Origin of the sequence: Altererythrobacter epoxidivorans (assembly GCF_001281485.1) — a bacterium.
Classification (GTDB): domain Bacteria; phylum Pseudomonadota; class Alphaproteobacteria; order Sphingomonadales; family Sphingomonadaceae; genus Erythrobacter; species Erythrobacter epoxidivorans.
This window is the reverse complement of sequence record NZ_CP012669.1, coordinates 2191662-2304431: the sequence shown is the minus strand read 5'-3', so window position 1 is coordinate 2304431 and position 112770 is coordinate 2191662. Positions and strand designations below refer to the sequence as shown.

Below are 112770 nucleotides of genomic sequence, written 5' to 3'. Positions count from 1 at the left end.
CGGGGCGAGTCCGATTGAATGGAACGAGCCGCCGAGCGGCTGGAGGAAATCAAAATGGGCCAGATGGATCGCGGACAAGACGACTGCCCAGATGCCAATGAAAGGCAGCATCCGGCGAAGCCGCGGATCGAGCATGTCTTCCTCGATGAACGAACGCGTGAACATCGCGGCAGAGAATATGCAGAACCCCAGGCCCATGATCAGGGCTGCGCGCCATGTCGCGATCGAGATTTCGACGAATTCCACGATCAGTCCCGAGCGCAAGATCACGAGTACGCCGAATGTCAGCGACAGGATCGCATGCCACAGCAGGAATGGCGATCGCAGCGCGCCGAAGAATGCCAGGTCGAAGACCATCGGTGCCAGGACCAGCCCGACGAGGAGCGCGATCATAACCATTGCGCGGAAGTGTTCGGAATTGGCGGTCGGGTCCGCGTCGAACAGGACGGCGCGCATCGGGGTCGCATCATGACCGGCCCCTTCGATCTGCATGAAGACGCTGCGGGTCTGTTCAGTGACTTCGGGAAGGTCGATCAGGAACATCGGTTCGCTGGCGACCGGCTGCACCGTGTCGATCGAATAGATTCGGGTTCGCACCGTGCCATCGTGATCGACTGCGAATAGCTGGATCTCGTCGAACAGGCCGATCCTGCTCCGCAGGACCCTTGGCCGCGATTCTTCTTCAATGTCGAAACGTACCAGCGCAGTCTGGCTGACATCTTTCGCACCGGAGCCTTGGCAGCGCCATTGCTGGCCGGGTGCTGCAATCGTTCCTTCAGTGAATTGCGGCAGTCCGCCGATGACGCAGGCCGAAGGATGGGCTTCCTGGGATGTGACCGGGATATAGGCGAGCCACAGCGCTGCGATAAACGCCAGGGCCGCGTAAAGTCCGGCCGTGATCGTGTAGAGCCTCCCCGTCACACAGTCGGCACTAGGCTGGAACACTTATCTTTTTATAAACATCGGCGCGAAATTACATGAATTACGCACCTGAAATTAACTATGTTAGTCGGAACACCTATAGTAATAAATACTGTCAAACGAGAAGCGGTCCTGCCGTTGGCTTCGGAATGACTAGAGCGGGTTTCCGTCCTGGTCACGGAAGATCTCGCGGCGGCCGACATGGTTGGCAGGCCCGACGAGCCCTTCGCTTTCCATCCGTTCGATCCATTTCGCAGCCGTGTTGTAGCCCACGCCCATCTGGCGCTGGAGCCACGAGCCCGACGCCTTCTGGTTCTCGATCACGATCTGGCAGGCCTGGCGGTACTTGCGTTCTTCGGGATTGTCCGAGGCGGTGAATTCGTCCTCGAAGTTGAAGCCGCCGTCTTCCGGTTCTTCGGTGACGGCATCGACGTAGTCGGGCTTGCCCTGTCCGCGCCAGAAATCCGCCACGCTTTCGACCTCTTCGTCACTGACGAAGGGGCCGTGGACGCGGACCATGGCACCGGTATTCGGCTTGTAGAGCATGTCGCCCTTGCCCAGCAGTTGCTCCGCACCCTGTTCGCCCAGGATGGTGCGGCTGTCGATACGGCTGGTGACCTTGAAGCTGATGCGGGTCGGAAGGTTGGCCTTGATCACGCCGGTAATGACGTCGACCGAGGGGCGCTGGGTCGCCATGATCAGGTGGATACCTGCGGCGCGCGATTTCTGACTAAGGCGCTGGATCAATACTTCGATCTCCTTGCCGACGGTGACCATCAGGTCGGCAAGTTCGTCGACGATCAGGACGATCTGCGGCAGCGGTTCGTAATCGAGCTGTTCTTCCTCGAACAGTTCTTCGCCGGTCTCTGGATCGAAGCCGGTCTGCACCCGTCGCCCGAGCGGCTTGCCCTTTGCGGCGGCTGCGGTGACCTTCTCGTTAAAGCTGTTGATGTTGCGCGAATTGACCGACGACATCATGCGATAGCGTCGCTCCATCTCCTCCACCGCCCACTTGAGCGCGCGAACCGACTTGTGCGGTTCCGTCACCACCGGGCTGAGGAGATGCGGGATATCGTCGTAGGTCTTGAGTTCCAGAACCTTGGGATCGATCAGGATCAGGCGGCATTCGGCGGGCGTGAAACGGTAAAGCAGCGACAGCAGGATCGCGTTCAGGCCGACCGACTTACCCGAGCCGGTGGTGCCGGCAACGAGCAAGTGCGGCATGGCGGCAAGGTCGGCAACGATGGGCTCACCGGCAATGTCCTTGCCCAGGATAATCGGCAAATTGCCCTTGTTTTCGGCAAAGGCTTCGCACGCGGCGAGTTCCTTGAAGCTGACCATGACGCGGTCGGCATTGGGTAATTCGATGCCCATGACCGTGCGGCCCGGAATGGGCGAGACACGGGCGCTTATTGCGCTCATGTTGCGCGCGATGTCTTCGGCCAGGCCGACCACGCGGCTAGCCTTGATGCCGGGGGCAGGTTCCAGCTCGTACATGGTGACGACAGGCCCGGTGCGGACCGCCGTGATCTCGCCCTTCACATTGAAATCGTCGAGTACGTTTTCGAGCAGGCGCGCATTGCGTTCCAGCGCCAGCTTGTCGAGCTTGGGCGCCGTATTTTCCGGCACGTCGGCCAGCAGGTCGAGACTGGGCAGGTCGAAGCTTGCGAACATGTCGCGCTGCTTCGCCTTGGCAATGGTTGCAGGCTTGGGCGGAGCGGAGGGATCGGAAATTTCCGGTGCCCGGCGCTGGACAGGCTCCGGGCGTTTTTCCGCGTCAGGCTTGGCCTTGCGTGCCGGTTTCTCGCGTCCGGGGAGCGGGACGTCGTCCTCGATTTCTGCAGGCGTGCGGTGCAGGAAGTCGGGAAGGGTAAGCAGGCCGCGCCAGTCGATTGCGAAGACGCGCGTCAGCAGCCCTACGCCGCCGGCAAGGCTTGCGAGCGCGGCGCCCAGGATGATCCAGCCATCGGCGCTTTCACCGAACCGCGAAGCCACGGCTTCGATTGCGGCGGCACCCAACAGGCCCGATATGCCGCCCATTTGTGCGGGCAGGGTGCCACGTGGCCCCTCGAAAGCGAGCGACAAAACGGTCGACAGCAGGACCATGGCGATGAGGAGCAGGCCGAGCGGCAGCCACCAGCGCGTCGTGTCCTCCTCGTCCTCATGCTCGACATCGCGCCACAGCTTGCGCGCGGAAATATAGATTAGCGGCAGCAGGAGGACGGAGGTCAGGCCGAACGTGCCGAGCACCTTGTCTGCGACCCATGCCCCGGTTCCGCCCATCCAGTTCTGGATGTCTTCGCCCGATGCAGCGGTCGAACCGCTAGGGTCGGTCTGGGTGTAGCTGGCGATCGACAGGGTCAGGAATACGAGCAACACGACCAGCGCCCCGGCGCCGGCCATCTGCAGGGCGCGGCGCATCGAACGGCGAAATGCCGCGCGCCAATCGGTGTTGCCGCGAGTCTTGCGGGTGCTCATAGCTTGTGTCGCCATACGGCGTCCTCCTGTCGGAACACACCATGAATCCTCGGGGACTCGCGGTCAAGCGAACAGCGGCGAGGCGAGTCTCAGCTCAACCCGTCAATCGCGGCCCAGCGGGGCCAGTCCAGCCGCTTTGCCGTGTCCTTTGTCATGCCGCCTAGAGCGATGACGGGGATCGCCGTCTTTCGCGCCAACAGGCGGAACCGCACCGGTCCCAGACTGCGTCCGCCCGGATGGGAGGCAGTCGGGAAGACGGGCGATAGCATGATCGCGTCGGCCTCGGCGCGCTCGGCTGCAACGATTTCGGGCCAATTGTGAGCAGTGACGATCTTCAGCAGGGCATTGTCGCGCGGCATAGCGCTGGCGGGGCCATACACGCCATCGGCCAGCCACTTGCGCGCCAGGACGGGGCTACCTGCGAGAATTACCGTGTGATCGTGCCGCCGGGCGAGGTCTCGCAAGGCTGCGAAGCGTGCCTGCCGCTTCGCCATATCCAGATGATAATGCCTGTAAACGAAGGCCGAGCGCCTTGGCAGGCGTGCGATCGCCTGTTCTAGAACGGCATCGTTCCGCTCGTCGGACAGAAGCCATAGCTTCGGCAGGGGCTGGCAGGTCGTCACGCACCCGCTATAGCGCGGCGCCATGGAAAAGGCAGATACCCCGCTTCAAGAAGTCCGCACCAATATCGCGAAGGCGTGCAAGGCCTCGCGCCGCGAGCCGGGCGACATCACCCTGATCGCGGTGAGCAAGACCCATTCCACGCAGGCGATTATGCCATTGCTGGAAGAGGGGCAGCGGGTCTTTGGCGAAAACCGCGTCCAGGAAGCGCAGGACAAATGGCCTTCGCTGCGCGAGCGTTATCCCGATGTCGAACTGCACCTGATCGGCCAGCTGCAATCGAACAAGGCGGACGATGCCGTAGCGCTGTTCGATTGCATCCACTCGCTCGACCGGCCCAGCCTGCTGAAGGCGCTTGCCAAGGCGATGGACAAGGCGGACCGCCGCGTGCCCTGTTTCATCCAGGTCAACATCGGTAGCGAGGTACAGAAGGGCGGCTGCCCAATCGACCAGCTTCCCGCATTGCTAGCGTCGGCCCGCGATGCGAACCTTCCGATTGCCGGACTGATGTGTATTCCGCCTGCCGATATCGAGCCTGCCCCGTTCTTCGCATTGCTGGCAAACCTAGCGAAAGACAACGGTCTCGAAGGGCTGAGCATGGGGATGAGCGGGGACTATGAAACCGCCGTCATGCTGGGCGCAACGCACATCCGCGTCGGCACGGCCCTGTTCGGCGGACGTTCCTAGGCCTCTGTTTCCAGCGCAGCCAGTTCCAGTTGCGAAAAGGCGCGTGAGCGGACGAGAAATCGCCGCTCCGTCCCGTTGTCCAGGCTGAACATGCCGCCCCGCCCCGATACTGCATCGAGGATCAGCTGGGTGTGCTTCCACGCTTCGAACTGGAGGCCGCCGATATAGACCGGCGTCCCATCGATCCGGCCGAGCAGCACGTCGCGCTCACCGATCCGGAATTCTTCCCGCGGATAGCACATCGGGCTCGACCCGTCGCAGCAGCCACCCGACTGGTGGATCAGCACGTCTCCGTGCCGGTCCACGATCTGCGCCAGCAATTCGCGTGCTGCGTCAGTCGCGGTAACTCGGGGCGGGGCGGTCATGTTCAGAAGCCTATCGAAAAGCTGCCCACGAGGCGAGCGTCGGCGAGCGTGCCGAAGGCGCCGGTATCGGTGTCGTGGTAGCGGATATCGACATTGGCTCCGGGCAATACCGCATAGGACAGGCCGGCGTTCCAGGTCAGATAGTCGCCGCCGGCGGAAATCCACTGATGCCCGACCGCGCCCGACATGCTCAGCTTGTCGCCCAGGGGTTGGCGCATGTTCGCTTCGGCATAGAAGCCGTCGTCATCGGTGCCGAAATAGTCGGGGGTCCAGTAGCCTGCCACGCCGACGCCGGTCTTGCCGATGCTGGATGACAAGGCAGCCTTTATCTCGACCGTGTCGATATCGACCGGGCTATCGATATAGCCGTAGCGGACGACGCCGACGTCGAGAGCGGTCTTGCCGCCCAGCGGCAGGACATAACCCGCCCACAGGTCGTATTCCTGGTCGATACCGGGAAAATCGACATTCTCGGTCCCCGCACCGGCATAAAACCCGCCGGCCTTGATCGAAACGGCGGCAAAGACGGCGGGATCCTCGGCGCTCTGGCTGATGCCGCGGAAAACGTAGTCGGTTGCGGCTGCCAGGCTGAAGGATACGTCCATACCCGAAGCGTCTTCGACCGGGTCGGCTGCGGGCGGGCCGCTCGATTCGTTCATGCTGTCCTGCGCAGATGCAGGCGCAGCGGCGATCATCGCCAGTCCGGCCAGCGAAGCGGTGAGCAAGCGTTTCATAAGAGAGCCTCCCATCATTCGGGCATTGTTGATGGCGCGCGACATCGCACCCGATCGTCGTCGCGCGAAAAAATTCCTGGTTGTGCGATTGGGTGGGGTGTTCGACCCGGCGGCTATGGAGAGAGGAGGTGCCGCCGGGCCGAGATGCGACCCTTAGAAGAAGCCGAGCTTCTTCGGGTTGTAGCTGACGAGCATGTTCTTGGTTTGCTGATAATGCTCGAGCATCTTGAGGTGGTTTTCACGGCCGATGCCCGACTGCTTGTAGCCGCCGAAGGCAGCGTGTGCCGGATAGGCGTGGTAGCAATTGGTCCAGACTCGGCCTGCCTCGATGGCGCGGCCGAAGCGGTAGCAGGTGTTGGCATCGCGGCTCCACACGCCCGCGCCGAGGCCATACAGCGTGTCGTTGGCGATCTGCAGCGCTTCTTCGTGATCCTTGAAGGTGGTGACGGAAACGACCGGGCCGAAAATCTCTTCCTGGAAGATCCGCATCCGGTTGTTGCCCCTGAAGACGGTCGGCTGGACGTAATAGCCGTCGGCCAGTTCGCCTTCGAACTTTGCGGCGCCGCCGCCAGTCAGCAGCTCGGCACCTTCCTGCTTGCCAATGTCGATGTAGGACAGGATCTTTTCCTGCTGTTCGCTGCTGGCCTGCGCACCGATCATGGTTTCAAGGTCGAGCGGGTTGCCCGCCTTGATCGCCTCGACCCGCGCAATGGCGCGTTCCATGAAACGGTCGTAGATGCTTTCGTGGATCAGCGCGCGGCTCGGGCAGGTGCAGACTTCCCCCTGGTTGAGCGCGAACATCACGAAGCCTTCGATCGCCTTGTCGAAGTAGTCGTCGTCCTCGCGGGTGACATCCTCGAAGAAGATGTTGGGGCTCTTGCCGCCGAGTTCCAGCGTCACCGGGATCAGGTTCTCGCTGGCATATTGCATGATCAGCCGGCCGGTCGTCGTCTCGCCGGTAAAGGCGATCTTGGCGATGCGGTTGCTGCTGGCGAGCGGCTTGCCCGCTTCGAGGCCGAAGCCGTTGACGACGTTGAGCACGCCATTGGGCAGCAGGTCGCCGATGATCTCGAGCCAGACCATGATCGACGCAGGGGTCTGCTCTGCCGGTTTCAGCACGACGCAGTTACCCGCCGCCAGTGCCGGGGCGAGCTTCCATGCGGCCATCAGGATGGGGAAATTCCACGGAATGATCTGTCCGACCACGCCCAGTGGCTCGTGAAAGTGATAGGCAACCGTATCGTGGTCGATTTCCGAAATGCCGCCTTCCTGTGCGCGGATCGTGCCGGCGAAATAACGGAAGTGATCGATCGCCAGCGGAATGTCCGCAGCCATGGTTTCACGCAAAGGTTTGCCATTGTCCCAGGTCTCGGCGATCGCGAGCTTCTCGAGATTTTCTTCCATGCGGTCGGCGATGCGATTGAGGATCAGCGCGCGTTCTGCCGGGCTCGAGCGGCCCCAGCCCTGCTTCGCCGCATGGGCAGCGTCGAGCGCGGCCTCGATATCGACCGCCTGGCTGCGGGCGATCTTGCCGACCGGCTTGCCTGTGACAGGGGAGATATTGTCGAAGTAGCGGCCGTCCTTGGGTGCGGTCCACTTGCCGCCGATGAAGTTGTCGTACTTCTCGGCAAAGGGTGCCGTCATGCTGGCGGCAGGGCTTGTCTGAATGTCCATTCCATCAACCTCTCGTTTGTCGCCGGGGTATCCCGGTCGTGAGAGTAAGGATGAAGCGCGCGCCGATTTTCACAATCCGGGCGCAGCAGAGGAGTCTCGCAACTGTCTCGGGATTGAGACACTTGCCGCCGAAATAAGCGATACTGCTTGGAACAGAGCCCTATTGGCGGGCGATTCCGGCCTTTTCGAGCCTGCGATAGAGGGTTGCGCGACCTATGCCGAGAGCCCGGGCAGCCTTGGTCGCATTGCCCCCGGCCTGAGCGAGGGCGCGGCGCAGGACGGCGCGTTCCGAATCGAGGAAGGATGCCGCGTCGCCTTCTCCCAGCAGCTCTGCCGCAGTCCGGTTGCCGGTCAGGCAGTCGTCGGTGAGACGGAAACGTTTGCGTGCGGCAAGGGTCGCGCCGACCAGCAAATCGTCGCGATCGACGGCGATCAGTGCGGCATCGCCGCCGGGCTCGTTCGTGTCGATGATCCGGTTGCCCGCAAAGTGTCGGTAGAAAACGCCGCGCTCGATCCGGCGGGCCGAGTCCTGAACGATCTTCTGCACCAGCGCAGCCATCGCCTGGCTGTGATCGTCGCGGCAGCTCGAAATATCGAGGGCACCCACCAACCGACCGCGAGCATCGTGGATTGGCGCATCCATGCAGCTAATGCCGATGTTGCGACTGGCAAAATGTTCGTCCCGATGGATGGTCACGGCACGGTCTTCGACAAGGCAGGTTCCGATACCGTTGGTCCCTTCGATGCCCTCGCTCCAGACGCCGCCCGGCGTCAGGCCGACGGCATCGAACATCGCCCGGTCACCGGTCTGGGTGCGTGTTTCCAGGACCACGCCATCGGCATCGGTGAGCATCACGGCACAGCCGGTTGCGGAAACCGTCTGGTAAAGCTGGTCGAGCAAGGGGCGGGCGACCGACAGCATCATGTCGTGGCGCTGGCGCCGAATGGTCAATTCGCTGCCTGTCAGGATCGTAGGGCCGCGCGAATCGTCTGGCGCCAAGCCATGCCTGAGGCCGGACCGGCACCAGCTGGCAGCGACCGGAGAAAGCGCTGCGCTTGATGCCGATTCGAGCACCTGCGCCACAGCCTGTTCGTGTTCTTTCCTCATCCCGCGGCAAATCTACCGCAAAGCGACGGCAAAAGCGAGTTAGCCCAAGGTCGGACTATTCGGCCGGTTCCAGCGCGGCCTGCCGTTCGTCGCTGGCAGCATCGAGCAGGCGCTGCTCGATCTCCTTCAGGCGGGAAGGTGTGGTCACCTTGCTGCCGGTCAGATCGGTGACGTAGAATGTGTCGGCGGCCCGCTCGCCGTAATTGGTGATGTGGGCCGATTGGACCATCAAATTGCTTTCGAACAGCGCCCGCGACAGCCTGTTGAGAAGCGCCGAGCGATCGCGCGCATTGACCTCTATCACGGTGAAGCGGTTCGACGCCTGGTTGTCGAAATTGACGCGCGGTGCGACCTCGAACGCGCCGGCACGGCTGCGCGGTAGCGGGCGCTGTGCCAGCTTGGGCACGAGTTCGATCCTGTTGCCGAGGGCATCGGCGATGGCTTTCTTGAGCCGGTCGATCTGGCCTGCTTCGCGGAACGGCTTGCCCACCGGGTCCTGCACCAGGAAATTGTCGACCGCCCAACCGCTGCGCGCGGTATGGATGCGGGCGTCGATGATGTTCGCCCCGGCCAGCGCAATGCCGCCGGCGATGCGATAGAACAGGCCTGGATGGTCGGCGGCGATGACCGTCACCAGCGTTGCGCCGCGTGCCTCGTAATACTCGCAATGGATCGAGAGCTGGTCCTCGATCTTTCGCGCCACTTCGTACTGGACGAGGTTGAGGGCGATGACGTCCTCGGGCTCGGCGATCCAGTAGGCGTCGTCGAACAGCTTGCCGATGTCCGCTACCAGTCCGGCCCGATCGCCCAACTGCTCCGCGACCGATTCCTTCTTCGCTTCGACACGCTGTTCGCGTCCATGACGCATGTGCCCAAGTCGCAGGCGCTCCTGCGCGGAATCGTAAAGCTCCCCGATCAGCTGGCGTTTCCAGCTGTTCCATGTGCCCGGTCCCACGGCGCGGATGTCGACCACGGTCAGCAGCATCAGGTTGCGCAAGCGTTCGGTGCTCTGCACTTCGCTGACGAAATCCTCGATCGTCTTGGGATCCGTCAGGTCGCGTTTCTGCGCCGTCGCGCTCATCAACAAATGCTGGAGCACAAGCCAGGCGACGAGGTCGGTCTCGGCATCGTCGAGGCCGAAACGCGGGCACAGTTCGCGGGCAACATCAGCCCCCAGGACCGAATGGTCGCCGCCGCGCCCCTTGGCAATGTCGTGCAGCAGGACCGCGACATAGAGCGCCCGCCGCGAAGTGATCTTGTGAATGAGTCCGGTGGAGCGCGGGTGGTCGCCCTTCAGCTCGCCCTTCTCGATCTTCGAAAGCAGGCCGATGGCGCGGATGGTATGCTCGTCGACCGTGTAATGATGGTACATGTCGAACTGCATCTGCGCGTTGACACGGCCAAAGTCGGGCACGAAGCGGCCGAACACGTTCGCCTCGTTCATCCAGCGCAGGACCATCTCGGGATCGTTGCGACCTGACAGCAGGTCGAGGAACAGCGCATTGGCGCGCGGGTTTTCGCGCACGTCATCCTTGATCAGCACGCTGTCGCGGTTGGCGAGGCGCATTGTCTCGGGATGGACTTCGAGACTGTTCTCTTCTGCCAGCTGGAACACTTCGATCAGGCGGATCGGGTCCTTGCGGAACCAGTCGTCCGACGGTGCGGCAATCCGTCCGCCGAACACTCGGTATCCCTTGAGCAGGCGCGATTTCTGCTTCCAGCCGGCGAAGAACCCGCTGCGGGCGCGCTTGTGTTCGAATTCGTCGTCGATGTGGGCGAGGAACACACCTGTCAGGCTGCCGACCCGCTTTGCCTGCAGGAAATAGAACTGCATGAACCGTTCGACCGCGCTCTTGCCCGGGCGATCCTGGAAGTTCATCCGCTCAGCGACGCGCCGCTGCAGGTCGAAGGTCAGCCTGTCCTCCGCGCGCCCCGTAATGAAATGCATGTGGCAGCGCACCGCCAGCAGGAAGCCTTCGGCGCGGCGGAAACCCTTGTATTCCGCTTTTGTCAGCAGGCCCACGTCGACGAGGTCGGCGGCGCTCCTGACGCGGTGGATGTACTTCCCGATCCAGTACAATGTCTGGAGGTCGCGAAGGCCGCCCTTACCATCCTTCACATTGGGTTCGACGACATAGCGACTGTCGCCCATCCGCTTGTGCCGGGCGTTTCGTTCTTCGAGCTTTTCGGCCAGGAACTGGCGTTCGCTGCCCTTGGCGACTTCGGCCCAGAAGCGCACGGAAGTTTCGTCATACAGGGCCCGGTCGCCCCAGACGAAGCGCCCTTCGAGTAGGGCGGTGCGGATCGTCAGGTCCTCACGCGCCATGCGCAACGTGTCGTCGACGGTCCGGCTGGAGTGGCCGACCTTGAGGCCGAGATCCCACAGGAAATAGAGCATCGCCTCGATCACCTGCTCGCACCATGGCGCACGCCGTGTCGGGGTAATGAAGGCGATGTCGACGTCCGAATGCGGCGCCATCTCCGCACGGCCATATCCGCCGACAGCAAGGATGGTCAGCCGTTCGGCCGCGCTACGGTTGGCGACCGGATAGACATGCTCGATCACGAGATCGTGAATGATGCGGACCAGCTGGTCGATCAGGAAGCTCTGGCTGCCGGTGCATAAGTGACCGCGCGAGGGATGCGTTTCCAGTCGCTGCCGGATTTCGGCGCGACCCTGTTCCAGCGCATCTTTCAAAAGTGCAACAATCTCCCCGCGCGCCTGCTGCGCCCCCTTTTCCTTTGCCAGCGCATCGATCTTGCCTGCCAGTTCACGCCGATCGACGATCGCGCGCTGGTTGGGGATGGGGAGATTGTTCACTTCGTCTTACGTGTCCGTAATCTGGTCTTTGTCGGCTGTCTCAGGCCGAGACGGGATTGCCGACATAGGTCCTGCGGACGGTACGCTTGTCGATCTTCTGCGTTCCGAGACGTGGCAGCGGCTTGTCCGACTGCCAGATGTGTTCTTCCAGCGGAACCTTGAACGGCGCGATGCTGGCCAGCAGGAATTCGCGCAGGTCCTCAGGCGAGATGCCGTGGCCGGGCTTCAGGTAGAAAACCGCAGCGGGCACTTCGCCCATCCTGTCGTCCGGAATGCCGAAGACGGAGCATTCGGCGATTGCGTCGTGCGCATAGATCGCTTCCTCCACCTCGATACAGGTGATGTTCTCGCCCCCGCGGATGATGATGTCCTTCTTGCGGTCGACGATATAGACGTAATCGTCTTCGTCGAGGCGGCCGAGGTCGCCGGTGCGGAAATACATATCGTCGGTATAGGCGGCGCGGGTCGCGTCATCATTGTCCCAATAGCCGATGAAATTGCAGACCGAGCGAATGCAGATTTCGCCCACCTGGCCCTGGGGCACAGGCTTCCCGCTATCGTCGAGAATGGCGAGATCGACCAAGGGACGGCTGGCCCTGCCGGTGGAGGAAGGCTTCGCGAGATAGTTCTCGTTGAAGTTCGCGCAGCCCACGCCGTTGGTTTCGGTGAGGCCATAGCCGAGCAGCGGGAAGCCGTCGGGAAAGGCATCGCGGATCTTGTTGACGTGTTCGACCGGGCGGGGGGCGCCACCGGCAGCGAAGCCCGAGCACGAACTGATGTCGTAGTTCTTGCGATCGGGGTGCGTCGCGATCTCGTAGCTCATCAGGGGAACGCCCGCGAAATAGCTGACCTTTTCCTTGTCCATCAGCTTGAGCGCTTCGAGCGCATCCCACTTCGGCATCAGCACCAGTTTCCTGCCGAGCGCTAGGCTCTGAAGGAAAACCGGCACCTCGCCAGTGACGTGGAACAGGGGCACGGCAACCAGCGCGCACGCCTGAGTCGTCGGTGCGCCGCCTTCGCTGCTGTCGAGATAGGTGAAAGCCATGAGCGACTGCATGGCGTAGTTGAGCGCCCCGTGGACCACGCCGCGGTGATCCGACCATGCACCCTTCGACTTGCCGGTCGAACCTGAGGTGTAGAGGATGGTTGCGGGATCTTCCGGTCCGACTTCGGGAAGAGTGACCGTTTCAGGGGCGCCCCAGAACGCGGCCAATCCGTCGGCAGGCGACACGTTGTGCTCGAACAGAACGATTTTCGCGTCGTGGTTCTGACCGTCGAGCCGCTTTGCACGCTGCGCATCGGCGAGCAGGAGCTTGCACCCGACCAGTTCGATCTGGTCGGCCAGTTCCTCACCGCTCGAAAAACCGTTTAGCAGGGTGGCGCAGCCGCCTGCGATCAGCACGCCCATATAGGCGACGATCCAGTTGGCGGAATTGCGTGCCGCAATACCGACGCGGTCGCCGCGGTTCACGCCATGCTCTGCGACCAGGCCGGCGGCAACGTGGCGCGCGGCAACCCAGGTTTCGCCAAAGGTCAGGCGGACGTCGCCATCGACCAGGAAGCAGGCGTCGGAATGTTCGGCGCAGTAATGCGCGAAGTAATGGACCAGGCTCGGCGGAGCATTCTTCAACATCGGCATTTCGACCCCGCCGCGGGTCGTGGGCACCGTTTCGGCCGGGGCATCCGGCGCAGTGAGTGTGTCCATGATCGCGTCAAGCGTCTTGTCGAGCTCGGTAGGCATATTCGGGCGGTCTCCTCTTCCATTTTCGAGCGGCATCGCCACCGTTCATGCGAACGATTTACGTGCCGCCGTTTGCGCAGGCTTCCCCCAAAACCCCTGCTGTGCCAAAAGCCGCGCGACCGGCGTGTCGCAGGCGGCGCGCATAACCATTAGGGGGTTCGCTTCGTGCTGTCACTACTCGCCGCGTCCGGCGTTGCAGAGCCGATTTACTGGGAAAATCTGGGCCTGCGGCCCTATCTTTTCGAGATCGGCACTTTCCAGCTGCGCTACTATTCGCTGGCCTATCTCCTAGGGGTTCTATTCGCCTACTGGCATCTATCCAAGATGATCAAGGCACCGGGCGCGCCCATGGCGCAGCGTCATGCCGACGACCTGTTCTTCTACTGCACCCTCGGCGTCATTTTCGGCGGCCGGCTGGGATATGCGGCGTTCTATACCGGCGGCGATACCGGCAAACCCAGCCTGTTCACCCACTTCACCCCGACCGAGACGGTAAGCTGGGACCTGCTCCGCCTGTGGGATGGGGGCATGAGTTTCCACGGCGGCGTCCTCGGCGTCCTGCTGGCCATCGCATGGGTTGCATGGCGCGGACGTCTCGATTTCCTGCGGGTGTGCGATTACGTCGCGGTCAATGTGCCGTTCGGATACATGCTCGGCCGCATGGCGAACTTCGTCAACGGCGAGCTTTGGGGCCGCCAGACCGATGTGGCGTGGGGCATGATCTTCCCCGGTGGCGGCGATATCGCCCGGCACCCCAGCCAATTGTACCAGGCCGGCCTCGAAGGCGCGCTGCTCTGCATCGTCATGTTGCTGCTGTTCTGGAAAACCCGCGCTCGCTATCGCAAGGGCCTGTTGGTAGGGATATTCACGATCGGCATGGGTATCGGTCGCTTCGTTAACGAATTTTTCCGCGAGCCCGATGCACAACTTGCCGAATTCGCTCGTGAAACCGGACTGTCGATGGGGCAATGGCTGTCAATTCCGCTGATTCTGATTGGGTTGATTGTAACGCTTTACGCCGTGATGCGGCCGCCGCTGGGAAGCGGGGGAGCAAAGCCGGCGGAGGCCTGAGTTCGGGCTGGCGCAAGGGCGCCGGCCTCACGCTGATCGATCCCGAACCGGAACTGAAAGGGGCAGAGGCGAAGGCTGAAGCCCCGCCGAAGCCTGCGCCCGCGAAATCGCCTTCTCCTGCTCCAGCTCCGACACCTGCGCCGAAAGCCGAAGTGACTCCGGCAGAGGACAAGCCGGAGCCCAAAGCCCAATCGAAGTCCGAACCGAAAACCGAGCCAAAGATCGAGGCCAAGGCAGAACCCGCACCGAAGCAGAAGGCTTCTCCGGCACCGACGCCAAAACCGGCTGAAAAGGCAGAGCCCAAAGAAGCCGAGCAGGCGGAACGGGCACCTACCGCGCCAAAGGCTGAGCCGAAGGTCGCAAAGAAAGACACCAAGCCGAAAGCCGATCCCGAGCCGGTCCGCGAGGACAAGAAGCCCGAAGCAAAGGCTGAAGAAGTGCCGGCCGAGAAGCCCGCCAAGAAATCGAAAGAGCCTGCTGCTGAACCAGAGCCGGTAGCCGAAAAGACAGAAGCCGAGACGGCCAAGCCATCGAAGAAGGCAAAGCCTGTCAAGGCCAAGGCGAAGAAACCCGAGGCGAAACCCGCACCGTCGCCCGAACCGCCCAAGCAGGCCGCACGCAAACGCGATGCGTTGAAGCTGAAGGCCGAAGCCGAAGAGGCCCGCAAGGCTCCGGCAAAGCCCAAGGACGAACCCAAGCCTGTCGAGGCGACGGCGGAAAAGCCGAAGCCGCGCAAGCGCCCTCCGCCCAAGCCGGTCGAGGATCCTGCGATCCGTTTCCGCCGCCTGATCCGTGAAACCGGACCGATCAGCCTGGCGCAGTACATGGGCGAATCGAATGCGCTCTATTATTCGAGCCGAGATCCCTTCGGCGAGGAAGGCGACTTCATCACCGCGCCAGAAATCAGCCAGATGTTCGGAGAGCTTATCGGGCTGTGGCTGGCCGACCTATGGGTCCGCGCAGGCCGCCCGCAAAAGGTTCACTACGTCGAACTCGGCCCGGGTCGCGGAACGCTTGCGACCGATGCGCTACGCACGGCTGGCCGCTACGACCTGAAGCCGCAGGTTCATTTCGTCGAAGGGTCGGAGACCCTACGCGAAATCCAGAGCGAGGCGGTTCCCGGCGTGATCCATCATCACGATCTTTCGACCGTCCCCGAAGACGGCCCGATCCTGCTCGTCGCCAACGAATTTTTCGACGCGCTCCCGATCCACCAGCTGCTACGCGCCGCACAGGGCTGGACCGAACGGATGGTCGGCCTCGATGGCGAACGCTTCGTCTTCGTCGGCGGGGACAAGCCGATGGATTCGATCGTCCCGTCCGGCTGGAAAAGCGCGCCGCAGGGCACGCTGATCGAAACAAGCCCGGCGGCAGCGGCAATCATGTCGGAGCTTGCCGATCGGCTGGTCGCGCAGGGCGGCGCAGCACTGGTGATCGATTACGGCGGGCTGGAACACCGTGCCGGATCGAGCCTGCAGGCATTGAAGGCGCACAAGAAAGTCGATCCGCTCGCCATGCCGGGTCAGGCCGACATCACCGCCCATGTCGATTTCGAAATGCTGGGCCAGGTCGCAAAGCGCCAGGGTGCGAAGCTGATGGGCACGGTCATGCAGGGCGACTGGCTCACCTCGCTCGGTATCGAGACCCGCGCCGAAGCCTTGCAGCGAAAGGAGCCTGCACAGGCTGCGGTCGTCGCCCGGCAGAAGGACAGGCTGATCTCAGAAAGCGAGATGGGCCTGCTGTTCAAGGTCATGGGGGTCGCCGCGCCCGACTGGCCCGATGGCGTCGGCTTCTAGCTAAAGCCCGATTTTTCCGGCCAGCCAGCGTGCCGCTTGTGCCGGGGTGCGCTTGTCCTCGTCGCGATCGACCATCAGGTTCGCCTCGCGCATCAGGGCAACATCGACGCGCCCGATGACGGGGCGCAATGTTTCCAGCAGGACGTCATCTGTGCGGGCCTCGGGCCCGACCAGCACAATGGCATCATAGTTCGGGAATGCGCGGCGCGGATCATCAAGGACTGCAAGCTGGTCGGCCACGATCCTGCCGTCCGAGGTGTATGCGCTGATAACGTCCGCCTCGCCCGACTTCAGCGCATTGTACATGAATGTCGGCGCGAAATTGCGCTGTGTTCCGAACCGCAGGCCATAGGCATCGCGGACCGCGATCCATTCGGGCCTTTCGAAAAATTCCGGATCGCCGCCAATCGTAAGACTTGGGGCAATCCGGACGAGATCGTCGATCGAGGTCAGTTCGCGCCGGTCCGCCAGATCCTGCGTCACGGCGAGGCCATAGGCGTTTTCGAAGCCCATGCGACCCAGCATGAGCGTGCCCGACATCTGTTCTTCCCACTCCGCAATCTCGGCAATCATGGCGTCACGCTCCGGATTGTCGGTGCGCTTCATCATATTGGCCCAGATCGTTCCGGTGTAATCGACCAGGATATCGATCTCGTTCGTGGTTACCGCACTGTGCGCGACTGCAGAACCCAGGCCGTCCCGGTATTCGACTGCGTAGCCTCGATCCTCCAGCCGCTGACCGATCAGCCGGGCAAGGATGTATTGCTCCGAAAATCCCTTCGCGCCGATGACGACCCTGTCTTCGGGCCGGTCGGGTCCGAATTGCGCCCACAAAGCACCGCCGATGCCAAGCGCGATCGCAAGGAGGCCCGCAGCAACCAGGCCCTTCTTCCGCTGCTTGAGACCGGATTCGACCAGGCCGAGGAGGTTGTCCGCAAGCAAGGCGAGGCCAGCCGATGCGAGACAGCCCGCCAGCACGAGCGCCCAGTTCTGCGTCTGAAGCCCGGCAAAAATCGGATCGCCAAGGCTCTTTTGCCCGATGGTCGTGGCGAGCGTCGCGGCTCCGATGGTCCAGACCGCAGCGGTCCTGATCCCGGCCATGATAAAGGGCGCCGACAGGGGCGCTTCGACAAGGACGAGCTTCTGCCACTGGCTCATCCCCACACCGTCTGCCGCCTCGAGCACGCCGGGGTCGAGATTGGCCTGGGCGGTCACGGCATTTCGCAGGATCGGCAGCAGCGCGTAAAGCGCCAGGGCGAGGAGCGCTGGCAGGAAGCCGAGCGTTGGCAATCCTTCCCCGAATACGGCGCGCAGGGACAGCAGGATCGGGAAGAACAGCGCGAGCAGTGCCAGCGCCGGAATGGTCTGCACGAGGCTCGCAAGACCCAGAGAAATCCGGGCAACGGCGGGCGAGCGGGCGGCCCAGATCGCCAATGGCAGTGCAACCATGACGCCGAGCGCTATGGCCGAGGCAGACAGGAGGACATGGGCCGAAAGCTCGTCACCCAATCCGGCAAGCGTTTCGATAAAGCCGCTCATAGGCCAGCGCCCCGATCGCGAAGCGCCGCGAGCTTTTCGGCCTGCGCACGTGGTACGGCGACAAGACCTTGCGCAACATCTCCGCCGTTTCCGGCTAGCAGCGATTGCGGAGTTTCGTCGGCGACGATTGCGCCTCCCTCCATGACGATCACCCGGTCGGCGAGCAGCAGCGCCTCTGCCATGTCGTGCGTGACCATGATGGTGGTGAGGCCGAGTTCCTCGTGCAACTTGCGCACCCTTACGCCCAGGGCATCGCGTGTTATGGGGTCGAGCGCGCCGAAGGGTTCATCCATCAGCAGGAGATCAGGAGAGTTGGCGAGCGCGCGGGCGACCCCGACCCTTTGCCGCTGACCGCCGGAAAGCTCGTCGGGCATGCGCCTTGCCATGTCCGGCTCCAGCTCGACCAGTTCGAGCAGTTCGGCAATCCGCGTTTCGGCCAGCTTGTCTCCTGAAATACGCGGCCCGATGCCGATGTTTTCCGCCACGGTCATGTGAGGGAACAGGCCGATCCCCTGGAACACATATCCGATCCTGCGGCGCAATCGCGACGGCGAGAGCTCGCCCACATCAGTCCCGTCGAACAGGACGCGCCCCGCTGACGGGGTCGCCAGCAGGTTGATCATCTTGAGTAGGGTGGATTTCCCTGCGCCCGATGCCCCTACCAGCGCAACGAAGCTTCCCGGCTCGATCGCGGTGTCGACACCGGCCACAGCCAAGGTATCGCCAAATCGCTTTGCCACTCCCTCGAAAGAGACAAGCGGCTGGGCAGGCGGGGCTGGGATTTCGGAAATCGGTCGTTCTGCCCTGTGATCCGGCTACTCGTTCGGGCCGACATAGGTGACACGGCGAAGCTCGACAGTCTTGTCGCTATCGCTGGTCGTGCGCATCGTGCCGTCTTTCGCGAGTGCTTCATTGTCCCAACACTCGCCGCGCTTGTCGTCCTCGGCGGGCTCGAAGCAGATGCGCCCTGCCGAAACCTCTTCCCAGGTGCCGCTCTGGAGCGGCTCGCCGTTCTTGAAATCGCGATAGGTTCCGTCGTCGTCGAGGTAGGTCGTGTAAACCGCGCCGTCTTCTCCGTCGACGCGCCACGCGGTTCGTTCGAGATCGGCCGGGGGCGTTTCATCGCTACCGCCAGTGTCGCCGGCATTGTCTTCGGTAGCTGCCGCCACATCGGTTGTGTCCTCTGTGACTACCGAACCGTCAGCGCCCTCCTCTGGCGCCGAGCAGGCCGTGATGCACAATGCAGCGCAAGCGAGAAGGATGGTACGACGCATTTTGGACTCCCTGAACCGGTTCGAAGCCTAGCTTGACCGCATCAGAAGGCCAAGGGGATAGGGATCTGCGATCAGCCCTGCTTCTCTTTCAGGCGGGCGAGCGGCAGCGTCATCGTCACCTTCAGGCCATCTTCGTCCCAGTCGCGCTCGATCGATCCGCCAAGCTGCGCGCTGACCGCGGTGTCGATCAGGCGTGCACCGAAGCTTGTCGTTTCAGGCGCGCCAACTTTCGGACCGCCGTTTTCGCGCCATTCGATCGCCAGTTTCTCGCCATCGTCGCTGGAACTGATCGCGACCGTTCCACCATCGACGGAGAGCGCGCCATATTTCGACGCATTTGTCGCCAGCTCGTGAAACACCAGCGCAACCGGCGTTGCGATGCGCGATGCGATCGGAATGCTGTCGCCGGTGATCGCGATCCGCTGACCTGCCTTGTCCTGGTATGGTGCCATCAGCACATCGACCAGTTCGAGGAAATCGTCGCCGCTCTGGTTGTCGAACGGGCGGACGAAGTCGTGTGCCCTTGCCAGCGTGCGGATGGTTTCGTTGATCTCTTTCGCGAAATTGGAAAGTTCTTCCGATCCCCGCGCGCGCAGGGAAATCAGGCCCGAGACGACCGCGAAGATGTTCTTGATCCGGTGCGACAGCTCGTTGGCGACCAGCTCACGCGCTTCGCCCAGGCGGTGATTGTTATCGATGTCTGTGACGGTGCCGAACCAGCCGCTGACCTCTCCATCCTCTCCCTTCAAGGGAACGGCGCGGGAGAGCATCCAGACATATTCCCCGTCACCCCTGCGCAGCCTGTATTCTGCTTCGTGCGGATGGCCGTTCGCGCGCGAGTTGTCCCATTCGCCCATGATCCGGTCCTGTTCGTCGGGATGCAGGCTCTCGATGAACATGTCTTGGTAGATCACGCCCGGCTCGCGCCCGGTGAACTCGTAATAGCGCTGGTTGAAATAGAGCGGGAAACCGCTGCTGTCGGCAGACCAGGCAATGTCCGGAATACTGTCGGCCAGCTTCTGGAACTGGGCCTCGCTACGACGCAGCTGCATGCCGGCAGTTCGCAATCCGCGATGGGTATAAAGCCGCTGCATGACCGAATCCGCTAGCAGCTCCAACCCTTCGCGTTGGAAATCGCTCAACCCTTCGGGCCGCGGCTTGTAGTCGATGACGCAGAGCGAGCCGAGCGGCGCACCCTCGGGCGAAACCAGCGGCGCCCCGGCGTAGAACCGGATGTGCGGTTCACCGACGACAAGGGGGAAATCCTTGAACACGGGATGCTCTGTCGCATCGGTGACAACCATGGTTTCGGCACCCAGCATGGCATGGGCGCAGAAGCTGGTCGAACGCGGTGTCTCGGTTGCTTCGAGCCCTTCGCGGACGAGGAAACGCTGCCGCTCCAGTTCGACGAGGCTGACGAGGCAGGTCGGCGTTTCGCACAGGCGCGCTGCAAACTTGGCAATCCTGGCCAGTTCGGCATCGCCTTCCAACTGGTCGAAACCATAGCTCGCCATGACGGCCAGGCGATTGTCTTCTCCGCACAGGGAATCGACCGGCGCTTTCCCACGCGGCCAAAGCTTTAAATCGTGATTTAGGAGTGCGTTACCCATCGGAGGGGCGCCATACACGATCAGGGAAGTTGCTCAAACCCCGCTTCTGCCGGGAGATTTCATCTGCAACCAGTTTGCGCATCGTCGCGGCCTTGCTATGCGCGGCAGCAAGGAGAGTTTACATAATGCGTGCCACCCCCGATTTCGATTTCCAGCTTGGCGAAAGCGCCGAAATGATCCGCGAGAGCGTCTCGCGTTTTGCCGACGAACAGATCGCACCACTGGCAGAACGGGTCGACCGCGAGGACTGGTTTCCCAAGGCAGAGCTGTGGCCGGCGATGGGCGAACTCGGCCTGCATGGCATCACCGTTCCCGAAGCGGACGGCGGGCTGGGCCTCGGCTATCTCGAACACGTCGTCGCGGTGGAGGAAGTCAGCCGCGCGTCGGCCAGCATCGGCCTCAGCTACGGCGCCCATTCCAACCTCTGCGTCAACCAGATCGCGCGCTGGGGGAATGAAGAGCAGAAGGCGAAATACCTGCCCAAGCTGATCAGCGGCGAACACGTCGGCAGCCTTGCCATGAGCGAGGCGGGCGCCGGGTCGGACGTCGTTTCAATGAAGGCGAGGGCGGAGAGGGTCGACGGCGGATACGTCCTCAACGGCACCAAGTTCTGGATCACCAACGCGCCCTATGCCGATACCCTGGTGGTCTATGCCAAGACTTCTCCCGATGCGGCCAGCCGCGGCATCACCACTTTCCTGATCGAGAAGGATTTCGAAGGTTTTTCGATTGGCCAGAAGATCGAAAAAGTAGGCATGCGTGGCTCGCCCACGGCAGAGCTGGTGTTCGACGACTGCTTCGTGCCTGAAGAGAACGTGATGGGCCCCGAAAACGGCGGCGTTGGCGTATTGATGAGCGGGCTGGATTACGAGCGCGTGGTGCTCGCCGGATTGCAGCTCGGCGTGATGCAGGCCTGCCTCGACACGGTCATTCCCTACCTTCGCGAGCGCACCCAGTTCGGCAAGCCGATCGGCAGCTTCCAGCTTATGCAGGCCAAGGTTGCCGACATGTATGTCGCGCTCCAATCGGCGCGCGCCTATACCTATGCCGTCGCCAAGAACTGCGATGCGGGAAATACCACCCGCTTCGATGCGGCAGGCGCGATCCTGCTGGCATCGGAAAACGCCTTCCGCGTGGCTGCTGAGAGCGTGCAGGCACTGGGCGGCGCAGGCTATACACTAGACTGGCCGGTCGAACGCTACATGCGCGATGCCAAGCTGCTCGATATCGGCGCGGGCACCAACGAAATCCGCCGCATGCTGATCGGCCGCGAACTGATCGGGGCTGCGGGATAAAATCATTGGGAGGACAGGCGATGAGTTCGAAACTGATTGGGGCGCTATTCGCTTTGCTCCTGACGCTGCCGGGGGTCGCCCACGCTCGCGTCGAAACGATCAAAGTTCATTCGCCGTCGATCGAGGGCAACCTCGAAGGCAATGACGCGACCCGCAAGGTCCATGTGATCTTGCCCCCGGGTTATGACTACGAGTTTGAGCGGCGTTACCCCGTCGTCTATTTCCTCCATGGCTTCACCTCCACCGCTGACCGCACTCTGGAGGGAATCGATCCCGACGCCGCCCTGGCCGCGTTCGAAGGGCAGGAGATGATCCTCGTCCTGCCGGACAGCTATACCAAGCGCGGCGGCAGCTTCTATGCCTCCGGATCGACGGTAGGCGACTTCGAAAGCTTCATCGCCAAGGATCTGGTAGCGGCTATCGATCTGCAGTTCCGGACGATCGCCGACCGCGAAAGTCGCGGCTTGGCGGGGCATTCGATGGGCGGTTACGGGACCTTGCGGATCGGAATGAAATATCCGGAAGTGTTCTCTTCCATCTACCCGATGGCACCGTGCTGCACGCAGCCGCGACCATCGCGTCCGGGCGATGCCAAGTACGAGACGATGGACCCCGATACGCTCACTGCCGAACAGTTCTGGGATTATGGCTATTTCGCCTGGTCGGCGGCGTTTTCGCCCAATCCGCAAAATCCGCCATACTTCCTCGATCTCGGAACGAAGGACGGCAAACCCGACGCGATGACCGTCGCGCGTTGGGCACTCAATTCGCCTGCTGCGATGATCTCGCAGTACCAGGGGAACCTCAAGAAGCTGGAAGCCATCGCGCTGGACGTCGGCGAGCAGGACTTCCTGCTCGAAGAGGTCAAGGCGATGCACGCGCAGCTCGACAACTTCGGCGTAGAGCATGAATTCATGCTGTTCGAAGGCGACCATACCAACAGGGTGAGTGAGCGCTTTCGCAGCCAGCTTCTGCCCTTCTTTGCCAAGCATCTGGACCCAGAGGCCGAATGACCGCACCTACCCTTACATCCACGCTCGACCGCGAGGCGCCTGACGCCAAGGCTCGTTTCGAGCATAATAGGTCGCTCGCTGCCGACCTGCGCTCCACCGTCGCTGCCGCCGCGCTGGGCGGCTCGGAAGGCAGCCGAGAGCGGCATGTGTCGCGCGGCAAGCTCTTGCCGCGCGAGCGGGTGGAGCGTCTGCTCGATCCGGGCAGTCCTTTCCTCGAGATTGGCCAGCTCGCCGCGAATGGCATGTATGAGGATGCGATCAACGGAGCGGGGCTGATCGCGGGCATCGGCCGCGTTTCAGGCCGGCAGGTGATGATCGTGTGCAACGATGCCACCGTGAAGGGCGGCACCTATTACCCGATGACGGTCAAGAAGCACCTTCGTGCGCAGGAGATCGCGCAGGAGAACCGCCTGCCGTGCATCTACCTCGTCGACAGCGGCGGCGCGAACCTGCCGCACCAGGCCGAGGTCTTCCCCGACCGCGACCACTTCGGGCGCATCTTCTTCAACCAGGCGAATATGTCGGCGATGGGCATCCCGCAGATCGCATGCGTCATGGGCAGCTGCACCGCGGGCGGGGCCTATGTCCCGGCCATGTCCGACGAGACAGTGATCGTGCGCAACCAGGGTACGATTTTCCTTGCCGGACCGCCGCTGGTGAAGGCCGCAACGGGCGAGGAAATCAGCGCCGAGGATTTGGGCGGTGGTGACCTCCACGCGAAGAAATCGGGCGTGGTCGATCACCTTGCCGAAAACGACGAGCACGCGCTCACCATCGTGCGCGATATTGTCAGCCACCTCGGTGACAATTACGCGGCGGCCAAGGCGGTCGAGCTGAAGGAGCCACGCGCGCCGAAGTTCGACGCGGAAGACCTCTACGCGATCGTGCCCGACGATGTCCGCGCGCCATATGACGTGCACGAAATCATCGCACGGCTGGTCGATGGCAGCGAGTTTCACGAGTTCAAGCAGCACTACGGCAGCACGCTCGTCTGCGGTTTCGCCCACATCTGGGGCATGCCGGTGGCGATCCTTGCCAACAATGGCGTCCTATTCTCGGAAAGTGCGCAAAAGGGCGCGCATTTTATCGAGCTCGCCTGCCAGCGGCGCATCCCGCTCCTGTTCCTCCAGAACATCTCGGGCTTCATGGTCGGCGGCAAATACGAGGCCGAGGGCATCGCCAAGCATGGCGCGAAGCTGGTTACGGCCGTCGCCACGGCGACCGTGCCCAAGGTCACCGTCGTCATCGGTGGCAGCTTCGGGGCGGGAAATTACGGCATGTGCGGCCGCGCCTATAGTCCGCGCTTCCTGTTCACCTGGCCCAATGCGCGCATCTCGGTGATGGGCGGCGAACAGGCTGCATCGGTCCTCGCCACCGTCCACCGCGACGCTGACAGCTGGACGCCGGAACAGGCTGAGGCGTTCAAGGCCCCGATCCGCCAGAAATACGAGGACGAGGGCAATCCCTATTACGCCACCGCGCGCCTGTGGGATGACGGCGTGATCGACCCCGTCCAGACCCGCGACGTCCTGGGCCTCGCCTTTGCCGCGACGCTCGAGGCACCGATCCCGGAGAAGCCGCAGTTCGGCGTCTTCAGGATGTAATTGGATGGAAGAGCCGGACGAAAACCCGCAGGTCGGAATGCCGCGCTGGCTGATCTACGGCTTCATCGGCAAGCTGGTGGTCGTGGCGCTCATTACCGCCGGGATCGTGTGGTACGCGACCTCGCGGTAAAACCCTCTCGCTTTCCCTACCGTAACTGCTAGGTCTGGGGCAGGAGAGAGCATGTCGTCACAAGGACCCCGAAAGAGGTCGATCCTGTCGCGCATCGTGCGGCGGATCATCATCTGGATCTATCATTTCAAGGGGTGGACGCTCGACGGTCACCTGCCGCGCGATATCCGCAAGTTCGTGATCGCGGGCGCGCCGCATACGTCCAATTGGGACTTCGTGTTCTTCACTGGTGCGACCCACGAAGAAGGCGTGCAGCCGAACTTCATGGGCAAGCACACGCTGTTCACCGGAATGATGCGTAATTTCATGTTCGACATGGGCGGCATACCCATCGACCGGACGAAGCGCGCCAATGCGACCCAGCAGGTGGCAGAGGAATTCGCCCGGCGGGACGAGCTTGCGCTGGTGATCGCGGCGGAAGGCACGCGCAGCACGGATGGCAGCTGGAAATCTGGCTTCTACCATATCGCGCAGGCGGCAGGCGTGCCGATCGTGCCCGCCTATGCCGACAATTCCCGCCATATCGTCGGGTTCGGGCCGCCGATCTGGCCGAGCGGCAATTACGGCGAAGACCTGCTCAAGCTCGCCGACTGGTTTCGTTCGAAAATGCCCGATTATCCGCGTTTCGATGTCCTTGAAGCGCAGGCGAGGCGGTTGATTTCAGAGGGTCGCGAAGCTGGAGAAAAAACATGACCGATGGGCTGTTGATGAATGCCGCGATCCTGCTGGTGCTGATACTGATCCAGTGGGTCATATCCGTCAGGATCAACGACGTTTCCTTCGTCGATGCTTTCTGGGGGGCGGGCATGGGCCTGCTCGCCATCGCAAGCTGGCTGCATGTGCCCGGCGGCAATCCCGGGGACCTCGCAACCCTCATCATGGTCATGGCAGCGGCTTGGGGCTTCCGCCTCGGCATCTACCTGCTGCGCCGCTGGAGCCACGAGGGCGAGGACAAGCGATATAACCGCATCCTGCGCAAGGACCGGGAGAAGGGCAATTTTGCCATCGCTGCGCTGGTGAAGGTGTGGTTGATGCAGGCGGTATTACTGTTCATGGTCAGCAGCCCGGCACAGGTCGGTATTCTCGCATCGCCCGAGCCTGCGCCGATCACCCCGCTCGCGGTCGTCGGCCTTGCGCTCTATCTCGTCGGCATATTCTTCGAATGGGTCGGCGACTGGCAGCTGTCGCGGTTCAAGGCGAACTCGGCGAACGAGGGCAAGGTGCTCGACACCGGATTGTGGCGCTATACCCGCCACCCCAACTATTTCGGCGACTTCTGTGCCTGGTGGGGAATCTGGCTCTGCTGCGCCGCAGCCGGTTGGGAATATGCGCTCTACACCGTGATCGGCCCGGTCTTCCTCAGCTTCACCCTCACCAAATGGTCGGGCGTGGCGCTGCTGGAAAAGGGCATGGATAAATCGAAGGGCGACAAATACGCCGATTACAAGCGGCGCACCTCTGCCTTTATTCCCATGCCGCCGCGCAAATAACCGGTCAGGCGCATAAAAGGGGTTTAACCTGCGCTCGCCGCGCCTAAATGGGCAGGGACGGAAGGATCGATCCCGGGAGCGTCAGCCCAGTGAGCGAAGACGAGATTACAGAAGAACGCCAGAGGCTTGCGCGCACTGCGATGGACCTCATGGAGCGTCGCGGAGAGGAAATCTCGCGCGCGCAGCTCGCCACCGAACTGGGCATCGCCAGGACTCGGGTCGAACAGATTTTCCCCGACATGGACGATCTGCGCGATGCCGTAACGGCCGAATGGTTCGCGCCCAAGCTTATCCTGATGGACGAAGTGATGGCGAGCGATCTGCCGCCGCGCCGCAAGATGTACGAATTTTTCGCCCGTCGCTTCGTGCTGATGCAGGACGAATTCCGGGCGGATCCGGCGACTTTCCGCCTCTACGTCGAAATGGGCGAGGATTATCTCGAACACTCGCAAAGCTATGTCGATCTCGCCGACCATTACCTGTGCGAACTGATCGCAGAGGCCCAGGCTGACGGATATTTCCCGGATCTCGAGATCAACGATGCGCTGTCGCTGATCAACCAGGCGGTCGCCTGCTACCTGATCCCCTATCTCATCGCGACGCTCGGCGATCGCCTGACAGAGGACAAGCTGGGCAGCATCGTCGATACCCTGTTTGCCGGATTGAGCGGCAAGGATGGCGGCGCGCGGGGAATCGACCGGCTGAAACTGGCCGGCAATTAAGCCTAGTTTTTCGTCAGGTTCACCACGCGCCCTTCAGCCGGCAGCGCGATTACATCCGCCTGTTCCAGCCATGCTTCGAACGCATCGAGGTCGACCGGTCCGACGGTCGCATCCGCTCCGTCCTTGAACACGGTGAAGCTGTCGCCGCCAGCCGCGAGGAAGCTGTTCATGGTCACGCGATAGGTCTTGGCGGGATCGATCGGTTTCCCATCCAGAGTGACCGAGACGACACGGCTTCCGACCGGGCGGTCGAGGTCATACGTCAGGCGGAAACCTTGTGACGGGCTGAAAGTCTGGATGAAGCCGTCGTCGTCGAACTGCTGCTCGAACAATGCCAGCAACTGCTCGCCCGTATAGGTCATCGTGACCAGCGTATTGCCGAAGGGCTGGACGGTATAGATGTCAGAGAAAGTCACGGTCCCGTCGCCCCGCGGAGTGAGCGCAGCGCGAATGCCCGAATTGTTCATCAGGGCAAGTTGGGCACCGGCTTCACGAGTGGCGAAGAGCTGCGCATCGGCAATTGCGTTGCCGAGCGGCGTTTCTTCGGATGCAGTCTTGCGGTAGCGGCCGTCGCCGGTGACCTTCCCGACGACGCGGCCGGCGGCAGTGTTCGAGGCATCGACGTATTTCGCGACATAGGCCGCTGCATCGCGGTCGAGCGAATTGACGGTCGAACCATCGGCGCGGACGACGACGTTGCGCGCGCTCTTCGCGGTCACATCGTTGGCGACGGGATCGATCGTAAGTGCGACATCGGTGACGAAGGCACCGCCGTATCCGGCGCTCGTCACGACGAAGGGCCGCGTGGCATCGATCTCGCCGTATTCGCAGACGTAGAACTGGTGGGTGTGGCCTGACAGGACGACGTCGATACGCGGGTCGAGCCGCGCAAGGATATCGAGCAGGCTGCCATTGATGCCGTCGCAGCCGGGCGCGTCATAGGGCAGGTTGCTGTAAAGGCCCTGGTGGATGGCGACGACAAAGGCATCGACGCCTTTCCCGGCCAGCTTGGTCACCTCTGCATTGATCGCATCGGCCTCGTCCATGAAACGAAGGCCTTCGACCCCACTGGGGGTGACGAGGTTGGGCGTGTCTTCAAGCGTCAGCCCGATGATGCCGACGGACACGGCATTTTCGCCTTCGCCGAAGGTTTCGATCGCCGAACCGGGGAACAGCGGCGCTCCATCCTTCTCGAATACCGTGCTGGCGGAAAGGATCTGGTAGCTCGCACCGGCAAAAGGTTCGACCTGGCACGGTTCGCGATTGGCAAGCTTCTCGCACCCGCCATCCTGCATGCGCTTCAGCTCGCGCCAGCCGCGGTCGAATTCATGATTGCCGACCGCGCTGTAGTCGAGACCCATGGCGCTGAGCCCGGTGACCGTCGGTTCGTCGAGGAACAGCGACGACACCAGCGGGCTGGCGCTGATCATGTCACCCGCCGCGATGACGATGCTGTTTTCGCTCTGCTGGCGCAGCGATTTGACGACCGCGGAATAGGCGGCAAGTCCGCCGACCTGGACTTCTTCCACGCTGCCATCGCCATGCGCGAGTTTAAGCGCGCGGCGCTGCGGCTCGAGGTTGCCATGGAAATCGTTGAGACCGATCAGCCTTACTTCGACCGGTTCGGGGGCGGGCGCCGGAACCGTCGTGCAAGCGGTCAGGAACAGGGCCGACAGGATGGCCGGGGCGAGTTTTTTGATCGGGCGACTCATGGCAGCGACATGGCGTGCGAATGCGTCAAACTCAAGATGGCGAGATTAAACGCGCCCTAAAGGCACGCCCAGGCTAGCCAGGCTGCCGCGCCGATCGTCGGCAGGCTGAGGAGGCGAAAGGCGATTGCCGGAATGCGTTCGGCCCACCACACGGCATAGGCATTGTGCCATTTTCGCGGTGCCAGCAAGATCAGGATTGAGCTGGCGAGGATGAACCAGCCGCCGATCTCGAACAGCAGCGGCGCTTTCGATTGGGCGGCCCTGAGGATGAGAGCGATCCCGACGATGGCTCGCGGGATATGCTCGCCGAACTGTATGGCGGGCGTGCTTCCCATTGCAGCGAGAGAGCGCCGCGCCGTTTCCGGCGAAGCCGTCATGACGAGCGCGGCAAAGACCAGCCACCCGGCCGCGATCAGGATCGCGCCCTGGGCAGCCAGCTGGATCACACGTCGAGATTCGCGACGTTCAACGCGTTGTCCTGAATGAATTCGCGGCGCGGTTCGACCACGTCGCCCATCAGGCGGGTGAAGATCTCGTCGGTCACGTCGGCGTCTTCGACCTTCACCTGCAGCAATGCGCGATTTTCTGGGTCGAGCGTGGTCTCCCACAGCTGTTCCGCATTCATTTCGCCCAGGCCCTTGTAGCGCTGGATCGAAAGGCCCTTGCGGCCGGCTGTCATGATCGCATCGAGCAGTTCGGTAGGCCGCGAGATCGCCTCGCCCGTGGCTGCGATCGGTGCGTCGTCCTCTTCCGTATCGTCGGACGGGACGGCGTCGGCATCGGCTGCGCTCGATTTCACCAGCTGGGCAGGCTTCGCATAGGCTTCGGCCTGCTGACCGGCGAGACCGTGCAGCTTGTGCGCTTCGGTGCTCGAAAGGAAACGTCCTTCGATGTCGTGGACGTCGGTCACGCCGCGCCACAACCGTTCAAAGCGGACGGTACCATCCTCGCGGATCGAAGCTGTCCATTTCGCTTCGTCATCAGCCTGCTCCATGCGCTGTGCGGCAAGCTGCAGCGCCTGTTCGCGGGTCGCACTGTCGAGCGAGGGATCGAGCGCACCCGACAGCGCCATCTGTTCGATGATCGCACTGTCGTAGCGGCGCGGCACGAAGCCGAGCAGGCTGCGCAGCCGCAGGGCATGTTCGACGAGCACGCGCAGGTCTTCGCCCGAGCGGGCGCCGCCATCGGTTTCGAGGATGCGGCCCTGCAAGCCGGCATCGACGAGGTAACGGTCGAGCGCCGCCTGGTCCTTCAGATAGACCTCGCTGCGGCCCTTAGCGACCTTGTAGAGCGGCGGCTGCGCGATGAAGAGGTGCCCAGCCTTCACGATGTCAGGCATCTGGCGATGGAAGAATGTGAGCAGCAGCGTGCGGATATGCGCACCGTCGACGTCGGCGTCGGTCATGATCACGATCTTGTGATAGCGCAGCTTGTCGAGGTTGAATTCGTCGCGAATGCCGGTGCCCATCGCCTGGATCAGCGTGCCGACTTCCTTCGACGAAATGATCCGGTCGAAGCGGGCGCGCTCGACATTGAGGATCTTGCCCTTCAGCGGCAGGATCGCCTGAGTCTTGCGGTCGCGGCCCTGCTTGGCCGAACCGCCTGCGGAATCACCCTCGACCAGAAACAGTTCAGACTTGGACGCATCGCGCTCCTGGCAGTCGGCAAGCTTGCCCGGCAGGCTGGCGACGCTCATCGCGCCCTTGCGGCTCATTTCACGAGCCCGGCGGGCAGCTTCGCGTGCAGCGGCAGCGTCGATGATCTTCTGGACGATCGCCTTGGCGTCGTTGGGATTCTCTTCCAGCCACTCGGTCATCTTTTCGCCCATCAGGCTTTCCAGCGGCTGGCGGACTTCGGAGGAGACCAGCTTGTCCTTGGTCTGGCTGGAGAACTTCGGATCGGGCAACTTGACCGACACGATGGCGGTCAGGCCTTCGCGCATGTCTTCGCCCGAAAGCGAAACCTTTTCCTTCTTCAGCAGGCCAGAACTCGCCGCGTAATTGTTGAGCGTGCGGGTCAGCGCCGCGCGGAAGGCCGCAAGGTGCGTGCCGCCATCGCGCTGCGGGATGTTGTTGGTGAAGGTGAGGACGTTTTCGTAATAGCTGTCGTTCCACTGCAGGGCGACGTCGATCCCGATGCCTTCCTTCTCCGCCGACACCGCGATCGGTTCGCCGATCAGCGGCTGCTTGTTGCGGTCGAGATATTTGACGAACGCCCCAATGCCGCCTTCGTAGAACAGGTCGTGTTCCAGCGGTTCTTCGTGGCGCAGGTCGCGCAGCAGAATCCGGACCCCCGAATTGAGGAAGGCCAGCTCGCGATAGCGATGCTCCAGCTTGTCGAAATCGAATTCGGTGACATTCTTGAACGTGTCGTGCGACGCCTTGAAGGTGACGCGCGTCCCCTTCTTCAATCCGTTTTCGTCGCCATTGCTGGCAACCGCCGGTGCATCGCCGCGCACCTCGAGGCTGTTCACGGCATCGCCGTGTTCGAAGCGCATCCAGTGTTCCTTGCCATCGCGCCAGATCACCAGTTCGAGCCATTCCGACAGCGCATTCACGACCGAAACGCCCACACCGTGGAGGCCGCCTGAAACCTTGTAGGCATTGTCGTCGCTGGTGTTTTCGAACTTACCGCCCGCGTGCAGCTGGGTCATGATGACCTCTGCCGCCGACACGCCTTCTTCCTTGTGCATGTCGACCGGGATGCCGCGACCGTTATCCTCCACGGAAACCGATCCGTCCGGATTGAGCTCGATCAGGACGAGGTCGCAGTGCCCCGCCAATGCCTCGTCGATGGCATTGTCCGAAACTTCGAACACCATGTGGTGCAGGCCCGACCCGTCGTCGGTATCGCCGATATACATGCCGGGGCGCTTGCGCACGGCGTCCAGGCCCTTGAGAACCTTGATGGAATCGGCGCCATATTCGCCGCCCTGACGGCGCGGCTCGGGTGAATTTTCAGCTGTAGTAGGGGTGTTTTCTGACATGCCCATCATATAGGCGCGAGAGGGGCGAATCCCAAGCTTTTCGGCCCATCAGGCCATGCTTTTCCACGGCCAAAATCGTCTCGCCTGCAACCACTTGGCGGCCCTGCGCGTTTGGGCGGCATGACTATGACCCTGATCGTCGTTGCGGTGGTGTCGGGCGCCCTGTTGGTGGGCGCCGCCTGGGGCATCTACGGCACGCTGTCGAAACGCACCGAGGGCTTCCTGATCGCGCTTGCCGGCGGGGCCTTGCTGCTATCGGTGGTCAGCGAACTTATCGAACCCTCGATCGAAAAGAGCAGCGTGTTCCACGCCATGCTGGGCGTTGCCGCCGGTGCAATTGTCTTTGCCGTGGTCGATTACCTGATCGACGAGAAATGGGGCGGGGAATCGGGTGGCGGGCTGCTCGCTGCCATCACGCTCGACGGTATTCCGGAAAACCTTGCGCTGGGCGTGGCGCTGATCGGGGCGGGGCCATTGGAAGTGGCGGCACTCGCAGGCTCGATCCTGCTGTCGAACCTGCCCGAGGCAGCTGGCGGCGCAAGGGCAATGTCCGGCGACGGGCATTCGAAGGGCAAGGTCATGCTGATGTGGGCGGCAACTGCCGCACTGCTCTCGGCAGCAGCGATCATCGGCAATATCGCGCTTGCCGGTGTCGGCGAGGAATGGCTGGCGATCATCCGCTGCTTCGCTGCCGGCGCAGTGGTGGCGAGCCTTGCCACCGAAGTCTTCCCGCAAGCCTATAAGGAAGATCGGCACTGGGCCGGGATCGCCACCGCGCTTGGCGTGATCCTCGCTTTCGTCCTTGGCGATCTCGGCGCGGTCTAGTCCTCTGCTGTTTCAGGTGGAACGACAGGTTCGGGATAGCCGTGCTTCAGGTGGATCTCACCCTGCCAGATCGACTGGTCGAACAGGGGGATGAGGCCTTTGCGCGTTTCCTCGTCGAATTGCGTTCGATGGCAGTCGAGGGCCTTGGCGGCTGCCGACAGGTCTTCTGCTGTATAATCGACATGGGTCGACACAAGGTCGGGCGCAGTCGTCTCCCAGCGCTGCAGTTCGGGAACGGGCGGTAACGTGCCGTTGCGGATCGCGGGATAGAACAGCGATGGCCGGCCTTCCTGCATCATCTGGACATGCTGCGTCACCAATGCGCTGACCATGCGGTGATCGGGATGGCCATAGCCGCCATCAGGCCCCCACGTCAGGATCACATCGGGGGTGTGGTCTGCGACGAGGGCGCGAATTTTCACGAGCAGTTTGCTGGCGGCACTATCGGGGAAATGGGCGTCGCTTGCCAAGGTCCCGTCACCCAGGCGCAGGAAGACAGGTTCGCCCGCACCGAGCGCAGTGGCGGTGCAGCGCGCTTCGCCTTCCCTCACCTTTGCCAGTGCATCGCCCTTTTCCATTCCGCTGACGCCGGGGCCCTGGTCGCCACTGGTGGCATAGACGATCGTAACCTGCCCTCCGCCACGGGTGATGCGGGCGAGCAGGGGACCGATGGTCACCTCGTCATCGGGGTGGGCGAAGATAACCAGCGCATTGGGTTCAGCCGGAGCCGGGGCCGGATCGGGCCCTTCCTGCAATGCGGCTGCAGGGGCCGAGAGACAGAAAATTGCCGTGCCTACCGCTAAAAGTGCCCGTTTCATTCGCATTCCCCTTGGCTTTGGCTCGCGACCCTGCATAGTCGCCGCGCAAACGTAAAGAGCGGGAGAGTTCATTGTCGATGCTGGATAAACTTCAGGAAGGGTATGGCTCCTTCCCGGCGATCATTTCCGAATGGGGCGCCTTGCAACCGGACAAGATCGCACTGCGCGATGAAAACGGCGAATTGACCTGGGGCGAGATGACCGACCGGATAGAGCGGCTGGCCGCGCGCCTGGTCGAGACGGGCCTCCAGCATGGCCAGTCGGTCGCGATCCTCGGCACCAGCTCGATCAATTATGCATTGGTCTTCCTCGCCGCAGTGAGGGCAGGGGGTGTCGCAGCACCGCTGACGACCAGCGCGAGCCGCGAACAGCTCGAAGGCATGGCGGGTGACAGCGGGGCGAAGCATCTCTTCATCGATGCAGGCAAGCGCGCCGAGCTGGGCGATGACTTCATGCCCGGCCTCGACCATGTCGCGCTGGAAGATATCGACAGCTGGATGGCTGCAGAAGGGACGAAAGCCCCGCCGTTCGAACCGGCCAAGAGCGATCACTTCAACATCATCTATTCGTCGGGCACCACGGGTGTCCCGAAAGGCATCGTCCATTCGCACCAGATGCGCTGGCGCCAGTTCGCGACGACCGCAGCAAGCTACGTAGGGGCGGAACTGGAGGTGCGCTCGCTTGCTTCCACGCCGCTCTATTCGAACACGACGATGGTTGCTTTCCTGCCGCCGTTGCTGGCTGGTGGAACAGTGCGTGTGATGGGCAAGTTCGATTGCGGTCGCTGGCTCGAATTCGCGCAGTCGGACCGTACGGTCACGACCATGCTGGTGCCGGTGCAATACCAGCGCCTGATGGATTATCCCGATTTCGACAAATACGACCTGTCGTCGATCGCGCTCAAATATTGCACCAGCGCGCCGTTTCCTGCCGAACTGAAGCGGGAAGTGCTCGACCGGATGCCGGGCGGGCTGACCGAAATCTATTCGATGACCGAAGGCGGCGTCGTCTGCCTGCTGTCCTGCCACGAATTTCCTGACAAGCTGCACACGGTCGGGCGACCTGCTCCGGGTAGCGAGCTCAAAGTGCTCGACGACGAAGATCGCCCCGTGGCGCCGGGTACGCCGGGCAATCTGATCGGTCGTTCGCAAACCATGATGGCCGGTTACAAGAACCAGCCCGACAAGACGCGTGAAGGCTATTGGACCGATCCTGAAACCGGCGATGTCTGGCAGCGCATGGGCGATATCGGCCGCGTCGATGAAGACGGCTTCGTCGAACTGGTAGGCCGCGCCAAGGACATGATCATTTCGGGCGGGTTCAATATCTATCCGGTCGATCTCGAGAACGAATTGCTCAAGGAAGAGGGCGTGGCAGAGGCTGCCGTGATCGGCATGCCATCGCGCAAATGGGGCGAAACTCCGGTCGGTTTCGTCCGGCTTGAAGGGGATGGGCACGATCCTGCCGCCATCATGGAGGCGGTCAATTCCCGGCTCGGCAAGACACAGCGCTTGGCAATGCTCCACGCCATCGACGAAATGCCGCGCAGCCATATCGGCAAGCTGCTGAAGTCGGATCTGCGCGAAATGGCGGCGGAACTGGGCGAGGTCGCCTGACGCTTTCGCCTTGGCCGCGCAATCGAGACGCAGCCGCCAGACGTTATTGGGGGGAGGACTGTGTGGCGGCCGCGTCTCTTTCGCTGCCTAGCGTCTCGCCGCAAAGGGATGGACCGGGTGGCGGAACGCCCGGTTCCGCTTCCGCATCCAGATCGCACCGAGCGATCACGGCAAGTGATTAGGCGGGTCTGGGCTGCTGAGAAAAGGGAGAGGGACGCAGCGCCGGACCCGGGATGCCGCAGCAGGGGTGGGAGAGGATACCCCGTACTGCGGCGTTGCATGCGTAATAATGTTTCACGCGATTGAACACAAATGCGATTCTGGTCAAAGATGTTGCGTTTTACGCAACTGGCTCAGGCGTTGGCGGTTTCGGCTGGCGGCAAACGCAAGCGAGCATAGAGGAAGAGAGCCAGCGTCATCAGGGCCAGCCCTGCCGATAGCAGCAACGGCATGCCCGGGAAGATGACCGGCGCATCGCTCGCGACGAAATGCGCAAAAACAATGGTGTAGAGCGGCGGGCCGACGATCGCGGAAATGCTTCCGACCGCCTGGGTTGCGCCTTGCAGTTCGCCCTGGCTGCGCGCGTCCACCGCCCTGCTGTTGAGAGAATTGATGGATGGCATCACGAGGCCCTGGAGGCCGCCGACCAGCAGCGTCACATAGATGATCCAGTCGGTCCGCACGAAAGCATAGATCACGCTGACGCTGCAGACCGTGCCGATGCCCAGTACCACGGCCTTCGTCTCGCCAAGCCGCGGCAGGATCAGCCTGATGCCGAATCCCTGCACCAGCGCGCTGCCGATCCCCACGACCATCAGCGACAGGCCGATCTGCCATTCGCTCCACCCATAGGCTGCGATCGCGAAATAGGTCCAGACGGCGGGATAGACGAGATGCGATAGCTGCCACATCGCCAGCGCTGCGACGAACCACAGGACAGTGCGGTTCTGCTTCGCCAGTTCCTTGAGCGAGGAGAACGCGTTGGCGCTTGCCAGCCGGAACGGGCGCCGGTTCTCCGGATCGAGACTCTCCTTCAGGAAGAAGAAGCCGAATGCGAAATTGGCGAGCGCGCAGGCGGCTGCCGCAAAGAAGGGGACGCGCGGGCCAATCTCTCCCAAGAAACCGCCGATTGCCGGGCCGAGGATGAAGCCGAACCCGAAGGCCATGCCCATCAGGCCAAAGCTCTGCGCGCGCTTTTCGGGCGGGGTAATGTCGGCGAGATAGGCATAGGCGGCGGAGAAACTTGCCCCGGTGATCCCGGCCACGAAGCGGCCGGCGACCAGCCACCACAGGCTGGGCGCGAAACCCATCAGCAAATAGTCGACGCCGAATGCGAGGACCGATGCGAGGAGCACGGGGCGCCTGCCGAAGCGGTCCGACAGATTGCCGAGGATGGGCGCGAAGACGAACTGCATCGCGGCATAGCCTGCGCCCAGCCAGCCCGCCCACAGCGCGGCATCGTCGATCGTCAGCTGGCCCAGTTCCATGATGAGCTGGGGCAGCACCGGCATGATGATGCCGAAACCGATCATGTCGAGCAGGACGAGCGTGAAGACGAAGGCGACCGAGGTCGTGCGTTGCACTTTCGCGTTCCCTTCCCGATCTGACGCTCGATTGGTGTGGTATCACGCGCTGCTCGCGCTGGACAGGAAAATGGCATCCACCTAACGGGAAGCGCATGGACGAAGCGCATCTCCCCGATTCCATCCTTATCGTCGATTTCGGCAGCCAGGTTACCCAGCTGATCGCGCGCCGCGTGCGCGAAGCAGGGGTCTATTCCGAAATCGCGCCATTCACGCAGGCGGAAGAGGCCTTCCACCGGATGAAGCCGAAGGGCATAATCCTGTCGGGATCTCCCGCAGGCGTGCCGGAAGAAGGAAGCCCTCGCGCGCCAATGATGCTGTTCGAGGCGGGCGTGCCCATTCTCGGCATCTGTTATGGCCAGCAGGTCATGAGCCACCAGCTCGGCGGCGAAGTGCGGCCCGGGCACGAAGTCGGTGACGGCGGCGAATTCGGCCGCGCCTACCTCACCGTGACGAAGGATTGCGCGCTGTTCGACGGGCTCTGGAACGTTGGCGAGCGTCACCAGGTCTGGATGAGCCATGGCGACAAGGTCACGCGCTTTGCCCCCGGCTTCGAAATCGTCGCGATTTCGGATGGCGCGCCTTTTGCGGTGATCGCCGACGAAGAACGCAAGTTCTATGGCACCCAGTTCCACCCAGAGGTCGTGCACACGCCCGACGGCGGAAAGCTGCTCGCCAATTTCGTGCACAAGGTCTGCGGTCTTGCAGGCGACTGGACGATGGCGGCCTATCGCGAAACCAAGGTTCGCGAAATCCGCGAACAGGTCGGCGACAAGCGGGTCATCTGCGGCCTGTCGGGCGGCGTCGACAGTTCGGTCGCTGCTATCCTGATCCACGAAGCGATCGGCGACCAGCTGACCTGCGTCTTCGTCGATCACGGTCTGCTGCGCCTCAACGAACGCGAGCAGGTCGAGACCATGTTCCGCGATCACTACAATATTCCGCTGGTGGTGGTGGATGCAGAGGAGCGCTTCATGGCGGGCCTCGAAGGCGTCAGCGACCCGGAAAAGAAGCGCAAGTTCATCGGCGCCGAATTCATCAACGTGTTCGAGGAAGAAGCGAACAAGCTGGGCGGTGCGGATTTCCTCGCACAGGGTACGCTCTATCCCGACGTGATCGAGAGTGTGTCGTTCACCGGCGGGCCCTCGGTCACGATCAAGAGCCACCACAATGTCGGCGGCCTGCCCGAACGCATGAACATGAAGCTGGTCGAACCGCTTCGCGAACTGTTCAAGGACGAGGTCCGCGAACTCGGCCGCGAACTGGGACTGCCGGACATCTTCGTCGGTCGCCATCCCTTCCCCGGACCGGGTCTTGCGATCCGTATCCCGGGCGAGGTCACGAAGGATCGCTGCGATATCCTGCGCAAGGCGGACGCGATCTATCTCGACGAAATCCGCAAGGCCGGGCTGTATGACGCGATCTGGCAGGCCTTCGCCGTGCTGCTCCCGGTCAAGACCGTCGGCGTGATGGGCGACTATCGCACTTACGACAGTGTTTGCGGCCTGCGTGCCGTGACCAGCACCGATGGCATGACGGCCGACGTCTATCCGTTCGACGCCGCATTCCTTACCGGTTGTGCGACCCGCATCGTCAATGAAGTGCAGGGCGTGAACCGCGTCGTCTATGACTACACCTCGAAGCCGCCCGGCACGATCGAGTGGGAGTGACGGGTGACGCGGGACGAGCAGATCGCGAAAGCTGTCGCTCGGCTCGACGTCACCGGTGCCGAGGATCAGGACGCTGCCTGGGCGCAGCTGCGACCGCTCGGCTTCGCAATCGTTCCGTATCTATCGGCAGCCTATCCTGAATTTCGGACATGGCAGGGACGGGCCGCGCTGGTTTACTACGCCACGCGCTACGCTCGTGTTTCAGAGCCAGCGGTCGATCTGGGCCTGACAGCTTTGAACGATCGTTCCTACATGGTGCGGTACAGGGCTTGTGGGCTCCTCGCATACTCGCTTGAAAAGCGGGCGTTGGAGCGGCTTGGGAAGGCATTGGAGGATGATCGCGAATTGGTGGCACAGTCCGCCCAGGCAGCAATCAATGCGATCAGAGCGGGCAATCATCACCTGTTCGCCGACACCGGTCTTTCGGGCAGGACGAGCTGGTCCGTAAATCCCGGCGACATTGCAGTTGGTGGCAAACCGCCTCCTATCCCATCTCGACTGAAGCGGATCGTGCTGGGTATCAGGCCGGCCCGATAGGCAAGTTGGTCACCGGCACGGCATGCAGTTAGACTTGGGATCTGATCCTAGAACGGAGATCCTGCGCCGTACGCAGGATGCACTGGTCGAACGCTTCGGCCATATCGAGCCGCGTCCCGCCTACCAGCGCGATCCCATGTGGGTGCTGGTCCAGGGCGTGATCGGCGCACAGACCAAGAGCGCGCTGTCCAACGCCAACACCGATGCCTTGCTTGCGCGCCATGGATCATGGGAGGGAGTGGCGGCTGCCGATGTGGGCGAGCTGGCCGGGATGCTTCAGACCGCCAGCTTCCCCGAACAGTCCGCCAGGCGCCTGAAAGCCTGTCTCAGCGAAATCATCGCCCAGCGAGGCGCGGCAGATTTGCGCCACCTTTCCAACCTGCCGACCGATGCCGCGATGGCGTGGCTCGAATCATTGCCGGGGGTCGGACGCAAGATCGCGGCGGGCGTGATGAATGTCTCGATCTTCGACCGGCGCGCAATGGTCATCGACGGCCATCATCGCCGGATCATGCAGCGGATGGGGATCGTGCCTGCCAGGGCCGATACGGCGCGAACCTTTGACGCCCTGATGCCGGTCGTTCCGGAAGAATGGACCGCTGCGGTGATGGACGAGCATCACTTGCTGCTGAAGAAGCTGGGGCAGAATTATTGCCGTCCGCGCGCTCCGCAATGCGAGGGTTGCCCGGTGCTTCGTGATTGCAGAACCGGAACCGCGGCCGTGGCCGAACGCTGATCGTGCATGGCAGATTTGCTGGATCGGACCGAAGTCGAAGAAGTCTTCCGCATATTGAGCGAGGCGATGCCCGGGCGCACGCGCACCGCCAAGGGGCCCAAGGGCCAGCCCGATGCATTCCGCTCCTGCATCTCCTGCATGCTTTCGGCCCAGTCGCTCGACCGCAATACGGCCACGGCCGCCCGTGCGTTGTTCGCCTTGGCGACGACACCCGAAGCCATGCTGGAGCTGGCTGACGAGGACATTGCCGCGGCGATCAAGCCGTGCGGCCTCTACAACATGAAGACGCGCAACATTCGCGCTTTTTGCGAAACGCTGATTGCGGCACATGGCGGGCGCGTGCCCGAGACCCGAGAAGGGCTGATGGCGCTTCCGGGAATCGGTCGCAAATGCGCCGACATCGTGCTCAGTTTCACCTTCGGCGCAGACGTGATCGCGGTCGACACGCATGTCCATCGCGTGTGCAACCGCATCGGCCTTGCCAAAGCGAAAACCGCTGACGTTACGGCATCGCAGCTTGAAGCGAGGGCGCCCGACTGGGCCTTGCGAGACGGGCATTTCTGGCTCATTCAGTTCGGCAAGCGGGTGTGCACCAGCCGCGCGCCCAAATGCGAAAAATGTCCCGTCAGCCGGTTGTGCCTCTGGTACGCAAGGCATGGGACGAGGGAACAGGGAGAGGCATCATGAAGACCAAGATCACCGAAATGTTCGGCATCCAGCACCCCATTATCCAGGGCGGGATGCACTTTGTCGGTTTCGCCGAAATGGCGGCTGCGGTGTCCAATGCAGGCGGCCTGGGAATCATCACCGGCCTGACACAGGGCACGCCCGAAAAACTCGCGAACGAAATCGCTCGCTGCAAGGACATGACCGACAAGCCGTTCGGCGTGAACCTGACCTTCCTGCCGACCGTCAACGCGCCGGACTATCCCGGTCTCGTGAAAGCGATCATCGACGGCGGGGTGAAGGCGGTGGAGACCGCGGGCAACAACCCGGCGCAGGTGCTCCCCTTCTTCAAGGATGCAGGGGTCAAGGTCATCCACAAATGCACCAGCGTGCGGCATGCGCTCAAAGCCCAGTCGATCGGCTGCGATGCGGTTTCGGTCGATGGTTTCGAGTGCGGCGGCCATCCGGGCGAGGACGACGTGCCGAACTTCATCCTGCTTCCCCGCGCTGCAGACGAGCTTGAAATTCCGTTCGTATCCTCGGGCGGTATGGCCGACGGGCGCAGCCTCGTCGCCAGCCTCGCCATGGGTGCAGAAGGCATGAACATGGGCACGCGCTTCATCGCGACCAAGGAAGCGCCGGTGCATGAAAACGTAAAGCAGGCGATCGTTGCCGCGAGCGAACTCGATACGCGACTGGTCATGCGCCCGCTCCGAAACACCGAACGGGTGATGACCAATGAAGCGGTCGAACGCCTGCTCGAAAAGGAAAAGCGCCTCGGCGACGACCTCAAGTTCGAAGACATCATCGAAGAGGTCGCAGGCGTCTATCCCAAGATCATGATGGAAGGCGAAATGGACGCTGGCGCATGGTCGTGCGGCATGGTCGCCGGCCTGATCTATGATATCCCGACCTGCCAGGAACTGATGGATCGCATCATGAAGCAGGCCGAAGACATTCTTGCCCGCATGAACGCGATGCAGGCCGCCTGACGGTTAGCGCGCGCATCTGGTTATCGGGCCGGGGGGCTTCCCCCTCCCGGCTCAGCCGTCCGACTTGTCGGCTTCGACACGGGTATAGGGCACGAAATCGCCGAGGAAGATGGCGCCGGTCGTCATCTTGCTCGACGGGTCCATCATCGTCACGCTGTCGAGGCGGCAGATCTGGGTGCCCCAACGCTTGATTACGAGCGTATCGCGATCGTCGAGCCCCTGCGGATATCGCGGGATGTTGACCCAGATCGTCTTGCCGCGGCCATAGACCAGCGCGGTTTCGTCGATGACCTGCATCGCTTCGTTGAACCGTGCCGGGATGCAGCGCTCAGGTTCGCCGGCAACGCGGCCTTCAAGCAGCTTGGCGAGTTGCTGTTCGCCCTTGGTCGGCTCCGGTTTCTCGACGGGTTCTTCCGCCGCTGCCGGCATGGCCGACAGTGCGAGCGCTCCGCCAAGTGCGAGTGCGGTGATTTTCGCGATTCGAGTCATGACAGTCTCCAGGATCTGCGAAATATCATAGCAGCCCCGGCTGAACCCGGCATGACACGATCTGGGAAACCTCAGAGGAAGGCGACGTCCAGATTGAAGGTGCCTACATAGACGCCCTCTGCCTGCGTGCCACTGACCGTCAGCGCCCCGCCGGTCCAGATTTCCTGGGTCGTGCCGGTTGCGATCAGGCCGATCGGCAGGCCGAAGACATTGGTGATCGCCAGCCCGTTGCCATGAACGTAGTTGAGCGTCGCGGTCATCGTTTCCGTCCCGCTCTGGCGCGTCAGTGTCACCGTAGGGTCGCCGGACATTATCATCACCACGCCGATCGGGGCGTGGACGTTGAACAGCGCACGTTTCTGCGAAGATCCGACAATGACGACGTTGCCGACCGTTGTGACCGCTCCTGTCGAGGGGTTGATGGTAACCACGCCGCCCGCCCCGCTCGGCACCATCGGCCCGAAATCGAGGTCCTGGATCTTCTCCAGATCGATCGGCTCGAGCAATTCGACCCGCGCATCAGATGTGGCTGCACCCTGCGCCATCGCCGGTGCGGCGACACCTGCCGACAGGCAGGCGACCGCTTTGGCCAGGTGCCGGGCGACCTTCAAAAAGGTGCCGGAAAGGGATGCATGGTTCATCATCACGGTCGGCGTGATAATCGCCAAACCGCGCAATTAGCGTTTCGTTTCTCGGTTAAGGGCGCGCTAACGCTCTTAGCGGCAAATCGTCAGCGGTGACCGGGGTCTGCGCCTTCGGAAATGTCGGGCAAAGATGCCTGGTCCACGCCGTCTGCCGGGCCGCCCTTCAGCACGAAGCGGCGATCGCAATAACCGCAATCGACATATCCATGCTCGTCGATTTCGAGGTAAATGCGCGGGTGGCCCAATGCGCTGGGCCTGAACCGGTCGCCGCCACGAATCGCATCTGCGCCATCGCAGCTGACACGGCGGGTTTCGACGAGGGTTACTTCGGGCGGAGCGATACTCATTGCGAGCAGTCGCTTATCGCCACTCGCGCCTGCGCGCAACGCCAGATCGCGTCAGTTGTACTGAATATCGATCTGGAACGTGCCGGTATAGGTGCCCGGCGTCTGGTTCGCACCCACCGTCAGCGTGCCACCGACGCGGAACGTAAATATGCCGCTGGGCGAGTTGATGATGAAGCGGCTGTAGCCGGGGGTCTGCTGAATTTGCGTCAGCTCCGGGCTGCCGTTGATCGTCATCGCGCTGATTTCCATGTCGGCGCCCGGGCCGGTCAGGGTCAGCTTGGCGGATGGCGGCTTCTTGATCCGCACGATCCGGCCGAAATCGCCGCTACCGCCGAATACTGCCGGCTGGCAGGCCCCGGTATGGACGATTGCCCCTGTCACGTTGCAGCTGGGATTGGGTGTCGGCACCATGACGATGGTTCCGCCGCCATTTTCGGCAATATCGCCGAAATCCATGTCGCTAACCTTGGTCACGCTCAGATCGCCGAAGATTGCCGTGCGAACTTGCATGCTGGTCTGGCTTTGCGCGCTGGCGGCATTGGGAAAAAGCGCCATTGCACAAAGGCATAGCGCGGCCAGTGCGCGCCCGCACGCCATTCGGCCCCAGCCAAAGCGAGGAGATTTTGCCCATTCCACGGTTTGGCCACTACCACGCCGACAGTTACCAGCAGGGTTAGATTTCATGGTTAATCGTGCTTTAGGAATTGGGGCCCTCTCACATAATCGCTTTACCGCGCCCCCTTGCCCGACTTAGGGCAGGAGCATGCCTAACGACACTGCCCCGCCAGCCATCCAGATCCGCGATCTCGTCAAGCGCTATGCTGCACCGGACGGGGGCGAGGGTAAGTTGGCACTGAAAGGCGTCAGCTTCGACGTCCCGCAGGGCGGCATCTTCGGCCTGCTGGGACCCAATGGCGCGGGCAAGTCGACGCTGATCAACATTCTTGCGGGCCTCGTCACCAAGACTTCCGGGTCGGCAGAGATCTGGGGCTTCGACATCGACGAGCACCGCCGCAATGCCAAGCGGGCGATCGGGATCGTGCCGCAGGAAATCGTCTTCGACCCGTTCTTCACGCCGTTCGAAGTGCTCGAGAACCAAGCCGGTTTCTATGGCATTGCGAAACACCTGCGCCGCAGCGAGAAACTGCTTGAGGCGGTCCACCTTGCCGACAAGCGCGACGCCTATGCCCGCACGCTTTCGGGCGGGATGAAGCGCCGCCTGCTGGTGGCCAAGGCAATGGTCCATTCGCCGCCGATCCTCGTGCTCGACGAGCCCACGGCAGGTGTCGACGTCGAACTCAGGCGCCAGCTGTGGGAACTGGTCACCGGCCTCAACGATGAGGGCGTGACCGTGGTTCTGACCACGCATTATCTCGAAGAAGCAGAGCAGCTCTGCGACGAGATCGCCATCATCAACCATGGCGAACTGATCGCGCACAAGCCGACCCGCGAATTGGTGGGCATGGCCCGCGAGAAGATCGTGCGCGTATCGGTGGACAAGGATATTGCAGGGCCGATCATGGAGCCAGGTTTCGTGAAGGCGGACGTGGTCGATCCGCGCGTGCTCGAAATCACCTACGACAGGGATGTCGCGAGCGCGGGGCAGGTCCTCGCCAAGGTGCAGGAGCATGGCTACGTGATCGAGGATGTAACCACGCGGGAAGCCGACCTGGAGGACGTGTTCGTCCAGCTGACCGCAGCCGGATAGCCGCACTCCGATGGTTGCGCTCTACGACACCATCGGCATCGATTACGCCAATCTGCGCCGCCCAGACCCGCGCATTGCCGCTGCCATCGAGGCTGCACTGGGCGATGCCGAAAGCGTGGTGAATATCGGCGCCGGTGCCGGATCGTACGAGCCTGTCGGAAAAACGGTCGCCGCGGTCGAACCTTCGGCAGAAATGATTGCACAGCGACCGGAAGGCTCCGCACCGGCCTATCAGGGCACGGCAGAGGCGCTGCCCCTGGATGACAAGAGCGTCGATGCGGCGCTTGCCATCCTGACCGTCCATCATTGGGGTGACCTCGCCGCGGGCCTGTCGGAGATGCGGCGGGTGGCACGAAAGCGCGCCGTGCTGCTGACATTCGATCCCGATTGCCGCGATGCGTGGTTGCTCGATTACCTGCCTGCCCTCGCTGAACTCGATGCCGAGCAGATGCCGGCGATGGAGGAATATGTGCGCCACCTGGGGCCCGTCTCGATCACGACGGTCCCGATCCCGCACGATTGCATCGACGGGTTCCTCTACGCGTACTGGCGCAGGCCGCAGGCCTATCTCGACCCCCGCATCCGCAAGGGTAGCTCGTCGTTCTGGAAGCTCGACGGACTGGAAGCGGGCCTGCAGAGGCTCGAAGACGATCTAGCCAGCGGGGCATGGGAACAGGCCCATGCCGAACTGATGTCGGCCGACAGCTACGACGCAGGCTATCGTCTGGTCGTAGCCGAGTTCGACTGACACTTCAGCCCAGCCGGTGCGGACCCAGTCCTGCGTCCCTGACGCGCAGGACGCTCCAGACATGCGGCTCTATCTCTTCCATGTGCGTATTGCAGTTGCGGCACCGTCCCACGTGCATCCCGCCTGCCTTGCGCAGGTTGGTCTTGTCGACCGAATGTCGCCCGAGCGCGCAGGCGAGCATACCAAGTTTCATTATTCGCGACCCTCCAGAAGCCCCCGCCCCTGTCGATCCTGCCTTAGCGCGGGCACGGGCGAACCCCATCGCCAATTCGACGGGCCGTTCTCTGCTTGCCGCACGGTGATGCGAAGGGCATGAAGCGCGGCATGAACGAAGCGAACCACGACGTCCTAATCATCGGCTCCGGTGCTGCCGGCCTCACTGCAGCGCTGGCCCTCGCCCAGACGAAAAAGGTACTGGTGCTGGCCAAGGGATCGTTGACCGGCGGTTCGACGGCATGGGCGCAGGGCGGGATTGCCGCCGTGCTCGATGCTGGCGACACCTTCGACAATCACATCCGCGACACGATGATCGCTGGCGCGGGATTGAACCGGCGCGAGACGGTCGAGTTCGTCATTGAGAATGCGCCTGCCTCGATCGACCGGCTGTGCGAACTGGGCGTGCCCTTCAATCGCGAAGACGGCGACCTGCACCTGACGCGTGAAGGCGGACATAGCCACCGCCGCATCGTCCATGTGAACGATGCGACCGGCTGGGCGGTGCAGGAAGCCCTGCTCAACGCGGCGAAGGCCAATCCCAATATCACGCTGTTGCCGGGGCAGACCTGCATCGACTTCATCACCGGTCGCCACGGCGAGAAGTTTTCGGGCGATGGCCGCGTCTGGGGCGCCTATGCGCTCGACGAGGAAAGCGGCACGGTGAAGAAGCACGTGGCCAAGGCGACGATCCTGGCCGCAGGCGGCGCCGGTCGCTGCTACCTGTTTTCGACCGCGCCGCGCGGCGCGACGGGCGACGGGATTGCAATGGCATGGCGGGCGGGTGCGCGCGTCTCCAATATGGAGATGATGCAGTTCCACCCGACCTGCCTCTACAACCTCGAGGTCAAGAACTTCCTCATTACAGAGGCCGTGCGCGGAGAGGGCGGCCGCCTGTTCAACCCGGTGACGGGTGAGCGGTACATGGAGAAGTACGATCCCGAGCGGCTGGAGCTTGCCCCCCGCGACATCGTGGCGCGCGCGAACGACGACCAGATCAAGCGTTATGGCCTCGACTACGTCCACCTCGACATCAGCCACCAGCCGCCCGAATTCGTGAAAGAGCATTTCCCGACCATCCATGAAAAACTGATGGGCCTGGGCATCGACATGACGAAAGGTCCGATCCCTGTCGTCCCGGCGCAGCATTACACCTGCGGCGGCGTTCTGGTGGATCTCGACGCGCGCACCGACCTTCCGGGGCTATGGGCGGCAGGCGAATGCACCGAAAGCGGGCTGCACGGGGCGAACCGCCTCGCATCGAACAGCCTGCTCGAATGCTTCGTGTTCGGGGAAGCCGCGGCGAAGGACATCCTCGATTGCTGGGACAAGCTCGATGCGCCTCCGCCGATCAAGGACTGGGACGAAAGCCGCGTGACCGATTCCGACGAGGAAGTCGTTATCAAGCAGAACTGGACCGAGATACGCCGCTTCATGTGGAACTATGTCGGCATCGTGCGGACGACCAAGCGGCTGGAACGGGCCGCGCACCGCATCAAGCTGCTGACCGACGAGGTCGAGGATTATTACGGCCACTTCCGCGTCACGACCGACCTGATCGAGCTTCGCAACCTGCTCAAGGCATCGGAACTGATCGTGAAGAGCGCCCTCGCGCGCCACGAAAGCCGCGGGCTGCACTTCACGCTCGACTACCCCGAAACCGATTCCGTCGCGCGCGATACTATCCTTGTGCCCTAGCGGCGGACGGCCCCGGCACCCGATTTCCATTTGTCGGGCATCGTTCGCCGTTCATCGGGCCTGATCGACTTTCGCAGAGCGCAGCCGCGATTGGCAGAGCGCAACTGGTGTTTTTGTCGGCCCCTGCCATCTTCAAAACAGGAGGCGGGCCCGACCCCCAAGCGACCAATCCCTGACAGGGTCCGTCTCCCGATCGACCTATGTAGCCTTGGCACGAGTGTACGGGACTGTGCTCAGCAACCTTGGTCAAAAATGGCCGGTCATCCCTCAAGATTGAAAGGATGATCCTATGACGAATTTTGTAAAGCTCGCCCTCGCCGCAACCGCAATGACAGTTGCCGCTCCCGCCTTTGCCGACGACATCGTCGTGCAGACGAAGCCGCAGATGGACCAGTGGTCCGCGCGGGTCACCAACGAACTCAACAGCGCGCTCGAAAAGGCCGAATGGCACAATGGCGCATCGAAGCCGGGCATCGTGCAACTGCGCTTCACCGTCGACCAGAACGGCAAGGCAGAGGACATCTCGGTCATGCGCAGTTCCGGCAACGATCGCACCGATGACAATGCCATCACAGCCGTCTCGCTTCTCGACAGCCTCGGCGATGCCCCTGTCAGCTCCGTTGCCAACAGGACGTTCCAGGCCAACATAGTGTTCGCCCGCAACGACCTGCAGAAGGTGAACTTCGTGAAGGAACTGCGCCAGAGCGAGCGTGACCGCATGGCACGCGGCGATGCCGAAGAGGTCATCCTGATCGGCGGCTGATCCGGACCCTGTCGGCGGCATTGCTTGCCGTTTCCCGGATAATTCTCCAGACTGACACACAGGTAGAGCGGGCGGCACGATCGCCCGCTCTCTCGTTGCGAGGAACAGGGAAAGGGATGGCATGCCTCAGGTATCGGCGAACGGGCTGAATTTCGAATATGACGAGCATGGCAATGCGGGCGATCCGCCCATGCTGCTGATCATGGGCCTCGGCGCGCAGATGACGCTGTGGCCGATGGAATTCGTCGAAGCGCTCGCCGGGCGCGGCTTCCGCGTCATTCGCTACGACAATCGCGATATCGGCCTGAGCGACAAGCTGCATGGCGAAAAAGTACCCGGCATCGCCTGGCACGTGATCCGCAAGCGGCTCGGTTTCCCGCCGAAGGTTCCCTATACGCTGAGCGACATGGCGGCAGACGGCGTCGGCGTGCTCGACGGCCTTGGCATCGACAAGGCACATGTCGTCGGCGGATCGATGGGCGGGATGATCGCCCAGCTCGTCGCCGTGAACCACCCGGAAAGGGTCAACAGCCTGACCTCGATCTTTTCGACCACCGGCAATCCTAAGCTGCCCCCGGCACAAAAGACCGCGATGCAGGCGCTGACGCAGCGTCCGCAATCTATGGAAGAAGATGTGCTGGTCGAACACGGGATGAAGGTGTCCCGGGCGATCGGCAGTCCGGGCTATCGCCCCGATCCCGAATGGCACCGAGAACGTGTACGCGAGGGCGTGCGCCGGTCGGTCTATCCCGAAGGGATGGTGCGCCAGATGGCCGCGATCATCGACGATGGCGACCGCACGGCGCGGTTGGCCAAGGTCGATGTGCCGACGCTGGTCCTGCACGGCGAAGACGATCCGCTGGTCAGGGTCGAGGGCGGCCGCGCCACGGCAGAGGCCATCCGCGGCGCGAAGATCCGCACGATCCCGGGCTGGGGTCACGATCTGCCGGTGGCGCTCGTCGACACGCTGGCAGACGAGATTGCGGCCCACGCGAAATCGGCAATGGCGACCGCCTGATTCCGGTTTGCGAGGGGTGGGAATCTCTCTCCCCCGCGAATCGGGCAAGGGGCGCTGCCGATCCGAATCGGGGCCAGTGCAGCGTTGAACAGCGTTAACGGACACGGCCCCCGGGCCGATCATCGGGCGTGCCGGTCGAGCGCATCCGGCGAACGTGCCCATGCCATTTGCAGGCAGTTTGAGACCTTCCCCGAGGGCGGCTCCGGATTCGAAAATTGCGCGTCAGGATTCGATTGATTCTCAACCCCTGCACAGCCCTTTTGCCCGCAAAAATTTTTTCACGGATTCATTTAGGGGCTTGCGCAGCGGCAAACCCAAGGATTGTCCACGCGTCGCCCTGTTTTATCAGCGCAACACACCCGATGCTTTCCCCGGAACTTGAAGGTTAATCGCGTTTAACCCTCTTGCGTGCGAGTCCCGTCTGATTCACTATCTAGTGGTTCCAGACGCGGGGGCACACACAAGACCTAGTTATTTGACGCAGAAACACCATATCTGCGGGCAGGGAACGATTCGGTCTTGCGGGTCGCATTTTGTCTGAGAGCTGTGGGCAAAAACGGGAAAACTAATTCACCGTCGACGCCCGGAAATTGCTAGGTGGGGGCATCCCTGCCGAGTCGAACACATACGGAACATCGGCGCTTGGAAGCGGTTGTTCCTCGGGGCAGAACGGAAGCGGGGCAAAAAATGGAATTGAGGACTGGAGACGAAGCGGCGATGGGTCTGGAGCAAGATATTACGAATACGGCCCCGGCACCCGAAGCGCCCACGGCGAAGTCCTCCAAGCCCGCGAAAGGGGCAAAGGCAGTAGGCATGGAACAGGCAGACAAGGGCACGGACGAGCTGGTCGCCGAAAAGGCCGGCGAAGCGCTGGCCGGTGCCATGGCACAGGTCGCGAAATCCGCCGTCGATATCGATTCGAAGAAGATCAACGATCGCCGGTTCAACATCACGATCGATGAATCGCGTGACGAGAACCTGACCGAATTCGGCAAGGAAACCCTGACCGACCGCTATCTGCTGCCCGGTGAACAATACCAGGACCTGTTCGCACGCGTGGCCGATGCCTATGCCGACGATCAGGATCACGCGCAGCGCCTCTACGACTATATTTCGAAGCTGTGGTTCATGCCGGCAACGCCGGTGCTGTCGAATGGCGGCACCAATCGCGGCCTGCCGATCAGCTGCTATCTCAACAGTGTCGAAGACAGCCTCGATGGTATCGTCGGCACCTGGAACGAGAACGTGTGGCTCGCTTCGAAGGGCGGCGGCATCGGCACCTATTGGGGCAATGTCCGCGGCATCGGCGAACCCGTCGGCCTCAACGGCAAGACCAGCGGCATCATCCCCTTCGTCCGCGTGATGGACAGCCTGACGCTCGCGATTTCGCAGGGTTCGCTGCGCCGTGGTTCGGCCGCCTGCTACATCGACATCTCGCACCCCGAGATCGAGGAATTCCTCGAGATCCGCAAACCTTCGGGCGACTTCAACCGCAAGGCGCTGAACCTGCACCACGGCGTGCTCGTCACCGACGATTTCATGGAAGCGGTCCGCAACGGCGAGGAGTTCGATCTCAAGAGCCCGCGTGACGGCAGCGTTCGCAGCACCGTGAATGCGCGCTCGCTGTTCCAGAAGCTGGTTGAAACCCGCCTTGCCACGGGCGAGCCCTACATCGTGTTCTCCGACACGGTGAACCGCATGATGCCCAAGCATCACCGCGAACTGGGCCTGAAGGTCTCGACCTCGAACCTCTGCGCCGAGATCACCCTGCCGACTGGCCGCGACCACCTCGGCAACGACCGTACGGCGGTTTGCTGCCTGTCTTCGCTCAACCTCGAAAAGTGGGACGAGTGGAACAGCGACAAGACCTTCATCGAAGACGTGATGCGCTTCCTCGACAATGTCCTGCAGGACTATATCGACCGCGCACCCGACGAAATGGCACGCGCCAAGTATTCGGCCGCGCGCGAACGGTCGGTCGGTCTCGGCGTGATGGGCTTCCACTCCTTCCTCCAGCAGAAGAACATCGGCTTCGAAAGCCCGATGGCGAAGGTCTGGAACCTGAAGATGTTCAAGCATATCCAGGGCAAGGCTTCGGAAGCATCGATGCTGCTGGCGCAAGAACGCGGTGCTTGCCCCGACGCCGAAGAAATGGGCGCGATGGAACGCTTCAGCTGCAAGATGGCGATCGCTCCGACGGCGTCGATCTCGATCATCTGCGGCGGTGCTTCGGCCTGTATCGAACCGATCCCGGCCAATATCTACACGCACAAGACGCTGTCGGGCAGCTTCATCGTGAAGAACCCGTATCTGGAGAAGGTGCTGCGCGAAAAGTCGAAAGATTCGACCAATGTGTGGAACTCGATCCTCGAGAAGGGCGGTTCGGTCCAGCACCTCGACTTCCTGACGCCGGAAGAAAAGGCGACCTTCAAGACCAGCTTCGAAATCGACCAGCGCTGGCTGCTCGAATTCGCTGCAGACCGTGCGCCCTACATCGACCAGGCGCAGTCGCTGAACCTGTTCATCCCGGCCGACGTCGACAAGTGGGACCTGATGATGCTGCACTTCCAGGCATGGGAGAAGGGCATCAAGTCGCTCTACTACCTGCGTTCGAAGTCGGTACAGCGCGCCGGTTTCGCCGGCGGCGTGGAAGCGGACAACACCAAGGACGCTACCAAGTTCGAACTTCAGGCGGGCGGCGAACAGACCGACTACGAGGAATGCCTCGCCTGCCAGTAAAACGATCGGATCAATTCGATTGCGAAAGGGGGATGTCCGAAGGGGCGTCCCCTTTTTCATTGCCGCTCCCGCTTCGCGCCATGCCTGCAAGCAGACTTAACGAGACGTTAGGCATCTTGCGCTATCCCGGATGCACCGGAATTCGAGCCATTTCTGGCAGGGGTGTCTGCGATGATGAGAACGCGCAAGGTAGAACGTAAACAGACGGAACTGGCGGGGCAGTGCTGCACCAGCCAGGGGCGGCTGTTCGATATCACCGTGCACGACCTCTCGGATGGCGGATGCCGTTTTGCGGATGACGATCCGGCGTTGTTCGTCGGCGCACCGACCAACATCATGATCAATGGCACGGGCCCGCACCGTTGCTTCGTCCGCTGGCGCGAAGACGGGCAGGTAGGCGTATCCTTCGTCCGCCCGATGAGCGGCGACGAGATCGAGCAGGTGCTCAGCGGCAAGATGCCGCCGCGCGCGCCGGTCGAGTCCCTGCCTGCCGAACGGCCAGCCGCTGCACCGCAACCGGCAGCGCCGACCGGCATGGTTCGCCGTTTCTGCTGACCGGTTCTCCGGCCAGGAATCGCAAGAACCCCGGGCGATCCTCATGAGGGGAAGATCGGGCCGGGGCCTTAATGCCGGTTATTCCGGCTTCATATTATCGCTGGTTCAGGCGTTTTCGAGTGTCGCCTTGGTGCCGAGACCGTCCGGGATGCGCACGCCCTCCTTCAGATAGACGCGGTTGTCGTCGATCTTGTCCACGTCGGACATGGCGAGGAAATGGTGCATGTCGTCGCTGCTGTCAGACTTGGTCAGCTTGATCGCGTCGCCATCGACTTCATCGACGGTGCCCACGTGGTTCCCCTTGCAATCTGCGACTTCCATGTGCTCGTTGATGCGGAACTTCTCAAACATAAATTCTCTTTCCGAACGCGCTAATTCGCGTTCTTTTTGAATGGGTTATGTCTATATAACGGCTCGGGGAGGGCATTCGTTCCTCGGCTCGTCGAAGCTCGTGAACGGCTCGTGGAGTGGTAGAAATCGGGCCTATCCACCCGCGCGACCAAACGCGACAATCCAGCGCTTGCCTAATCGCCACCAGCGTGTAGTTGCAATTGCAAATCACTCGCAAACAGGATTCTCTTTACATGCGCAAATGGCACCGCTGGCTGTCGGTATTCTTCGGCATCTTCATTTTCTTCATCGCCACGACGGGCGTGCTCAGCCAGTGGGCGGTGCTGTGGCCGGTGCCCGAGCCGACCGCTGCCGAGCTTGCTGCACAGACCCCGCCGCCGGGATTCGAGTGCCCCGAAGGATGGCGCTGCAGCCCGCCGCGCACCGAAACCGGTCCGCGCAGCCTTGTCGGCTTCTTCCACCACTTGCACTCGGGCGAGGAATTCGGACCCGCCGGCACCGCGATCAGTGTCCTCTCGGGCCTGGCGCTGATGTTCTTCGCGCTGTCGGGCGTGTGGATCTACGTGCGGATGTGGCTCGATCGCCGTCGCCGCGACGCAAAGGACCGATGGTTCTGGAAGTAATCGCCCGCTGACGCAGTGCAGCGCAGGGCGCACAAGTCGCCTATCAGCCCCGCCGTGGAGGTTCGTTTGCGGCGGGGTTGGGGCGCAATTCGCTTCCCAGTGAAAGTGATGCGCCCCTTGCGTGGCTCCCCGGTTACACATGCCTGCCAATCGCCATCGCGGGTGCGGGCCGCCGCGCCCGGGAGGGGTGAAAAGGGGTGGAAAAGACCCCATATAAATTCACCCCTTGCTATCGAATCACAGCCATGATTCATATGCTGGGACTTCACGCGCCAATCAGAAGGACCACAAGATGTCGTTGCTCGAAGCCAGAAAGACCTACAAGCCCTTCGAATATCCGTGGGCGTATGAATTCTGGAAGCGCCAGCAGCAGGTCCACTGGCTGCCCGAAGAAGTCCCGCTGGGCGAGGACTGCCGCGACTGGGCGCAGAAGCTGTCCGAGCACGAGCGCAACCTGCTGACGCAGATCTTCCGATTCTTCACCCAGGCCGATGTCGAGGTGCAGGATTGCTATCACGACAAGTATGGCCGCGTGTTCAAGCCGACGGAAATCAAGATGATGCTGACCGCGTTCAGCAACATGGAAACGGTCCACATCGCGGCGTATTCGCACCTGCTCGACACGATCGGCATGCCCGAAAGCGAATATGGCGCCTTCCTCGAATACGAGGAAATGAAGGACAAGCACGATTACCTGCAGATCTTCGGCGTCGACACGGACGAGGATATCGCCCGCACGCTGGCGGCATTCGGCGGCTTCACCGAAGGCATGCAGCTGTTCGCCAGCTTCGCCATGTTGATGAACTTCCCGCGCTTCAACAAGATGAAGGGCATGGGGCAGATCGTCAGCTGGTCGGTGCGCGACGAAAGCCTCCACTGCGAAGGGATCGTGCGCCTGTTCCACGAATTCGTTCGCGAACGCGACTGCTACACCAAGGCGGTGAAGGAAGACATCATCGACATCTGCCAGAAGTCGGTGCGCCTCGAAGACAACTTCATCGACCTCGCCTTCGAAATGGGTCCCGTCAGCGGGATGACGCCGAAGGAAATCAAGAAGTACATCCGCTACATCGCCGACTGGCGCCTCGGCCAGCTTGGCCTGCAGCCGATCTACATGATCGACGACCACCCGCTACCCTGGCTCGCCCCGCTACTGAATGGCGTGGAGCACGCCAACTTCTTCGAACAGCGCGCGACCGAATATTCGAAGGGCGCGACCAAGGGCGACTGGAACACCGTCTGGTCGAGCTTCGACAAGCGCCAGAAAGCCAAGGCTGCGAACGAGGAAGGGTCCGTGGACGAAGGTCCGGACATGTTCGGCGAAACCTCGGCGCCTGCGAACGGCACTGGAGCCGAAGCGGCGGAGTGAGACTTCGAACAGCCCACCAGCGACAATGTCGCTCGAAAAGAGAAGGGCTCCCTCGGGAGCCCTTTTTCTTTGCATGAACAGAAAAATATGCTCGTTATGCGGCTAATACTTTCAGGCGGGCAATCGTTCGATGGCGGAATGGGTCACCTATTACCTAATTGCTTTGAACGTAATGACTTTCGCGGCCTTCGGTCTCGACAAGAGCTTGGCGGAAGGAGGACGCAGTCGCATAAGCGAGGCGACGCTTCTGAACCTTTCGCTGATCGGCGGCACAGCAGGCGCTTATGCCGGTCGACAAGTGTTTCGCCACAAGACGCGCAAGCAGCCCTTCAGTTCTCGCTTGCACACGATCGCGGTCTTGCAAGTTGTTGCGGCCGGTTTAGCTTCGATTGCAGGGCTGGATGAGGCGACAGAAATGAGAAGATCTGAAGTTGATTCAGATTTACCAGTTCATGCCCAAGATAATTATTAATGGGAGGACAGAAGGTTGAGTAACTCGCTTCCCACTGAAGATACGGAGGCAAATGACGCGGGCCAAAGCCTCACGAGTAATCCGCTACTTCTCTTTTTCGTCGTCGTTGCTGCGACGATTGCGATTTCATCGGTGCTCTGGTGGGTAGTGCTGCCCCTGGCTGGGCAATCGCGTGCGGACCAAAAATCAGTCGAAGAGAGCGTCTATTACGAAGGCTGCAACGAGGTCCGCGCATTGGGCAAAGCACCGCTACATCGAGGTGATCCGGGCTATGGCTTGCACATGGATGGTGATGGCGATGGGATCGCGTGCGAGCCGCGACCTGACGAATAATGAAGACTTAGAGGAAAGTGTCCGCCGCACTCTCCAGCAACACCCGCGAATACAGGACATGCGCCTGCTGCATGAAGCGCCAGCCGCTCTGGCCCAGGTTGCCGACCCAGCTTCCGAAATAGAGCGTCGTCGTGCCAGGATTTCTTGATTGTCCTACCGCTGCGCTACTTGAGGACGTTCCTGTCTGTCCTACCGCTCCACTGCTTAAGGACGTTCCTGTCTGTCCTATCGCTGCGCTACCTGAGGACACCGCCAACCAACTCGCAGTGCCGGTGTCCTTCGAATGTAAAAGGATTTCGTGTCTTTCATGCCCTACCGCTTTGCTGCCTGAGGGCAGGTCGGACCGCTCGACAACTTCCCACACCGCGAATCTGTCGGTCTCTCCGCGGGCGAGGGCACGGGCATCGGCATTGCTGGCCCCGCGACCGATCAGGCCGAGCACGATCCGTTCGGGCCGGAAGGCCGCGCTGCAGTAAAATCTCTCGATGAATTGTTCGAGCGTGACATGGCCTGCAACCTCGCGGGCGAAGCAGTCGCGGTAATCCTGCGCGCTGCCATATCGGGCGAGCAGGCTATCGGGCGAGACCTCGACCTGTCTGACGCTGCCCATCGCCGCCAACCCTCACCCGCACCAGTCGGCCGACTGGCCCCAGCCATCGCCGCTGGCGAGGCCCGCGTCGATCATGTGGGTGGCAAGGTATTCGACCGAACCGTCTGCCGCCGTGCGCCAGGCATAGCGCAGCTCGCGCCCGTACTGGTCGCGCGGGGGCTGCGTGCCGCCATCCCATTCAAAAGGGCCTGCGTTGAGCCAGTTTCGTAGCGCCGTCTCCGCCTCTTGCGCCTTGGCGCTTTCGGCGGGACAGGCGCCCTCGATCTCGGGCGCGTCATAGCCGGTCAGGCGGATGCGCCGCGCCGTCTTGCCATAACCGATGGTCACCGTGTCGCCGTCGCTGGTGCAATAGCTGCCGCGGCCCTTCGCGCCGCAGATGCCGAATGTCTGGGAGACTTGCGATCCCTCGGGCGGTCCGAACATCTCGTCGGCCTGCCACCAGGTCGAAACCAGGATAACGGCTGCAATCACCAGTATCGCGGCGATCCTGCCGAGCCTTGCGGCACTGCCGCCGCTCCTCGGGGGCTTTGGCCCACCACCGCCGCGACGCTTGCCCGATTGCAGGGCGTAGGCGTCTGCCTTGGTCCAGTTGGTGCGTTTCCTGAATGGTATGACCTTGCCCATGGCTGCGCGATAGCACGCGCGCCGCGCCCGGTCAGCGGTTCTTGTCCGCTCTCAGTAATCGTGTCGCGGGCTGCTGCGCCGATCGCTGCCGCAGCGCCGCTCGTTCACGCGGCGGTCGGGTCCGGCGAAGGGCAACTGTGCCTTGCGCCTGTCCACGCCGCTCCGGCGCCCCTTGTCGGCTACTGACTCGTCCCAATACATCCTCTCGTCCTCCTCGTTCCCTGCGCTTTATGCGTCTGGGAAATATCGAGCGACCCGGATCGATAGGAATTCGCTACGACCGGGGAATTAACAAAATCCTACCGGCGATAGAGCATTGAAATCATGTCCTACTCTGTCCGGGTCCGATATAATGTAAATCCCTCGCAGGTTTTATGTAATTTCTTGTATGGAAACGACAGAATGGGATTAGAACGACGGTTTTTGGCCCATTGGACTGTGTTCCATGTGTTCCATCGAGTAGGGTTTAAGCGGCAGGAATTTTTTCGCCTTTCGCTTGTCGCGGCTGCGAAATTGATTTGCATCAACGACGCTTTGTGACCGCAAATTATCCTGATGGCTCGTCAATCGATCCAAGGAAGGATGATCCATGTCGCAGCACACACCCAATGAACTGACCGAGATTTTCAGGCGCGACCGCGAACTCGTCACCCGGCTGAAGCAGGACAATGCGCATTACGCGCGGCTCGCCGATGAATATCACGAGGTGAACCGCGAAGTGCACCGCATCGAAAGCGAAGCCGAAGCGGCGAGCGACGAACGGACCGAAGCGCTCAAGAAGAAGCGCCTGGGCCTGCTCGACGAGATTACCGCCATCATCGACAAGGCGCGGGCGGCCGCCTGAATCCGGCTAGGCCTTTCCTCTCCTGCGCCAAGCCGCTAAGCGCGCGGCAATCAAGGCGCAGGAGTGTTTCGCGATGAGTGCCAGCAGCGACAAGGTCAGCCTCGCAAAGGCGGAAGTGCTGATCGAGGCTTTGCCTTATTTCCAGCGCTATGCCGGGCGCACTTTCGTGGTGAAATACGGCGGGCACGCCATGGGCGATCCCGAGGCGGCAGAGGATTTCGCGCAGGACATCGTGCTGCTGAAGGCGGTCGGCATCAACCCGGTCGTCGTCCACGGGGGCGGGCCGCAGATCGGCGCCATGCTCAAGAAGCTGGGCGTCGAAAGCACTTTCGTCGATGGCTTGCGGGTCACCGACAAGGCCACTGCCGAAGTTGCCGAAATGGTGCTGTCGGGCGCGATCAACAAGGAACTGGTCGGCTGGATCGCCAAGGCTGGCGGCAAGGCTCTCGGTATTTCGGGCAAGGACGGCGGACTGGTCACTGCGGTCAAGGCGCAGCGCACGGTCAAGGATCCGGACAGCAATATCGAAAGCGCGATCGACCTCGGCTTCGTCGGCGAGCCGGCGCATGTCGATACGACGATCATCGATACGGCGGTAAATGCCGGGATGATCCCCATCATCGCCCCGATCGGTGCGGGCGATGACGGGCATACCTACAACATCAATGCCGACACGATGGCAGGCGCGATTGCGGCGGCGCTCGGCGCGGCGAGGCTGTTCCTCCTGACCGATGTTGCCGGTGTCCTCGACAAGCAGGGCGAGCTGATGACCGACCTGACGCCTGCGGACATCGCCGGGCTGAAGGATGATGGGACGATATCGGGCGGCATGATCCCCAAGCTCGAAACCTGCGTCAGCGCGGTCGAGAGCGGCTGCGAAGCGGCGGTAGTTCTCGACGGGCGCGTGGCGCACGCGATGCTGCTCGAATTCTTCACCGCGCGCGGCGCAGGCACGCTGATCCGCAAGGCCTGACGACAGCTCGAAAGATCGGCGCGCTAGGGGTGGCGTCCGGCGTATTGCAAAGGTAATACGCGGGAGCCCCGGGACGCCCGCAACAGGACGACGACACAATGGAAGCCCTTCTCGCGATTTACCAGATTATCGGTCTGCTCACGAATGTGCTGGTGATGCTGATCATCATCCAGTTCGTGATCGGATTGCTGTTCGCCTTCAATGTGGTGAACCCTTCGAACGAATTCCTGACCGCGTTCTACAACTCCATCAACCGCCTGCTCGACCCGGTGCTGCGCCCGATCCGGAACCTGCTGCCCAGCACCGGCGCGATCGATTTCTCGCCGCTGGTGCTGATCATCCTGCTGCAGATCGTCATGATCGTGCTTGGCAGCGTTATCCGGAGCGTCTGATGACCGCGGTACAGATCGACGGGAAAGCCTTTGCCGCCAAGCTTCGCGAGAAGATCGGCGAAAAGGCCGCTGCATTTACCGACAAGACCGGGCGCAAGGCTGGCCTTGCCGTCGTGCTGGTGGGCGAAGATCCGGCTAGCCAGGTCTATGTCCGCAGCAAGGGCAAGGCGACCGTCGCTGCAGGGATGGAAAGCTTCGAATACCGCCTGCCCGCCGATACGCCGCAGGACGAACTCGTCGCGCTGGTGCGCAAGCTCAATGCGGACGACGCGGTCGACGGCATCCTGGTGCAATTGCCATTGCCCAAAAACCTCGACGAAAAGGCCGTGATTGCGGAGATCGACCCGGACAAGGACGTCGACGGCATCACCCCGACAAATGCTGGCAGGCTGGTTCTCGGCATGGATGCGCTGGTGTCCTGCACGCCGCTCGGCTGCACCATGATCCTGAAGGACATGCTCGGCGACCTGAGCGGCATGGATGCAGTCGTCGTTGGCCGTTCGATCCTGTTCGGCAAACCGATGGCGCAGTTGCTGCTGGCCGAAAACTGCACCGTTACCATGGCGCACAGCCGCACGCGCAACCTGCCCGAGGTGCTGCGCCGCGCCGACATCGTCGTGGCAGCGGTCGGCGTACCCTTCCTGATCAAGGGCGACTGGCTCAAATCGGGTGCGATCGTGCTCGACGGCGGGATCAACCGGCTCGATCCCGAACCGGGCGAGGAAAAAGGACGCATCGTGGGCGATGTCGCCTTCGACGAGGCAGTGGGCCACGTACGCGCGATCACACCGGTGCCCGGCGGAGTCGGCGCGACGACCATTGCCGTGCTGCTCCGCAACACGATTGTCGCCGCCTATCGCAATGCAGGGCTGGGGGATCCGGAAGGGCTGTGAGGAACTTCGCACTCATCCTTGCGACGCTCGCGCTTGCATCATGCGCAGGCTCGCGCCCCTCTATGCCGGATCGTGCGATCAACCGCGCGCTGGCAGGTGCACCCGGCCAGGCACAGCCGAGTACTATCGTTTCGACTGAACTCGCCTTCGCCCGCATGGCGAGGGAAAAGGGACAGTGGACCGCCTTTAAGGAGTTTGCCGCCGACAACGCGCTGATCTTCGGCGCCAATGGCGCGATCGAGGCAAAGCCGTGGCTGGCGCAGCAGGTCGATCCTGCGCAGGCGGTACAATGGGAGCCGCACTTTGTCCGGATGAGCTGCGACGGTTCGCTCGCCGTATCGCAGGGGGCGTTTCAGGAGCCGGGCGGTTCGGTTGGCACCTTCTACACCGTGTGGGAACGCCAGCAGGATGGCGAATATCGCTACATTTTCGACTTCGGTTTCCCGCAAGCCGAGGCGCCTGCAAAGCCGGACTTGATCGGTAGCGCGATCGGGGATTGTTCTGCTGTTGGCAAACCGCTCCCGATTGTCGCCGACGGCCTCAATATCCGACAGTCGGCCGACGGCACGCTGGCATGGACTTTCCAGGTCGCCGGTTCGCCAGCGACGCGTTATTTCCGTGTCTGGCAGGCAAAGGGCGAGGAAATGGCGATTGTGATCGACGTCGCCGTACCGCCGGGTGCCGAATGATGGAGCTGTTCATCTCCGCCTTTATCACGCTTTTCGTCGTGATCGACCCGCCCGGTTGTGCGCCGATCTATGCCGGCCTGACCAAGGGCGCGTCAGCGGCGCAAGCGCGCTCGATGGCGATCCGCGCCAGTGCGATAGCGACGGTCATCCTGCTGATCTTCGCATTGTTCGGTGAAGATCTCCTCGGCGCCCTGCACATCCAGCTCGACAGTTTCCGCATAGCCGGCGGGCTCATGCTGTTCTTCATCGCGTTCGAAATGGTGTTCGAGAAGCGAACGCAGCGGCGCGAGGAACGCGCCGAAAAAGTGGCTGCGACGCCCGAGGTCGAAGATGTGTCGGTGTTCCCGATGGCAATGCCGATGCTGGCAGGGCCCGGCGCGATTGCCGCGATCATGCTGCTGATGAACGAGGCCGACGATTTCGAGGAATCGCTGGTGGTGCTCGGCGCGCTTGGTGCGGTCTTGCTTATCACAGCCGCTGCTCTGGTCGCAGCGCGTCCGCTGATCCGCCTGCTCGGCGACCGGGTCGAGGCAGTGATCACCCGTTTGCTCGGCGTGCTGCTCGCAGCACTGGCCGCTCAGTATGTCATCGACGGGCTGAAGGGCAGCTTCGGGATCTAGCCCGCCTTACTGGAGGGTGACGATCTCGTCGCCGTCGTCGCGAAAGCCATAGAACTGCATCAGCTGGATCAGCAGCTTGCACCGCGACGGAAGGTCGGGTGCCTCCAGCAATGCCTGTTTCGATGCCGGATCGAACGGGGCGATCTGGGAAACGCCGTTGATCAGCGACTGGTCGTCGAGCCGCGAAACCGAATCCCAGTCAACGCTGTACCCCTGCACATCGGCAAAATGACGCGCTTCCTGTTCGAAGGCGGCACGTTCGACGGCAGAAACGAATTCGTCATCACCGTCGTCAATCAGTTCAGCCTCGACCTGGCGGAATGCGGTCGTGACATCGAGTTCGCGCATCATCCTGAAACGCGCCTCGCCCTCGAGCACGATGTTGAAGCGACCATCGTCGAGCGCCTCGACATCGCCGATCCTCCCGACGCAGCCGACATTGTAGAGCGGCGCGCCATCGACCGGACGCTGCGGCTGGATCATTGCAATCAAACGGTCGCGGGCAAGCGCATCGGAAACGAGCGCACGGTATCGCGGCTCGAAGATGTGGAGCGGCAGTTGCAGGCCCGGAAACAGGATCGCGCCGGGCAGGGGAAATATGGAAAGCCGCTTGCTCACAGTCCTCAGCCGAACAGGATTTTGGACAGGCGGCGGCGGGTCGAAACGACCCAGGCATCTTCAAGACCGACCGCTTCGAAGATCTGCAGCAGCTTGGCGCGCGCCGCACCATCGTTCCATTCACGATCTGTTTCGACCATCTGCAGCAGGGTGTCGGCGGTCTCGTCACGCTGGCCCGCGGCAAACGCAGCCTCGGCAAACGCCAGCTGCTTGTCCATGTCATCAGGGCTGGACTGCGCTGCGTCGCGAAGTGCGGCAAGCTCGCCTTCATCGACCGGATTGCCTGCCAGTTCGAGCGCACTTTTCGCAGCGGCAATGGCGGGGTCGCTGGCGAGCGAGGGATTGTTCTCGGCAGCCTGCATGACAGCGCGTGCTTCATCGACGTGTCCGGCCTGGACCAGCGAACGCACCAGCCCTGCCTGCGCTGCACCATTGTCCGGCGCCATTTCGACAACCTGTCCGAACATCCCGGCTGCACGTTCGGCATCGCCATCGGCGAGGATCTGTTCCGCCATTGCGATGAACTGGGCGATGTCTTCGGCAGAGGGGCCCTGCTGGCCCTGTCCCTCTGCTGCATCGCCCCCGCCGATCGGCAACTGGCCGAGCAACTGGTCGAGCACCTGCTTGAGCTGCGTTTCGCTGCGGGCGTTGGTCAGGTCGGCGACGGGTTGCCCCTGGAACATGGCATAGACAGTCGGAATCGACTGGACCTGGAACTGGCTGGCGATAAATTGTTCTTCATCGACATTGACCTTGGCGAGGACCACGCCCTTGTCGGCATATTCCGCAGCGACCTTCTCCAGCGTCGGGGCGAGTGCCTTGCACGGTCCGCACCACTCTGCCCAGAAATCGAGGATGACCAACTTGGTCATCGAAGGTTCGACTACGTCCTTGCGGAAGCGGTCGACCGCTTTCTGTTCGTCGAGATTGAGCCCCATGCTGGCCAAGTCTTGTCCCCTTGCGTGTCGGTATCGTGTTACTAGCGTAGGCCCAATGTGGGTCCTCGCGGCGCAATGTGAAGGGGATTTCGGCCATGTGCAAACAAGGCGCGTTTTTCCCCTTGCGGCCTTTGAAAACCGTTGCTAGTTGCGCGCCTCCCCACCGGGAAGCATTGATTCCCGGTAGAGCGTCAGTGAGCGGGCGTAGCTCAGGGGTAGAGCACAACCTTGCCAAGGTTGGGGTCGGGCGTTCGAATCGCCTCGCCCGCTCCATTTCCTCCAGCATCGGAATATTCGCGCACGGACCGTCGGTCCGTCGGTGCCGTTCGTCGATGGGCGGGCATTTGTGCTTGCGCGTTCCAAATACATCGCTATCCGCTACGATATGTTATCACATGATGTATCGATGAAAGCGCCGTCCTCCCCGATGAAAACAACCCGGATCGTCTCCCGTCTCGCGATTGCGAGCGTCCTTGCCATGTGTTTCGCGGCGGTCCCTGCATATGCGCAGCAGGCCGACCCGGCGGAAGGGCAAGAGCATGCGGAACCGGCGAAGGACGAGGTTGCCGCTGACCGTGCAGACGCGGGGCAGGACGATTTTCACAGCCGCTCGCTCGACTACCAGGGCAATATCATCGTCTCGGCTTCCGGTTTGAAGCAGCTCGACCTGCTCGCCGGGACTTCGGTGATCGAAGCGCTTGAACTGCAGCGCGAGATGGCCGGACAGGTGGGCGAAGTGCTCGCCAAACTGCCGGGTGTTTCGGCGACCGGGTTTTCGCCAGGCGCCTCGCGCCCCGTTCTGCGCGGCTTTTCGGGCGACCGCGTCCGCGTGCTGGTCGACGGGCTCGGCTCGATCGATATTTCCAACACCTCTGCCGACCACGCGGTAACAATCGACCCGCTTACGGCCGAGCGTATCGAAGTCCTGCGAGGACCTGCTGTGATGCTGTTCGGCAGCCAGGCGATCGGTGGCGCGGTAAATGTGATCGACAAGCGGATACCGCTGCGCATCCCGTCGGAACCGATCCATGTCGACGGGCTCGCTAGCCTCGATACCGTTTCCGACAAGCGCGAGGCAGGCCTGTCGGTCGATCTTCCGGTCGGGTCGAAATTCGTGGTTCATGCCGATGGCTCATGGCGCAAGACCGGCGATCTCGGGATTGGCGGCTATGTCGCTTCGCCCACGCTGCGTTCCGAACTCCTGACGCAGGCAGACGACGTCGCCGGTTCCGATCCCGATGCCGCAGGTGAACTTCGCGATCTTGCGAACCTTCGCGGCACGTTGCCGGGTAGTGCGACCGAGACCTACACCGGCAATATCGGTGCAGCTTTCTTCGCCGGCGAAAGCAATCTGGGTGCCTCGATCGGCGTTTACGATACGGTCTATGGCGTACCGGTCCGCCCGGGTGGCGGCGAGGACGAGGAAGTGTCGATCGACCTCCACCAGTTCCGCGCCGATCTGCGCGGCGAACTGGCACTGGGCAGCGGCATGTTCGAACAGCTGAAGACCCGCGTCGGTTTCAGCGATTATTCTCACAGCGAGCTCGAAGGGGACGAAGTCGGCACGACCTTCGACGTCCAGGGCCTCGAAGCGCGCATGGAACTCGTCCAGAAGGACACGCGCACATGGCGCGGTTCGGTCGGCGCGCAATATTACTACCGCGATTTCCTCGCGACCGGCGAAGAAGCCTATATCGCGCCCAACGAAACCGAGCAGTTCGCAGTCTTCGCGCTGCAGGAATTCGGCGGTGGCCCGATCCAGGTCGAAGCAGCCGGGCGCTTCGAGACATCGACCGTGACGGCGAAATCGATCGGCGAAGATCGCAGCTTCAACACAGTTTCAGGCGCTGTCAGCCTCGTTTACGAGACCGACCAGGCGCTGCGATACGGCATCAACCTGTCTCGCGCTGCACGCGCCCCGAGTGCGGAGGAAATGTTCTCGAACGGCGCGCATATCGCGACGCAGGCGTTCGAAGTCGGCGATCCGGATCTCAAATCGGAAACAGCGCTCGGCGCAGAAGCCTTCCTCCGCGGCCGTATCGCCGGGGCGGAACTCAACGTCGCCGTCTTCAAGCAGTGGTTCAGCGACTATATCTACCAGTCTGCGACCGGCGACATTGAAGACGGTCTGCCGGTGTTCGAATATCTTCAGGCGGATGCCAGCTATTTCGGTGTCGAGGGCGAGATTTCCCTACCGATCTACGACAACGGACCGTTCGCGCTGCTGGCAGACCTGCGAGGCGACTACATCCGCGCCGAACTCGACGACGGTACTCCGCTGCCGCGTATTCCGCCGCTCAGCCTGCTCGGCGCGCTGGAAGCACAGACCGAACGGTTCGATGCACGCGCAGAAGTGCAGTGGTTTGCAAAGCAGGATCGCGTCGCGCCGCTCGAAACCCCGACCGACAGTTTCACGCTCGTCAACCTGAGCCTCAGCTGGAAGCCGATCCGCGGGAACGAGTCGGTGACGCTGCTCGTGGGCGCCGACAACATCTTCGATGTCGACGGACGGCGCCATGCCAGCTTCACCAAGGACTTCGTCCCTGTTGCGGGTCGCAATTTCAAGGCGAGCGTTCGCTTCAGCCTTTGACGGCGAGGCGAACGATGCCGCGTTGCGCTCAGTCTTCGGCAGCGAAGGTGAGCGAGGCGTGTTCCTCCAGCCGTTTCACCAGATCCTCGCCGAGGAAGTAGCCGGGTGTGCCGATGCCGCCCGGCTTGTCGCATGACAGGAGGGCGATGCCGGTTTCCGCGATCATGCGGCTGGTCGAGCCATAGCCCGGGTCGAACTTGCCCTTGACCGAATAGTGCAGGCTCTCGCCATCGGGCATTTCGGCCACGAACAGCACATCGTAGAACCCGTTCTCGCGCTCTTCCTTGGTCGGGCCTTCACCGGGCTTCGGAGGCTTCGCGCCGAAAGGGTTCTTCATCATTTCGGCAGCGGCATCGGCCATTTTCTTGCCCGCTTCGCCCGGGCTGGTGAGCACCATCTCGTCATAACGGAAATCCTCGCCCCACAAATGGCCGAGCAGGAAATTCGTGCGATGGACGTTCTTGGTGTTGATGGGCGCCATGACGAAGGGCGCGGCCCATTTGCCCAGCTTCTCCTCGTAACGCGGGATCATGCCGCTTGGCTGATCGGGCCCTTCGAAGCCCGGCGTCAGGCCGAAGCTCGACCGCAGGATGCCGATCAGCTTGGGATTCTTCGCGACCGTTTTCATCGTTTCGGTCAGGCTGGCGACCGTGCCGCCCGAAGCACCGCCCTGCATGGCGCGGACGCGCCCCTTCACGCGCGGCGCAGGCTTGCCGAAGCGCTTCACGGCCTCCTTTTGCGTCATCAGGACGCCGAGATCGAAGGGGATGGAATCGAAGCCGCTCGAAAAGCAGATATGCGCGCCCGATGCTTCGGCGGCAGCCTGATGCTCGTCGATTATCTGGCGCATCCACACCGGCTCGCCGCACAGGTCGGTGTAATCCGTTCCGGTCTTCACGCAGGCGGCGACCAGGGCATCGCCATATAGCTGGTAGGGGCCGACAGTCGTAATGACGACGCGCGTGCGGTTGCACATCGCCTCCAGACTTGCCGCATCGTCGGCATCGGCGACCACCAGCGGGGTCGATTGCGGTGCACCGATCTCGTCGCGCACGCTCTCGAGTTTGGCGAGGCTGCGCCCGGCCATGGCCCATTTCGGCCCGTCGTCCCGGCTGCCGTATTCGCGCACGAAATGTTCAGCGACGAGGCGTCCGGTGTAGCCGGTTGCACCATAAACGATGATGTCGAATTCGCGGGTAGCCATGTATCTCTCCTTCGCGCCGATGAATGCGCCCGGAAAGCGGGAGAGTCAAAGACGCTACGACGCGCGGGGAATGCGGGGCAGAACGCCCGTCTGGCTCGAGATGGCGAGCAGGCGGCCGTCTTCCGAGAAATGCCGCGCCGAACCATGAACGACCCCGCGATCGAATGCAGCGAATTCGGTCATGCTCAGCACCCAGCCCGGCTCTGCACCCTGTATGAAACGGAACATGGCATCGAGGCTCGACCCGCCACGCGAGGCGGGATGTGCGCCGAGGAACAGGTCGGAAATTATCGCCAGCCAGCCTGCATCGACCGGAAATTCGGCCCGTGACCGGGTCCACACGCCCTGGATGCCGCGTGCTTCGTCATAAAGGCAGACGCGATATTCGAACTGGTCGGGAAGGCTGCCCGGCGCAGAATGGCTGATCTCGACCGGGGTCGCATCGTCCGGCCCGACGACATCCGGCATCTGCGCAAACAGTGTCTGCTCATTCGGCTCGCGATAACCGAGCGCGCCGCTGGCGCGGTGGGTAGGGCGACCGTTCACGCTGGCCGAAGCGGCGTATTGCGCCACCGACTGGCCGCCGCCGCATTGTTCGCAGGAAATGGCCAGCTCTTCTGCATGTTGCGTGGCGCCGAGGAACTGCACCTGCGCCCACAGCAAGGGCAGTTCGCTGTCGAGTTGCATCGCATCGATGATCGCGCCGAGAGCGGCCCCGCCCATGATATGCGGGGCGCCATCCGGCCCCGCCGTGGCGGGCGGCATGACGGGCAGCACGAATTCGCCGCTCCGTTCGCCCGGCACGACGCGCCAGAAGGGGAAGCGGGCTACACTCATCGTTTCTGCTCTACAGCCGCGGCAGGGTTACCCCGCGCTGGCCCATATATTTGCCCGCGCGGTCGGCATAGGTCACCTCGGGCCGCTCGTTCCCTTTGAGGAACAGGAACTGGCACGCGCCTTCGTTGGCGTAGATTTTGGCCGGCAGCGGCGTGGTGTTCGAAAATTCCAGCGTGACATGACCTTCCCAGCCCGGTTCGAGCGGGGTGACGTTCACGATGATGCCGCAGCGCGCATAGGTGCTCTTGCCGAGGCAGATGACCAGCACGTCTTCGGGAATGCGGAAGTATTCGACCGTCCGCGCAAGTGCGAAGCTGTTCGGCGGGATCACGCACACATCGGTATCGCGATCGACAAAGCTGTTGCTGGCAAAATCCTTCGGATCGACAACCGCGCTGTCGACATTGGTGAAGATCTTGAACTCGGGCGCGACCCGCGCGTCGTAGCCGTAGCTGGACAGGCCGTAAGAGATGCAACCGTCGCGCCGCTGGGCTTCCTCGAACGGCTCGATCATGCCGTGTTCGCGGGCCTGGGTGCGGATCCATTTGTCGGAGAGAATCGCCATGGCCCTGTGATTCCGCATCGCGAGCCGCTGGGCAAGCGCGCATGGCGCAGTTTTGCCGATTACTTGACCTGACGCGCAGCCAGTTGCGGGTTGAGCGCGGTGATATGGTTCAGCCACTTCTTCGGCCTGCGCAGCATCTTCTGCGGGTAATCGACCTTCAGTCCGACGATTTCGGCCATACGGCCGACGAAGTGGATGCAGTTGCGATTGTCGAGGTCGTAATACTTGCCCGGGGCATCGCGCCAGGCGCGCATTTCGGCAACGATGCGGTGATACTGCTTGTCACTGATCGGTATGGTGAAGTGCCGGTTGGTGCCGGAAATGTACTTCGCCTCTTCGATCATCACGTCGTGTTCGACCGGGCCGCTCAGGATCTTGGTGCTGACGCTTTTTGCGGTGAATCCGTAGTTTTCGTTCACGACCTTGCCGCTCTCGTCGAGAGTCCCTTCGAGCACGATGAAGGCGTGCGGATAACGGCCGACGATGACCGACCCGTTGAAGCTGTGGAAGCTCAGTTTGACCTCGGCAAGTGCGGGGCTTCCCGACAAGAGGGCGAACAAGGCGATCAGGGATAGAAGGGCGCGACGCATCGAAAGCATCCTATCGTTCCGGGATGGGCGGGCGCAAGGCGCTTGATGCGCGGGGCATGCTCGTCCTAGAAACCGCGCCATGAAGCTTTTCGCCTTTTACTGCCGCGACGGTGAGCATGGCGCCTTCTTCCGCGAACACACGCAGGAGGCATTGCTCGAACATTTTGCCGAGCACGGCGAGCATTTTGCCGTGGCAGGTCCGCTGACCAAGGGCGAGGCGGTGGTCGGGTCACTGCTGATCATCAAGGCCATGGACGAGGCAGAGGCACGCGAACGGCTGGAAGCGATTCCCTATTTCGCAGCAGGCGTGTGGCAGTCGATCCGCGCGGATGAATTCAACCCGCTGTTCGGAGACTGGTCCAAGGGCTGAAGCGCCGTCAGGGCAGTAGCAGGGTCGATCCGGTGGTTTTGCGCGCTTCCAGATCGGCATGGGCCTGTGCCGCGTCGGTCAGCGGATAGGTCTGGCCAATGGCGACTTCGACCTTGCCGCTGCCGAGCATTTCCCAGACTCGCGAAATCCCGCGCTCACGGTCCGCATCGCTCGCATAATAGTCGAACAGGGTGGGGCGGGTGACGAACAGCGATCCCTTCTGTGCAAGCACGCCCAGGTTCACCCCTTCGACCGGACCCGATGCATTGCCGAAGCTGACGAGAAGCCCTCGCGGTGCGAGGCTATCGAGCGACGCCTTGAAAGTGTCCTTCCCGACGCCATCGAGCACAACCGGCACGCCCGCGCCGTCGGTCAGCTCGCGAACGCCCGCAGCAACATCGTGCTGGTCGTAACGGATTACGTGATCGCATCCCGCTTGCATGACGATATCCGCCTTCGCCTCGGATGACACGGTGCCGATAACGTGCGCGCCGATGGCCTTGAGCCATTGGACGAGAATAAGCCCGACGCCGCCTGCAGCAGCATGAACCAGCACTGTGTCTCCGGCAGAGACATTGGCGCATCGCTCGACAAGGAATTCGACCGTTGCCGCCTTCAATGTCGAAGCGGCGGCAATCTGGTCAGATATATTGTTCGGAAGCCTGAACAGAGCTGCGGCTGGCATTGCCCGGTGGGTTGCATAGGCGCCTAGGCCGGGCCCCATGTAGGCAACGCGGTCACCGACTTTCAGCGTCGTCACATTCTCGCCGATCGCCGTTACGCGCCCTGCGGCCTCCAGGCCCAGTCCGCTGGGCAATTCGAGCGGGTAAAGCCCAGTGCGGTGATAGGTGTCGATGAAGTTGAGCCCGACGGCGCTATGCTCGATCACGACCTGACCCGCGGCCGGAACCGGTATCTCGCCGGTCACCCATTCGATCACTTCGGGACCTCCGTGCCGGGAGATCTGCGCGCGGGTGCAAGCGCCCGCCTGGATTGAATCAGAAGTCATCGATCAGGCGTCCCGCGACGGCATCCAGCTTCGCCATAAGCGACCGGTCATGCCGGTCTGGCGCAGTAATCACCGAATCGTCCAACGCGGTGTCGATGGGCGAGGCTTCGCGTTTCGCGGGCAGCGCCTTGATGAAACGAACGAGCATGTCGCGGGCTAGCTGGCTGTTCTGCTGCATCTGGGTCACGACCTGCGTGACGTCGACCGCATCGCCTTCGCGCCAGCAGTCGTAATCGGTCACCATGCCGATGAGGGCATAGGGAAGTTCTGCCTCGCGGGCGAGCTTGGCCTCGGGCATGGCAGTCATCCCGATGATGTCGGCACCCAGTTCACGGAACATGTGGCTTTCGGCGCGGGTCGAGAATTGCGGTCCTTCGATCGCGACATAGGTGGCGCCGGTCGCGACCTTGCCTTTGGCCGCCGCGATCGCCTTTGCTGCCATCCCGGACAATCGCTCGCATACCGGATCGGCCATCGAGACATGGGTGACAAAGCCTGAACCGTAGAAAGTGGAGGGGCGTCCGCGGGTCATGTCGATGAACTGTTCGGCCACAGCAAAACGGCCCGGTTCGATTTCTTCGCGCAAGGAACCAACCGCGCTGACGGCGAGGATGTCGGTGCATCCTGCGCGTTTCAGGGCATCGATATTGGCACGGGCATTCAGTTCGCCGGGCGAGATCGGATGGCCTCTTCCATGCCGTGGGAGGAAACGTACCCGGACATCGCCGATGCGGCCGCACAGGATTTCATCGGACGGCTTGCCCCACGGGCTCTCGACGGAGATCCACTGCGCATCTTCCAGCCCCTCTATCGCGTAGAGGCCCGATCCGCCGATAATCCCGATTGTCCATGGGCTAACCATGCCACTCCCTTTTCGTGTGTGCCGGTATGGCGACGCTTTGCCCCAACTGCGCCCAAGAGGCAAAGTTTTGGTTAGCAATCCGCCAGATTTGGTTCGTGTTTCTTCAATTGCGTTTTTGAACGCAACGGTTCACGTTAACGGAAACCGAGCAAAGCGATTCCTTTGGGAGATTGAGAATGGCCACCCAGTACAAGAACCTCATCAACGGCAAGATGGTCGACAACGGCGAGTGGCTCGATGTCGTCAATCCCGCCAATGAAGAAGTCATCGGGCAGGTCCCGGCATGCGGCAAGGACGACCTGGACAAGGCCGTCGCCGCCGCACGTGAAGCTTTCAAGAGCTGGAAGAAGACCTCGTTCGAGGAACGCCAGGCCGCCTGCATGGCGATTTCGGGCGCGATCAAGGAAAACGCAGAGGAACTGTACCGGCTGCTGACCAGCGAACAGGGCAAGCCGCACGACCAGGCCAAGGGCGAAATCTTCGGCGCTGCCGGACTTTCGGCTGCGCAAGCGACCTTCAAGCTCGAAGACGAGATCATTGAGGATAGCGACACCCGCCTCCACCGTTCGCGCCGCGTCCCGGTTGGCGTTGTCGGCGGCATCGTGCCGTGGAACTTCCCCGTCATGATGGCGATCCAGAAAATCGTCCCGGCGCTGATGGCTGGCTGCACCATCGTGCTCAAGCCGTCGCCCTTCACGCCGCTGACGACCTTGCGCATCGCAGAGCTGATCGCGGACAAGGTGCCGGCCGGTACGGTCAACATCATCACCGGTGAAGACAGCCTCGGCCCACTGATCACCTCGCACCCCGATATCGACAAGATCACCTTCACCGGCTCGACCGCGACCGGCAAGAAGATCATGGAAGGCGCCAGCGCCGACCTGAAGCGCATCACGCTGGAACTGGGCGGCAACGACGCCTCGATCGTCCTGCCCGATGCCGATCCGAAGAAGGTTGCCGAGCAGCTGTTCTGGTCGAGCTTCTCCAACGCGGGCCAGATCTGCGTCGCTGCGAAGCGCATCTATATCCACGAGGATATCTATGACGAACTGGCTGCAGCGCTGGTCGAATATGCCAAGACGGTGAAGGTCGGGGACGGTTCGCACCAGGGCACCGGCGTCGGTCCGATCCAGAACAAGAAGCAGTTCGACCGCGTGTGCGAACTGATCGAGGATGCCAAGGACAATGGCTACAAGTTCCTCGTCGGCGGCGAAGTCGATCCTTCGGGCAGCGGCTATTACGTGCCGATCACGATCATGGACAACCCGCCGGAAGATGCCCGCATCGTGGCGGAAGAACAGTTCGGACCGGTCATGCCGTTGATGAAGTTCTCGAGCGAGGATGAAGTCATTCAGCGCGCGAACAATTCGGACTACGGCCTCGCCGGTGCCGTCTGGACCGGCAATCCGGACAAGGGCGTCGAAATCGCCGAACAGCTCGAAACAGGTACGGTCTGGATCAATGAATATCTGCACCTGTCGCCCTTCGCACCTTTCGGCGGGCACAAGCAGTCGGGTTTCGGCGCCGAATACGGTCTCGAAGGCCTGAAGGAATTCACCTATCCGCAGGTGATCTCGGTCAAGAAGGACAACGTTCCGGCCTGATTTAGCGCCAGGACTTCAAGCGGGCCGGTCCTTCCATGGGGAGGGGCCGGCCCGTTCGATTCTGACCATCCGCCTCGCCGGCTCAGTCGATCCCGTCGACGATGGTCTCCATCACCACGAAGCTCGACGTGCTGGCAACGTGGGGCAGGCTGCTGATTTTCTCGCCCAGAATCGCACGATAGCTGTCGATGTCGCGGGTCCGCACTTTCAGCAGGTAGTCGAAGTTGCCAGCGATCATGTGACACTCCTCGACCTCCTGCACGCGACTCACCGCCCGGCGAAAATCGTCCAGCGCCTTTTCGCGCGTGTCGGACAGCTTGACCTCGGCAAAGGCGACATGCGCCTCTCCCAGTTTGCCCTGATCCACGATGGCGCGAAAACCGCGGATATAACCCTTTTCCATCAATCGTTTGAGCCGCGACTGGCAGGGGGTCTTGGACAGGCCGACGCGGTTGGCAAGCTCGGTCACGGACAGCCGCCCGTCGACGCGTAGCTCCTCCAGCATCCGCCGGTCGATGCGGTCGATGCGGTCACTTGGCCTATCGCTGGTTGATTTGTCAGTCATATGGACTGCTTTTGGCCGCAAATACGGTCCAAGAGCAAATCCAAATGCGATTCTTTGGGCGAAACGCCTTCGTCGTGCGTTGTAGTGGCGAATCTTTCCCCCCGGAGTAATTCAATGCCTGCACCCTTTTCCGAATTCGCCCCGCCGATTGCCGTGCAGTCGCCAATGCGACAGCGGATCACGGCTGCCTATCGCAAGCCCGAGGCGGACTGCATCGCCGACCTGCTGCCCTATGCGCGGGTCGATGACGAAACAGGGCAGCGCATTTCTGCCACAGCCATCGCGCTGGTAGAGAAGCTGCGTGCCAAGGGGCAGCGCGGCGGCGTCGAAAAGCTGGTGAAGGAGTATTCGCTGTCGAGCCGCGAAGGCGTGGCGCTGATGTGCCTTGCCGAAGCCCTGCTGCGGATCCCCGACAATGCAACCCGCGATGCGCTGATCCGCGACAAGATTTCCGATGGCGACTGGAGCTCGCACCTTGGCGACGGGCGTTCGATCTTCGTGAACGCCGCCACCTGGGGCCTGGTCGTCACGGGCAAGCTGGTGACCCCGGTTCGGGAACGCAGCCTGGGCAAGGACCTGACCAAGCTGATCGGCCGCTTCGGGGAGCCGGTGATCCGCAGCGCGGTGAACATGGCGATGGAAATGATGGGCGAGCAGTTCGTGCTCGGAGAAACCATCGACGAAGCTCTGCGCCGGGCGCGCAAGCAGGAAGAAAAGGGCTTCGGCTACAGCTACGACATGCTCGGCGAAGCGGCGATGACGATGGCCGATGCCGAACGGTATTACGCCGACTACGAAAGCGCGATCCACGCGATCGGTGCAGGGGCGAAGGGGCGCGGAGTCTATGGCGGCCCCGGCATTTCGATCAAGTTGTCGGCGCTTCACCCGCGTTACCAGCGGGCACAGGCCGGCCGCGTTACCGGAGAATTGATCCCGCGGGTGCGCGAGCTCGCCAAGCTGGCGAAGGGTTACGACATCGGGTTCAACATCGATGCCGAAGAAGCCGACAGGCTGGAACTTTCGCTCGACATACTCGAAGCGCTTGCTCTCGATCCCGAGCTGTCCGGTTGGCAGGGGCTGGGCTTCGTCGTGCAGGCCTATGGCCGACGCTGCCCCTATGTGATCGACTGGATTGTCGACCTGGCCCGGCGTTCGGGTCACCGTATCATGGTCCGGCTGGTCAAGGGCGCGTACTGGGACAGCGAGATCAAGCGCGCCCAGGTAGAGGGGCTGGAAGACTTCCCGGTCTTCACCCGCAAAGTGCACACAGACGTCAGCTATATCGCCTGCGCGCACAAGCTGCTCGCGGCGCGCGATCACGTTTTCCCGCAATTCGCGACGCATAACGCACAGACGGTGGCGACGATTTATCACCTGGCCGGTACCGATTTCGCAGTCGGCGATTACGAGTTCCAATGCCTCCACGGCATGGGCGAACCTCTGTTCGAAGAGGTCGTCGGTGCGGGCAAGCACGATAGACCCTGCCGGATTTACGCGCCGGTCGGCTCTCACGAGACTCTGCTCGCCTATCTCGTTCGGCGCCTGCTCGAAAACGGCGCCAATTCGTCTTTCGTGAACCAGATCTGGGACGAGAACATTCCGCCAGAGGTACTGGTCGCTGACCCGGTATCGCACGCAGAAACGATCGATCCGGTCGGGTCTCCGCATCCGATCATCGATCTGCCCCGGGCGCTTTTCCCGGACCGCAAGAATTCGCGCGGACTCGATCTCAGCAATGAGAACGTGCTCGCCGAACTCTCGGTGAAACTCGCCGAAAGCGCGCAGCGCAAATGGCAGGCAAGTCCGATGATTACAGGCGCGAAACGAGAAGGGCTGGGCACTCCGGTGCTGAACCCTGCCGATCATTCCGACGTCGTCGGCGCAGTGAATTTTGCGACCGAAGACGATGTGAAGCTCGCGCTCGATGCGGCGCAAAAAGCTGCAGCCGGATGGGCCTCGACCCCGGTTGCCGAACGTTCGGCGTGCCTGGAAAAGGCTGCCGACATCCTGGAAGACCGGATGGAAGCGCTGCTCGGCCTGATTATGCGAGAAGCGGGCAAATCCTTGCCCAACGCTATCGCGGAGGTGCGCGAAGCAGTCGATTTCCTGCGCTATTACGCCCAGCAGGCGTGCGACACGCTGGCGCAGGATGCCGGATCACTCGGCCCTGTCGTCTGTATCAGCCCGTGGAATTTCCCGCTGGCGATTTTTACAGGCGAGGTTGCGGCCGCTCTGGCTGCCGGCAATCCCGTACTTGCCAAACCGGCGGAGGAAACCCCGCTCATTGCTTCGCAGGCAGTCGAAATCCTGCACGAGGCAGGCATTCCTGCAGATGTGCTGCAATTCGTGCCGGGTGGCGGTGCGATCGGTGCCGCGCTTGTGGCTGCGCCCGAAACATGCGGAGTGCTTTTCACCGGCTCGACAGAAGTCGCGAAGCTGATCCAGGCACAGCTGGCCGGCCGAACCTTGCCCGATGGCAGGCCTGTTCCCCTGATCGCGGAAACGGGCGGCCAGAACGCGATGATCGTTGATTCATCGGCCCTGCCCGAACAGGTCGCCCGGGACGTTATCGCCAGCGCCTTCGACAGTGCCGGGCAGCGTTGTTCGGCCCTGCGCATCCTGTGCCTTCAGGAGGACATCGCTGACGAATTCCTGATCATGTTGCGCGGTGCGATGGCCGAGCTTGTAATCGGCAAGACAGATTTCCTGCGCACCGACATCGGACCCGTCATCACGGCAGAAGCACAGCAGGTGATCGAGGATCATGTCGAGCACATGCAGTCGCTGGGTTGCCGGGTAGAGCGCCTGCCACTGAGCGCAGATACCGCGAAGGGAACCTTCGTCTCGCCCACTATCGTCGAGATCGACAATATCGGACAGCTTGGGCGCGAAGTTTTCGGCCCGGTGCTTCATGTCCTTCGCTACCGCCGGAAGGACCTGACCAATGTCATGAACCAGATTGGAGCGACCGGGTATGGACTGACGTTCGGCATTCATAGCCGGATCGACGAGACGATCGCCGACATCACTGCACGCGCACCTGCCGGCAACATCTACGTCAACCGCAACGTCATCGGCGCCATCGTTGGAGTGCAGCCTTTCGGCGGGCGCCGCCTTTCGGGCACGGGGCCCAAAGCAGGCGGGCCGCTCTACCTCCATCGCCTGGTGGAAAAGGCACCGCAGCGCATGCCATTCGCGACCGGTCAGGAAACGACCGGCACGCTCGGCATCTTCGCCCGGTGGTTACGGCAAAGCGGCGCAACCGAGATCGCCGACTGGGCGGAACGGACGGCCGAGAACGGTCCCCTGTTGCTCAACATGCAGCAGCTTCCCGGGCCGGTCGGTGAGCGCAACCTCTATGGGGTCGAGCGTCGCGGCCGCGTGCTGTGCATGGCCGAAACCCGTGCGGGATTGCTGGCGCAGATTGCCACGCTTTTGGCAACCGGCAACCAGACGGTGATCGAGGCGGGATCCGAAGACAGCGATATCATCGACCAGCTTCCCGAGGAGATCGCCCGTCTTGTCGAGCGGCAGGAAGATATGCCTCAGGGCGAGCATCCGGCTCATGTGCTGATCGAGCGGGGACAGCGCGATATCAGTGCCATCCTTTCCGAGATCGCGAAATGGGACGGGCCCATTCCCATCGTGCAGATCGGAACCGGTGCAGAAAGCTATCGCATGGACTGGATGCTCGAAGAACTTTCCGTCTCGACAGACACGACGGCTGCCGGTGGCAATGCCAGCCTGATGTCCATGGCATAGAAGCACCAAAGGCGCCTGAATTCCTATCCCGTCCTGCCGCGAGGCAGGGCGGGATTTTCGTTTCTGCGGGGGGGCCATAGCTGCGCGCGACGAGGAACTCGCCAGCACGGCAAGGGGCCGGCTGACCGGCGCTAATTCAAGCCATGGAGAGAAACTCGCCAGGGACTGTATGGTGCGGTCGAGAAGACTCGAACTTCCACGGACTTTCGTCCACAACGACCTCAACGTTGCGCGTCTACCAATTCCGCCACGACCGCACACAGTCTCGAAAAGGGATTGGTGAATCACCATTCCCTCGCGAATAGGTGCGGCCCCCTAGCAAGGGCCAAAAGGCTCCGCAAGCACTTTACCGCAGGGTTTGTGCATGGCCGCGCTTCACCCTGCCTTTTGTCCGTCATCTTCGCCAATCAGGGAGGGGGCATCGGCCTGTCCCGCGGCGGGACTGGGTTACCGAAGTGCTTGTGAAAATGGTTACCTGCGCGGAAACCATTCCGCATGAGCCTTGCTGCATCCCTGCTGTTGATCGGCCAGTCGGCCCTCGTACCGATTGCGATGCAGGCTGCTCCCCTCACGCGCCAACCGGTGGCCACGCAGGCAACAGCCAGCGCACGCATTTTGCGCCCCGTCCATGTCCGCTTTCACGAGGGCAAGGTCGAGCACGGGGACGAAACCGCGCCACCCGCAAAGCGGCAGGATCGCGAAGGCAATCTCTGGATCGAATTCAGTTGAGGTGAAGCGCCCGCAACGGCACTTCGGAACAATCAGCTAGGCTTCCAGCCGATCTCTGCGAACTTGGCACTGCGCGGCACATCGGTCACCGCTTCGCGGATCGAGAGCGTTTCCCCGGGGGCCAGCTGCGACTTGGGTGGGACCACTTCCCAATTGTAGACGATGCGGTCGCGTTCGTCGCGCAGCACGATCAGGATCGACGGAACGGTCGCCGTGTCACGGCCGACATTCGTGACGGTGCCGCTAGCTCCGAAATATTCGGTGCCGTTGGCCAGCGTGCGGCGATCCTGCTGGTCAGGCGGGAAATCGAGCTGGAGGTCCGGCTCTGCCATGGCGAAGATCGGGCGCTCGATCGGCATCCACGAAGGCATGCCGAACATGTTGACCGCAACGATGGTGCCGACGGACAGCAAGGCGAATACGGCGGCAGCTGCGGTCCACAGTTTCAGCGGATTGCGGCGGGCACGGAAAGGCGGCTGATAGTCGAACTGTGAAACTTCGTTATCGGTGTCGTGATCGAAGGTTTCACGCTCGACCTCGACCACGGGCGGAGCCGGTTCGACCTCGGGTTCTGCGACGGGCGGAGGTGACGGAGCTTCTAGCTCGCTTTCGGGCCGGCGGTCCGATGTGCGCCAATGGCTGACGCCGGGACGCGGCGCATTCTCGCCATCGGCCACGGTTTCCCTGGCAACAGGTGCGTCAGCTTCGCTTGCCGCTTGCGGTGCAGCCGTTTCTGGGGCCGGGCCTGCTGCCGGTGTTTCTGCCGCAGCAGGTGTCTCGGCAGGCCGGGTCACCTCTGGCCCGTCCTGATACCAGCTATGCTTGCACTTCGCGCAGCGCACCGTACGCCCTTCAATGCCGATCGCGGCATCGGGCACAACGTAGCGGGTCTTGCAGGCGGGACAGGCTATAATCATGCAGGATCAGGCATTACGCGTGGCTGACACCTGCAACAAGGTCGCTGCGGCACCGGTGGGGGTCAAACGCGCTTTTTTCCACATCCAAGCCCCGCTATAGGCCCGTTCAGTCATGTTAGCCTTTGCCGTCTGCCGCCGTTCGGATACTGCCGCCCAATGAGCGAACGCCAGGGCGACATCGTGACCTTCGACAATGTCGGGCTGCGCTATGGCACCGAGCCAGAGGTGCTGCGCAACCTCTCCTTCACGCTTTATCCGGGCAGCTTCTACTTCCTGACGGGTGCGAGCGGTGCGGGGAAGACAAGCCTGCTGAAGCTGCTTTATCTCGCGCAGCGGCCTTCGCGTGGGGCGATCCGCATGTTCGGCAAGGACATCATCACCATGCCGCGCGACCAGCTCCCGCTGTTCCGCAGGCGGCTCGGCGTCGTGTTCCAGGACTTCCGTCTGATCGACCACCTGTCCGCTTTCGACAATGTCGCGTTGCCGCTGCGCGTTGCGGGCGTGCGCGAGGCCGATCTGCGCAAGCCGGTCGAGGACATGCTCGAATGGGTTGGCCTGTCGCATCGTTCGCACGCTGTGCCCTCGACCTTGTCGGGCGGTGAACAGCAACGTGTCGCCATTGCCCGCGCCGTGATCGCGCGGCCGGAACTGCTGGTGGCCGACGAACCGACCGGAAACGTCGATCCCGACATGGCGCTGAAGCTGTTGCGCCTGTTCGAGGCGCTCAATCGTCTGGGCACAACGGTGGTGGTCGCAACCCACGACGTGCACCTGATCAAGAAAGTGTCCAATTCGCTGATCATGCGCCTCGACAAGGGGCGCCTGTTCGATCCAACCGGCGCCTTGCGTTATCCGCCGCGCCCCGGAGGCACGCCTTCGGCGCAGCGGGCGCAGGACGGGGTGCAGCCATGAAGAAGCCACCGCTGGTCGGGCGCTCGCTTGTGCGCGGTCTCGTTCCCTTTGCCGGAGAACGGGCAGCCTCGCTCATCCCGCAATCGCGGATGTCCGGGCCGGTGCCCTGGGTGCTCGCCATCATGATCACGCTCACCGTCATTGCAGTTGCAGGCGGACTGGCCCTGGGAAATCTCGCCAATCGCGCGAAGGGCGATCTTTCAGGCGCGCTCACCGTGCAAATCGTCGAAGCCAATGCAGAACGCCGGGCAGAGCTGGCGCAGCGTGCCGGAGCGGTGCTCGCCGGCGATCCGGCAGTGCAATCCTATCGCATTGTGCCGCAAGCGGAGCTGGACGAATTGCTCGAACCCTGGCTTGGAACCGGCGACGTTGGCGAAGCCGTGCCGATCCCTGCCCTGATCGATGTCCAACTGGGCCGCAACGCGGACGAGGCAGAGTTGATCCGGTTGCAGAGCCTGTTCGATGAACAGGTGCCGGGCGCGCGCGTCGATGCCCAGTCCGACTGGCTGCGACCCGTCTATTCGGCGCTCTCTGCAATGCAGTACCTCGCCCTCGCATTGGTCCTTTTGCTCGCGCTCACGAGCGTGGCTGCGGTCTGGCTTGCGACCCGCAGCGCATTCTCCAGCCACCGCGACACGGTGGAAACCGTCCATCAACTGGGCGGAACGGATCGCCAGATCGCCCGCGTGTTCCAGCGTTCCGTCGGGTTCGACGCCGTGCTGGGCGGTGCTGTCGGACTGGCACTCGGCGTTGCCGTGGTGTGGTTTCTCGGCCAGCAATTCGCCGCACTCGATTCAGGAATGGTCGCTGGAGGCGGGCTTCGCAACATCGACTGGTTTATCATCGCCGCAATTCCTGTAGGGGGCATCGCATTGTCCGTGCTTACGGCACGCTACACTGTCTTGAGGGCGCTGAGGCGCATGTTATGATTCGCCGTATCCTGGCCGCGATATTGCTCATCTGGGCGATCGGTTTCCTGTGGTTCGCCTCCGCGCTTCCGCAACCGGCTGGAGACCAGCAGACCGATGCCGTCATCGTGCCGACCGGCGGTGCGGGGCGTATTCCGCGTGGACTCGAAATTCTCGACCGCAGGCTGGCAGACGAGATGCTTGTCACCGGTGTCGACCGCGAGGTGAAGCCGGACGAGTTCGCCGCCGAATTCGATGTGTCGCCTGACCAGATGGAATGCTGTGTCTCGCTGGGTTTCGCAGCCGTCGATACGCGCAGCAATGCGGCGGAAACCGCGCAATGGGTGGAAGAGAACGAAGTCGGCTCGCTGCGACTTGTTACCACCGACTGGCACATGCGGCGTGCCGCGAGCGAACTCGATCGCGTCCTGCCTTCCGATGTCGAGGTGGTGCGTGACGCGGTCCCGTCGGAACCGAGCATCGGATCGCTTTTCCTCGAATATCACAAGCTGCTGGCCAGCGTGCTGGCTGGCCTGATCGGTCTTTGACGGCGCGGTGATGGCAGTTATTCGCAGCCTCCTGTTTTACCCCCTTTTCTATGGGATCAGCATCGTGCTCGTCGCGATTGCCGGTCTTTCGATACCCTTCGGCCGCGACGCGCTGCGCACAGCTGTCGGCTGGTGGAGCGGCTGGCACCGCTGGTGCGTGGTCAACCTGCTGGGCGCAAAGGTCAGGATCGAAGGCGAAATACCGCAGGGCGCCTATCTCTTCGTCATCAAGCACGAGAGTTTCTTCGAAGCCATCGATGCGCCGACCTTGCTCCCCTTTCCATCGGTCTTTGCGAAGCGCGAATTGTTCAACATTCCCGTCTGGGGAAAATCGGCGGTGGTTTACGGCCTAATCCCGGTCTCGCGCGACGAAGGCGCACGGGCCTTGCGCAAGATGCTGTCGAGCGCACGTGAACGGATTGATGAAGGGCGCCCGCTGGTGATTTTCGCCGAGGGCACCCGCGTCCCGCATGGTCAAAGGCCCGCCCTGCAGGCAGGATTTGCCGGGATATACAAACTGCTGGGCCTGCCCGTCGTGCCGGTCGCGATCGACAGTGGCCCGCTCTACCACCGCCTGTGGAAGCGGAGCGGCACGATCACATACAAGTTCGGCGAGATCATTCCGCCCGGCCTTCCCCGTGAAGAAGCTGAGCAACGCGTCCACACAGCGATGAACGCCCTCAACGAGGATCCTGCCATTGGCTAGCAGGCGGTGGGTAAGGCCACTGACCGCATTCTTCGTATTGGCCCTGTTATATCAGGCGTCCGAGGGCTTGCAGACGATTATTGCACCCGGCCACTGGGTCGGTCCCGCCTTGATGCTGGTGGCATTCACTGCTGCGTGGCCGCTCGGGCATTGGTTGGGCGGCAAGGGATATGCCGCCTATGGCCTTCATGGATTGAGACGCATCGTCCCGGTCGCGTTGGCACTCATGACGATGGCGTTCATGGCGAAGGCGGCAAGCCTCTGGATGACGGGAGGTGTCGGCGAATTCGATCCTCGCCTTGCCCTGCCTGGCATCATGCTCGCGCTAATTACGACGCTTGTGCCATCGGTGACGGAGGACATCCTGACGCGCGGATTCCTGTTCCGAGTTTTTCCGGTAAAGCTGGGGCCGGCCCTGTTCATTGTGTCGAGTGCGCTGCTTTACACGGTGAACCACCTTTGGCGATTCGATTGGGGTATCACCGAGCAAATCCGGCTATTCTGCCTTGGACTGGCCTATGCTGCGGCCTGCTGGCGCTGGCAAAACCTCTGGGCGGCGGTGGCACTACATTGGGGCTGGAACCTGGCGATCGTGTTCTATGACCAGTTATTCCAACTGCCCGACGTTGGTCAGGATCTGTCGAGGCTGGCAACAGCAGGGGTGCACCTGCTGATCTTCGCGCTCATGCTGTTTGTTCCGCAACGTCAGCCGGCAGAGCCATGGTCCTTGCGGCCAAAGTCGGGCGCTGCATCGTCCTGACCTTCCTCGATGATGCCGCGGCGGATAGCCCGTGTCCTGCTGAAGAGTTCGTGCAGCGTTTCGCCGTCGCCTGAACGGATGGCCCGTTGCAGGGCGGTCAGATCCTCGGTGAAGCGCCCCAGCATCTCGAGCACGGCGGTCTTGTTGTGCAGGAACACATCGCGCCACATGGTCGGGTCGGATGCGGCGATCCGGGTAAAGTCGCGGAAGCCGCCTGCCGAATACTTGATCACCTCGCCGCGCGTCACATCTTCCAGATCGCTGGCCGTGCCGACGATCGTATAGGCGATGAGGTGCGGAATGTGGCTGGTCACGGCGAGCACCAGATCGTGGTGTTCGGGGTCCATGATTTCTATGCGCGCGCCAAGGCGCGTCCAGAAATCGGATAACGCCGCGACCGCTGCTTCGTCGGCATCCTTGGGCGGGGTCAGGATACACCAGCGGTTTCCGAACAGGCTTGCGAAACCGGCGTCGGGGCCGCTCTGCTCGGTCCCGGCGACAGGGTGCGCGGGAATGATCGTTCGACCGGGCAGTGCTGCCGACAGATCGTCGAGGACGCTCTGCTTCGAGGAACCGACGTCGCTGACGATGGCGCCATCGGGCAGAGCATCGGCAATTTCGCGTGCGGCACTCGCCATCGCGCCCACCGGCACGCACAAGATGACCAAGTCGGCTTCTGCCACGGCTCCCGAAGCGGTCTCGTGCATCGTGCCCACCAGGCCCAGCTTTTCAGCGCGTTCGCGAACTGCGGCATCGGCGTCGAAGCCGTGGGTGGCAATCTCGGGAATGAACTGGGAAACGGCGCGCGCTATCGAACTGCCGAGCAGGCCCAGGCCGATGATGGCAACGCGTTGGATGGTCATGCGCTTTCTCCGGTCAGGCGGCGAAGCACCTTGATGATTTCGTCCATGTCGCCGGATCGCCCGATCGTGATGCGAAGTGCATGCGGCAGGCCCTGGCCGGGCAGGTGGCGCACGGCATATCCTGCATTTGCGATTTCGCCCAGGGCGCGTTCGGCAGTCAGATCGCCTTCGAACAGGACGAGCAGGAAGTTCGCCTTGCTCGGTACAGGGCGCAGGCCATGGTTGCCGAGCGCTTCGATGGCGGTGGTGAAACGTGTCAGTTCCGCCCTGTTATGCTCGCGGCTGCGTTCGACGAACGCTTGGTCGGCCACTGCCGCGATGGCTGCGGCTTGCCCGCTAATCGTCACGTTGAAGGGGCCCCGAATGCGATTTAGGGCGTCGATCAGGTGGGGCGCACCGGTCGCCCACCCAATGCGCTCACCGGCAAGGCCGTAAATCTTCGAAAAGGTACGGGTGACAAGGACGTTCTCGTGAACGGCTGCTAGCGCCAGCCCGCCATCGTCCTCTTCCGGTGCCAGGTATTCGGCATAGGCCTGGTCGACGACCAGCAGCACTTCTGCTGGTAGCCCGGCGTGAAGGCGCGCAATGTCCGATTGCGAGAGATAGGTTCCGGTCGGATTGTTCGGATTGGCGACGAAAACCACCCGCGTTCGATCTGTGACGGCCGTCAGCAGCGCATCGACATCGGTGGCATAATCCTTGTCCGGTGCTTCGACTGGCGTCGCTCCGCAGCGGCGCGCGGCGATGTCGTAAACCGAGAAGCTGAAGCGGCTGAACAGAACCTCATCGCCCGGACCAGCGAAGGCCTGGGCAGCGAGGTTGAGCAGTTCGTCGGATCCGGTGCCGCAAACGATCCGGGCGGGATCGATACCGTGCAACTCGCCGATCGCGGCCCGCAGCGCGTTCGATCCGGGGTCGGGATAGTCCGCCGGGCTGGAAGCTGCCGAACGCGCTTGAAGAGCGGCCTCGCTCGTCCCCAAAGGATTTTCATTGGCCGACAATTTGACCAGCGGGCGCCCCTCCGGCGACTGCGATTTGCCGGGCACATAGGCATGGATACCGAGGATCCATGGTTTCACTTCGGGGCGCTTGCTCATACCGGCGGCGCGCATACCGCATTCGCGCGCGAAAAACAGCAGAATTGACAGTCTCGCCGCGCTCGCCCAAGCCGCATCGCCCATGTCGACCACGACCGCCTCGACCATACTCCGGCTGGATGCCGACCTGCCGCTCGACAGCGGACAGGCGCTCTCCGGCGTCGAAATCGCATACGAGACCTATGGCGTGCTGGCGCCCGACCGGTCGAACGCGATCCTCATCTGCCATGCACTGACCGGTGACCAGTATGTCGCTTCCGACCATCCCGTTACCGGCAAGCCCGGGTGGTGGATCCGCATGGTCGGCCCGGGAAAGCCGATCGACACCGATCGTTTTCACGTCATCTGCGCGAATGTCATCGGCAGCTGCATGGGGTCGACCGGACCTGCCAGCCTGGCAAGCGACGGAAAACCGCACGCGATGCGCTTTCCGGTCATCACGATCCGCGACATGGTGCGCGGTCTGGTGGCGCTGCTGGATGTGCTGGGCATCGAAAGGCTGCACAGCGTCGTCGGCGGATCCATGGGCGGGATGCAGGCACTTAGCCTTGCTGCCAATTTTCCCGAGCGTGCCGAAAGGGTGCTGGTGATCGCTTCGACGGCGCGCCATTCGGCACAGAACATCGCCTTCCACGAGGTCGGCAGGCAAGCGATCATGGCCGACCCCAACTGGCAGGACGGCAATTACTACGGCACCGGCAGGTCGCCCGACAATGGTTTGTCGGTTGCGCGCATGGCAGCGCATATCACCTATCTTTCGGAAGAAGGGCTGACCGAGAAGTTCGGCCGCCGCCTGCAGGACCGGGAGGCCAAAAGCTTCGGCTTCGACGCCGATTTCCAGGTCGAAAGCTACCTGCGGTACCAGGGCAGCGGTTTCACCCAGCGCTTCGACGCCAACAGCTATCTCTATATCACCCGCGCAATGGACTATTTCGACCTCGCGGAGGAGCACGGCGGCAGGCTGGCCGATGCATTCGCAGGTTCGACGGCACGATTCTGCCTTGTCAGCTTCGATAGCGACTGGCTCTATCCCACGGCCGAGAGCCGCCATATCGTCCATGCGCTCAACGCCGCAGGGGCGCCGGTCAGCTTCGTCGAACTCAGCGCCCCGCACGGCCACGACAGCTTCCTGCTGGACGTTCCAGCCCTCGACCGCGTGGTTGATGGCTTTCTGACCGGGGTGCAGCCATGACGGCACCTGTGACTTGGGGGCTTCGTCCCGACCTCGCGGTGATTGCGCACCGCGTTACATCTGGCAGCCGCGTGCTCGACATCGGGTGCGGTCACGGTGACCTGATGGAAGTGCTCGAAACGCAGAAAGGGTGCGATGCCCGCGGGATCGAGATCGATCCGGAGCAGGTCGAGAAGTGCGTCGCGCGCGGGTTATCGGTGATCCAGGGCGATGCCGATCGCGACCTTGCCGACTATCCCGACAAGGCTTTCGACTACACAATCCTTTCCCAGACGCTGCAAACGGCGGAACGACCGGACCGGATGCTGGACGAGCTATTGCGGGTGGGTCGTCAGGCCTTCGTCAGCTTTCCGAATTTCGCTCACTGGCGCATCAGGTCTGCACTGATGTTCGGCGGGCGGATGCCCGTGACGCGTTCGATGCCGATCAGCTGGTATGAAACGAAGAACATCCACAACGTGACGATCGGCGATTTCCGCGAATTGCTGGCGCAGAAAGACGTTCGCGTCGAGGACAGCTGGTTCTTCAACAAGGGCCGCGAAATAGGCGATCCGGGCGCCAACTGGCGCGCCGAATTCGCCGTATTCCAGATCAGCCGCTAGGGCCTGAAGGTCTTTACGAACCCAGGCGGTGCAGGGCGCAAAGCTTGTTGCCGTCGGGATCGCGCAGGTATGCGAGATACATGCCCGAACCGGGGCGTTCGCCCGGCGGATCTTCGATCGCGGTGCCGCCGGCTTCGACGCCTGCCGCATGCCAGGCATCCGCCTGTTCAGGCGTCATGGCGAAACCGATGGTGCATCCATTGCCGTGGGTTGCGGGCTTCCCGTCGATCGGAGGTGTGACGAGGAATGCGCCGCCATTGTGGAGATACATCAGGCGACCCTTGTCGTCCTTGATGCCCTCGCGGCCGCCCATCGCCTTGAAAGTGGCGTCATAAAATTTCTTGGATCGTTCGATATCGTTCGAACCGACCATCATGTGACTGTACATCGGCACTCTCTCCTTTTTTGCTTTCGCATCGTCGTAGCACGGCGTTCATCCTTGCTGCTATAGGTTCCGCGCATGATTGCTGAAATTCTCGCCCTGCTGATGATGCAGGCTGACCCATCCGCCGCAGTTCAAGCGGATCCGGCCCCGACAACCCTGTCGCTCGAAGATCGCGGCCTGCTGCGCTGTTCGGCCGCGCTGGCGATCGTGGCGCATGGCCAGGAAATCGGGAACGAGGACGCACGCCGCTGGCCCGAAATCGGCACCAGTGGTCAGGAGTTTTTCGTCCGCGCCCTGGCAGGGTTGATGGACCGCACCGGGCTGGACCGTGACGGGATTTCGGCACTGGTTTCGGCTGAAGCCCAGCGCCTGTGGGACAGCGGAGAGGTCGACAAGGTCATGCCCTCATGCCTCGTCATGATGGGCTCTTCAGGCACCTGAAATTAGCCGACGTTCAGCGACCGCTAATGGTTTTGCGGTCAAGACTTCTGCCGCATTGTCCGAACAGCCGGAGGTCGCCATGCGTCCAATTCGAACACTCCCGATCGTCGCCTTTACGCTTGCAGCCCTTGCCTCGGCACCCGCCGTTGCAGAGGAACCGCGAAGCGGTGCGGACGTGCAGGCGCTGACCGACAAGCTCGGCGATCCGGCAGAGCAGGAACGGCTTGCCGGGATGGTCGAGGCGATGGGATACATGCTGATGCAGATGCCTATCGGCCCATTGGCCGATGCTGTCGGCAATGTCACCGGAGAGCCGGTCGAGGTTGATAATCCCGATGCTCGGCTTGCCGATTATGCCGGACCCCGCGCACAGGAAATTCCCAGTCAGATCGCAGACCGTGTCCCGCAAATGATGGGAATCCTCGCCCAAATGGGCGTTTCAGCGCAGAAGCTCGCCCCTGCCCTCGAAGAATGGGCGAAGGAAATGGGTAAGCAGGTCGACGCCAACCAGTGAGCGAACGTCGCCTGTGAGCAGGCGGCTGATTTTACACGAGAGAACTGGTGGACGCGCCGCCAAGGTTCGGGCATGAGACCGGACCAGCATGTGGCGCCTTTATCAATTCCCGCTCTGTCCGTTCAGCCGCAAGATTCGCCTGCTTCTGGGCGAAAAGAGCGTGCCTTTCGAGCTCGTGCGTGAAGACCCCTGGGCAGCAGGCGACGCCTTCTGGGATTTGAACCCCGCAGGGCGCACGCCGGTACTCGTCGATGACGAGCGCAACCTCGTGCTGGCCGACAGTCGCGCCATCGCCGAATATTTCGAGGAGACCGTCGACAAGGCGCCGATGATCAACGGATCGTCGATCAATCGTGCGGAAATCCGCCGCCTCGTCGCGCTCTTCGACGAAAATTTCTATGCCGATGTTACGGCACCGCTGTTGTCCGAACGGATGAAGAAGCGGATTGTGCTGCGCCAGCCGCCCGATTCCGGAGCCTTGCGTCAGGCGATGAAGCTGGCCCACGGCCACCTCGACTACATGGACTGGCTGATTGATAATCGTCCGTGGCTGGCGGGCTCGCAGATGAGCCTCGCCGACCTGGCGGCTGCCGCGCAGATCTCTGTCGCCGACTATCTCGGCGGCATCGACTGGGCGGGGCACGAACAGACGCGCGGCTGGTATGCGGTTTTCAAGAGTCGCCCCAGTTTCCGCCCTTTGCTAACCGAACGGATGGAGGTCATCCAGCCGCCGCCGCACTACGCTGAAATCGATATTTGAGGAGCGCGTCATGGCCGACGATACGAAAAACCTGACCGAGGCCGAATGGCGCGAGCGGCTGACGCCGGAGCAATATCACGTGCTGCGCGAAGCAGGGACGGAACGCGCATTCACCGGCCAGTACGACAAGCACTACGAAGAAGGCACCTATACCTGCGCGGGCTGCGGCACTGTCCTGTTCGAGAGCGACACGAAATATAACAGCGGTTGCGGCTGGCCGGCTTTCACCAAGCCGGCGGAAGGCGACAAGGTCGAGGAACGCCGCGACATGTCGTTCGGCATGATCAGGACCGAAGTCCTGTGCAAGGAATGCGGCGGGCACTTGGGCCATGTCTTCCCCGACGGTCCGAGCGATCAGGGCGGCATGCGCTATTGCATCAATTCGCTCTCGCTCGACTTCGAGCCGAAAGATGCGGACTGACGGCGTTTGACCGTTCACGCCGGGTTACAACTTGCCTATGCACCGCGAAGCGATGTTGGCGTTAGCAATCGATGGGTAGCCGGTGACCTCTAAACGCGGAGCGCAAATGCGGATGAAACGCGGCAGTCGCCGTGTAGCATCGCAGCGTGCCAATGAAGCCGAAAGCCGCAAGAGCAGCCGCAAGTCCGGCGGCGGCGGGAAGGGGCATGAAGGACGCTCGACCTTCGCCAAATGGGTTCGCCGCCTGTTCCTCTGGGGCGCGCTTGCTGCGCTCGTTGGGGCGATCTTCATAGGCGTTGCCGTCGGTTTCGCGGCGCGATCGATCCCCAGTTACTACCAGTTGAGGGCGACGCAGAACGCGCAGACGATCCTCGTTCGTGCACGTGACGGGACGGAGATCGTGGAACTCGGGCCGAGCTATGGCGAGTGGCTCGAATCCGACGAAATCCCTGACTCGATGAAGAATGCGATGGTGGCGGTCGAGGACCGTCGTTTCCATTCGCACTTCGGTGTCGATCCCATCGGCCTTGCCCGCGCCGTCTATGTCTGGGCGACGGGCAACGACAGGCTGCAGGCGACATCCACGATCACGCAGCAGCTGGCGCGAAACGTGTTCCTGAACAACAACCGCTCGCTCGACCGCAAGGCGCGCGAGGCGATCCTCGCCATGGCGCTGGAATGGAAGTTTTCGAAGGAGCAGATCCTCGAACTCTATCTCAACAAGGTGTATTTCGGCGGCGGTGCCTATGGCATCGACAGCGCCAGCCGTAATTTCTTCAGCCATCCGGCGACCGACCTGTCGACGGCAGAGGCAGCAATTATCGCAGGCCTGGTGAAGGCGCCTTCGCGCTATTCCCCGACCGCCGATGTCGATGCCGCCGTGGGCCGCGCTCGGGTCGTGCTGATGCTGATGGAGCAGCAGGGCTACATCACCCCGGCAGAGGCGAACGTCGATGTCGATTCGGTCAAGCTGAAGAAGAGCAAGAGCGAGAATTCGGTCCGCTACTTCACCGACTGGGCATTGCCGCAGCTCGACATACTTCTGCCCGAAACTTTCGAGCCGATCGAGGTCTGGACGACGATCGACGTCGGCATGCAACAGGCCGCGACCGCATCGATCAAGTCCAACACGCCCGGCGGGGCGCAAGGGGCGCTGGTCAGCCTCGACCGCGACGGGGCGATCCTGGCGATGGTCGGAGGCACCGATTACGTCGAGACCAACTATAACCGTGCGACCAATGCGATGCGCCAGCCGGGCTCGGCGTGGAAGCTGTTCGTCTATCTGGCGGCGCTGGAGGCCGGTTACACGCCCGAGGACAAGGTGGTCGACACGCCGGTCACCATCGATGGCTGGAGCCCGCGCAATTCGAGCGGCCGCAATGCGGGCGAAATCAACATGCGCACCGCTTTTGCCTATTCGATCAATACCGTCGCGGCACAGCTGGGCAACGAGGTCGGTTTTGGCACCGTCGCCTCCATGGCCCGGCGCTTCGGCATCACGACGTCCATCTCGACCTATCCCTCGATGGTCCTGGGTTCGTCCGAAGTCCGCCTGATCGACATGACGCGGGCGTTTGCTGCGGTGTCGGCCAAGGGGGTTTCGGTAGAACCCTATGGCATCACCAAGGTCGTGACCTCTGACGGCGAAACGATCTACCGGCACGAAAAACCGCGGGCGAGCAAGCTCGTGGCCGATTACGTCGCGGCAGGCATGACCGACATGCTCCAGACTGCGGTCAACACAGGAACGGGCAAGGCGGCGCAGATCGGCCGCCCCGTCGCCGGCAAGACCGGCACGACCAGTTCGAACAAGGATGGGTATTTCGTCGGATTTTCTTCCGGCATCACCACCGGCGTGTGGATGGGCCGTGACGATAACAAGGCGGTTTCCGGCCTTCAGGGCGGGCGCGCGCCCGCTCAGGCGTTTGCCGCATACATGCGCTATGCGGTGAAGGATCGCCCGGTCGAGGAGTTCGACACCGAGCTGCAACTGCCCGAGTGGCAGCTCGAGCCCGATGACGAGTATTTCTTCGGCGATCCCGACGACTATTACTTCATCGACGAGCAGGGCAATCTGATCGAACCGGGACGCCGCGAACAGCAACCGGGCGAACAGCCGTTCCCGGTCGAAGGCGAACAATTGCCGGGTGAGGCGCTACGACCGCAGCAGGGGCAGGGCACTCGCAACGAAGGGGGCCAGGCCGCGAGCGATGATTTTCTCGAGCGCGCGACCGGACAGCGATTGCCGCAGGAGCCGCCGCCACCCCCAATGCCGCGAACCATTCGCCCGGCAGACACAAGGCGCGAATAGACTTCCGCATCAGGCAAAGAAAAAGGGCGCCTCCGCCGATTGGCAGGGGCGCCCCTTTCATATGGTTGACTGCTGATCGATCAGCGCATGCGGATCGGCAGGTACCTTGCCGGCTGGCCGCGCCGCTGGATGCGCAGCAGCATCGCCTCGCGCCCTTCCTTCTTCGCTTCTGCGAGAACGGCTTCGAAATCGGCCAACGTACCGATCGGCTTGTAGTTGGCCGACAGGATGATATCGCCGCGTTGCAGGCCCTTGCGCGCCGCGTCGGCATTGGGATCGACTGCCGAGATCACCAGGCCCGACGTATCATCGCTGACGCCCAGCTGGCGCGCGATCTCGGTGGTGAGCGGGATTACCTGAAGGCCCAGGCTTTCCTCGATTGCGCCGCTATCGGCCTGCGGTGCCTGCTCGGGCTCGGCATCGGGATCGAACATCTGCTGCTGGCGCAGCTCTTCTTCGGTCGGACGCTTGCCCACGGTCGCGGTGACCGTGCGGCGCTCGCCTTCGCGATACAGTTCGATCGGGATGCGGGTGCCCGGCTTGATGTTGGCGACGAGGAAGGACAGCGTCTGCTCGTTCGTCACTTCCTTGCCGTTGATCTTGGTCACGATGTCGCCAGCCTTGATGCCTGCACGTTCGGCGGCACCATCCTTCTGCACCGACTGGACGAATTCGCCGCGATTGGTCGGCAGGCCGAGGGAATCGGCCAGATCGTCGCTTACCGGCTGGATGCTGACGCCGAGGAAGCCGCGCTCGATTTCCTCGCCGGCGCGCAGCTGCTCAACGATCGGCGCGGCGATTTCCGCAGGGATAGCAAAACCGATGCCGACGCTACCGCCCGAAGGTGAGAAGATCGCATTGTTGATGCCGATCACATTGCCCTGCATGTCGAACAGCGGACCGCCCGAATTGCCGCGGTTGATGCTGGCATCGGTCTGGATGTAGCGGTCGTATGCGCCGCCCGAACCGGTGTTGCGATAGACAGCCGAAACGATACCGCTAGTTACGGTGCCGCCCAGGCCGAAGGGGTTGCCGATGGCCACCACCCAGTCGCCGGGACGGGCTTTCGAACTGTCGCCGAAAGTGACGAAGGGAAACGCCTTGCTGCTCTCGATCTTGAGCACGGCGAGGTCCGATGCAGCATCGGCGCCGATCAGTTCGGCTGCATATTCCGAACCATCGGGCATGGTGATGGTGATTTCTTCCAGCGTCGCACGCGTGCCGGGCGGGTTGATCACGTGGTTATTCGTGACGACGTAGCCGTCTGCCGAAATGATGAAGCCCGAACCCAGCGATTGCGCCTCTCGCGTGGTCGGCTGGCGACTGTTGCGCCCGCCGAACATGTCGGCAAACGGCGTGCCGGCGAAGGGGTTTGCGCTGACTTCGATCCGCTGCCGCGTCGCGATGTTGACCACCGCGGGCTGGAGCTGGGCGGTCAGGTCGGCGAAGCTTTCGGGTGCGCCCTGCTGCGGCACCACGCGGGCCATCTGGCTCTGGTCGTTTTGCGCGACTTGCGCACCTGCCGGCTGGCCGGTGACCAGCGAAACGGTCGCTCCGCCAAGGAGCAGTGCAGTACTCAGTCCATAAACGTATCGCACAGGCTTCACGTCCTCTCATTACTCTTCAAACAATCGGCACGCCCGCAGGCCTGCCGCTGGTGATGCTCAAACGGGTGCCATTTTACGCCCTCGCGGACTGAACGGCGATTGAACAACACATGTAGTCGGCAGCACCGATTCAACCGTTCGTCGGTCCAATCGAGCCTAACGCTGCCTGATTACCGTCGGCCGCGGAACTGCCGCAGATATTCGTTATCGGGCGACAGGATGATGCTGCTTGCCGCATCGCCATTTTCGGCGGCGAAGGTCGCATCATAGCTCTGCATGGCGCGGTAGAAATCGTAGAAGTTGGCATCCTTGCCAAAGCTTTCTGCGTAGATCCGGGCAGCTTCTGCATCAGCATTTGCGCGAATGATGCGCGCGTCGCGGCCGCCCTGTGCACGGATGGTGCGGGCTTCGCGCTGACGATCCGATTCCATCCGCTGGAACGCCGATTGCAGAGGCGCTTCGGGAAGGTCGGTGCGCGTGATCTGCACGTCCACTACTTCGGCACCGTACTGGCGTGCCTGGCGGTCGAGATTGCGGCGCACATTGTCGAGCGCAGAGCCGCGTTCGGCGGTCAGCATCGCCTGAAAGGTCCGGCGGCCCAATTCCTGGCGCAGCACGGAGTTGAGGATGGGTTCGAGCGCAACGCGGACGCCATCGGTGCTGCCGGCACGTTCGACCATGCGGACAGGGTCGACGATGCGGAAACGGGCGAAGGCATCGACGAGCAGGCGCTGCTGGTCGTTGGAAAGGACTTCCTCGTTCTGCATTTCGAGGTCGAGCAGGCGTCGTTCGATGCGGACGAGCCGGTCGACGAAAGGCGCCCGGAAATAGAGGCCCGGCCCCTTGTCGCTGCCCACCATGTTGGCAACGCCAATCGGGTTACCCGTGCGCACGCGGACGACCTGTTCTTCTTCCGGCACGACATACGCGCTCATGAAGAGGCCGATCACGACCACCACCAGCGCGATGAAGGTCAGTTTCTGGTCTTGCAGGAAACGCTGCATCTTACTGTCCTCCCTGTGCTGTTACGGTTGTTGCGGGCTGCGCCTCCTTGGCTCGGCGGCGGATTTCGGGGAGCGGGAGGTAGGGCGTAACGCCCTGCGCTTCGACAATGGTCTTGTCGGTCTTGCTCAGGACGCGCTCCATGGTTTCGTAATAGAGGCGCTGGCGGGTGACCTGCGGGGCGAGGCGATATTCCTCGTACACCTTGTCGAACGCCTCGGCTTCACCTTCCGCTTGCGCGAGCACCTGCTGGGCATAGCCCTGTGCCTGGTTGCGCGCCGCGTCGGCATTCTGTTCGGCAACCTGCACGTCGCGGAATGCATCGACCACCTGGCTCGGCGGGTCGGCCTTTTCGATTTCAACACCGAGGACGCGAATGCCGGCCTGGTACAGGTCCAGCTTGGTCTGCATCCGGTTTTTCACGTCTTGCTCGATTGCGGCACGGCCCTGGCCAGAGAAAGTCTCGTCCAGTTCCTTTTCCGCCACAGCCGCGCGCATGGCGGCTTCGGCAACTTCGTTGACCGTCTGTTCGGGGTCGACGATGCGGAACTTGTAGGTTTCGAGGTCCTTGATGTTCCAGCGTACGACGTAGCTTAGGTCGACCAGGTTCTGGTCGCCTGTAAGGATCAACTTGGCCGCCTTGTCATTGCCTGGAATGCGGATGGGGCGCACCCCTTCCACATTTTCGACTTCGACCGTCTCGATCGGGAAGGGCAGCGAGAACTGCAGGCCCGAATCCAGCGTGCGGCTGTAATTACCCAACCGCTTTACCACCGCCTTTTCCTGCGGGCCGATCAGATGTGCACTCGAAGTGAGCAGCCACAGGGCAAGGATGCCGACGGCGATGACAGGCAGCCAGCTCTTGCCGCCGGGACGTTCGGGCAGGCGCAGGTTGGGGCCGCGCGGGCCACCGCCTCCGCGACGCCGTGGCCCTTCCGGACCGCGATTCTTGAAGATGTCCTCGATGTTGGCAGAACGGCGTTTGCCGCTGTCGCTGCCGCCGCCACCGCCAGGTAGCCAGGGATTGCGAGGGCCGTTGCCGTCGTCGCCGCGCGGGGCTTCGCCGCCACCGTCGCCGCCATCGGACGAACCGCCTTCTCCCTTGCCGCCCCAGGGGCTTTTTCCGCCAGCCATCGCCAGCCCGATTGATTTTCTGAACCCGTCAAAGATCTCCATAAAACCCTTATAGGTAGCCATTCTGCGAAAAACAGGGGGTGGCGTGCGCGAATTTGATGCTAGAGCGCCGCTCAATGGATCAAGAGGGTTTGAAAACACGCCTCCCAGCCGCGATCGCGGAACGAGTGAAGTCGGCGAGCATGATTGGCGAGCGCGCCATCGTCGTGGTCGATGCCTCGGGCCTTTCGGCAGGTGAGCGCGATGCTGTCGAAAAAAAGATCGAGCAATCGCTCGGCGTTGCCGAAGGCGTGGCCGAGGTTCGCGTCGCGATGATGGCGGACAAGGTCGAGCGGCGGATCATTGCGGTCGGTTCGGGCAAGGGCGGGGTCGGTAAATCGACGCTGACGACCAACCTTGCCGTGGCATTGAAGCGGTTGGGGCTGAAGGTCGGCGTGGTCGATGCCGACATCTATGGTCCCTCGCAGCCCAAACTACTCGCAACCGAAGGGCAGAAACCGCAGGCTGTCGATGACAAGCTGGTCCCGATCGCGAGCAAATACGGCGTCCCCTCGCTATCGATCGGCCACCTCGTCAAACCAGCGCAGGCGCTTGCCTGGCGCGGCCCGATGGCGGTGGGTGCGCTGGCGCAATTGATCGATGCCGACTGGGGCGATGTCGAGGTGCTTCTGATCGACCTTCCGCCGGGCACGGGCGACGTGCAGCTTTCGATGCTGCAAAAGCACAAGCCCGATGGCGCGGTACTGGTTTCGACGCCGCAGGACCTTGCCCTGATCGATGCTGCTCGGGCCGGGCAATTGTTCGATACCGGCGGGGTCCCGATCATCGGGCTGGTCGAAAACATGGCCGGCTATCAGTGTCCCCATTGCGGCGAGACAAGCGATCCGTTCGGCTGCGGCGGAGTGGAGGCTGCGGCCGGCAGGCTCGAACTGCCGTTCCTCGGCCGCATCCCGCTCAACATGGCGATCCGCATCGCCGGAGACAGCGGCGAACCGCCTGCGGCAGGGGATGGCGAAGAAGCCGCAGCTTTCCGCGATATCGCGCAAAAACTCGCCGACTGGCTGGCGAGGGAAGCCGCCTGATGACAGGGATCACCCGCCGCCGCCTGCTCGTCGGAGCCGCGCTGGGTGGCGGGGCGATCGTCGCGTGGACCCTGATGCCGCGCAGTTACCCGACGCCGCTGGAAGTCGGGCGCAACGAATATGCCTTCGACGCTTGGATCAAGATCGGCAGCGACGGCGTGATCACAGTGGCAGTTCCGCAGCTTGAGATGGGGCAGGGTGTCACCACGCTCCTGCCGCAGATCGTGGCGATGGAGTTGGGGGCCGATTGGCGCCAGGTCGCCGTCGAGCCCGCGCCGCCGAGCGGAACCTATGCCAATATCCCGCTCGCCGCGAAATGGTCTGCCATGTGGATGCCGTTCTGGGACGGGCTGGCGGACGAGCCGGACGACCTGGTGGCAGAGCGGTTTGCCCGCGGCAGCCGGTTTACAGGGACGGCTGACGGCACGACGCTTGCTGCTTATGAAATGCCCTGCCGGGAAGCGGCTGCCGCTGCCCGCGCCATGCTCGCGATGGCCGCCGCCGACCGTTGGGGCGTCAGCTGGGAAGAATGCCAGGCGATTTCGGGCTTTATCTTCCATGGCGAGAAGCGCCTGAGTTTTGCCGAGCTTGCCGAAGAAGCGAGCGGTTTCGAACCGCCCGATCCGCCGCCATTGCTGCCCGAGCCGCCAGCCGAAAAATCGCTGCCGGGAGAGGTCGATGCGCCGACCGCCTATCCCCGCCTCGACCTGCCGTCGAAGGTCGACGGTACTTACCAGTTTGCAGGCGACGTCCGCCTTCCTGACATGGTCTACGCCGGGATCCGCCACGGTCCGATCGACAAGGCGGTGCTGACCGACTTCAACCCCTTCAACGCCCGCGGCATTCGCGGCATCGTGGGGGCAGTGAAGGGCAAGCGCTGGCTGGCCGTCGCGGCGAGAAGCTGGTGGGCTGCCGAACGCGCGCTTGAGACCATGCAGCCGCGTTTCACGGTCGAAAGCCTGGTCGACAGCGACGACATCACCGAACGGCTCGACCGGGGCCTGCGCGAAGGCGAGGCGTACAATATCGCCATGCGGGGTGATGGTTATTCGAGCGGCGGCAAGGCGGGGATCGCCCGTATCTACGAAATCGAGGCCGGGGTTCATGCGCCGCTCGAAACCGCCAGCGCCACCGCGCGGATCATCGACGGCAGGCTGGAGCTTTGGGTGGCGAGCCAGGCGCCCGAACTGACGCGCAAGGCCGTGGCAAAGGCTGTCGGCTTCGATATCCGCGATGTCGTGCTCTATCCCATGTCGGCAGGCGGCAGCTTCGACCGCCGTCTTGAACATGATCACGCTATCGAAGCGGCACTGATCGCGCAGGATCTCGACCGCCCCGTCCAACTCATCTGGTCGCGCTGGCAGGAATTGCTGATGACGCGTCCGCGCCAGCCGGCGCACCTCCTGCTCACCGCCCGGCTTTCGCAGGACGGGCAAGGCAATATCGATGCCATGAAGACGCGCATCGCAACGCCGCCTGCCAATGTCGAATTCGGCCACCGCCTGTTCGACAACACGACCACGTGGGCGGCGATCCGCGACAGCGAGAATATTCCCGATCCCATGTCCTGCGAAGGCGCCATGCCCGCCTATGACATCGGCCATGTGCAGGTCGATCACGTGCCTGTCGAAATCGGCCTGCCTTGCTCGCGCATGCGCGGCAATTCCCACGCTTACACCGCCTTTGCGATCGAAAGTTTCATCGACGAGATCGCGCACAAGCACGCGCGCGAGCCGCTTTCCTTCCGTATCGGAATGCTCGGCGCAGATGTCCGGCTGGCCCAGTGCCTGCAGCGCGCTGCGCGTCTGGCCGAATGGGGCGGCGGCGTTGACCAGAGCGGGCAGGGCATCGCCTGCCACCGGATCGGCGACGTGGCGACCGGCGGGCGGATCGCGTGCATCGCATCTGCCCGCGCAGGCGAAGGCGGCGTTCGCGTGACCAAGTTGACTGCGGCGGTCGATATCGGCCGGATCGTCAATCTCGACCTTGCCCGGCAGCAGATCGAGGGCGGGCTGGTCTTCGGCCTCGCCATGGCGATGGGCGCTTCGACCCGTTATCGCGGCGGCCTGCCGGTGGCGCAGCAGATGTCGGCGCTCAACCTTCCGAAGATCGACGATTGCCCGGAAATCGAAGTGGAATTCATCGACAGCTCTGCAGAGCCGTTCGATCCGGGCGAACTCGGCGCTGTGGTCGCGGCCCCGGCCATTGCCAATGCGCTGTTTTCATCGACTGGCTTGAGATTGCGCCGCCTGCCCCTCATCTCCAACGACGGTTTGTAGGCGAATGATGGACACGAAGGCATGACCTGGCAGCAGCAGAATCTCCCGGCAGGACATCCTGCGGTCCGGAGCGGCAAGGTCGGACTGCTGGTCGTCAATCTCGGCACGCCCGACGAAGCGACCGCACCAGCAGTCAAGCGCTACCTCGCCGAATTCCTGTCCGACCGCAGGGTCATCGAAATCCCGGCCATTGCCTGGCAGCCGATCCTGCGCGGCATCATTTTGAACGTGCGCCCGAAAAAGAGCGCCGCCGCCTATGCCAAGGTCTGGACCGATCAGGGTTCGCCGCTCGCCGCGATAACGGAAGCGCAGGCGGTCGACCTGCAAATGCGGCTGGGCGACGACGTCATCGTCAGCCACGCCATGCGCTATGGCCGACCCTCGCTCCGCGAACGTATCGCCATGTTGCAGGAGGCCGGCTGCGACCGCATCGCGATTGCGCCGCTTTACCCGCAATATTGCGCCGCGACGACGGCCACGGTTTTCGACGAGGTGGCCCGCATCCTTGCCGAGATGCGCTGGCAGCCTGCCCTGCGGTTCGTGCCGCCCTATCACGACGATCCTGCATATATCGACGCGCTGGCGACCGATCTCGGCGCGCAGCTCGACAGCCTCGCGTTCGAACCCGAAGTCCTGTTGTTGAGCTTCCACGGCATGCCGCAGCGAACGCTCGACCTCGGCGATCCCTATCACTGCCACTGCATGAAGACCGCGCGCCTGCTGGGCGAACGCATCGCGCGGCCGGGAATGCGGATCGAGACGACCTTCCAGTCGAGGTTCGGCAAGGCGAAATGGCTGGAGCCTGCGACCGATGCGACGCTCGAGGCCGAAGCGCATAAGGGCACCCGGCGGCTGGCGGTCGCAGCACCCGGTTTTGCCGCCGATTGCGTCGAAACGCTCGAGGAACTCGCCATCGCGGGACGCGAACAATTCACTGAAGCAGGCGGGCAGGACTATGCCGTGCTGTCGTGCCTCAACACCTCGGCGCCCGGCATGGCCATGCTCGAGACGATCATGCGCCGCGAATTGTCCGGCTGGATCTGACGCTGTGCGGGGCGGCGCCAAGGGCCGGCCTTGCTGATGGCGAGCGAACTGATCCTGTTCGTGCTCGTGGTGTTCGCGATCAATCTCCTCCCCGCTTTCGGGCCGCCGACATGGTCGATTATCGTCGTTGCTGGTCTCAATACCCAGATTCCCTATCCGGTCCTGGTGGTATGTGGCGCTGCCGCTGCCGCCTCGGGCCGGTTCGCGCTGGCGACGGTTTTCCGCTTCTGGGGCAGCCGCATTTCGGAGCGACTGCGCGGTAATCTTGCCGCTGCAAAGGAGGCTTTCGAGGAGAAGCGGCGCAACTGGCTGCTCGGGCTGGGGTTGTTCGCGCTTTCGCCGCTGCCCTCGGCCCAATTGTTTGCCGCAGCCGGAATGGCAGGCGTGCGACTTCTGCCTTTCACGCTCGCATTCTTCGCAGGTCGGCTGGTATCCTATTCGATCTATGCAGGCTCGGCGCACCTCATCGAAAGCTATTCGATGGGAGACGCCTTTCGCGAAGTGCTGACCAGCCCGCTCGCCATCGTGGTGCAGGTCGCGCTTCTGGCAGGGCTCGCCATATTGCCCCGGATCGATTGGGCACGGCTGCTCGGCCGCCAACAGGAAAGCGACGGCAATTCAGGCGAATAGGAAGCTATGGATTTTGCCGCGACAGCAACTTACACTAAGGTAAGTAGCTGATCGCAACGAGACATTGGAGAGTGACTCGCATGGCAACCCTCGCCGCCCACGAGAACGCCGAATTCCGCCCCACCCACTGGTCGCAGCGACTTCCCGCAGATGCGCTCGATCATATTCCGGGCGAAGCCGGATTGCCCATCGTCGGCAATACGTTCCGCATGCTGGCCGACCCGCATGGCTTCGCGCAGGAAATGGTCGCCAAATACGGCAAGGTGTACAAGGGCCGTGCTTTTGGTGGCTGGCAGGTAGCTCTGATCGGGGCAGAGGCGAACGAGCTTCTCCTGTTCGATCGCGACAAGATATTTTCCAGCGAGCAGGGCTGGGGGCCGATCCTCGACAAGCTGTTCCCGCGTGGCCTGATGCTGATAGATTTCGATCATCATCGTGCGGACCGGCGGGCCCTGTCCATCGCGTTCAAGCCCGGACCCATGCGCCATTATTCGGGGTCGCTTAATGCCGGGATCGCGCGAGAGATTGCAAAATGGGCGGACCGCGAGATGCGGTTCTATCCGGCGATCAAGCAGCTGACGCTCGATCTCGCCGCGGACAGCTTCATCGGTATCCCGTGGGGGCCGGAAGCCGACAAGATCAATACCGCCTTCGTCGACATGGTTCAGGCATCGGTAGCTCCGATCCGCGCGCCCTTGCCCTTCACCCAGATGAAGAAAGGCGTCGACGGTCGCAAATACCTGGTCGATTACTTTACCCGTGAAACCCACCGGCGCCGGGCCGAAGGCGGCGGGCAGGACATGTTCAGCCAGTTTGCGACGGCGACGCATGAAGACGGTTCGTTGCTGCCGGTCGACGAGGTCGTCGACCACATGATCTTCCTGATGATGGCGGCGCACGATACGATTACTTCGTCCGCAACCTCTCTGATCTACCTGCTGGCAAAGAATCCGGACTGGCAGAACAAGCTGCGCCAGGAAGTGATTTCCGTGACCGGCGGTGTCGATGCATCGGGCAAGCCGCGACCGCTCAGTTACGACGACCTGGGCAAACTCGAATTGACCGAAATGGCGTTCAAGGAAGCGCTGCGCATGATTCCGCCGGTACCATCCATGCCGCGGCGCGCGCTCAAGAGCTTCGAATATGGCGGTTACCGCATCCCTGCAGGGACCAGCGTCGGTATCAACATCCACATGGTCCATCACATGGAGGAATATTGGCCCGAGCCGGAGAAGTTCGATCCGATGCGCTTCACCCCGGAACAGGTGAAGGCGCGGCACAAATATGCCTGGGTGCCGTTTGGCGGCGGCGCGCACATGTGCCTCGGCCTCCACTTCGCCTATATGCAGGTGAAGATCCTGATGGCGCAGCTATTGCCGCAGTATTCGATCGAAATTGCCGAGGGCTACGATCCGAAATGGCAGCCATGGCCGATCCCCAAGCCGAAGGACGGCCTGAAAGTCGCGTTCAGACGGCTCTAGAAATCGATCGCGATCCCGTTTTTCTCCCAGTCGCCGAAGCGGGTGGGAGAAAGCTCTTCGTCGACTTTGCCTTCCTTGGGCGCAGGCGGCGGATCGTTGGTCCAGTGTGCCGGCTTCTTGAAATCGGCGGCCTGTTTGGATTTGCGCTTGGTCATGTCCCCATAATGCGCAGGCTGGCGCAGAGTTTCAATGCGCTCTAGGGCAGCGGCGAATGAACAAGACACCAGGACTTCCAGCGCGGCAGGGCGCGCTAAAGCTGATCGACGCGGTTCTGCGTCGCGGCGAAACGCTCGAACAGGCCGAACGCGCAGCATTGAAACCGATCAGGGGACCGGCGGACAAGGCGCTTGCCCGAGCGCTTGCCGGCGAAACGCTGCGCTGGCTGGCGGACCTCGATTCGCTGATCGACAGTGCGACGAAGAAGCGCCTCCCCGACGACGCAAAGCCGCGAGCGGTGCTGCGCCTGATGCTGGCAGGATGGCTCAGGCTCGATACGCCGCCGCATGCCGTGATCGCGACCGGCCTTCCTCTGCTGGCAGGCGGTCCGCGCCGACTGGCGCATGGCGTATTCTCCACCCTGACCAAGCGCGAGGTTACGCTACCTGAAGTGCCGACCCTGCCCGACGCGGTGCAGATGCGTTGGGGAGAGCGGGCAAGCGAGATTGCAAAGGGGCTCGGCGATCCGCCGCCGCTCGACCTGTGCCTCAGGGACATATCCGAAACGTCCGCGCGCGCCGTAGCAATGGGCGGTGAGACACTGGGCCCGGGCAATATCCGGCTTCCGCGCGGAACGCCGATCGACCGCTTGCCGAGTTTCGACGAGGGCGCATGGTGGGTGCAGGATCTTGCCGCGCAGATACCTGCGAGCCTGCTGGGCGATGGTTCCGGGAAACGCGCGCTAGACCTTTGTGCAGCGCCCGGCGGCAAGACGATGCAGCTCGCGAGCCGCGGGTGGCAGGTCACCGCGCTCGATATCAGCGAGCGGCGGCTCGACATGTTGCGCGAAAATCTCTCCCGCACCGGCCTTGCAGCCGAGATCGTCTGCGCCGATGCCTTGTCCTACACGCCGGGCAAGGCGTTCGACGCCATCCTGATCGATGCGCCGTGCTCCGCGACCGGCACCTGCCGGCGCCACCCCGATGTCCTGCACCGGGTCGGGCCACGCCAGATCGAGGAGATGGTCGAAATCCAGCGGGCCCTCGCCGAACGTGCGATCGGCTGGATGCGCAGCGGCAATGTGCTGGTCTATGCCGTCTGTTCATTGGAGAGCGAAGAGGGCGAAGAACAGGCAATGTGGATCGAACAGCAATTCGACCTCGAAAGGCTGCCCGTGACCTCCGCCGAACTGCCGCAGGGGATCGAACCGACCGCTGAAGGCTGGGTCAGGACCGATCCGGGAATGCTGGAACAGGACGGCGGGCTCGACGGGTTTTTCGTCGCGCGCTGGCGAAAGCGCTGACTGTCAGCCGGCGTATTCGAGCCTGATCTTCGAGCACTCGCGATCGTTCTGCGAGAGCACCATCGCCGCCGAATTATCCGAATCCGTCTCCAAATCGACCACAAAGGGTACGCCGATCTCCACATAGTGTTTGAAGGTGATCTCGCCAGCGGTGATGCGGACGCCGGGATCATCCTTCAGCAGAGCGACGAACTGGCGCCCCGCCTCGGCTATATGCGCGGCGTTCACGTGGTCGCCCGAAGCGCTGATGAAAGGATGCGCGGGCGGCAGGCCGTTGGCAGCGGTGATGAGACCGCGGGCAGACGGTGTGGCGGCAGTATCGATCGGAGCAAGGAAAGCGAATTCGCGCGGTCCCGCGCCCACCGCCTCACGGCTCGCATAGGTAAATCCGGCTGCCGCGTCCTTGCGCGCCAGCTTCGATTTCGTTTCACCGCGCCAACCTTCGAAATTGCGCGTGCGGAAGACCACGCCGCGTCCCTTCATCGCGAAAGCCGGGCGGTCCTGCGCGTCAAACAGTTCGATCGCGAAGCCGAGTTTTTCTTCCTCGCCATGCGGGGCCATGGTGCCGCGTACAGGATGGCCCGCGCCCTCGTCACCGCAGTGCCATTCCGTCCACACCAGCGCGCTCCACTTTGTCGGATCGAAGGTGCCGCGAAAGGTCGAGCACTCAACGCTGATCCAGTAGTTCGCGACCTGAACCACGACCGGGTGGCACGGCGGCAGCGCAAGCCACGGCCACACCAAGACATCCTGCGAACATTGAAAATGGATGCGACCGTCCCCGTCCATGACATGGCCATGGGTGAAACTTTCAGGCTGGGCGTCCATCGGTCCGGGCACCGCATAACTGTGCCAGCCATACTGCCCGACCGCAATTCAATACGTCATGCGGAACGTCGCGCCTGGATCAGTCCTTCACGCGCGCGGCGAAGCTTTTCCTGAGCTTCATCAGCTTGGGCGGAATTACCGCGAGGCAATAGGGATTTCGCTGGCCTTCGCCTTCCCAATATTCCTGGTGGTACCCTTCTGCCGAATACCAAGTCGCCGGGCCTTCGATGGTCGTGACAGCGCTCTGGCCATCGTGTTCCGCGTTCCAGCGGGCGATGGCGGCCTGCGCTTCTTCGCGCTGGGTATCGTCGAGCGGGAAGATGGCGCTGCGATACTGGGTGCCGACATCGTTCCCCTGGCGGTTGAGCTGCGTCGGGTCATGCGTGCCCATGAAAACATCGAGCAGGTCGCCATAGGAGAGGACTGCAGGGTCGTAGGTGATGCGGATGGCCTCTGCATGACCGGTCGCCCCGCTGCAGACCTCCTTGTAGGTCGGGTTCTCGGTCGAACCGCCGATATAGCCGCTTTCGACCTCGCTTACGCCGATCACATCGCGAAACACTGCTTCGGTGCACCAGAAACACCCGCCGGCGACGATTGCCTGTTCCATTCGTAGAATCTCCTTTGAGGTTGGCAGATAGGTACGGACGGGCCGGTTGTCATCGACAAGCCGATTGGCCAGACAGGTTCGGCTTGAAAAATGGGAGTTTACAGGGATGAAGAGACTGGTTTTTGCCGCGGCCGCCGCGCTTCCGATGCTGGCTGCGAGCCCGGCGATGGCAGAAGATCACAACAGCCACATGGCCGCCGGCACGGATCACGCCGCCCGCCATGCCCTGATGCAGGCAGCCGCTGCCGAATGGCGCGGCGACGATCGCGCGCGTGACCAGCATCGGCATCCGGTCGAAACGCTGATGTTCTTCGGCGTGAAGCCGGGCATGACCGTGGTCGATTATTTCGCATCGCCCGGCTGGTACGCGAAGATCCTCGTTCCCTATCTCGGCGAGGAAGGCACCTACATCGGCGCGATCAAGACGCTGAGCTTCGCGTCCGAAAAAGCGCGCGCGACGCAGGATGCCTTCGCCAAAACCTTCCCGCGCGACCTTGGCGCGGAAATGGATGCGGCGGGCGTCACAGGGCGTGCGCGTTTCCTGGGATTGAATACCAATGCGATCCCCGAAGAGATGAAGGGGACGGCAGACCGCGTCCTGGTCTTCCGCATGATGCACAATATGAAGCGCTGGAACCTCGCCCACGAGGAGCTCGGCAACATCCGTTCCTTGCTGAAGGATGATGGCATGCTGGGTATCGTCCAGCACCGCGCGAAGGATGACGCGCCGTACGATTATGCCAATGGCGACAATGGCTACCTCCGGCAGGACGATGTCATAAAGCTCGTCGAAGCCCACGGTTTCAAGCTGGTCGGAATGAGCGAGATCAACGCCAATCCCCGCGACACCGCCGATCACGATGGCGGCGTCTGGCAGATCCCGCCGATCTGGTCATCGAAAGACGAAGCGAAGAAGGCGATCGGCGAGAGCGATCGCATGACGCTCCTGTTCAAGAAGGCCGGTTAGCATTAAAGGGCGGCGCATGAGAGAAATCACTGTCGCCGCCCTTCAACTCGCACTCGGCAGCGAGGACGAAGCGACCAACATCGCAGCCGTTTCCGAAATGGTCGAACAGGCCGCGGCGAGGGGTGCGCAGATCGTCCTGCCGCCCGAACTGTTTTCCGGCCCCTACTTCTGCAAGCAGGAGGACGAGGCGCTTTTCGCCCTGGCGCGCCCGACGCTCGACCATCCATCGGTCATCGCGATGCGCAAGCTTGCGGCCAAATTGAAGGTTGCGATCCCGACCAGCTTTTTCGAGCGCGACGGGCATCACTATTACAACACGCTCGCCATGATCGGCGCCGATGGCGAGATCATGGGCACCTATCGCAAGAGCCATATTCCTGATGGGCCGGGTTACGAGGAAAAGTACTATTTTCGCCCGGGGAACGACGGGTTCAAGGTGTGGGACCTGTTCGGAACGCGCATCGGCGTCGGTATCTGCTGGGACCAATGGTATCCTGAAACCGCGCGTGTCATGGCCCTGATGGGGGCCGAACTCTTGTTCTATCCGACCGCAATCGGTTCCGAACCCTATGACGCCGAACTCGACACCAGCCGCATGTGGCAACGTGCGATGCAGGGGCACTCGGTGTCGAACTGCATGCCGGTTATCGCCGCCAACCGGATCGGCGTGGAAGAGGGCCAGGCATTCTACGGTCACAGCTTCATCACCAATGAATGGGGCGACATGCTGGTCGAATTCGGCAAGACCGAAGATGGCGTGCTGGTTGCCACACTCGATCTCGACCAGGCGGCCGAACACCGCGCCGGGATGGGTTTTTTCCGGGATCGCCGCCCGCAGCTTTACGGGCGCATCTGCGAAGATATCTGAGCTCCGGCGTTCTAGCTGCCGGCAAGCTCCTTCAGGATGACATACCAGTGGTCGAGCCCGTTGTAGAAGGCATCGACCCGCATGCGTTCATTCAGCCCGTGCGCATACATGTCCTGCGACCTGCTGCCCGCGCCGGAAATCGCCACCGTGTCATAGCCGAGCGTGCGATAGTGCATGCCGTCGGTTCCGCCCGATTCCATGTAGGGCAGGATCGGGATCGCCTTGCCGAACCTGTTCGAAAGCGATGATGCGAGCGATGCCTTCACATCGTCGCGCAGCGTGCTCTCGGGGCTTTCGGTGACATTGGTCATCAGCTTGAAAGCGACGTTGCCGATGCCGATCACGTCGCGCAGCGCCTGTTCCGTTGCAGCGGCGCCGACACCGGGGAAAATCCGGCAATTGACCGTTGCGGTCGCGCTTTGCGGCAGGGCGTTTTCGGCATGACCCGCACGTAGCATCGTGGCGACGCAGGTCGTGCCCAGAGTGCCGACCGTCTCCGGGTTCGCCTGCAACGCCGCGATCGCCTTTTCATCGGTCGGATCCTTGGCGAAAGCCAGCATGGCTGCGCCGAGTTCACCCGGCATGCTCTGGCCGAGCGCGCCGAAATAGCTGCGGGTCAGCGGCGTCGCCTGCACGGGGAAACGATAGTCGCGGATCTTCGTCAGCGCGTCGGCCAGTTCATAGATCGCATTGTCGCTGCGCGGGCGCGATGAATGCCCGCCGGGATTGGTCACCGTCAGTTCCCACGTTGCGAATGTCTTTTCCGCCGCCTGCACGCGCTGAACGAGCGGGGTGAAGTCGTCCGTCAGGCCGATCCCGCCGGCATCGGAGTTGAGAATGAATTCAGGGTCCACATTATCGGCAACCCAGCGTGCCTGTGCGCGCGTCGAGATCATCCCGGTTTCCTCGTCTCCGGAAAAGACGAGGTAGAGATCGCGGCCGGGCGTCCACCCTTCTTCCTTCAACCGGATGAAGGTGCCGGTGAGGTTGGTGATGCCGTATTTGTTGTCGAGCGTTCCGCGACCGAAGAAATACCCGTCCTCCTCGGTCAGGCTGAATGGATCGCGCTCCCAGTCCTGCGGCAGGGCATCGACCACGTCCATATGGCCCAGCATCACGATCGGCTTCTTGCTGGAACTGCCATCGCCGCGATAGCGCACGACAAGGCCCTGTGTCGGTTCGCCATCGCTGTCGTAATCGGTGACCATCAGGTCTTCGGGCGCAAAGCCCGCAGCCGATAGCTGCGACGTGAGATAGGCGACAAGGTCGTCGACCTGCTGATGACCGCGCGCCGAACGAAAGGAAATGACGTTGCGATAGATCTCGCGCATGCGCTGTTCGTGTTCGGTCAGTTCGCGCGGCTGGCTTTCCTGCGCCACGGCCTGTCCTGTCACCGCCAGGGCACCTGCCAGAAAAATTGCTTTGAAACGCACGGTCGAACTTCCTCTCATTGGCACATCCTCTGCGCGAGGCTAGGGCTGCGCCATGAGCAGAGCAAGCGCGCAATTCTACCTCGTCGCACTGGGATCTAACCGGCGTCACCACCTCTACGGCCAGCCCCGCAGCGTCGTCGGCGCTGCGATGGAGGAACTTGCCGCCCTCGGCACCGTGACCGACCGTTCCTCGATAATATCGACCGAGCCGCTCGGCCCGGCGAAACGGCGCTTCGCCAATGCCGCAGTGCTCATCGACAGCGATTACGACCCCCTCGCCATGCTTGCCGGGCTCCAGCATATCGAACGCGAATTCGGCAGGAAGAACGGCGGGCAAAGCTGGGGCGACCGCGTGCTCGACCTCGATATAGTGCTGTGGAGCGGCGGGTCATGGCACGATAGCGGCCTGTCGATCCCGCACCCGCATTTCCGCGAACGGAGCTTCGTCCTCGAACCCGCGCTGCAGCTTGCAGCCGACTGGAGAGATCCCGTCACCGGGCTGACGCTGGCGCAGATATATGCGCGCTTGACCAAGCCGCGCGCCGTGCCTAGGTGAGCGACCGCGCTGCCATCCGCAGCGTTCCCGGTCAGGGGGCCCTTAGCTCAGTCGGTAGAGCAACTGACTTTTAATCAGTAGGTCGCTGGTTCGAACCCAGCAGGGCTCACCACCTTTTCCATCGCAAAATCAGTGGGTTTCCCACGCGTGTGGTAAATTCGCCGCACGCATGATGTTTCGTGCTGCTTTAGCGGAAACTAATACCTTCCTGCGTAGTTTGGGTCTCATGGTGGATAAACGCAAAGTCATGGTGGTGGATGACGAGGCTTTGGTCGCGTGGGACCTTGCCTATCAGCTCGAGGACTACGGTGTCGCTATCGAGGGCCCGTACCACTGCCTCAACAGTGCATTGGAAGCTTCGGCCAGCGCCATCCCTGACGCAGCAGTGCTCGACATCAACCTGCAGGGCACGCAGGTTTGGCCACTAGCCGAGCATCTATATCAGAACGGCTGCCCGATCCTCTTCATCAGCGCAGATGCGGATCGCGAGCGCATTCGCAACGATTTTCCCAAGGCGCGGTTGCTGGACAAGCCAGTGTCGCCCGAACAGCTGGCCCCTTTCGTCCAGTCACTCTGACCGGTCGGAACCCGCCAATAGAGGCGGGCCGGTCCGGCAGTCATTTTCAGACTGAAAAGCTCAGCTTTCGATCATAACCGCCGTCGTTTGCGGCTGCGCTGATTTCGCCGCCCAACTGCTTTGCCGTCACTTCTACCAATCGCGTGCCGAAACCGGTGTGTCCCGGATCGCCGCCATTGCCGCCGCGTTCGGTCCATTCGAGATCGACAGCGTCCCCCTTGCGCGCCCAGGTCACGCTCAGGCGCCCGTCAGGCACGCTCAACGCCCCGTATTTGACCGAGTTTGTCACCCATTCGTGCATTATCAGCGCAAGCGGGGTGACCATGCGGTTGGGCAGGGTGATTGCCTCTCCTGCGACTTCGACTTCCTGACGATCGAACTGGGACCGCATTACCGTTTCGATGATGTCCCGCAGTTGCGCCTCGCCTTCCGCCCGGTCGGCGGTGAGTGCGTGCGAACGGCCCAGAGCGCCGATGCGTTCGCGCAGGTCTGTCGCGAAATCCGGGATGCTGTCGGCATGCCGTGCGCTGATAGAAACGAGCGAGGAAATGATCGCAAACAGGTTCTTCACGCGGTGATTCATCTCGCGGATCATCAGTTCGCGCTGGGCCAGCTGCTGATGCTCAGCTGTCACGTCGAAACTGACTCCGACGAACTTGTTGACCTCGCCTACTTCGAACTTGCGACCCAGGCCGTGTAGCCATCGCGGCTCACCATCCTTGTCGGTAATTCGGAAAACCTCGTCGAAGACATGCTGACCGTCCATCGCCTTGCGCAAGGCACTGTTGACGCGGTCACGGTCCTCGTTCGGCAGCCGGGCGAGAATTGGCTCCATGAACTCGCCGTCCTCGATGGTTTCGATACCTAGCAGTTCGCGTTCGGTATCGTCGAGTTCCGTCCGTCCGGTCGAGGGTTCGTATTCCCACACGCCGATCTTCGCCACATTGAGCGCCATCTGAAGGCGCGCACTTTGCTCGGCGAGTTCCTTCTCGAGCGAAAGCGATTCGGTGACGTCGGTGAAGACGAGAGTTGCACCGTCGAGCGTACCGTCGAGCTGGCGATAGGGCAGGGCACGCAGGATGAAGCGGCGCTGGTCGCCAACCGTTTCGACGCGTTGTTCGCCGACACGGCCCTCGAACGCCGCTCGCCGCGCCATGTCGATGTATTCATCGGTTCGTAGTCTGCTGAGAAGGTCGGCGATGGGCTGGCCCATGTTGACCGATCCGATCTCGAAGATCCCGGCGGCCGCCTCCGTGAACATGCGCAGACCGAGCTTGTTATCGACGACCAACACGGCAAGCTCCGTCGAATCGACGAAGTTCTTCATGTCGGCATTGGCGGTGGTCAGCTGATCGACCTTCGCCTTGAGCTCGTCATTGACGGTCGTCAGTTCCTCGTTTGTCGACTGAAGCTCCTCGTTCATCGACATCATTTCTTCGTTGGAGCTCTTCAGCTCCTCGTTCGTCGTCTCGAGTTCCTCGACAGTCGTACGCAGGCGCTGGCGTGTATTCTGCAGTTCGTCCTGCAGGAACTGGAGCTCGCTACCGCCACGTTCGAAGTCCTCGAACTTGTCGTATTCCTGCGATTGAAGTGCGCCTTTTTCGCGGATCACGATCAGGTAAGCGCCGGACCCGACGTCTTCGGTCATCACGTCAGCGACCTGGTTCCCGAAATCGGTCTGGATCGAGACGTCGCGAGCGATCCGCGGCTTCTGGTGCTTGATGGTTTCGCGAAGCAGGGGGCCGACGATCTCGCTCAACCCGCCCTTCGATTGGCGAGCAACCTCGACTTGTTTGTCGCTGCGGTCGGGAAAATTGAGATAACGACCGACGGGGCCCCAATGATCGAGCAGGATCCCCTCGGCATCCACCAGCATGGATACCGGCGCAAAGGTTTCTGCAATCTTCTTGAGCGCACGCATCTCCACCGAATTCGACGGACGCGGCGGCTGTCGCATGGTGCTGATGGCGCGTGGCGGGGTGGACCCGCTTTTCCCGAAGACGAGCGAATACCTGCCCATTGCGGGCTTGCGGTCGTAAATCTTGGCGCGCTGGTCGGCGACGGAGAAAAGGTCATCGAACCTGCCAACCGTCTCCGACGATCCGAGGAACAGCTTGCCGCCTTCTCGCAGCGAGAAGTGCAACATCGGGATCACCTGACGTTGCAGTTCCTCGTCGAAATAGATCAGGAGGTTGCGGCAGGATACGAGATCGATCTTCGAAAATGGCGGATCGCGAAGCACGTTGTGCAGGCTGAAACGGACCATGTCGCGGATACGCGGAGCGATGGTGAAATGATCGGGTCCGACGAGCACGAACTCGCTCTGCATTTCGGCAGGTATGTCGGACAGGGCAGCGATTGGATAGGTCGCGCCACGCGCGATATCGAGCATCTTGTCGTCGATGTCGGTGGCGAAGATCTGGACGTAAGGGCTGCGATCCTGTCGCCGCATGGAATCGGCGATGATCATCGCCAACGTATAGGCTTCCTCGCCAGACGAGCAGCCCGCGACCCAGACTCTCAGTTCGTCCGAATTGCGGACGTTCCTCACGAGCGGGTCGATCACGTCCTGAGTAAGTCGATCGAATTCCTCGGCATCGCGGAAGAAGCGCGTGACATTGATCAGGAGGTCGCGAAACAGCGCCTCGCATTCGGTTTCATCGGACCGCAAACGGGCGAGATATTCCTTTGCATCGGCAGCGCCGATGACCTGGATCCGCCGGGCGATCCTGCGCGCAAGGGTGGATCGCTTGTAGCCCGAGAAATCGTGACCGACGACCGACTGCAGCGTGGAGCAGATCTGCGGGATCTGGTCGAGCTCTTCCGATTCATCTTCATTCAGGGCGATGTCGTCGGCCCGGTCGAAGAAGTTGCGCAATGCCTCGATGATTTCGCCCGGCCTCGCCACGATATCGACCAGTCCTGTACCGATGGCGGAAACAGGCATGCCGTCATATCGCGCGCTCGACGGATCCTGCACGATGGCTAGACCGCCATGTTCCTTTATCGCGCGAAGGCCACGGCTGCCGTCACCACCTGTGCCCGAAAGGATAACGCAAGCCGCGTTCGACTTGGCATCTTCGGCAAGGCTTTCGAAGAAATCATCGATCGGCCGGCGCATCCCGCGAGGGTCGCGGAATTCGGTCAGTTCCAGCACCTGATTCTTGACTGCAAGCCCATGTGCCGGGGGAATGACGTAGATATGGTCGGCTTCGATCTGCTCGCCGCCAGCCGCTTGGGTAACCTTCATGTCGGTATAGCGTTCGAGCAACTGAGCCATGAGCGATTCATGGGTCGGATCGAGGTGCTGGATTACGACAAAGGCCATGCCGCAATTGCGGACATTGGCCTGGAATACCTCGCGCAGGGCCTCGAGCCCGCCAGCCGATGCCCCGACCGCGACGATCGGCACGGGGCTTACTTGAGTGTCGTTCATTCCGATGCCCCCTCCCTGTCGAGCCGGAATTGCGCGATCAATGCAGCCGAATTGGCAATGGCACTCATGCTTCCCAACATGGTCCAATCATGATCGCTGAACAAGTTCCTAATATCGTTCAGACTTTCCCGAAGTGAACGCTCATAAATGAACACACGCGATTGATCCAGATCAACATTGAATTGCGATCCGAGGATGAACCTCTCTCCGCTCGGGCCGTGCAGGCGAGCGAGATAGACGATGTTGAGGAATGGCGTGCCATCGCGCGTGACATTCGCAATCAGGAAACGTCCTTCGGACCGGTCCGGTGTGTCTATGAATGCGCGGATGTCGTCGCGTACAGGCCCGGCACCGCCAGTCGGTTGCAGGAAGCGGCAATTTCGCCCGATGACATCTTCGGCCGGATATCCGGTGACTTCAGTAAAGCGATTGTTGATCGCGATCAGCGGGCAGTCTTCCTGATTTTCATCGGCAAGAGTGAGCGCGACCGAACTCCGGTCGAACATCTGCTGCAATATGGAAGCCATGTCCCGCTGCGACGCCATGATTTGACCATAGCGATTATTCGATTTCGTGCGAATCTCAATTGGCGTGGGAGCCGGGCTTTCTTGCTATTGAAAGCGCCTGGTCGAGCCCCCGTCTGCAATGACCTCGTGAGCACAATTGTGGCCCGGCGCGCCGGTGACGCCGCCGCCCGGATGGGTACCTGCGCCGCACATGTAGAGACCCTTTACCGGCCCGCGATAGGCGCCGTTGCCGAGCACGGGACGCGCCGACCACAGCTGGTCGAGGCTCATGTGCCCGTGCATGATGTCTCCGCCGACGAGGCCGAACTTCTTGTAGAGGCCCTTGGGGCTGAGCACCTGCCGCCCGAGGATCGATGCGCGGAAGCCGGGCGCCTGCGCTTCCACCGTGTCGATGATGGTATCTGCGGCTGCGTCTTCCTCGTCGTCCCAATCGCGTCCGTCTGGCAGTTCGGGCGCGAACTGCTGGCAGAACAGGCTGGCGACGTGCTGGCCCGGAGGGGCGAGACTGTCGTCCACCGTGCTCGGGATCAGCATTTCCACGATCGGCTTCTTCGACCAGCCATGCGCCTTTGCGTCGAGGAAGGCCTTGTCCATGTAGTCGAGCGTCGGGGCAATGATGATGCCCGACTGGTGATGTTCGCCTGGCTCGGGGAGGCAGGTGAACTTTGGCAACTCGGACAGGGCGACGTTCATGCGGAAGGTGCCGCCGCCAGCCTTGAAGCCGCGCATCCGACGGCGGAAATCTTCAGGCTGGTGGCTTTCGTCGAGCATCTTGCCGTAAAGCAGTTTCGGGCCGACATTGGCGATGACCCGCTTGGCCGCAATATCCTCGCCGCTATCGAGGCGGACACCTGCGACCGTGTCGCCATCAACCAGCACCTCGGCGACCGCCGCTTCGAGGCTGATCTCGACACCGGCCTGCTCGCAAACCTTGGCCATGATCTGCGTGATCGTGCCCATGCCGCCGACGCTATGGCCCCATGCACCCTTCTTGCCGTTCACCTCGCCGAAGACGTGGTGGAGCAGGACGTAGGCGCTGCCGGGCGTATCGGGGCTGGCGTAATTGCCGACCACCGCGTCGAAGCCGAAAGCGGCCTTGACCGCCTCGCTCTCGAACCAC

The 112770-nt window shown here is 62.4% G+C and carries 111 protein-coding genes and 3 tRNA genes (2 of these 114 running past the window's edge); 63 read left to right on the top strand and 51 right to left on the bottom strand.

The window, feature by feature from the left end; all coding sequences use genetic code 11:
• The 3 genes from AMC99_RS11385 to AMC99_RS11375 all read right to left on the bottom strand — a co-directional run.
• Positions 1–921, bottom strand: the 5' portion of a protein-coding gene (locus AMC99_RS11385; RefSeq protein WP_061926648.1) for a GGDEF domain-containing protein. Its footprint begins 810 nt before the window's first position; the window shows 921 of its 1731 coding nt (coding positions 1–921); the start codon lies at positions 919–921; the stop codon falls past the left edge of the window.
• 153 nt (positions 922–1074) lie between these two features.
• Positions 1075–3414 carry an FtsK/SpoIIIE family DNA translocase gene (locus tag AMC99_RS11380; RefSeq protein ID WP_061926646.1) on the bottom strand — a complete coding sequence of 780 codons (2340 nt, stop codon included), beginning with the start codon at positions 3412–3414 and terminating at the stop codon, positions 1075–1077.
• A gap of 74 nt (positions 3415–3488) precedes the next feature.
• A complete protein-coding gene (locus tag AMC99_RS11375; protein ID WP_338021445.1) occupies positions 3489–4022 on the bottom strand; it encodes a thiamine phosphate synthase in 534 nt (177 codons plus the stop codon).
• Between the two features lie 22 nt (positions 4023–4044).
• Between AMC99_RS11375 and AMC99_RS11370 the strand changes: the two genes are divergently transcribed.
• Positions 4045–4707 carry a YggS family pyridoxal phosphate-dependent enzyme gene (locus AMC99_RS11370; RefSeq protein ID WP_061926642.1) on the top strand — a complete coding sequence of 221 codons (663 nt, stop codon included), beginning with the start codon at positions 4045–4047 and terminating at the stop codon, positions 4705–4707.
• On the opposite strand, the gene AMC99_RS11365 is transcribed toward AMC99_RS11370, so the two are convergent.
• The 6 genes from AMC99_RS11365 to AMC99_RS11340 form a co-directional block, all read right to left on the bottom strand.
• Positions 4704–5072 carry a DUF779 domain-containing protein gene (locus tag AMC99_RS11365; protein WP_061926641.1) on the bottom strand — a complete coding sequence of 123 codons (369 nt, stop codon included), beginning with the start codon at positions 5070–5072 and terminating at the stop codon, positions 4704–4706. The genes AMC99_RS11370 and AMC99_RS11365 overlap by 4 nt on opposite strands.
• 2 nt (positions 5073–5074) lie before the next feature.
• Entirely contained in the window at positions 5075–5806 is a 732-nt protein-coding gene (locus AMC99_RS11360) for a TorF family putative porin (RefSeq protein ID WP_198143526.1), read from the bottom strand.
• Between the two features lie 153 nt (positions 5807–5959).
• On the bottom strand, positions 5960–7480 hold the full coding sequence (adh, locus tag AMC99_RS11355; RefSeq protein WP_061926637.1) for an aldehyde dehydrogenase: 1521 nt from the start codon (positions 7478–7480) through the stop codon (positions 5960–5962).
• Positions 7481–7640: 160 nt separating this feature from the next.
• Entirely contained in the window at positions 7641–8588 is a 948-nt protein-coding gene (locus AMC99_RS11350; protein WP_061926634.1) for a GAF domain-containing protein, read from the bottom strand.
• A 55-nt stretch (positions 8589–8643) separates the two neighbouring features.
• Positions 8644–11409 carry a [protein-PII] uridylyltransferase gene (locus AMC99_RS11345; protein WP_061926632.1) on the bottom strand — a complete coding sequence of 922 codons (2766 nt, stop codon included), beginning with the start codon at positions 11407–11409 and terminating at the stop codon, positions 8644–8646.
• A gap of 40 nt (positions 11410–11449) precedes the next feature.
• On the bottom strand, positions 11450–13150 hold the full coding sequence (locus AMC99_RS11340; protein ID WP_061926630.1) for a class I adenylate-forming enzyme family protein: 1701 nt from the start codon (positions 13148–13150) through the stop codon (positions 11450–11452).
• 165 nt (positions 13151–13315) lie between these two features.
• Here AMC99_RS11340 and lgt point away from each other — a divergent pair, with 165 nt between their 5' ends.
• Entirely contained in the window at positions 13316–14221 is a 906-nt protein-coding gene (lgt, locus tag AMC99_RS11335; RefSeq protein ID WP_061926629.1) for a prolipoprotein diacylglyceryl transferase, read from the top strand.
• Positions 14222–14373: 152 nt separating this feature from the next.
• Entirely contained in the window at positions 14374–16017 is a 1644-nt protein-coding gene (locus AMC99_RS14305) for a class I SAM-dependent methyltransferase (RefSeq protein WP_338021444.1), read from the top strand.
• On the opposite strand, the gene AMC99_RS11325 is transcribed toward AMC99_RS14305, so the two are convergent.
• The 4 genes from AMC99_RS11325 to AMC99_RS11310 all read right to left on the bottom strand — a co-directional run bounded on the left by AMC99_RS11325 (position 16018) and on the right by AMC99_RS11310 (position 20440).
• Positions 16018–17556 (bottom strand): ABC transporter permease/substrate-binding protein, encoded by a 1539-nt coding sequence (locus AMC99_RS11325; protein WP_061926627.1) that lies wholly within the window; start codon positions 17554–17556, stop codon positions 16018–16020.
• On the bottom strand, positions 17553–18296 hold the full coding sequence (locus AMC99_RS11320; protein WP_232301406.1) for an ATP-binding cassette domain-containing protein: 744 nt from the start codon (positions 18294–18296) through the stop codon (positions 17553–17555). The genes AMC99_RS11325 and AMC99_RS11320 overlap by 4 nt, the downstream gene beginning before the upstream one ends.
• A gap of 75 nt (positions 18297–18371) precedes the next feature.
• Positions 18372–18830, bottom strand: coding sequence for a hypothetical protein (locus AMC99_RS11315; protein WP_061926622.1), 459 nt, complete (start codon positions 18828–18830; stop codon positions 18372–18374).
• 71 nt (positions 18831–18901) lie between these two features.
• Positions 18902–20440, bottom strand: a complete 1539-nt coding sequence (locus tag AMC99_RS11310; protein ID WP_061926621.1) for a PAS domain-containing protein — start codon at positions 20438–20440, stop codon at positions 18902–18904.
• Between the two features lie 125 nt (positions 20441–20565).
• Here AMC99_RS11310 and AMC99_RS11305 point away from each other — a divergent pair, with 125 nt between their 5' ends.
• The 7 genes from AMC99_RS11305 to AMC99_RS11280 all read left to right on the top strand — a co-directional run bounded on the left by AMC99_RS11305 (position 20566) and on the right by AMC99_RS11280 (position 26694).
• The gene (locus tag AMC99_RS11305) at positions 20566–21735 is read left to right on the top strand and encodes an isovaleryl-CoA dehydrogenase (protein ID WP_061926619.1); all 1170 of its coding nucleotides are present in this window, start codon (positions 20566–20568) and stop codon (positions 21733–21735) included.
• Positions 21736–21755: 20 nt separating this feature from the next.
• Positions 21756–22748: an alpha/beta hydrolase gene (locus tag AMC99_RS11300; RefSeq protein ID WP_061926617.1), complete on the top strand. Its 993-nt coding sequence runs from the start codon at positions 21756–21758 to the stop codon at positions 22746–22748.
• A complete protein-coding gene (locus AMC99_RS11295; protein WP_061926615.1) occupies positions 22745–24352 on the top strand; it encodes a carboxyl transferase domain-containing protein in 1608 nt (535 codons plus the stop codon). Before AMC99_RS11300 ends, AMC99_RS11295 begins: the two co-directional genes overlap by 4 nt.
• 4 nt (positions 24353–24356) lie before the next feature.
• Positions 24357–24482, top strand: a complete 126-nt coding sequence (locus AMC99_RS14275; protein WP_257719952.1) for a hypothetical protein — start codon at positions 24357–24359, stop codon at positions 24480–24482.
• A gap of 51 nt (positions 24483–24533) precedes the next feature.
• Positions 24534–25175, top strand: coding sequence for a lysophospholipid acyltransferase family protein (locus AMC99_RS11290; protein ID WP_061926613.1), 642 nt, complete (start codon positions 24534–24536; stop codon positions 25173–25175).
• Positions 25172–25972, top strand: coding sequence for a DUF1295 domain-containing protein (locus AMC99_RS11285; RefSeq protein ID WP_061926611.1), 801 nt, complete (start codon positions 25172–25174; stop codon positions 25970–25972). The genes AMC99_RS11290 and AMC99_RS11285 overlap by 4 nt, the downstream gene beginning before the upstream one ends.
• A gap of 89 nt (positions 25973–26061) precedes the next feature.
• The gene (locus AMC99_RS11280) at positions 26062–26694 is read left to right on the top strand and encodes a hypothetical protein (protein ID WP_232301404.1); all 633 of its coding nucleotides are present in this window, start codon (positions 26062–26064) and stop codon (positions 26692–26694) included.
• Between the two features lie 2 nt (positions 26695–26696).
• Here the strand turns inward: AMC99_RS11280 and AMC99_RS11275 are convergent, their stop codons facing one another.
• Genes AMC99_RS11275 through gyrB form a run of 3 tightly spaced genes read right to left on the bottom strand, consistent with a single transcriptional unit; the run spans position 26697 to position 31392 of the window.
• A complete protein-coding gene (locus tag AMC99_RS11275; RefSeq protein WP_061926609.1) occupies positions 26697–28406 on the bottom strand; it encodes a bifunctional metallophosphatase/5'-nucleotidase in 1710 nt (569 codons plus the stop codon).
• A gap of 56 nt (positions 28407–28462) precedes the next feature.
• A complete protein-coding gene (locus AMC99_RS11270; protein WP_061926606.1) occupies positions 28463–28852 on the bottom strand; it encodes a hypothetical protein in 390 nt (129 codons plus the stop codon).
• Positions 28849–31392: a DNA topoisomerase (ATP-hydrolyzing) subunit B gene (gene gyrB / locus AMC99_RS11265; RefSeq protein ID WP_083440234.1), complete on the bottom strand. Its 2544-nt coding sequence runs from the start codon at positions 31390–31392 to the stop codon at positions 28849–28851. Before gyrB ends, AMC99_RS11270 begins: the two co-directional genes overlap by 4 nt.
• A 120-nt stretch (positions 31393–31512) precedes the next feature.
• On the opposite strand from gyrB, the gene AMC99_RS11260 reads away from it, so the two are divergent.
• Complete coding sequence (locus AMC99_RS11260) at positions 31513–32217, top strand: ZIP family metal transporter (protein WP_061926604.1); 705 nt, start codon at positions 31513–31515, stop codon at positions 32215–32217.
• Here AMC99_RS11260 and AMC99_RS11255 read toward each other — a convergent pair.
• A complete protein-coding gene (locus tag AMC99_RS11255) occupies positions 32214–33035 on the bottom strand; it encodes a PIG-L family deacetylase (RefSeq protein ID WP_198143524.1) in 822 nt (273 codons plus the stop codon). The two genes, AMC99_RS11260 and AMC99_RS11255, sit on opposite strands and share 4 nt — an antisense overlap.
• A 77-nt stretch (positions 33036–33112) precedes the next feature.
• Here AMC99_RS11255 and AMC99_RS11250 point away from each other — a divergent pair, with 77 nt between their 5' ends.
• Positions 33113–34651 (top strand): class I adenylate-forming enzyme family protein, encoded by a 1539-nt coding sequence (locus AMC99_RS11250; protein ID WP_061926600.1) that lies wholly within the window; start codon positions 33113–33115, stop codon positions 34649–34651.
• Between the two features lie 353 nt (positions 34652–35004).
• Here AMC99_RS11250 and AMC99_RS11245 read toward each other — a convergent pair whose 3' ends face one another.
• Positions 35005–36234, bottom strand: a complete 1230-nt coding sequence (locus AMC99_RS11245; protein ID WP_061926598.1) for a TCR/Tet family MFS transporter — start codon at positions 36232–36234, stop codon at positions 35005–35007.
• Positions 36235–36329: 95 nt separating this feature from the next.
• Here AMC99_RS11245 and guaA point away from each other — a divergent pair, with 95 nt between their 5' ends.
• From guaA to AMC99_RS11220, 5 genes are read left to right on the top strand one after another with little or no spacing between them, the layout of a single operon-like run.
• Positions 36330–37904 (top strand): glutamine-hydrolyzing GMP synthase, encoded by a 1575-nt coding sequence (gene guaA / locus AMC99_RS11240; protein WP_061926596.1) that lies wholly within the window; start codon positions 36330–36332, stop codon positions 37902–37904.
• Between the two features lie 3 nt (positions 37905–37907).
• Positions 37908–38441, top strand: coding sequence for a hypothetical protein (locus AMC99_RS11235; protein WP_061926594.1), 534 nt, complete (start codon positions 37908–37910; stop codon positions 38439–38441).
• A 34-nt stretch (positions 38442–38475) separates the two neighbouring features.
• A complete protein-coding gene (locus tag AMC99_RS11230; protein WP_232301402.1) occupies positions 38476–39177 on the top strand; it encodes an endonuclease III domain-containing protein in 702 nt (233 codons plus the stop codon).
• Between the two features lie 6 nt (positions 39178–39183).
• A complete protein-coding gene (locus AMC99_RS11225; RefSeq protein ID WP_061926590.1) occupies positions 39184–39864 on the top strand; it encodes an endonuclease III domain-containing protein in 681 nt (226 codons plus the stop codon).
• Positions 39861–40835 (top strand): NAD(P)H-dependent flavin oxidoreductase, encoded by a 975-nt coding sequence (locus AMC99_RS11220; RefSeq protein ID WP_061926588.1) that lies wholly within the window; start codon positions 39861–39863, stop codon positions 40833–40835. The genes AMC99_RS11225 and AMC99_RS11220 overlap by 4 nt, the downstream gene beginning before the upstream one ends.
• 51 nt (positions 40836–40886) lie before the next feature.
• Here AMC99_RS11220 and AMC99_RS11215 read toward each other — a convergent pair whose 3' ends face one another.
• From AMC99_RS11215 to AMC99_RS11200, 4 genes are all read right to left on the bottom strand, one after another.
• Positions 40887–41324: a hypothetical protein gene (locus AMC99_RS11215; RefSeq protein WP_083440157.1), complete on the bottom strand. Its 438-nt coding sequence runs from the start codon at positions 41322–41324 to the stop codon at positions 40887–40889.
• Between the two features lie 71 nt (positions 41325–41395).
• The gene (locus tag AMC99_RS11210) at positions 41396–41965 is read right to left on the bottom strand and encodes a DUF4402 domain-containing protein (RefSeq protein WP_198143523.1); all 570 of its coding nucleotides are present in this window, start codon (positions 41963–41965) and stop codon (positions 41396–41398) included.
• 89 nt (positions 41966–42054) lie between these two features.
• Positions 42055–42315, bottom strand: coding sequence for a zinc-finger domain-containing protein (locus AMC99_RS11205; protein ID WP_061926583.1), 261 nt, complete (start codon positions 42313–42315; stop codon positions 42055–42057).
• Positions 42316–42366: 51 nt separating this feature from the next.
• The gene (locus AMC99_RS11200) at positions 42367–42870 is read right to left on the bottom strand and encodes a DUF4402 domain-containing protein (RefSeq protein WP_061926581.1); all 504 of its coding nucleotides are present in this window, start codon (positions 42868–42870) and stop codon (positions 42367–42369) included.
• 208 nt (positions 42871–43078) lie between these two features.
• Between AMC99_RS11200 and AMC99_RS11195 the strand changes: the two genes are divergently transcribed.
• Complete coding sequence (locus AMC99_RS11195) at positions 43079–44023, top strand: ABC transporter ATP-binding protein (RefSeq protein ID WP_061926580.1); 945 nt, start codon at positions 43079–43081, stop codon at positions 44021–44023.
• A gap of 10 nt (positions 44024–44033) precedes the next feature.
• Positions 44034–44771 carry a class I SAM-dependent methyltransferase gene (locus AMC99_RS11190; RefSeq protein ID WP_061926578.1) on the top strand — a complete coding sequence of 246 codons (738 nt, stop codon included), beginning with the start codon at positions 44034–44036 and terminating at the stop codon, positions 44769–44771.
• Positions 44772–44775: 4 nt separating this feature from the next.
• On the opposite strand, the gene AMC99_RS14020 is transcribed toward AMC99_RS11190, so the two are convergent.
• On the bottom strand, positions 44776–44964 hold the full coding sequence (locus AMC99_RS14020; protein WP_157058313.1) for a hypothetical protein: 189 nt from the start codon (positions 44962–44964) through the stop codon (positions 44776–44778).
• Positions 44965–45095: 131 nt separating this feature from the next.
• Between AMC99_RS14020 and nadB the strand changes: the two genes are divergently transcribed.
• The 5 genes from nadB to AMC99_RS11165 all read left to right on the top strand — a co-directional run bounded on the left by nadB (position 45096) and on the right by AMC99_RS11165 (position 51757).
• Positions 45096–46682, top strand: coding sequence for an L-aspartate oxidase (nadB, locus tag AMC99_RS11185; protein ID WP_061927956.1), 1587 nt, complete (start codon positions 45096–45098; stop codon positions 46680–46682).
• Positions 46683–46971: 289 nt separating this feature from the next.
• Positions 46972–47445, top strand: a complete 474-nt coding sequence (locus AMC99_RS11180; protein WP_061926576.1) for a TonB family protein — start codon at positions 46972–46974, stop codon at positions 47443–47445.
• A gap of 121 nt (positions 47446–47566) precedes the next feature.
• Positions 47567–48463, top strand: coding sequence for an alpha/beta fold hydrolase (locus AMC99_RS11175; protein ID WP_061926574.1), 897 nt, complete (start codon positions 47567–47569; stop codon positions 48461–48463).
• 687 nt (positions 48464–49150) lie between these two features.
• A complete protein-coding gene (locus AMC99_RS11170) occupies positions 49151–51202 on the top strand; it encodes a ribonucleoside-diphosphate reductase subunit alpha (protein ID WP_061926571.1) in 2052 nt (683 codons plus the stop codon).
• A 171-nt stretch (positions 51203–51373) separates the two neighbouring features.
• Entirely contained in the window at positions 51374–51757 is a 384-nt protein-coding gene (locus AMC99_RS11165) for a PilZ domain-containing protein (RefSeq protein ID WP_061926569.1), read from the top strand.
• Between the two features lie 105 nt (positions 51758–51862).
• Here the strand turns inward: AMC99_RS11165 and AMC99_RS11160 are convergent, their stop codons facing one another.
• Positions 51863–52108 carry a DUF2171 domain-containing protein gene (locus AMC99_RS11160; RefSeq protein ID WP_061926567.1) on the bottom strand — a complete coding sequence of 82 codons (246 nt, stop codon included), beginning with the start codon at positions 52106–52108 and terminating at the stop codon, positions 51863–51865.
• 233 nt (positions 52109–52341) lie between these two features.
• Here AMC99_RS11160 and AMC99_RS11155 point away from each other — a divergent pair, with 233 nt between their 5' ends.
• From AMC99_RS11155 to AMC99_RS11140, 4 genes are all read left to right on the top strand, one after another.
• On the top strand, positions 52342–52731 hold the full coding sequence (locus AMC99_RS11155; protein ID WP_061926565.1) for a PepSY domain-containing protein: 390 nt from the start codon (positions 52342–52344) through the stop codon (positions 52729–52731).
• Between the two features lie 292 nt (positions 52732–53023).
• Positions 53024–54100 carry a ribonucleotide-diphosphate reductase subunit beta gene (locus tag AMC99_RS11150; protein ID WP_061927954.1) on the top strand — a complete coding sequence of 359 codons (1077 nt, stop codon included), beginning with the start codon at positions 53024–53026 and terminating at the stop codon, positions 54098–54100.
• Between the two features lie 130 nt (positions 54101–54230).
• Entirely contained in the window at positions 54231–54572 is a 342-nt protein-coding gene (locus AMC99_RS11145) for a DUF1294 domain-containing protein (RefSeq protein WP_083440155.1), read from the top strand.
• A gap of 15 nt (positions 54573–54587) precedes the next feature.
• A complete protein-coding gene (locus tag AMC99_RS11140) occupies positions 54588–54905 on the top strand; it encodes an excalibur calcium-binding domain-containing protein (protein ID WP_061926563.1) in 318 nt (105 codons plus the stop codon).
• 7 nt (positions 54906–54912) lie between these two features.
• Here AMC99_RS11140 and AMC99_RS11135 read toward each other — a convergent pair whose 3' ends face one another.
• From AMC99_RS11135 to AMC99_RS14015, 3 genes are read right to left on the bottom strand one after another with little or no spacing between them, the layout of a single operon-like run.
• The gene (locus AMC99_RS11135) at positions 54913–55515 is read right to left on the bottom strand and encodes a hypothetical protein (protein ID WP_061926561.1); all 603 of its coding nucleotides are present in this window, start codon (positions 55513–55515) and stop codon (positions 54913–54915) included.
• 12 nt (positions 55516–55527) lie between these two features.
• The gene (locus AMC99_RS11130) at positions 55528–56139 is read right to left on the bottom strand and encodes a thermonuclease family protein (RefSeq protein WP_061926558.1); all 612 of its coding nucleotides are present in this window, start codon (positions 56137–56139) and stop codon (positions 55528–55530) included.
• Between the two features lie 51 nt (positions 56140–56190).
• Entirely contained in the window at positions 56191–56340 is a 150-nt protein-coding gene (locus AMC99_RS14015; protein ID WP_157058312.1) for a hypothetical protein, read from the bottom strand.
• 388 nt (positions 56341–56728) lie between these two features.
• On the opposite strand from AMC99_RS14015, the gene AMC99_RS11125 reads away from it, so the two are divergent.
• From AMC99_RS11125 to AMC99_RS11100, 6 genes are all read left to right on the top strand, one after another.
• Positions 56729–56983: an HP1242/YdcH family protein gene (locus AMC99_RS11125; RefSeq protein ID WP_061926556.1), complete on the top strand. Its 255-nt coding sequence runs from the start codon at positions 56729–56731 to the stop codon at positions 56981–56983.
• 73 nt (positions 56984–57056) lie between these two features.
• The gene (argB, locus tag AMC99_RS11120) at positions 57057–57956 is read left to right on the top strand and encodes an acetylglutamate kinase (RefSeq protein ID WP_061926554.1); all 900 of its coding nucleotides are present in this window, start codon (positions 57057–57059) and stop codon (positions 57954–57956) included.
• Between the two features lie 98 nt (positions 57957–58054).
• Complete coding sequence (locus AMC99_RS11115; protein WP_061926552.1) at positions 58055–58348, top strand: YggT family protein; 294 nt, start codon at positions 58055–58057, stop codon at positions 58346–58348.
• The gene (gene folD / locus AMC99_RS11110; protein ID WP_061926550.1) at positions 58348–59241 is read left to right on the top strand and encodes a bifunctional methylenetetrahydrofolate dehydrogenase/methenyltetrahydrofolate cyclohydrolase FolD; all 894 of its coding nucleotides are present in this window, start codon (positions 58348–58350) and stop codon (positions 59239–59241) included. Before AMC99_RS11115 ends, folD begins: the two co-directional genes overlap by 1 nt.
• The gene (locus AMC99_RS11105) at positions 59238–59930 is read left to right on the top strand and encodes a Cif family virulence factor (RefSeq protein WP_061926548.1); all 693 of its coding nucleotides are present in this window, start codon (positions 59238–59240) and stop codon (positions 59928–59930) included. Before folD ends, AMC99_RS11105 begins: the two co-directional genes overlap by 4 nt.
• Entirely contained in the window at positions 59927–60550 is a 624-nt protein-coding gene (locus tag AMC99_RS11100; RefSeq protein WP_061926547.1) for a MarC family protein, read from the top strand. Before AMC99_RS11105 ends, AMC99_RS11100 begins: the two co-directional genes overlap by 4 nt.
• A 6-nt stretch (positions 60551–60556) precedes the next feature.
• On the opposite strand, the gene AMC99_RS11095 is transcribed toward AMC99_RS11100, so the two are convergent.
• Both AMC99_RS11095 and AMC99_RS11090 read right to left on the bottom strand, forming a co-directional pair.
• Complete coding sequence (locus AMC99_RS11095; protein ID WP_061926545.1) at positions 60557–61168, bottom strand: LON peptidase substrate-binding domain-containing protein; 612 nt, start codon at positions 61166–61168, stop codon at positions 60557–60559.
• A gap of 5 nt (positions 61169–61173) precedes the next feature.
• Positions 61174–62106 carry a tetratricopeptide repeat protein gene (locus AMC99_RS11090; RefSeq protein WP_061926543.1) on the bottom strand — a complete coding sequence of 311 codons (933 nt, stop codon included), beginning with the start codon at positions 62104–62106 and terminating at the stop codon, positions 61174–61176.
• 198 nt (positions 62107–62304) lie between these two features.
• On the opposite strand from AMC99_RS11090, the gene AMC99_RS11085 reads away from it, so the two are divergent.
• A tRNA-Gly gene (locus AMC99_RS11085) sits at positions 62305–62379 on the top strand.
• A gap of 133 nt (positions 62380–62512) precedes the next feature.
• Entirely contained in the window at positions 62513–64696 is a 2184-nt protein-coding gene (locus AMC99_RS11080; protein WP_083440233.1) for a TonB-dependent receptor, read from the top strand.
• Between the two features lie 28 nt (positions 64697–64724).
• Here AMC99_RS11080 and AMC99_RS11075 read toward each other — a convergent pair whose 3' ends face one another.
• Genes AMC99_RS11075 through AMC99_RS11060 form a run of 4 tightly spaced genes read right to left on the bottom strand, consistent with a single transcriptional unit; the run spans position 64725 to position 67892 of the window.
• Positions 64725–65900 (bottom strand): saccharopine dehydrogenase family protein, encoded by a 1176-nt coding sequence (locus AMC99_RS11075; protein ID WP_061926539.1) that lies wholly within the window; start codon positions 65898–65900, stop codon positions 64725–64727.
• A 54-nt stretch (positions 65901–65954) separates the two neighbouring features.
• Positions 65955–66737: a thioesterase family protein gene (locus AMC99_RS11070; RefSeq protein WP_061926537.1), complete on the bottom strand. Its 783-nt coding sequence runs from the start codon at positions 66735–66737 to the stop codon at positions 65955–65957.
• 10 nt (positions 66738–66747) lie between these two features.
• Positions 66748–67302, bottom strand: a complete 555-nt coding sequence (dcd, locus tag AMC99_RS11065; RefSeq protein ID WP_061926535.1) for a dCTP deaminase — start codon at positions 67300–67302, stop codon at positions 66748–66750.
• Between the two features lie 59 nt (positions 67303–67361).
• Positions 67362–67892, bottom strand: coding sequence for a hypothetical protein (locus AMC99_RS11060; protein WP_061927952.1), 531 nt, complete (start codon positions 67890–67892; stop codon positions 67362–67364).
• A gap of 79 nt (positions 67893–67971) precedes the next feature.
• Here AMC99_RS11060 and AMC99_RS11055 point away from each other — a divergent pair, with 79 nt between their 5' ends.
• The gene (locus tag AMC99_RS11055; RefSeq protein WP_061926533.1) at positions 67972–68262 is read left to right on the top strand and encodes a YciI family protein; all 291 of its coding nucleotides are present in this window, start codon (positions 67972–67974) and stop codon (positions 68260–68262) included.
• Between the two features lie 7 nt (positions 68263–68269).
• Here the strand turns inward: AMC99_RS11055 and AMC99_RS11050 are convergent, their stop codons facing one another.
• Positions 68270–69271: a quinone oxidoreductase family protein gene (locus AMC99_RS11050; protein WP_061926531.1), complete on the bottom strand. Its 1002-nt coding sequence runs from the start codon at positions 69269–69271 to the stop codon at positions 68270–68272.
• Positions 69261–70133 (bottom strand): S-methyl-5'-thioadenosine phosphorylase, encoded by an 873-nt coding sequence (gene mtnP / locus AMC99_RS11045; RefSeq protein WP_061926529.1) that lies wholly within the window; start codon positions 70131–70133, stop codon positions 69261–69263. The genes AMC99_RS11050 and mtnP overlap by 11 nt, the downstream gene beginning before the upstream one ends.
• 176 nt (positions 70134–70309) lie before the next feature.
• On the opposite strand from mtnP, the gene AMC99_RS11040 reads away from it, so the two are divergent.
• Entirely contained in the window at positions 70310–71737 is a 1428-nt protein-coding gene (locus AMC99_RS11040) for an aldehyde dehydrogenase family protein (protein WP_061926527.1), read from the top strand.
• Positions 71738–71819: 82 nt separating this feature from the next.
• Here AMC99_RS11040 and AMC99_RS11035 read toward each other — a convergent pair whose 3' ends face one another.
• Positions 71820–72242, bottom strand: coding sequence for an Lrp/AsnC family transcriptional regulator (locus AMC99_RS11035; RefSeq protein ID WP_420805563.1), 423 nt, complete (start codon positions 72240–72242; stop codon positions 71820–71822).
• Between the two features lie 174 nt (positions 72243–72416).
• Here AMC99_RS11035 and putA point away from each other — a divergent pair, with 174 nt between their 5' ends.
• On the top strand, positions 72417–76064 hold the full coding sequence (gene putA / locus AMC99_RS11030) for a trifunctional transcriptional regulator/proline dehydrogenase/L-glutamate gamma-semialdehyde dehydrogenase (protein WP_061926522.1): 3648 nt from the start codon (positions 72417–72419) through the stop codon (positions 76062–76064).
• A gap of 170 nt (positions 76065–76234) precedes the next feature.
• Here the strand turns inward: putA and AMC99_RS11025 are convergent.
• Positions 76235–76321, bottom strand: a tRNA-Leu gene (locus AMC99_RS11025).
• Between the two features lie 238 nt (positions 76322–76559).
• Here AMC99_RS11025 and AMC99_RS11020 point away from each other — a divergent pair.
• Positions 76560–76793, top strand: coding sequence for a hypothetical protein (locus AMC99_RS11020; protein ID WP_061926520.1), 234 nt, complete (start codon positions 76560–76562; stop codon positions 76791–76793).
• Between the two features lie 32 nt (positions 76794–76825).
• Here the strand turns inward: AMC99_RS11020 and AMC99_RS11015 are convergent, their stop codons facing one another.
• Complete coding sequence (locus AMC99_RS11015; RefSeq protein WP_061926518.1) at positions 76826–77710, bottom strand: MJ0042-type zinc finger domain-containing protein; 885 nt, start codon at positions 77708–77710, stop codon at positions 76826–76828.
• Between the two features lie 156 nt (positions 77711–77866).
• Between AMC99_RS11015 and ftsE the strand changes: the two genes are divergently transcribed.
• From ftsE to AMC99_RS10990, 5 genes are all read left to right on the top strand, one after another.
• Positions 77867–78622 (top strand): cell division ATP-binding protein FtsE, encoded by a 756-nt coding sequence (gene ftsE, locus AMC99_RS11010; protein ID WP_061926516.1) that lies wholly within the window; start codon positions 77867–77869, stop codon positions 78620–78622.
• Complete coding sequence (locus AMC99_RS11005; protein WP_061926514.1) at positions 78619–79551, top strand: cell division protein FtsX; 933 nt, start codon at positions 78619–78621, stop codon at positions 79549–79551. Before ftsE ends, AMC99_RS11005 begins: the two co-directional genes overlap by 4 nt.
• Complete coding sequence (locus tag AMC99_RS11000; protein WP_061926512.1) at positions 79548–80078, top strand: YdcF family protein; 531 nt, start codon at positions 79548–79550, stop codon at positions 80076–80078. Before AMC99_RS11005 ends, AMC99_RS11000 begins: the two co-directional genes overlap by 4 nt.
• A 10-nt stretch (positions 80079–80088) precedes the next feature.
• Positions 80089–80784, top strand: a complete 696-nt coding sequence (locus AMC99_RS10995; RefSeq protein WP_061926510.1) for a lysophospholipid acyltransferase family protein — start codon at positions 80089–80091, stop codon at positions 80782–80784.
• 112 nt (positions 80785–80896) lie between these two features.
• On the top strand, positions 80897–81544 hold the full coding sequence (locus tag AMC99_RS10990; protein ID WP_232301400.1) for a CPBP family intramembrane glutamic endopeptidase: 648 nt from the start codon (positions 80897–80899) through the stop codon (positions 81542–81544).
• Here AMC99_RS10990 and AMC99_RS10985 read toward each other — a convergent pair.
• Both AMC99_RS10985 and hisC read right to left on the bottom strand, forming a co-directional pair.
• Complete coding sequence (locus AMC99_RS10985) at positions 81490–82407, bottom strand: prephenate/arogenate dehydrogenase family protein (RefSeq protein WP_061926505.1); 918 nt, start codon at positions 82405–82407, stop codon at positions 81490–81492. The genes AMC99_RS10990 and AMC99_RS10985 overlap by 55 nt on opposite strands.
• The gene (hisC, locus tag AMC99_RS10980) at positions 82404–83519 is read right to left on the bottom strand and encodes a histidinol-phosphate transaminase (RefSeq protein WP_061927950.1); all 1116 of its coding nucleotides are present in this window, start codon (positions 83517–83519) and stop codon (positions 82404–82406) included. Before hisC ends, AMC99_RS10985 begins: the two co-directional genes overlap by 4 nt.
• Before the next feature lie 67 nt (positions 83520–83586).
• Here hisC and metX point away from each other — a divergent pair, with 67 nt between their 5' ends.
• The gene (metX, locus tag AMC99_RS10975) at positions 83587–84696 is read left to right on the top strand and encodes a homoserine O-acetyltransferase MetX (protein WP_061926503.1); all 1110 of its coding nucleotides are present in this window, start codon (positions 83587–83589) and stop codon (positions 84694–84696) included.
• On the top strand, positions 84693–85298 hold the full coding sequence (gene metW / locus AMC99_RS10970; protein ID WP_061926501.1) for a methionine biosynthesis protein MetW: 606 nt from the start codon (positions 84693–84695) through the stop codon (positions 85296–85298). The genes metX and metW overlap by 4 nt, the downstream gene beginning before the upstream one ends.
• A gap of 13 nt (positions 85299–85311) precedes the next feature.
• On the opposite strand, the gene AMC99_RS10965 is transcribed toward metW, so the two are convergent.
• Positions 85312–85686, bottom strand: coding sequence for a VOC family protein (locus AMC99_RS10965; protein ID WP_061926499.1), 375 nt, complete (start codon positions 85684–85686; stop codon positions 85312–85314).
• Positions 85687–85758: 72 nt separating this feature from the next.
• Here AMC99_RS10965 and AMC99_RS10960 point away from each other — a divergent pair, with 72 nt between their 5' ends.
• The 5 genes from AMC99_RS10960 to AMC99_RS10940 all read left to right on the top strand — a co-directional run bounded on the left by AMC99_RS10960 (position 85759) and on the right by AMC99_RS10940 (position 90130).
• The gene (locus AMC99_RS10960; protein ID WP_061926497.1) at positions 85759–86124 is read left to right on the top strand and encodes a hypothetical protein; all 366 of its coding nucleotides are present in this window, start codon (positions 85759–85761) and stop codon (positions 86122–86124) included.
• Positions 86125–86203: 79 nt separating this feature from the next.
• Positions 86204–86638, top strand: a complete 435-nt coding sequence (locus tag AMC99_RS10955) for a hypothetical protein (RefSeq protein WP_157058309.1) — start codon at positions 86204–86206, stop codon at positions 86636–86638.
• An 88-nt stretch (positions 86639–86726) separates the two neighbouring features.
• Complete coding sequence (locus AMC99_RS10950; RefSeq protein ID WP_061926492.1) at positions 86727–87398, top strand: glutathione S-transferase family protein; 672 nt, start codon at positions 86727–86729, stop codon at positions 87396–87398.
• 10 nt (positions 87399–87408) lie between these two features.
• Entirely contained in the window at positions 87409–87819 is a 411-nt protein-coding gene (gene msrB / locus AMC99_RS10945) for a peptide-methionine (R)-S-oxide reductase MsrB (RefSeq protein ID WP_061926490.1), read from the top strand.
• Positions 87820–87931: 112 nt separating this feature from the next.
• Positions 87932–90130, top strand: a complete 2199-nt coding sequence (locus AMC99_RS10940) for a transglycosylase domain-containing protein (RefSeq protein ID WP_061926488.1) — start codon at positions 87932–87934, stop codon at positions 90128–90130.
• A gap of 80 nt (positions 90131–90210) precedes the next feature.
• Here AMC99_RS10940 and AMC99_RS10935 read toward each other — a convergent pair whose 3' ends face one another.
• The 3 genes from AMC99_RS10935 to hflK form a co-directional block, all read right to left on the bottom strand.
• On the bottom strand, positions 90211–91728 hold the full coding sequence (locus AMC99_RS10935; protein ID WP_061927948.1) for a DegQ family serine endoprotease: 1518 nt from the start codon (positions 91726–91728) through the stop codon (positions 90211–90213).
• Positions 91729–91907: 179 nt separating this feature from the next.
• A complete protein-coding gene (hflC, locus tag AMC99_RS10930; protein WP_061926486.1) occupies positions 91908–92741 on the bottom strand; it encodes a protease modulator HflC in 834 nt (277 codons plus the stop codon).
• A gap of 1 nt (position 92742) precedes the next feature.
• A complete protein-coding gene (gene hflK / locus AMC99_RS10925) occupies positions 92743–93915 on the bottom strand; it encodes a protease modulator HflK (protein ID WP_061926484.1) in 1173 nt (390 codons plus the stop codon).
• A gap of 74 nt (positions 93916–93989) precedes the next feature.
• On the opposite strand from hflK, the gene AMC99_RS10920 reads away from it, so the two are divergent.
• The 5 genes from AMC99_RS10920 (at position 93990) to AMC99_RS10900 (ending at position 100389) form a co-directional block, all read left to right on the top strand.
• A complete protein-coding gene (locus AMC99_RS10920) occupies positions 93990–94955 on the top strand; it encodes an Mrp/NBP35 family ATP-binding protein (protein WP_083440154.1) in 966 nt (321 codons plus the stop codon).
• A complete protein-coding gene (locus tag AMC99_RS10915; RefSeq protein ID WP_061926480.1) occupies positions 94955–97234 on the top strand; it encodes a xanthine dehydrogenase family protein molybdopterin-binding subunit in 2280 nt (759 codons plus the stop codon). The genes AMC99_RS10920 and AMC99_RS10915 overlap by 1 nt, the downstream gene beginning before the upstream one ends.
• A 21-nt stretch (positions 97235–97255) precedes the next feature.
• Positions 97256–98278, top strand: a complete 1023-nt coding sequence (gene hemH, locus AMC99_RS10910; RefSeq protein ID WP_061926477.1) for a ferrochelatase — start codon at positions 97256–97258, stop codon at positions 98276–98278.
• Between the two features lie 36 nt (positions 98279–98314).
• Entirely contained in the window at positions 98315–98908 is a 594-nt protein-coding gene (locus AMC99_RS10905; protein ID WP_061926475.1) for a hypothetical protein, read from the top strand.
• A gap of 80 nt (positions 98909–98988) precedes the next feature.
• On the top strand, positions 98989–100389 hold the full coding sequence (locus AMC99_RS10900) for a cytochrome P450 (protein WP_061926473.1): 1401 nt from the start codon (positions 98989–98991) through the stop codon (positions 100387–100389).
• On the opposite strand, the gene AMC99_RS13900 is transcribed toward AMC99_RS10900, so the two are convergent.
• Complete coding sequence (locus AMC99_RS13900) at positions 100386–100544, bottom strand: DUF1674 domain-containing protein (protein WP_083440153.1); 159 nt, start codon at positions 100542–100544, stop codon at positions 100386–100388. The genes AMC99_RS10900 and AMC99_RS13900 overlap by 4 nt on opposite strands.
• A 56-nt stretch (positions 100545–100600) precedes the next feature.
• Here AMC99_RS13900 and AMC99_RS10895 point away from each other — a divergent pair, with 56 nt between their 5' ends.
• Positions 100601–101848: an RsmB/NOP family class I SAM-dependent RNA methyltransferase gene (locus AMC99_RS10895; protein ID WP_061926471.1), complete on the top strand. Its 1248-nt coding sequence runs from the start codon at positions 100601–100603 to the stop codon at positions 101846–101848.
• A 3-nt stretch (positions 101849–101851) separates the two neighbouring features.
• On the opposite strand, the gene AMC99_RS10890 is transcribed toward AMC99_RS10895, so the two are convergent.
• Both AMC99_RS10890 and msrA read right to left on the bottom strand, forming a co-directional pair.
• Positions 101852–102688, bottom strand: coding sequence for a hypothetical protein (locus tag AMC99_RS10890; RefSeq protein WP_157058308.1), 837 nt, complete (start codon positions 102686–102688; stop codon positions 101852–101854).
• A 67-nt stretch (positions 102689–102755) separates the two neighbouring features.
• Positions 102756–103286 carry a peptide-methionine (S)-S-oxide reductase MsrA gene (gene msrA / locus AMC99_RS10885; RefSeq protein WP_061926467.1) on the bottom strand — a complete coding sequence of 177 codons (531 nt, stop codon included), beginning with the start codon at positions 103284–103286 and terminating at the stop codon, positions 102756–102758.
• 106 nt (positions 103287–103392) lie between these two features.
• On the opposite strand from msrA, the gene AMC99_RS10880 reads away from it, so the two are divergent.
• Together AMC99_RS10880 and aguB are read left to right on the top strand one after the other, a co-directional pair.
• The gene (locus AMC99_RS10880) at positions 103393–104253 is read left to right on the top strand and encodes a class I SAM-dependent methyltransferase (RefSeq protein WP_061926465.1); all 861 of its coding nucleotides are present in this window, start codon (positions 103393–103395) and stop codon (positions 104251–104253) included.
• 16 nt (positions 104254–104269) lie between these two features.
• Positions 104270–105121 carry an N-carbamoylputrescine amidase gene (gene aguB / locus AMC99_RS10875; RefSeq protein ID WP_061926463.1) on the top strand — a complete coding sequence of 284 codons (852 nt, stop codon included), beginning with the start codon at positions 104270–104272 and terminating at the stop codon, positions 105119–105121.
• 11 nt (positions 105122–105132) lie between these two features.
• Here the strand turns inward: aguB and AMC99_RS10870 are convergent, their stop codons facing one another.
• On the bottom strand, positions 105133–106554 hold the full coding sequence (locus AMC99_RS10870; RefSeq protein ID WP_232301396.1) for a M20/M25/M40 family metallo-hydrolase: 1422 nt from the start codon (positions 106552–106554) through the stop codon (positions 105133–105135).
• A gap of 52 nt (positions 106555–106606) precedes the next feature.
• On the opposite strand from AMC99_RS10870, the gene folK reads away from it, so the two are divergent.
• The 3 genes from folK (at position 106607) to AMC99_RS10855 (ending at position 107687) form a co-directional block, all read left to right on the top strand.
• The gene (gene folK, locus AMC99_RS10865; protein ID WP_061926459.1) at positions 106607–107110 is read left to right on the top strand and encodes a 2-amino-4-hydroxy-6-hydroxymethyldihydropteridine diphosphokinase; all 504 of its coding nucleotides are present in this window, start codon (positions 106607–106609) and stop codon (positions 107108–107110) included.
• Between the two features lie 36 nt (positions 107111–107146).
• Positions 107147–107222 (top strand) — tRNA-Lys (locus tag AMC99_RS10860).
• 114 nt (positions 107223–107336) lie between these two features.
• Positions 107337–107687 carry a response regulator gene (locus tag AMC99_RS10855; protein ID WP_232301394.1) on the top strand — a complete coding sequence of 117 codons (351 nt, stop codon included), beginning with the start codon at positions 107337–107339 and terminating at the stop codon, positions 107685–107687.
• A 46-nt stretch (positions 107688–107733) separates the two neighbouring features.
• On the opposite strand, the gene AMC99_RS10850 is transcribed toward AMC99_RS10855, so the two are convergent.
• The 3 genes from AMC99_RS10850 to AMC99_RS10840 form a co-directional block, all read right to left on the bottom strand.
• Entirely contained in the window at positions 107734–111123 is a 3390-nt protein-coding gene (locus AMC99_RS10850; RefSeq protein ID WP_061926455.1) for a CheR family methyltransferase, read from the bottom strand.
• A complete protein-coding gene (locus AMC99_RS10845) occupies positions 111120–111650 on the bottom strand; it encodes a PAS domain-containing protein (RefSeq protein WP_198143521.1) in 531 nt (176 codons plus the stop codon). The genes AMC99_RS10850 and AMC99_RS10845 overlap by 4 nt, the downstream gene beginning before the upstream one ends.
• Before the next feature lie 84 nt (positions 111651–111734).
• Positions 111735–112770, bottom strand: partial view of a phytoene desaturase family protein gene (locus AMC99_RS10840; RefSeq protein ID WP_061926452.1) — the 3' portion only. 566 nt of this gene lie beyond the right edge of the window; only the last 1036 of its 1602 coding nucleotides appear in the window; its start codon lies beyond the right edge, outside the window — the gene reads right to left on this strand; the stop codon is at positions 111735–111737.

Coding starts and splice junctions, on each gene's coding strand:
- AMC99_RS11380 (WP_061926646.1), bottom strand. CDS start 3,414: ATGGCGACACAAGCTATGAGCACCCGCAAGACTCGCGGCAACACCGAT.
- AMC99_RS11370 (WP_061926642.1), top strand. CDS start 4,045: ATGGAAAAGGCAGATACCCCGCTTCAAGAAGTCCGCACCAATATCGCG.
- AMC99_RS11365 (WP_061926641.1), bottom strand. CDS start 5,072: ATGACCGCCCCGCCCCGAGTTACCGCGACTGACGCAGCACGCGAATTG.
- AMC99_RS11360 (WP_198143526.1), bottom strand. CDS start 5,806: ATGAAACGCTTGCTCACCGCTTCGCTGGCCGGACTGGCGATGATCGCC.
- adh (WP_061926637.1), bottom strand. CDS start 7,480: ATGGACATTCAGACAAGCCCTGCCGCCAGCATGACGGCACCCTTTGCC.
- AMC99_RS11350 (WP_061926634.1), bottom strand. CDS start 8,588: ATGAGGAAAGAACACGAACAGGCTGTGGCGCAGGTGCTCGAATCGGCA.
- AMC99_RS11340 (WP_061926630.1), bottom strand. CDS start 13,150: ATGCCTACCGAGCTCGACAAGACGCTTGACGCGATCATGGACACACTC.
- AMC99_RS11325 (WP_061926627.1), bottom strand. CDS start 17,556: ATGAGCGGCTTTATCGAAACGCTTGCCGGATTGGGTGACGAGCTTTCG.
- AMC99_RS11315 (WP_061926622.1), bottom strand. CDS start 18,830: ATGCGTCGTACCATCCTTCTCGCTTGCGCTGCATTGTGCATCACGGCC.
- AMC99_RS11310 (WP_061926621.1), bottom strand. CDS start 20,440: ATGGGTAACGCACTCCTAAATCACGATTTAAAGCTTTGGCCGCGTGGG.
- AMC99_RS11305 (WP_061926619.1), top strand. CDS start 20,566: ATGCGTGCCACCCCCGATTTCGATTTCCAGCTTGGCGAAAGCGCCGAA.
- AMC99_RS11300 (WP_061926617.1), top strand. CDS start 21,756: ATGAGTTCGAAACTGATTGGGGCGCTATTCGCTTTGCTCCTGACGCTG.
- AMC99_RS11295 (WP_061926615.1), top strand. CDS start 22,745: ATGACCGCACCTACCCTTACATCCACGCTCGACCGCGAGGCGCCTGAC.
- AMC99_RS14275 (WP_257719952.1), top strand. CDS start 24,357: ATGGAAGAGCCGGACGAAAACCCGCAGGTCGGAATGCCGCGCTGGCTG.
- AMC99_RS11290 (WP_061926613.1), top strand. CDS start 24,534: ATGTCGTCACAAGGACCCCGAAAGAGGTCGATCCTGTCGCGCATCGTG.
- AMC99_RS11285 (WP_061926611.1), top strand. CDS start 25,172: ATGACCGATGGGCTGTTGATGAATGCCGCGATCCTGCTGGTGCTGATA.
- AMC99_RS11275 (WP_061926609.1), bottom strand. CDS start 28,406: ATGAGTCGCCCGATCAAAAAACTCGCCCCGGCCATCCTGTCGGCCCTG.
- gyrB (WP_083440234.1), bottom strand. CDS start 31,392: ATGTCAGAAAACACCCCTACTACAGCTGAAAATTCACCCGAGCCGCGC.
- AMC99_RS11260 (WP_061926604.1), top strand. CDS start 31,513: ATGACTATGACCCTGATCGTCGTTGCGGTGGTGTCGGGCGCCCTGTTG.
- AMC99_RS11255 (WP_198143524.1), bottom strand. CDS start 33,035: ATGAAACGGGCACTTTTAGCGGTAGGCACGGCAATTTTCTGTCTCTCG.
- AMC99_RS11250 (WP_061926600.1), top strand. CDS start 33,113: ATGCTGGATAAACTTCAGGAAGGGTATGGCTCCTTCCCGGCGATCATT.
- guaA (WP_061926596.1), top strand. CDS start 36,330: ATGGACGAAGCGCATCTCCCCGATTCCATCCTTATCGTCGATTTCGGC.
- AMC99_RS11225 (WP_061926590.1), top strand. CDS start 39,184: ATGGCAGATTTGCTGGATCGGACCGAAGTCGAAGAAGTCTTCCGCATA.
- AMC99_RS11220 (WP_061926588.1), top strand. CDS start 39,861: ATGAAGACCAAGATCACCGAAATGTTCGGCATCCAGCACCCCATTATC.
- AMC99_RS11215 (WP_083440157.1), bottom strand. CDS start 41,324: ATGACTCGAATCGCGAAAATCACCGCACTCGCACTTGGCGGAGCGCTC.
- AMC99_RS11210 (WP_198143523.1), bottom strand. CDS start 41,965: ATGAACCATGCATCCCTTTCCGGCACCTTTTTGAAGGTCGCCCGGCAC.
- AMC99_RS11205 (WP_061926583.1), bottom strand. CDS start 42,315: ATGAGTATCGCTCCGCCCGAAGTAACCCTCGTCGAAACCCGCCGTGTC.
- AMC99_RS11200 (WP_061926581.1), bottom strand. CDS start 42,870: ATGGCGCTTTTTCCCAATGCCGCCAGCGCGCAAAGCCAGACCAGCATG.
- AMC99_RS11195 (WP_061926580.1), top strand. CDS start 43,079: ATGCCTAACGACACTGCCCCGCCAGCCATCCAGATCCGCGATCTCGTC.
- AMC99_RS11190 (WP_061926578.1), top strand. CDS start 44,034: ATGGTTGCGCTCTACGACACCATCGGCATCGATTACGCCAATCTGCGC.
- AMC99_RS14020 (WP_157058313.1), bottom strand. CDS start 44,964: ATGAAACTTGGTATGCTCGCCTGCGCGCTCGGGCGACATTCGGTCGAC.
- nadB (WP_061927956.1), top strand. CDS start 45,096: ATGAACGAAGCGAACCACGACGTCCTAATCATCGGCTCCGGTGCTGCC.
- AMC99_RS11180 (WP_061926576.1), top strand. CDS start 46,972: ATGACGAATTTTGTAAAGCTCGCCCTCGCCGCAACCGCAATGACAGTT.
- AMC99_RS11175 (WP_061926574.1), top strand. CDS start 47,567: ATGCCTCAGGTATCGGCGAACGGGCTGAATTTCGAATATGACGAGCAT.
- AMC99_RS11170 (WP_061926571.1), top strand. CDS start 49,151: ATGGAATTGAGGACTGGAGACGAAGCGGCGATGGGTCTGGAGCAAGAT.
- AMC99_RS11165 (WP_061926569.1), top strand. CDS start 51,374: ATGATGAGAACGCGCAAGGTAGAACGTAAACAGACGGAACTGGCGGGG.
- AMC99_RS11160 (WP_061926567.1), bottom strand. CDS start 52,108: ATGTTTGAGAAGTTCCGCATCAACGAGCACATGGAAGTCGCAGATTGC.
- AMC99_RS11155 (WP_061926565.1), top strand. CDS start 52,342: ATGCGCAAATGGCACCGCTGGCTGTCGGTATTCTTCGGCATCTTCATT.
- AMC99_RS11150 (WP_061927954.1), top strand. CDS start 53,024: ATGTCGTTGCTCGAAGCCAGAAAGACCTACAAGCCCTTCGAATATCCG.
- AMC99_RS11145 (WP_083440155.1), top strand. CDS start 54,231: ATGGCGGAATGGGTCACCTATTACCTAATTGCTTTGAACGTAATGACT.
- AMC99_RS11135 (WP_061926561.1), bottom strand. CDS start 55,515: ATGGGCAGCGTCAGACAGGTCGAGGTCTCGCCCGATAGCCTGCTCGCC.
- AMC99_RS11130 (WP_061926558.1), bottom strand. CDS start 56,139: ATGGGCAAGGTCATACCATTCAGGAAACGCACCAACTGGACCAAGGCA.
- AMC99_RS14015 (WP_157058312.1), bottom strand. CDS start 56,340: ATGTATTGGGACGAGTCAGTAGCCGACAAGGGGCGCCGGAGCGGCGTG.
- AMC99_RS11125 (WP_061926556.1), top strand. CDS start 56,729: ATGTCGCAGCACACACCCAATGAACTGACCGAGATTTTCAGGCGCGAC.
- argB (WP_061926554.1), top strand. CDS start 57,057: ATGAGTGCCAGCAGCGACAAGGTCAGCCTCGCAAAGGCGGAAGTGCTG.
- AMC99_RS11115 (WP_061926552.1), top strand. CDS start 58,055: ATGGAAGCCCTTCTCGCGATTTACCAGATTATCGGTCTGCTCACGAAT.
- folD (WP_061926550.1), top strand. CDS start 58,348: ATGACCGCGGTACAGATCGACGGGAAAGCCTTTGCCGCCAAGCTTCGC.
- AMC99_RS11100 (WP_061926547.1), top strand. CDS start 59,927: ATGATGGAGCTGTTCATCTCCGCCTTTATCACGCTTTTCGTCGTGATC.
- AMC99_RS11090 (WP_061926543.1), bottom strand. CDS start 62,106: ATGGGGCTCAATCTCGACGAACAGAAAGCGGTCGACCGCTTCCGCAAG.
- AMC99_RS11080 (WP_083440233.1), top strand. CDS start 62,513: ATGAAAGCGCCGTCCTCCCCGATGAAAACAACCCGGATCGTCTCCCGT.
- AMC99_RS11075 (WP_061926539.1), bottom strand. CDS start 65,900: ATGGCTACCCGCGAATTCGACATCATCGTTTATGGTGCAACCGGCTAC.
- AMC99_RS11070 (WP_061926537.1), bottom strand. CDS start 66,737: ATGAGTGTAGCCCGCTTCCCCTTCTGGCGCGTCGTGCCGGGCGAACGG.
- dcd (WP_061926535.1), bottom strand. CDS start 67,302: ATGGCGATTCTCTCCGACAAATGGATCCGCACCCAGGCCCGCGAACAC.
- AMC99_RS11060 (WP_061927952.1), bottom strand. CDS start 67,892: ATGCGTCGCGCCCTTCTATCCCTGATCGCCTTGTTCGCCCTCTTGTCG.
- AMC99_RS11055 (WP_061926533.1), top strand. CDS start 67,972: ATGAAGCTTTTCGCCTTTTACTGCCGCGACGGTGAGCATGGCGCCTTC.
- AMC99_RS11050 (WP_061926531.1), bottom strand. CDS start 69,271: ATGACTTCTGATTCAATCCAGGCGGGCGCTTGCACCCGCGCGCAGATC.
- mtnP (WP_061926529.1), bottom strand. CDS start 70,133: ATGGTTAGCCCATGGACAATCGGGATTATCGGCGGATCGGGCCTCTAC.
- AMC99_RS11040 (WP_061926527.1), top strand. CDS start 70,310: ATGGCCACCCAGTACAAGAACCTCATCAACGGCAAGATGGTCGACAAC.
- AMC99_RS11035 (WP_420805563.1), bottom strand. CDS start 72,242: ATGCTGGAGGAGCTACGCGTCGACGGGCGGCTGTCCGTGACCGAGCTT.
- putA (WP_061926522.1), top strand. CDS start 72,417: ATGCCTGCACCCTTTTCCGAATTCGCCCCGCCGATTGCCGTGCAGTCG.
- AMC99_RS11020 (WP_061926520.1), top strand. CDS start 76,560: ATGAGCCTTGCTGCATCCCTGCTGTTGATCGGCCAGTCGGCCCTCGTA.
- AMC99_RS11015 (WP_061926518.1), bottom strand. CDS start 77,710: ATGATTATAGCCTGTCCCGCCTGCAAGACCCGCTACGTTGTGCCCGAT.
- ftsE (WP_061926516.1), top strand. CDS start 77,867: ATGAGCGAACGCCAGGGCGACATCGTGACCTTCGACAATGTCGGGCTG.
- AMC99_RS11005 (WP_061926514.1), top strand. CDS start 78,619: ATGAAGAAGCCACCGCTGGTCGGGCGCTCGCTTGTGCGCGGTCTCGTT.
- AMC99_RS11000 (WP_061926512.1), top strand. CDS start 79,548: ATGATTCGCCGTATCCTGGCCGCGATATTGCTCATCTGGGCGATCGGT.
- AMC99_RS10995 (WP_061926510.1), top strand. CDS start 80,089: ATGGCAGTTATTCGCAGCCTCCTGTTTTACCCCCTTTTCTATGGGATC.
- AMC99_RS10990 (WP_232301400.1), top strand. CDS start 80,897: ATGCTGGTGGCATTCACTGCTGCGTGGCCGCTCGGGCATTGGTTGGGC.
- AMC99_RS10985 (WP_061926505.1), bottom strand. CDS start 82,407: ATGACCATCCAACGCGTTGCCATCATCGGCCTGGGCCTGCTCGGCAGT.
- hisC (WP_061927950.1), bottom strand. CDS start 83,519: ATGCGCGCCGCCGGTATGAGCAAGCGCCCCGAAGTGAAACCATGGATC.
- metX (WP_061926503.1), top strand. CDS start 83,587: ATGTCGACCACGACCGCCTCGACCATACTCCGGCTGGATGCCGACCTG.
- metW (WP_061926501.1), top strand. CDS start 84,693: ATGACGGCACCTGTGACTTGGGGGCTTCGTCCCGACCTCGCGGTGATT.
- AMC99_RS10965 (WP_061926499.1), bottom strand. CDS start 85,686: ATGTACAGTCACATGATGGTCGGTTCGAACGATATCGAACGATCCAAG.
- AMC99_RS10960 (WP_061926497.1), top strand. CDS start 85,759: ATGATTGCTGAAATTCTCGCCCTGCTGATGATGCAGGCTGACCCATCC.
- AMC99_RS10955 (WP_157058309.1), top strand. CDS start 86,204: ATGCGTCCAATTCGAACACTCCCGATCGTCGCCTTTACGCTTGCAGCC.
- AMC99_RS10950 (WP_061926492.1), top strand. CDS start 86,727: ATGTGGCGCCTTTATCAATTCCCGCTCTGTCCGTTCAGCCGCAAGATT.
- msrB (WP_061926490.1), top strand. CDS start 87,409: ATGGCCGACGATACGAAAAACCTGACCGAGGCCGAATGGCGCGAGCGG.
- AMC99_RS10940 (WP_061926488.1), top strand. CDS start 87,932: ATGAAACGCGGCAGTCGCCGTGTAGCATCGCAGCGTGCCAATGAAGCC.
- hflC (WP_061926486.1), bottom strand. CDS start 92,741: ATGCAGCGTTTCCTGCAAGACCAGAAACTGACCTTCATCGCGCTGGTG.
- hflK (WP_061926484.1), bottom strand. CDS start 93,915: ATGGAGATCTTTGACGGGTTCAGAAAATCAATCGGGCTGGCGATGGCT.
- AMC99_RS10920 (WP_083440154.1), top strand. CDS start 93,990: ATGGATCAAGAGGGTTTGAAAACACGCCTCCCAGCCGCGATCGCGGAA.
- AMC99_RS10915 (WP_061926480.1), top strand. CDS start 94,955: ATGACAGGGATCACCCGCCGCCGCCTGCTCGTCGGAGCCGCGCTGGGT.
- hemH (WP_061926477.1), top strand. CDS start 97,256: ATGACCTGGCAGCAGCAGAATCTCCCGGCAGGACATCCTGCGGTCCGG.
- AMC99_RS10905 (WP_061926475.1), top strand. CDS start 98,315: ATGGCGAGCGAACTGATCCTGTTCGTGCTCGTGGTGTTCGCGATCAAT.
- AMC99_RS10900 (WP_061926473.1), top strand. CDS start 98,989: ATGGCAACCCTCGCCGCCCACGAGAACGCCGAATTCCGCCCCACCCAC.
- AMC99_RS13900 (WP_083440153.1), bottom strand. CDS start 100,544: ATGACCAAGCGCAAATCCAAACAGGCCGCCGATTTCAAGAAGCCGGCA.
- AMC99_RS10895 (WP_061926471.1), top strand. CDS start 100,601: ATGAACAAGACACCAGGACTTCCAGCGCGGCAGGGCGCGCTAAAGCTG.
- msrA (WP_061926467.1), bottom strand. CDS start 103,286: ATGGAACAGGCAATCGTCGCCGGCGGGTGTTTCTGGTGCACCGAAGCA.
- AMC99_RS10880 (WP_061926465.1), top strand. CDS start 103,393: ATGAAGAGACTGGTTTTTGCCGCGGCCGCCGCGCTTCCGATGCTGGCT.
- aguB (WP_061926463.1), top strand. CDS start 104,270: ATGAGAGAAATCACTGTCGCCGCCCTTCAACTCGCACTCGGCAGCGAG.
- folK (WP_061926459.1), top strand. CDS start 106,607: ATGAGCAGAGCAAGCGCGCAATTCTACCTCGTCGCACTGGGATCTAAC.
- AMC99_RS10855 (WP_232301394.1), top strand. CDS start 107,337: ATGGTGGATAAACGCAAAGTCATGGTGGTGGATGACGAGGCTTTGGTC.
- AMC99_RS10850 (WP_061926455.1), bottom strand. CDS start 111,123: ATGAACGACACTCAAGTAAGCCCCGTGCCGATCGTCGCGGTCGGGGCA.
- AMC99_RS10845 (WP_198143521.1), bottom strand. CDS start 111,650: ATGGCTTCCATATTGCAGCAGATGTTCGACCGGAGTTCGGTCGCGCTC.